General features: G+C 70.3%; 97 protein-coding genes and 2 pseudogenes (1 of these 99 cut by a window edge). 60 read left to right on the top strand and 39 right to left on the bottom strand.

Translation table 11 applies throughout. The features are described from left to right. The 4 genes from ACF1CT_RS03665 to ACF1CT_RS03650 form a co-directional block, all read left to right on the top strand. Window positions 1-305: the 3' portion of a DUF4158 domain-containing protein gene (locus ACF1CT_RS03665; RefSeq protein ID WP_391782092.1), read on the top strand. 91 nt of this gene lie to the left of the window's left edge; 305 of the gene's 396 nt are visible here — the last part of the coding sequence; its start codon lies off the left edge, out of view; the stop codon is at window positions 303-305. A 270-nt stretch (window positions 306-575) separates the two neighbouring features. After that, window positions 576-1,202 (top strand): NADPH-dependent FMN reductase, encoded by a 627-nt coding sequence (locus ACF1CT_RS03660; RefSeq protein ID WP_391782091.1) that lies wholly within the window; start codon window positions 576-578, stop codon window positions 1,200-1,202. 567 nt (window positions 1,203-1,769) lie between these two features. Beyond that, window positions 1,770-3,530, top strand: a complete 1,761-nt coding sequence (locus tag ACF1CT_RS03655) for a sodium:solute symporter family protein (protein WP_391782090.1) — start codon at window positions 1,770-1,772, stop codon at window positions 3,528-3,530. Window positions 3,531-3,552: 22 nt separating this feature from the next. Further along, window positions 3,553-3,684, top strand: coding sequence for a putative transporter small subunit (locus tag ACF1CT_RS03650; protein WP_391782089.1), 132 nt, complete (start codon window positions 3,553-3,555; stop codon window positions 3,682-3,684). A gap of 154 nt (window positions 3,685-3,838) precedes the next feature. On the opposite strand, the gene ACF1CT_RS03645 is transcribed toward ACF1CT_RS03650, so the two are convergent. Further along, a complete protein-coding gene (locus ACF1CT_RS03645) occupies window positions 3,839-4,747 on the bottom strand; it encodes a LysR substrate-binding domain-containing protein (RefSeq protein ID WP_391782088.1) in 909 nt (302 codons plus the stop codon). A gap of 70 nt (window positions 4,748-4,817) precedes the next feature. Here ACF1CT_RS03645 and ACF1CT_RS03640 point away from each other — a divergent pair, with 70 nt between their 5' ends. The 3 genes from ACF1CT_RS03640 to ACF1CT_RS03630 are packed head-to-tail and all read left to right on the top strand — an operon-like array spanning window position 4,818 to window position 7,395. Then, window positions 4,818-6,014 carry a thiolase family protein gene (locus ACF1CT_RS03640; RefSeq protein WP_391782087.1) on the top strand — a complete coding sequence of 399 codons (1,197 nt, stop codon included), beginning with the start codon at window positions 4,818-4,820 and terminating at the stop codon, window positions 6,012-6,014. A gap of 14 nt (window positions 6,015-6,028) precedes the next feature. Continuing rightward, a complete protein-coding gene (locus ACF1CT_RS03635) occupies window positions 6,029-6,706 on the top strand; it encodes a 3-oxoacid CoA-transferase subunit A (protein WP_391782179.1) in 678 nt (225 codons plus the stop codon). Then, window positions 6,703-7,395, top strand: coding sequence for a 3-oxoacid CoA-transferase subunit B (locus ACF1CT_RS03630; RefSeq protein WP_391782086.1), 693 nt, complete (start codon window positions 6,703-6,705; stop codon window positions 7,393-7,395). The genes ACF1CT_RS03635 and ACF1CT_RS03630 overlap by 4 nt, the downstream gene beginning before the upstream one ends. A gap of 237 nt (window positions 7,396-7,632) precedes the next feature. Here ACF1CT_RS03630 and ACF1CT_RS03625 read toward each other — a convergent pair whose 3' ends face one another. The 3 genes from ACF1CT_RS03625 to ACF1CT_RS03615 form a co-directional block, all read right to left on the bottom strand. After that, the gene (locus ACF1CT_RS03625; protein WP_391782085.1) at window positions 7,633-8,403 is read right to left on the bottom strand and encodes an SDR family NAD(P)-dependent oxidoreductase; all 771 of its coding nucleotides are present in this window, start codon (window positions 8,401-8,403) and stop codon (window positions 7,633-7,635) included. 29 nt (window positions 8,404-8,432) lie between these two features. Then, a complete protein-coding gene (locus ACF1CT_RS03620) occupies window positions 8,433-10,058 on the bottom strand; it encodes a flavin-containing monooxygenase (RefSeq protein WP_391782084.1) in 1,626 nt (541 codons plus the stop codon). A gap of 116 nt (window positions 10,059-10,174) precedes the next feature. Beyond that, window positions 10,175-11,074: an alpha/beta hydrolase gene (locus ACF1CT_RS03615; RefSeq protein WP_391782083.1), complete on the bottom strand. Its 900-nt coding sequence runs from the start codon at window positions 11,072-11,074 to the stop codon at window positions 10,175-10,177. 372 nt (window positions 11,075-11,446) lie between these two features. On the opposite strand from ACF1CT_RS03615, the gene ACF1CT_RS03610 reads away from it, so the two are divergent. The 4 genes from ACF1CT_RS03610 (at window position 11,447) to ACF1CT_RS03595 (ending at window position 17,451) form a co-directional block, all read left to right on the top strand. Then, complete coding sequence (locus ACF1CT_RS03610) at window positions 11,447-12,610, top strand: substrate-binding domain-containing protein (protein ID WP_391782082.1); 1,164 nt, start codon at window positions 11,447-11,449, stop codon at window positions 12,608-12,610. Window positions 12,611-13,009: 399 nt separating this feature from the next. Next, on the top strand, window positions 13,010-13,732 hold the full coding sequence (locus ACF1CT_RS03605; protein WP_391782081.1) for an SDR family NAD(P)-dependent oxidoreductase: 723 nt from the start codon (window positions 13,010-13,012) through the stop codon (window positions 13,730-13,732). 75 nt (window positions 13,733-13,807) lie between these two features. Beyond that, on the top strand, window positions 13,808-16,393 hold the full coding sequence (locus ACF1CT_RS03600; RefSeq protein WP_391782080.1) for an ATP-binding cassette domain-containing protein: 2,586 nt from the start codon (window positions 13,808-13,810) through the stop codon (window positions 16,391-16,393). Next, window positions 16,390-17,451, top strand: coding sequence for an ABC transporter permease (locus tag ACF1CT_RS03595; protein WP_391782079.1), 1,062 nt, complete (start codon window positions 16,390-16,392; stop codon window positions 17,449-17,451). Before ACF1CT_RS03600 ends, ACF1CT_RS03595 begins: the two co-directional genes overlap by 4 nt. A gap of 112 nt (window positions 17,452-17,563) precedes the next feature. Here the strand turns inward: ACF1CT_RS03595 and ACF1CT_RS03590 are convergent, their stop codons facing one another. Together ACF1CT_RS03590 and ACF1CT_RS03585 are read right to left on the bottom strand one after the other, a co-directional pair. Further along, complete coding sequence (locus tag ACF1CT_RS03590) at window positions 17,564-19,279, bottom strand: sigma-54-dependent Fis family transcriptional regulator (protein WP_391782078.1); 1,716 nt, start codon at window positions 19,277-19,279, stop codon at window positions 17,564-17,566. A 129-nt stretch (window positions 19,280-19,408) separates the two neighbouring features. Next, window positions 19,409-20,083, bottom strand: coding sequence for a GntR family transcriptional regulator (locus tag ACF1CT_RS03585; protein ID WP_391782077.1), 675 nt, complete (start codon window positions 20,081-20,083; stop codon window positions 19,409-19,411). 237 nt (window positions 20,084-20,320) lie between these two features. Between ACF1CT_RS03585 and ACF1CT_RS03580 the strand changes: the two genes are divergently transcribed. From ACF1CT_RS03580 to ACF1CT_RS03570, 3 genes are read left to right on the top strand one after another with little or no spacing between them, the layout of a single operon-like run. Then, window positions 20,321-21,811 carry an NAD-dependent succinate-semialdehyde dehydrogenase gene (locus ACF1CT_RS03580; RefSeq protein WP_391782076.1) on the top strand — a complete coding sequence of 497 codons (1,491 nt, stop codon included), beginning with the start codon at window positions 20,321-20,323 and terminating at the stop codon, window positions 21,809-21,811. Beyond that, the gene (locus tag ACF1CT_RS03575; protein ID WP_391782075.1) at window positions 21,808-23,046 is read left to right on the top strand and encodes an iron-containing alcohol dehydrogenase; all 1,239 of its coding nucleotides are present in this window, start codon (window positions 21,808-21,810) and stop codon (window positions 23,044-23,046) included. The genes ACF1CT_RS03580 and ACF1CT_RS03575 overlap by 4 nt, the downstream gene beginning before the upstream one ends. Continuing rightward, complete coding sequence (locus ACF1CT_RS03570; protein WP_391782074.1) at window positions 23,043-24,020, top strand: 3-hydroxyacyl-CoA dehydrogenase; 978 nt, start codon at window positions 23,043-23,045, stop codon at window positions 24,018-24,020. Before ACF1CT_RS03575 ends, ACF1CT_RS03570 begins: the two co-directional genes overlap by 4 nt. Window positions 24,021-24,419: 399 nt before the next feature. Here ACF1CT_RS03570 and ACF1CT_RS03565 read toward each other — a convergent pair whose 3' ends face one another. Together ACF1CT_RS03565 and ACF1CT_RS03560 are read right to left on the bottom strand one after the other, a co-directional pair. Next, entirely contained in the window at window positions 24,420-25,175 is a 756-nt protein-coding gene (locus ACF1CT_RS03565) for a carbonic anhydrase (protein ID WP_391782073.1), read from the bottom strand. Between the two features lie 323 nt (window positions 25,176-25,498). Continuing rightward, entirely contained in the window at window positions 25,499-25,744 is a 246-nt protein-coding gene (locus ACF1CT_RS03560) for a hypothetical protein (protein WP_391782072.1), read from the bottom strand. A gap of 45 nt (window positions 25,745-25,789) precedes the next feature. Here ACF1CT_RS03560 and ACF1CT_RS03555 point away from each other — a divergent pair, with 45 nt between their 5' ends. From ACF1CT_RS03555 to ACF1CT_RS03510, 10 genes are all read left to right on the top strand, one after another. Continuing rightward, complete coding sequence (locus ACF1CT_RS03555; protein ID WP_391782071.1) at window positions 25,790-26,869, top strand: hypothetical protein; 1,080 nt, start codon at window positions 25,790-25,792, stop codon at window positions 26,867-26,869. A gap of 24 nt (window positions 26,870-26,893) precedes the next feature. Next, window positions 26,894-27,757 carry a DUF3592 domain-containing protein gene (locus tag ACF1CT_RS03550; protein ID WP_391782070.1) on the top strand — a complete coding sequence of 288 codons (864 nt, stop codon included), beginning with the start codon at window positions 26,894-26,896 and terminating at the stop codon, window positions 27,755-27,757. A gap of 602 nt (window positions 27,758-28,359) precedes the next feature. After that, complete coding sequence (locus ACF1CT_RS03545; protein ID WP_391782069.1) at window positions 28,360-29,760, top strand: ATP-binding protein; 1,401 nt, start codon at window positions 28,360-28,362, stop codon at window positions 29,758-29,760. Between the two features lie 2 nt (window positions 29,761-29,762). Then, a complete protein-coding gene (locus ACF1CT_RS03540; RefSeq protein ID WP_391782178.1) occupies window positions 29,763-30,194 on the top strand; it encodes a roadblock/LC7 domain-containing protein in 432 nt (143 codons plus the stop codon). Continuing rightward, on the top strand, window positions 30,191-30,574 hold the full coding sequence (locus ACF1CT_RS03535) for a DUF742 domain-containing protein (protein ID WP_391782068.1): 384 nt from the start codon (window positions 30,191-30,193) through the stop codon (window positions 30,572-30,574). The genes ACF1CT_RS03540 and ACF1CT_RS03535 overlap by 4 nt, the downstream gene beginning before the upstream one ends. Continuing rightward, window positions 30,546-31,166, top strand: coding sequence for an ATP/GTP-binding protein (locus tag ACF1CT_RS03530; RefSeq protein WP_383722193.1), 621 nt, complete (start codon window positions 30,546-30,548; stop codon window positions 31,164-31,166). The genes ACF1CT_RS03535 and ACF1CT_RS03530 overlap by 29 nt, the downstream gene beginning before the upstream one ends. Then, window positions 31,163-32,452, top strand: coding sequence for a cytochrome P450 (locus ACF1CT_RS03525; protein WP_391782067.1), 1,290 nt, complete (start codon window positions 31,163-31,165; stop codon window positions 32,450-32,452). The genes ACF1CT_RS03530 and ACF1CT_RS03525 overlap by 4 nt, the downstream gene beginning before the upstream one ends. Window positions 32,453-32,731: 279 nt before the next feature. Continuing rightward, window positions 32,732-33,160, top strand: coding sequence for a nuclear transport factor 2 family protein (locus ACF1CT_RS03520; protein WP_391782066.1), 429 nt, complete (start codon window positions 32,732-32,734; stop codon window positions 33,158-33,160). A gap of 140 nt (window positions 33,161-33,300) precedes the next feature. Beyond that, on the top strand, window positions 33,301-34,326 hold the full coding sequence (locus ACF1CT_RS03515; protein WP_391782065.1) for a VOC family protein: 1,026 nt from the start codon (window positions 33,301-33,303) through the stop codon (window positions 34,324-34,326). Window positions 34,327-34,374: 48 nt separating this feature from the next. Continuing rightward, complete coding sequence (locus ACF1CT_RS03510; RefSeq protein ID WP_391782064.1) at window positions 34,375-35,166, top strand: hypothetical protein; 792 nt, start codon at window positions 34,375-34,377, stop codon at window positions 35,164-35,166. Between the two features lie 29 nt (window positions 35,167-35,195). Here ACF1CT_RS03510 and ACF1CT_RS03505 read toward each other — a convergent pair whose 3' ends face one another. Next, window positions 35,196-36,272 carry an alkene reductase gene (locus ACF1CT_RS03505; protein WP_391782063.1) on the bottom strand — a complete coding sequence of 359 codons (1,077 nt, stop codon included), beginning with the start codon at window positions 36,270-36,272 and terminating at the stop codon, window positions 35,196-35,198. Between the two features lie 214 nt (window positions 36,273-36,486). Between ACF1CT_RS03505 and ACF1CT_RS03500 the strand changes: the two genes are divergently transcribed. Beyond that, window positions 36,487-36,972, top strand: coding sequence for a MarR family winged helix-turn-helix transcriptional regulator (locus tag ACF1CT_RS03500; protein WP_391782062.1), 486 nt, complete (start codon window positions 36,487-36,489; stop codon window positions 36,970-36,972). A gap of 7 nt (window positions 36,973-36,979) precedes the next feature. Here ACF1CT_RS03500 and ACF1CT_RS03495 read toward each other — a convergent pair whose 3' ends face one another. Both ACF1CT_RS03495 and ACF1CT_RS03490 read right to left on the bottom strand, forming a co-directional pair. Next, window positions 36,980-38,041 (bottom strand): aminotransferase class V-fold PLP-dependent enzyme, encoded by a 1,062-nt coding sequence (locus ACF1CT_RS03495; RefSeq protein ID WP_391782061.1) that lies wholly within the window; start codon window positions 38,039-38,041, stop codon window positions 36,980-36,982. 175 nt (window positions 38,042-38,216) lie between these two features. Then, window positions 38,217-38,936, bottom strand: coding sequence for a DsbA family oxidoreductase (locus tag ACF1CT_RS03490; protein WP_391782060.1), 720 nt, complete (start codon window positions 38,934-38,936; stop codon window positions 38,217-38,219). Window positions 38,937-39,240: 304 nt separating this feature from the next. Between ACF1CT_RS03490 and ACF1CT_RS03485 the strand changes: the two genes are divergently transcribed. Beyond that, window positions 39,241-39,597: a PadR family transcriptional regulator gene (locus ACF1CT_RS03485; RefSeq protein ID WP_391782059.1), complete on the top strand. Its 357-nt coding sequence runs from the start codon at window positions 39,241-39,243 to the stop codon at window positions 39,595-39,597. Beyond that, window positions 39,594-40,412: a hypothetical protein gene (locus tag ACF1CT_RS03480; RefSeq protein WP_391782058.1), complete on the top strand. Its 819-nt coding sequence runs from the start codon at window positions 39,594-39,596 to the stop codon at window positions 40,410-40,412. The genes ACF1CT_RS03485 and ACF1CT_RS03480 overlap by 4 nt, the downstream gene beginning before the upstream one ends. Before the next feature lie 213 nt (window positions 40,413-40,625). Here ACF1CT_RS03480 and ACF1CT_RS03475 read toward each other — a convergent pair whose 3' ends face one another. Beyond that, complete coding sequence (locus tag ACF1CT_RS03475; RefSeq protein ID WP_391782057.1) at window positions 40,626-42,146, bottom strand: aldehyde dehydrogenase (NADP(+)); 1,521 nt, start codon at window positions 42,144-42,146, stop codon at window positions 40,626-40,628. Between the two features lie 457 nt (window positions 42,147-42,603). Between ACF1CT_RS03475 and ACF1CT_RS03470 the strand changes: the two genes are divergently transcribed. After that, entirely contained in the window at window positions 42,604-44,055 is a 1,452-nt protein-coding gene (locus ACF1CT_RS03470; RefSeq protein ID WP_391782056.1) for a peptidoglycan D,D-transpeptidase FtsI family protein, read from the top strand. 154 nt (window positions 44,056-44,209) lie between these two features. Continuing rightward, window positions 44,210-45,436, top strand: a complete 1,227-nt coding sequence (locus ACF1CT_RS03465; protein WP_391782055.1) for a TerD family protein — start codon at window positions 44,210-44,212, stop codon at window positions 45,434-45,436. Between the two features lie 221 nt (window positions 45,437-45,657). Here ACF1CT_RS03465 and ACF1CT_RS03460 read toward each other — a convergent pair whose 3' ends face one another. Both ACF1CT_RS03460 and ACF1CT_RS03455 read right to left on the bottom strand, forming a co-directional pair. Then, a complete protein-coding gene (locus ACF1CT_RS03460; protein ID WP_391782054.1) occupies window positions 45,658-47,235 on the bottom strand; it encodes a TROVE domain-containing protein in 1,578 nt (525 codons plus the stop codon). Between the two features lie 590 nt (window positions 47,236-47,825). Continuing rightward, on the bottom strand, window positions 47,826-49,280 hold the full coding sequence (locus tag ACF1CT_RS03455; RefSeq protein WP_391782053.1) for a hypothetical protein: 1,455 nt from the start codon (window positions 49,278-49,280) through the stop codon (window positions 47,826-47,828). A 311-nt stretch (window positions 49,281-49,591) separates the two neighbouring features. On the opposite strand from ACF1CT_RS03455, the gene ACF1CT_RS03450 reads away from it, so the two are divergent. The 3 genes from ACF1CT_RS03450 (at window position 49,592) to dapA (ending at window position 54,270) form a co-directional block, all read left to right on the top strand. Further along, complete coding sequence (locus ACF1CT_RS03450) at window positions 49,592-51,445, top strand: endonuclease/exonuclease/phosphatase family protein (protein ID WP_391782052.1); 1,854 nt, start codon at window positions 49,592-49,594, stop codon at window positions 51,443-51,445. Between the two features lie 627 nt (window positions 51,446-52,072). Beyond that, window positions 52,073-53,206 carry a lipid II:glycine glycyltransferase FemX gene (locus ACF1CT_RS03445; RefSeq protein WP_391782051.1) on the top strand — a complete coding sequence of 378 codons (1,134 nt, stop codon included), beginning with the start codon at window positions 52,073-52,075 and terminating at the stop codon, window positions 53,204-53,206. A gap of 155 nt (window positions 53,207-53,361) precedes the next feature. Next, on the top strand, window positions 53,362-54,270 hold the full coding sequence (dapA, locus tag ACF1CT_RS03440) for a 4-hydroxy-tetrahydrodipicolinate synthase (protein ID WP_391782050.1): 909 nt from the start codon (window positions 53,362-53,364) through the stop codon (window positions 54,268-54,270). Window positions 54,271-54,327: 57 nt separating this feature from the next. On the opposite strand, the gene dapD is transcribed toward dapA, so the two are convergent. Next, entirely contained in the window at window positions 54,328-55,317 is a 990-nt protein-coding gene (gene dapD, locus ACF1CT_RS03435) for a 2,3,4,5-tetrahydropyridine-2,6-dicarboxylate N-succinyltransferase (RefSeq protein WP_391782049.1), read from the bottom strand. 221 nt (window positions 55,318-55,538) lie between these two features. On the opposite strand from dapD, the gene ACF1CT_RS03430 reads away from it, so the two are divergent. After that, window positions 55,539-56,426: a winged helix-turn-helix transcriptional regulator gene (locus ACF1CT_RS03430; RefSeq protein WP_391782048.1), complete on the top strand. Its 888-nt coding sequence runs from the start codon at window positions 55,539-55,541 to the stop codon at window positions 56,424-56,426. Between the two features lie 87 nt (window positions 56,427-56,513). Here the strand turns inward: ACF1CT_RS03430 and ACF1CT_RS03425 are convergent, their stop codons facing one another. The 4 genes from ACF1CT_RS03425 to ACF1CT_RS03410 form a co-directional block, all read right to left on the bottom strand. Then, window positions 56,514-57,050, bottom strand: a complete 537-nt coding sequence (locus ACF1CT_RS03425; protein WP_391782047.1) for a TetR/AcrR family transcriptional regulator — start codon at window positions 57,048-57,050, stop codon at window positions 56,514-56,516. After that, on the bottom strand, window positions 57,050-57,370 hold the full coding sequence (locus ACF1CT_RS03420) for a DMT family transporter (RefSeq protein WP_391782046.1): 321 nt from the start codon (window positions 57,368-57,370) through the stop codon (window positions 57,050-57,052). The genes ACF1CT_RS03425 and ACF1CT_RS03420 overlap by 1 nt, the downstream gene beginning before the upstream one ends. Window positions 57,371-57,658: 288 nt before the next feature. After that, window positions 57,659-58,960 carry a M18 family aminopeptidase gene (locus tag ACF1CT_RS03415; protein WP_391782045.1) on the bottom strand — a complete coding sequence of 434 codons (1,302 nt, stop codon included), beginning with the start codon at window positions 58,958-58,960 and terminating at the stop codon, window positions 57,659-57,661. 789 nt (window positions 58,961-59,749) lie between these two features. Next, window positions 59,750-61,417 carry a fumarate hydratase gene (locus ACF1CT_RS03410; protein ID WP_391782044.1) on the bottom strand — a complete coding sequence of 556 codons (1,668 nt, stop codon included), beginning with the start codon at window positions 61,415-61,417 and terminating at the stop codon, window positions 59,750-59,752. Between the two features lie 346 nt (window positions 61,418-61,763). Between ACF1CT_RS03410 and ACF1CT_RS03405 the strand changes: the two genes are divergently transcribed. Next, window positions 61,764-62,432, top strand: a complete 669-nt coding sequence (locus ACF1CT_RS03405; protein ID WP_391782043.1) for a DUF1707 domain-containing protein — start codon at window positions 61,764-61,766, stop codon at window positions 62,430-62,432. Window positions 62,433-62,812: 380 nt separating this feature from the next. Then, complete coding sequence (locus ACF1CT_RS03400) at window positions 62,813-63,196, top strand: WhiB family transcriptional regulator (protein WP_391782042.1); 384 nt, start codon at window positions 62,813-62,815, stop codon at window positions 63,194-63,196. A 512-nt stretch (window positions 63,197-63,708) separates the two neighbouring features. On the opposite strand, the gene glpX is transcribed toward ACF1CT_RS03400, so the two are convergent. Further along, entirely contained in the window at window positions 63,709-64,740 is a 1,032-nt protein-coding gene (glpX, locus tag ACF1CT_RS03395) for a class II fructose-bisphosphatase (RefSeq protein WP_391782041.1), read from the bottom strand. Window positions 64,741-64,883: 143 nt separating this feature from the next. Here glpX and ACF1CT_RS03390 point away from each other — a divergent pair, with 143 nt between their 5' ends. Beyond that, a complete protein-coding gene (locus tag ACF1CT_RS03390; RefSeq protein ID WP_391782040.1) occupies window positions 64,884-65,402 on the top strand; it encodes a DUF4245 domain-containing protein in 519 nt (172 codons plus the stop codon). A 326-nt stretch (window positions 65,403-65,728) separates the two neighbouring features. Here the strand turns inward: ACF1CT_RS03390 and ACF1CT_RS03385 are convergent, their stop codons facing one another. From ACF1CT_RS03385 to ACF1CT_RS03370, 4 genes are all read right to left on the bottom strand, one after another. Then, a complete protein-coding gene (locus ACF1CT_RS03385) occupies window positions 65,729-66,319 on the bottom strand; it encodes a malonic semialdehyde reductase (protein ID WP_391782039.1) in 591 nt (196 codons plus the stop codon). A gap of 141 nt (window positions 66,320-66,460) precedes the next feature. Continuing rightward, window positions 66,461-66,769, bottom strand: coding sequence for an exodeoxyribonuclease VII small subunit (locus ACF1CT_RS03380; RefSeq protein WP_391782038.1), 309 nt, complete (start codon window positions 66,767-66,769; stop codon window positions 66,461-66,463). A 299-nt stretch (window positions 66,770-67,068) separates the two neighbouring features. After that, the gene (gene xseA / locus ACF1CT_RS03375) at window positions 67,069-68,280 is read right to left on the bottom strand and encodes an exodeoxyribonuclease VII large subunit (RefSeq protein WP_391782037.1); all 1,212 of its coding nucleotides are present in this window, start codon (window positions 68,278-68,280) and stop codon (window positions 67,069-67,071) included. 68 nt (window positions 68,281-68,348) lie between these two features. Next, window positions 68,349-69,737 (bottom strand): APC family permease, encoded by a 1,389-nt coding sequence (locus ACF1CT_RS03370; protein WP_391782036.1) that lies wholly within the window; start codon window positions 69,735-69,737, stop codon window positions 68,349-68,351. 96 nt (window positions 69,738-69,833) lie between these two features. Between ACF1CT_RS03370 and ACF1CT_RS03365 the strand changes: the two genes are divergently transcribed. Both ACF1CT_RS03365 and ppgK read left to right on the top strand, forming a co-directional pair. Next, window positions 69,834-70,841 carry a 4-hydroxy-3-methylbut-2-enyl diphosphate reductase gene (locus ACF1CT_RS03365; protein ID WP_391782035.1) on the top strand — a complete coding sequence of 336 codons (1,008 nt, stop codon included), beginning with the start codon at window positions 69,834-69,836 and terminating at the stop codon, window positions 70,839-70,841. A gap of 216 nt (window positions 70,842-71,057) precedes the next feature. Then, window positions 71,058-71,801, top strand: a complete 744-nt coding sequence (gene ppgK / locus ACF1CT_RS03360) for a polyphosphate--glucose phosphotransferase (RefSeq protein ID WP_391782034.1) — start codon at window positions 71,058-71,060, stop codon at window positions 71,799-71,801. A gap of 28 nt (window positions 71,802-71,829) precedes the next feature. Here ppgK and ACF1CT_RS03355 read toward each other — a convergent pair whose 3' ends face one another. After that, on the bottom strand, window positions 71,830-72,369 hold the full coding sequence (locus ACF1CT_RS03355; protein WP_391782177.1) for a DUF6542 domain-containing protein: 540 nt from the start codon (window positions 72,367-72,369) through the stop codon (window positions 71,830-71,832). 530 nt (window positions 72,370-72,899) lie between these two features. Here ACF1CT_RS03355 and ychF point away from each other — a divergent pair. The 3 genes from ychF (at window position 72,900) to ACF1CT_RS03340 (ending at window position 74,949) form a co-directional block, all read left to right on the top strand. Continuing rightward, window positions 72,900-73,988 carry a redox-regulated ATPase YchF gene (gene ychF, locus ACF1CT_RS03350; RefSeq protein ID WP_391782033.1) on the top strand — a complete coding sequence of 363 codons (1,089 nt, stop codon included), beginning with the start codon at window positions 72,900-72,902 and terminating at the stop codon, window positions 73,986-73,988. A gap of 281 nt (window positions 73,989-74,269) precedes the next feature. After that, on the top strand, window positions 74,270-74,554 hold the full coding sequence (locus ACF1CT_RS03345; protein WP_391782032.1) for a hypothetical protein: 285 nt from the start codon (window positions 74,270-74,272) through the stop codon (window positions 74,552-74,554). Next, window positions 74,536-74,949, top strand: a complete 414-nt coding sequence (locus ACF1CT_RS03340; protein WP_391782031.1) for a DNA-binding protein — start codon at window positions 74,536-74,538, stop codon at window positions 74,947-74,949. Before ACF1CT_RS03345 ends, ACF1CT_RS03340 begins: the two co-directional genes overlap by 19 nt. Window positions 74,950-74,965: 16 nt before the next feature. On the opposite strand, the gene ACF1CT_RS03335 is transcribed toward ACF1CT_RS03340, so the two are convergent. Beyond that, window positions 74,966-76,357, bottom strand: coding sequence for a hypothetical protein (locus tag ACF1CT_RS03335; protein WP_391782030.1), 1,392 nt, complete (start codon window positions 76,355-76,357; stop codon window positions 74,966-74,968). A gap of 139 nt (window positions 76,358-76,496) precedes the next feature. Continuing rightward, window positions 76,497-78,245, bottom strand: coding sequence for a DUF6119 family protein (locus ACF1CT_RS03330; protein WP_391782029.1), 1,749 nt, complete (start codon window positions 78,243-78,245; stop codon window positions 76,497-76,499). A 352-nt stretch (window positions 78,246-78,597) separates the two neighbouring features. Between ACF1CT_RS03330 and ACF1CT_RS03325 the strand changes: the two genes are divergently transcribed. The 7 genes from ACF1CT_RS03325 to ACF1CT_RS03295 all read left to right on the top strand — a co-directional run bounded on the left by ACF1CT_RS03325 (window position 78,598) and on the right by ACF1CT_RS03295 (window position 89,757). Next, complete coding sequence (locus ACF1CT_RS03325; protein WP_391782028.1) at window positions 78,598-80,745, top strand: hypothetical protein; 2,148 nt, start codon at window positions 78,598-78,600, stop codon at window positions 80,743-80,745. Window positions 80,746-80,781: 36 nt separating this feature from the next. Continuing rightward, a complete protein-coding gene (locus ACF1CT_RS03320; RefSeq protein WP_391782027.1) occupies window positions 80,782-82,416 on the top strand; it encodes a type I restriction-modification system subunit M in 1,635 nt (544 codons plus the stop codon). Further along, window positions 82,409-83,464, top strand: a complete 1,056-nt coding sequence (locus ACF1CT_RS03315) for a restriction endonuclease subunit S (protein WP_391782026.1) — start codon at window positions 82,409-82,411, stop codon at window positions 83,462-83,464. Before ACF1CT_RS03320 ends, ACF1CT_RS03315 begins: the two co-directional genes overlap by 8 nt. Continuing rightward, complete coding sequence (locus tag ACF1CT_RS03310; protein ID WP_391782025.1) at window positions 83,461-86,769, top strand: type I restriction endonuclease subunit R; 3,309 nt, start codon at window positions 83,461-83,463, stop codon at window positions 86,767-86,769. Before ACF1CT_RS03315 ends, ACF1CT_RS03310 begins: the two co-directional genes overlap by 4 nt. 225 nt (window positions 86,770-86,994) lie before the next feature. Beyond that, window positions 86,995-87,180, top strand: a complete 186-nt coding sequence (locus ACF1CT_RS03305) for a hypothetical protein (protein WP_114038962.1) — start codon at window positions 86,995-86,997, stop codon at window positions 87,178-87,180. Next, window positions 87,177-88,583: an N-6 DNA methylase gene (locus ACF1CT_RS03300; RefSeq protein WP_391782024.1), complete on the top strand. Its 1,407-nt coding sequence runs from the start codon at window positions 87,177-87,179 to the stop codon at window positions 88,581-88,583. Before ACF1CT_RS03305 ends, ACF1CT_RS03300 begins: the two co-directional genes overlap by 4 nt. After that, entirely contained in the window at window positions 88,564-89,757 is a 1,194-nt protein-coding gene (locus ACF1CT_RS03295; RefSeq protein ID WP_391782023.1) for a hypothetical protein, read from the top strand. The genes ACF1CT_RS03300 and ACF1CT_RS03295 overlap by 20 nt, the downstream gene beginning before the upstream one ends. A 692-nt stretch (window positions 89,758-90,449) precedes the next feature. Here the strand turns inward: ACF1CT_RS03295 and ACF1CT_RS03290 are convergent. Continuing rightward, window positions 90,450-90,572, bottom strand: a complete 123-nt coding sequence (locus ACF1CT_RS03290) for a hypothetical protein (RefSeq protein WP_391782022.1) — start codon at window positions 90,570-90,572, stop codon at window positions 90,450-90,452. Between ACF1CT_RS03290 and ACF1CT_RS03285 the strand changes: the two genes are divergently transcribed. After that, the gene (locus ACF1CT_RS03285; protein WP_391782021.1) at window positions 90,559-92,259 is read left to right on the top strand and encodes a relaxase/mobilization nuclease domain-containing protein; all 1,701 of its coding nucleotides are present in this window, start codon (window positions 90,559-90,561) and stop codon (window positions 92,257-92,259) included. The genes ACF1CT_RS03290 and ACF1CT_RS03285 overlap by 14 nt on opposite strands. Window positions 92,260-92,310: 51 nt before the next feature. Here ACF1CT_RS03285 and ACF1CT_RS03280 read toward each other — a convergent pair whose 3' ends face one another. Then, window positions 92,311-92,844 carry an SMI1/KNR4 family protein gene (locus tag ACF1CT_RS03280; protein ID WP_391782020.1) on the bottom strand — a complete coding sequence of 178 codons (534 nt, stop codon included), beginning with the start codon at window positions 92,842-92,844 and terminating at the stop codon, window positions 92,311-92,313. A 90-nt stretch (window positions 92,845-92,934) separates the two neighbouring features. Between ACF1CT_RS03280 and ACF1CT_RS03275 the strand changes: the two genes are divergently transcribed. Then, window positions 92,935-93,438 (top strand): hypothetical protein, encoded by a 504-nt coding sequence (locus ACF1CT_RS03275; protein WP_391782019.1) that lies wholly within the window; start codon window positions 92,935-92,937, stop codon window positions 93,436-93,438. Between the two features lie 66 nt (window positions 93,439-93,504). Here ACF1CT_RS03275 and ACF1CT_RS03270 read toward each other — a convergent pair whose 3' ends face one another. From ACF1CT_RS03270 to ACF1CT_RS03255, 4 genes are all read right to left on the bottom strand, one after another. Further along, window positions 93,505-94,050, bottom strand: coding sequence for an HAD domain-containing protein (locus ACF1CT_RS03270; protein ID WP_391782018.1), 546 nt, complete (start codon window positions 94,048-94,050; stop codon window positions 93,505-93,507). A gap of 36 nt (window positions 94,051-94,086) precedes the next feature. Beyond that, on the bottom strand, window positions 94,087-94,779 hold the full coding sequence (locus ACF1CT_RS03265; RefSeq protein ID WP_391782017.1) for a class I SAM-dependent methyltransferase: 693 nt from the start codon (window positions 94,777-94,779) through the stop codon (window positions 94,087-94,089). A 1-nt stretch (window position 94,780) separates the two neighbouring features. Beyond that, window positions 94,781-95,692: a phosphotransferase family protein gene (locus tag ACF1CT_RS03260; RefSeq protein WP_391782016.1), complete on the bottom strand. Its 912-nt coding sequence runs from the start codon at window positions 95,690-95,692 to the stop codon at window positions 94,781-94,783. Between the two features lie 76 nt (window positions 95,693-95,768). Beyond that, a complete protein-coding gene (locus tag ACF1CT_RS03255; RefSeq protein WP_391782015.1) occupies window positions 95,769-96,518 on the bottom strand; it encodes a hypothetical protein in 750 nt (249 codons plus the stop codon). A 223-nt stretch (window positions 96,519-96,741) separates the two neighbouring features. Between ACF1CT_RS03255 and ACF1CT_RS03250 the strand changes: the two genes are divergently transcribed. The 3 genes from ACF1CT_RS03250 (at window position 96,742) to ACF1CT_RS03240 (ending at window position 100,471) form a co-directional block, all read left to right on the top strand. Further along, window positions 96,742-98,097, top strand: coding sequence for a tetratricopeptide repeat protein (locus ACF1CT_RS03250; protein WP_391782014.1), 1,356 nt, complete (start codon window positions 96,742-96,744; stop codon window positions 98,095-98,097). Window position 98,098: 1 nt separating this feature from the next. Beyond that, window positions 98,099-98,635, top strand: coding sequence for an NUDIX domain-containing protein (locus ACF1CT_RS03245; RefSeq protein ID WP_391782013.1), 537 nt, complete (start codon window positions 98,099-98,101; stop codon window positions 98,633-98,635). Between the two features lie 177 nt (window positions 98,636-98,812). Further along, window positions 98,813-100,471 (top strand): AIPR family protein, encoded by a 1,659-nt coding sequence (locus ACF1CT_RS03240; RefSeq protein ID WP_391782012.1) that lies wholly within the window; start codon window positions 98,813-98,815, stop codon window positions 100,469-100,471. Window positions 100,472-100,818: 347 nt separating this feature from the next. On the opposite strand, the gene ACF1CT_RS03235 is transcribed toward ACF1CT_RS03240, so the two are convergent. The 4 genes and pseudogenes from ACF1CT_RS03235 to ACF1CT_RS03220 all read right to left on the bottom strand — a co-directional run. After that, window positions 100,819-101,550, bottom strand: a complete 732-nt coding sequence (locus ACF1CT_RS03235; protein WP_391782011.1) for a HEAT repeat domain-containing protein — start codon at window positions 101,548-101,550, stop codon at window positions 100,819-100,821. Beyond that, complete coding sequence (locus ACF1CT_RS03230; protein WP_391782010.1) at window positions 101,547-101,927, bottom strand: CPCC family cysteine-rich protein; 381 nt, start codon at window positions 101,925-101,927, stop codon at window positions 101,547-101,549. Before ACF1CT_RS03230 ends, ACF1CT_RS03235 begins: the two co-directional genes overlap by 4 nt. A 331-nt stretch (window positions 101,928-102,258) precedes the next feature. Further along, window positions 102,259-103,449: a hypothetical protein gene (locus ACF1CT_RS03225; RefSeq protein WP_391782009.1), complete on the bottom strand. Its 1,191-nt coding sequence runs from the start codon at window positions 103,447-103,449 to the stop codon at window positions 102,259-102,261. 65 nt (window positions 103,450-103,514) lie between these two features. Beyond that, window positions 103,515-103,676 (bottom strand): annotated as a pseudogene (locus tag ACF1CT_RS03220) (type II toxin-antitoxin system RelE/ParE family toxin); the annotation flags it as partial. 217 nt (window positions 103,677-103,893) lie between these two features. On the opposite strand from ACF1CT_RS03220, the gene ACF1CT_RS03215 reads away from it, so the two are divergent. Next, a complete protein-coding gene (locus tag ACF1CT_RS03215; RefSeq protein ID WP_391782008.1) occupies window positions 103,894-104,394 on the top strand; it encodes a levansucrase in 501 nt (166 codons plus the stop codon). A gap of 238 nt (window positions 104,395-104,632) precedes the next feature. On the opposite strand, the gene ACF1CT_RS03210 is transcribed toward ACF1CT_RS03215, so the two are convergent. Both ACF1CT_RS03210 and ACF1CT_RS03205 read right to left on the bottom strand, forming a co-directional pair. Further along, a complete protein-coding gene (locus tag ACF1CT_RS03210; protein ID WP_391782007.1) occupies window positions 104,633-107,260 on the bottom strand; it encodes a discoidin domain-containing protein in 2,628 nt (875 codons plus the stop codon). A gap of 81 nt (window positions 107,261-107,341) precedes the next feature. Beyond that, window positions 107,342-108,439 (bottom strand): pyridoxal-phosphate dependent enzyme, encoded by a 1,098-nt coding sequence (locus ACF1CT_RS03205; RefSeq protein ID WP_391782006.1) that lies wholly within the window; start codon window positions 108,437-108,439, stop codon window positions 107,342-107,344. Between the two features lie 252 nt (window positions 108,440-108,691). Between ACF1CT_RS03205 and ACF1CT_RS03200 the strand changes: the two are divergent. The 6 genes and pseudogenes from ACF1CT_RS03200 to ACF1CT_RS03175 all read left to right on the top strand — a co-directional run. Beyond that, window positions 108,692-109,013, top strand: a pseudogene (locus ACF1CT_RS03200) (hypothetical protein); the annotation flags it as partial. 339 nt (window positions 109,014-109,352) lie between these two features. Continuing rightward, window positions 109,353-110,105, top strand: coding sequence for a GntR family transcriptional regulator (locus ACF1CT_RS03195; RefSeq protein WP_391782176.1), 753 nt, complete (start codon window positions 109,353-109,355; stop codon window positions 110,103-110,105). Between the two features lie 343 nt (window positions 110,106-110,448). Next, on the top strand, window positions 110,449-110,631 hold the full coding sequence (locus ACF1CT_RS03190; protein WP_391782005.1) for an SPOR domain-containing protein: 183 nt from the start codon (window positions 110,449-110,451) through the stop codon (window positions 110,629-110,631). Between the two features lie 107 nt (window positions 110,632-110,738). Next, window positions 110,739-111,149: a (deoxy)nucleoside triphosphate pyrophosphohydrolase gene (locus ACF1CT_RS03185; RefSeq protein ID WP_391782004.1), complete on the top strand. Its 411-nt coding sequence runs from the start codon at window positions 110,739-110,741 to the stop codon at window positions 111,147-111,149. A 378-nt stretch (window positions 111,150-111,527) separates the two neighbouring features. Then, window positions 111,528-111,956 (top strand): ATP-binding protein, encoded by a 429-nt coding sequence (locus ACF1CT_RS03180; RefSeq protein WP_391782003.1) that lies wholly within the window; start codon window positions 111,528-111,530, stop codon window positions 111,954-111,956. 189 nt (window positions 111,957-112,145) lie between these two features. Then, a complete protein-coding gene (locus ACF1CT_RS03175) occupies window positions 112,146-114,707 on the top strand; it encodes a SpoIIE family protein phosphatase (protein WP_391782175.1) in 2,562 nt (853 codons plus the stop codon). Window positions 114,708-115,343: the final 636 nt, after the last annotated feature.

The raw sequence follows: 115,343 nt of genomic DNA, 5'->3' as shown, positions 1-115,343 counted from the left end.
ACGAGAAGGCTCTGGGCCCGGCATGGGCGAAACGCCGTCCGGCGACGCGGCCGGGGTGGGCGGCGCAGTGGGGCACGGTGCGCGTGCTCGGCACCTTCCCGACCGAGGACCCCACGGCGGTCCCGGCCTCCGTGGTCCGCTTCGTCGCCGGGCAGTTCGGCATCGACGACGAGCACTTCGTCGAGTACGGGACGCGCTCGCAGACGGCGTACGAGCCCGCGTGGGACATCCACGACGAGTACGGCTACCGGGACTTCGCCGCGGGCGAGGAGGAGCTGCGGGAGTTCCCGGCGGCGCGGGTGTGAGCGTCGCTGGAGGGGCCGCGGGCCCTGTTCGACCGGGCGGGTGGTGTGGCTGGTGAACAGCCGAGTGCTGCTGCCCGGCGTGACGTAGAGGCCCTCAGACACGGCGTCTCGGCCTCGGCCGGGCGCGGCCGGATGGGCGGAGGCATGGGCCGGCTCTTCCGCGACGCCGTGTCTGGACGGGCCGGGCCGACGGGCCTGGTGCTGCTGTGACGACTGGTGGCCTCCGATCGACTTGAGTTCGCCCATGGGCGAATGTCTAGCGTCGAATCCATGACAGAAGACAGCTTCAATGGCCGGCTCCGGATCGCCGTGGTGATCGGGAGCCTGCGCAGGCCCAGACTTGCTGACCCGCTTGCCGCTTGGCTGGAGCGCGAGCTCACCGCGATCAGCTGGCTCGACCTCGACATGTTCGACCTTGCCTCGGTCTCGCTGCCGATGCACGAGATGCGGCCGGGCGGAGCGGCCGCATCGCCGATCGCGGGCCGGCTCGCGGACGCCGACGGATTCGTGCTCCTCACTCCGGAGTACAACCACAGCTTCCCGGCGCCGCTGAAGAACGCGATCGACTGGCACTTCACCGAATGGGCCTACAAGCCGGTCGTGTTCGTCGGATACGGCGGTTCAGGCGGCATGCCACGGCGCCTGCCGGCATGCGGGAACTCCGTTCCGCGGACGCTCCGTCGGGACGCATCGGTCGGGACGCGTCCGTCGGCCCGACGGTGTCCGCACACGCGTCGCCGACCGGACCCCAGCCGTTCGGGAGGCACTCCTCGCGCCGGTCGAGCCCGGCGTCCGCGGAGATCCCATGTCGCCGCCGCGCCGCAGCATGCCGCCCGGCACGCCGGTGCACCGCCGCACGCACGCACCCGGCTCTCCCGCGCCGGTGGTCCGCGGTGAAGGTGTCCGGATCCGTGGCTGTTCGATCGAAATCCGGCCAGCCGAGGACGCTGCGCATGGCGTACAGGAGAGCCGTCGAACAGCGCTTGCCGCCATGAGGCGCAGACCTCCAACCCGGAGTGTCTGCCGGGCACGAGTCCTCCCGGTGCACCCCACACGGAAATGAATCAAGTACACAAAGAGGACAACGCCGTCGTTGCGCATCGCAGTTGCGATCTGCGAAGAAGGGGGCGCAAACAGACAATGCAGGCATGGCCGACCAAGGGAGGTGACAACGGGACCCACAGACGCCATCCGTCAACCCCCAAAAAAACGGGGGCATCGCCTTCAGCAACTTCAAGATCGACTGTCGGCCACAGTGGCGTAAAAAAATGTTAAGGTGCCAAAGATTTGCGGACTCAAAGTGTCTGCCTTTTCTGTGAATTCCCCCGGCTCCAGTGTCGAAGCCGTTGCTCCGGACGTCGGAGCTGTTTCCCCGCTGCCTGATGTGCGCGGGGCGAGCCCGCGGGTCCTCGGTCCGCGCACCGGGCGCCGTGACCGCTGCCGGGCTCCACGAGTCGTAAGGAGGTGGCGCGATTGCACGGGGTGGAGACAGCCCAGTTCAGCGCCGTGGTGATCATTGGTCTGCTGGTCCTCTTCTACGGTGGGACCTTTCTCATCTCGACCCGCATCGGCAGGAAGGACGAGAACGCCGACGCATACATGACCGGTGGCAACAACATCGGTTTCGGAATCTCCGCCGCGAGCATGACGGCGACATGGATCTGGGCGTCCTCGATGTACGCGTCCGCGACATCGGGGTACACCTACGGCATATCGGGCCCCATCCACTACGGGCTCTGGGGCGCCCTGATGATCCTCTTCATCTACCCCTTCGGCAAGCGCATCCGCTCCGTCGCCCCGAAGGCGCACACGCTGGCCGAGGTCATGTACGCGCGGCACGGCCGCTCCAGCCAGTTGATGCTCGCCGGCTCCAACGTCGTCGGCAGCCTGATCAGCCTGATGTCGAACTTCATCGCCGGCGGTGTGCTGATCTCGCTGCTGTCGCCGTTCAACTTCACCCAGGGCGTCTTCGCCGTGGCCGCGGGCGTGCTGCTCTACACCCTGTGGTCCGGATTCCGCGCCTCCGTGCTGACCGACTTCATCCAGGTCGTCGCGATGCTCGGGGCGGTGGCCGTGATCGTTCCGGTGATCTTCTTCGCGGCCGGCTTCCCGGCGGCGTTCGAGACCGGCGCGCACAACCTGACTCCGCAGCAGGGCAGTTTCTTCTCCAGCCACGCGTTCATGAACCAGGGCGCCCCCTACATCGCCGCGGTGCTGGCCTACGCCATCGGCAACCAGACCATCGCGCAACGGCTCTTCGCGGTGAAGCAGAGCCTGATCAAGCCGACCTTCGTCACCGCGACCATCGGCTACGGCGCCATGGTGATCGGCGTCGGCATGCTCGGGGTGCTCGCTCTCTACATCGGCTTCGAACCGACCGGCGGCGACCTGAACAACCTCATCCCCGAGATGGCCGCCACCTACCTGTCGCCCGTGCTGCTGGCGGTGTTCTTCATCATGATCGTCGGCGCGCTGTCCTCCACCGCGGACGCCGACCTCTGCGCCCTCTCCTCGATCACGATGACCGACATCTACGGCCAGGCAGTGGCCGGCAGGGCGAAGGCCGACCCCAGGACGATGCTGCTGATCGGACGCATCACGATGGTGCTGGCGACCGCCGCGGCCGTGGCCTTCGCCAGCCTCCGCCTGAACATCCTCGATCTGCTGGTGTTCGTCGGCGCGCTGTGGGGCGCCCTCGTCTTCCCGGTGCTGGCCAGCTTCTACTGGGAGAAGGTCACCAGCAAGGCGTTCACCACCTCGGTGCTCGCGGCGCTCGCGGTGTTCCTGCCGGTCCGTTTCAGCTGGATCCCCACGGACGGCTTCCTCGGCATCGTCGTGGACGTCCTGGCGATCATCGGCATCGGTGTCGTCCTCGGCCTGATGGTGTTCGGCTTCCTGGGCTCCGCAGCGGCGAAGACCGTCGGTGTGCTGGCCGCAGTGGTGTCCGCGCCGTTCGCCCTCGGCTCCCTGCACGAGTACGCGACGCTGTGCGGCTCCCTGGTGGCCTACTCCGTGAGTACCGTCATCTGCTGGGCGATGTCCGTGGGCAGCAAGGACGACTTCGACTTCGCCGTCGTCGCCCAGCGCACCGGTGACTTCGACGACGGTTCCACGCGGACATCCGCCGTCACCGGTGGGGCCGACGGGGCCGATGGCGGGCCCGGTGTCCCGCAGCCGGCGGGGGGCGTCCACGACGATCCCGAGCCCGCTGCGAACAGCAAGTGAAACAGAACCGACAGGAGGCCCCGTGACCATCCTCGCCCTGAGCGCATACGTCCTGATGTGGCCCGCCATCGTGGCCGTCGTCCTGTTCGTGATCAGCCGTGCCTTCTTCCGCGAGTGGGCCGAGGCCCGCCGCAAGGGACAGCGCATGATCTGATCCCGGTGGCCGCGGCCGTCAGATGCCCAACCGCCCCATCACCGCGGCGGAGGCGACGGTCGCGGCCGCGCGCGTCCAAGGAACCTGACAGACGGTCAGTCGAGCGGCGTCGGCCCCGGTCCGCGCGGGACGCGGTTCCGTTCGGACCCGAGGCTCAGAAGCGGCTGCCGACGCCCGCGGACCGCTCGAACAGCCGGCGAATGACCTCGACCGTGCGCGCCAGGTGGGGTTCGTTGCGGTCGGCGCGATGGGCGACGGCAAGTTCGACCGTCGCCGGGCGCGCCAGGGGCTGGTACGCGACACCGTCGAGCGCGAGCGCCGTCACCGGCTCGGGCACGATCGCCGCACCGAGTCCGCCGGCGACCAGGGTGATGAGCGTCGAGGTCTCCCCCACCTCGTGCCGGATGCGCGGCACGACGTCGGCGTCGCGCAGGACACCGAGCACGATGTCGTACATCACCGAGTGGCGGTCCGCCGAGTGCACGATCAGGTCGATGTCGGCGAGGTCGGCGGCATGCACCCGGGTCCGCGCCGCGAGTGGGTGCTCGGCGGGGAGCGCCACCACGAGGCGGTCCCGGCGCAGGACGTGGACGGCGAGGGACGGGTCGGCCGCGGGCGGGCGGAGCAGGGCCACGTCGATCGCGCCGCTGCGCAGCGCCTCCACCTGGTCCGGCGCGAGCATCTCGCCGCGGAAGGAGAAGTCGATGCCCGGCAGTTCGGTGGCGAGGTGGCGCGACAGGGTCGGCAGCAGGCTGTACGTCGCCGAGCCGACGCAGCCGAGGGTGAGGTGACCGACCGCACCGGCGGCGACCCGGCGGGCGTGGTGGGCGGCGTCGTCGACCTCGGCGAGGATCGCCCGCGCCCGGTCGAGGTAGGCACGCCCGGCGTCGGTGACATCCACCCGACGTGTGGTGCGGTGGAGCAGGACGACACCGAGTTCGCCCTCAAGTTGCCGGATCGCCTGCGAGAGCGGCGGCTGCGCCATGTGGAGCCGCTCGGCGGCACGCCCGAAGTGGCGCTCTTCCGCGACGGCGACGAAGTAGCGGAGGTGGCGCAGATCCATAGTTTCCGCATCTCAATCGAGGTCGATATTGATACTTCACGGTACCGGTGCCCCGGTCTAGCGTCGAGCCATGAGCAGTGCATACCTCTACTCCGCCACGCGGACACCATTCGGAAAGTTCAACGGCGCGCTGGCCGGCATCCGGCCCGACGACCTGGCCGCCGCCGCGATCGGCGGCGTGCTCGCGCGGACGCCGTCGCTGGATCCCGCCGCGATCGACGAGGTCGTCTGGGGCAACGCCAACGGCGCCGGCGAGGAGAACCGCAACGTCGGACGGATGGCCGCGCTGTTGGCCGGTCTGCCGACCGGAGTGCCCGGCACGACGGTCAACCGGCTGTGCGGTTCGAGCCTGGACGCGGCGATGATCGGCTCCCGGACCATCGAGACGGGCGACGCCGACATCGTTCTCGTGGGCGGGGTCGAGTCGATGACGCGGGCGCCGTGGGTGCTGCCCAAGCCGTCGCGGGCCTTCCCGGCGGGCGACGTCACCGCGGTGTCGACGACGCTGGGCTGGCGGCTGGTCAACCCGCGGATGCCGAAGGCGTGGACCGCCTCGCTGGGAGAGTGCAACGAGCAGCTCCAGGAGCGCTTCGGCATCTCCCGGGAGCGCCAGGACGAGTTCGCCGTCCGCTCCCACCGGCTCGCACACCGGGCGTGGGAGGACGGCTTCTACGACGCGTTGGTCACCCCGGTCGCCGGCCTGGACCGCGACGAGGGCGTCCGCGCGGACTCGACCGTCGAGAAGCTCGCCGGGCTCAAGCCGTCGTTCCGGCCGGACGGCACCATCACCGCCGGCAATGCCTCCCCGCTCTCCGACGGCGGCTCCGCGGTGCTCCTGGGCAGCGAGTCGGCGTCGGCGGCCATCGGCCACGACCCGCTCGGCCGGATCCTCGGCAGGGGCGCGATGGCGCTGGACCCGCACGACTTCGGCTACGCCCCGGTCGAGGCCGCCGACCGCGCGCTCGCCCGCGCCGGGATCACCTGGAACCGGGTCGGTGCCGTCGAACTCAACGAGGCGTTCGCGGTCCAGTCGCTGGCCTGCGTCGACGCCTGGCTGAAGGAGGGACTGCGTGATCCCGGGATCGTCAACCAGCGCGGCGGCGCCCTCGCGATCGGGCACCCGCTGGGCGCCTCCGGCGGCCGTCTCCTCGGAACCCTGGCCGCCGTCCTGAAGGAGCGCCACGAGCGGTACGGCGTGGCCGCGGTCTGCATAGGTGTCGGCCAGGCGCTGGCCGTCGTACTGGAGAATCTTGAGGTGTCGAAGTGAGCCGCACCGCCGTCATGGAATCGACCGACGAGGCCGTCGCCGGGATCGAGGACGGCTCCACCGTCCTGGTCGGCGGCTTCGGCCTGGCCGGGATGCCGTTCGACCTCATCGACGCCCTCATCCGGCAGGGGGCGAAGGACCTCACGATCGTCTCCAACAATGCCGGGAACGGCGATGTCGGACTGGCGGCGCTGCTCGCGGCCGGCCGGGTCCGCAAGGTGCTGTGCTCCTTCCCGCGGCAGGTCGACTCCTACGTCTTCGACGCACTCCACCGCGAGGGAAGGATCGAGCTTGAGGTCGTGCCCCAGGGCAACCTCGCCGAACGGATGCGGGCCGCCGGCGCCGGGATCGGCGCGTTCTACTGCCCGACCGCGGTCGGCACCCCGCTGGCCGAGGGCAGGGAAGTGCGTACCATCGACGGCCGCGACTACCTGCTTGAGTACCCGATCAAGGGCGACTACGCCCTCGTCTCCGCGCACCGGGCCGACCCGATGGGCAACCTCGTCTACCGCAAGACCGCCCGCAACTTCGGCCCGGTGATGGCGACCGCCGCCACGAGCACGATCGTCCAGGTGGACGAGGTCGTCCCGATCGGCGGGCTCGACCCCGAAACGATCGTCACGCCGTCCGTCTACGTCGACCGCATCGTCCCGGTCGAGGCCCGTCACTACACCGTCCAGGGGGCGCGATGACCACCGACTCCACCATCCCGGCAGGCCCGGCGCACGCGGTCGAAGCGCCGGTCGCCGTCGACCGCCCGCTCAGCATGGACGAGGTGGCCGCCGTGATCGCGCGCGACATCCCGGCCGGCTCGTTCGTCAACCTCGGCATCGGCCAGCCCACCAGGATCGCCGACCATCTGCCCCGGGAACTCGATGTCGTCCTCCACACCGAGAACGGCATGCTCGGCATGGGGCCGAAGGCCGAGGGCGCCGAGATCGACCCCGACCTCACCAACGCCGGGAAGGTCCCGGTCACGGAGCTCCCCGGGGCGGCGTACTTCCACCACGCCGACTCCTTCGCGATGATGCGCGGCGGCCATCTCGATGTCTGCGTGCTCGGCGCCTACCAGGTTTCCGAACGCGGTGACCTGGCCAACTGGCACACCGGCAGGCCCGACGACATCCCCGCTGTCGGCGGCGCGATGGACCTGGCCATCGGGGCCAAGGACGTCTACGTGATGATGACGCTCTTCACGAAGTCCGGTGCGCCCAAACTGGTCCCGCGGTGCACCTACCCGCTCACCGGCATCGGCTGCGTCAGCCGGGTCTACACCGAGCTCGCCACCTTCGACCTGCGGCCCCACGGCGTCCATGTGCTGGAGACCTACGGCATCACCCTCGACGAGCTGCGCTCCCGCCTCGGCGTCGAGCTGCACTGACCTCCTCGGGCCCGCACCGGACGCTCCGGTGCGGGCCCCCGCGCACGTACATGCGCGGGGCGGCGGGAGACACGCGGGGGCGACGCCTCCGCCCGCCGGTTCCCTCGCCGAGGAGCGAAGGTCCGGCAGGCGTCGGGGACCACGCCGACGCCGCTCGCCCGGGAACGTGCTCGCGGAACATCTGCCGCGACGGCGGGGCGGAGCAGCTCGTCGGCACGCCCCGCCCATCGGGCCCGGTCAGCGTGCCGTGTAGCCGCCGTCGATCGGCAGGTTCACGCCCGTCACCCAGTCCGCTTCGTCCGAGGCCAGGTAGAGGACCCCGTGGGCGACATCGATCGGACGGCCCAGCCGGCGCAGCGACTGGTTCCCCGTCATGTACTCCTCGTAGGCCGGCAGGCCACCGGGGAACTCGGCCGCGATGCCCTCGACCAGCGGGGTCAGGACCGTGCTCGGGTGCACCGAGTTCACCCGGATGTTGTACCTGCCGTAGCTTGCCGCGTCCTGCTTGGTCTGCATCGAGACCGCGCCCTTGGCCACGTGGTACGCCGTGAACTCGTCGTTCCCGATCAGCCCGTAGATGGACGAGTAGTTGACGATGCTGCCCTTGCCCCGCTCGATCATGTGCGGGATGGCATGTTTGGTGCAGAAGAAGACGCCCTTCACATCGACGGCGAACACGGCGTCCCACTCGGCCTCGGTGAGTTCGTGGGTCGGCTTGTCGACGCCGATGACGCCGGCGCAGTTGACGAGGATGTCGAGACCGCCGAACTCCGCTGCCGCCGCGTCGATCACCGACTTCGCCTCGGCCTCCCGGGCGACGTCCAGGCTCCAGAACTCCGCGGTCCCACCGGCCTCGCGGATCCCCGCCACGACCTCCCGGCCCTTGGTCTCGTCCAGGTCGGTGACCGCGACCCTGGCCCCCTCGGCGGCGAACAGCTCCGCGGTTGCCCGGCCCATCCCCATGGCGGCCCCGGTGATCAGGGCGGTCTTGTTCTCCAGGCGTCCCATGACGATTCCCCTTCCGTCGCGTTCGGTTCTCAGTCCCTGACCGGCTGGTTGGCCAGGAAGGATCGGTAGTCGTCGGCCTCGGCCTCACGGCAGAACTGCTGATACACCTGCCCGCCCCCCATGTAGACCTGGAACTCCTCCGGCTTGCCGGGGAGGTTGTCGCCCAGGAACCACGCCTTGGCCTTCTTGCCCTCGGAGTACATGACGGTGGCCTTGCCGGCGCGCTCGGTCTCCTCCATCCACCAGGTCTCCGACTCGGGAGTGGCCTCCAGGAACGGAACGTCGTTCTCGCGCGCCCACGCGAGGGCCCTCTGGAGCCACTGGGCACCGAGCTGGATCGGGACCGGCAGGTTCGAGTAGGGCGTCTGCGGGCCGAGGGACATGAAGAAGTTCGGGAACCCGTTGGCGTTGATACCGAGGTTCGACTTCAGGCCGTCGGCGAGCCACTTCTCGCGCAGGGTGCGGCCACCGCGCCCCACGATGTCTATGTTGGTCAGGGTCCCGGTCATGGCGTCGAAGCCGGTGGCGAAGATCAGCACGTCGAGTTCGTACTCGGTGTCGCCGACCACCACGCCGCGCTCGGAGATGCGGCTGATCGGCTGCGAGGCGACGTCGACGAGGTGCACGTTCGGCTTGTTGAACGCCGCGTAGTAGTTGTGGCCGGTCGGGACGCGCTTGCCGTTGAACGAGTAGGTGGTCGGTGAGAGAAGGCCGGCGACGGCCTGGTCCTCGACGATCTCGTGGATCTTCTTGCGGATGAACTCCGAGGCGAGCTCGCTGGCCTCGTGGCTGGTGGCCAGATCGGTGAAGCACTCGTTGGCGAAGTGGAATCCTCCCTCGTTCCACTTGCTCTCGAAGATCCGGTCGCGCTCCTGCGCGGAAACCTCCAGCGCGCTGTGCTCGGCCGGTTCCATCGCGACGCCGAAGGGGTGGTTCGCCGCCTTCTCGTAGATCTCGTCGTAGTGCTCGCGCAGGTGGACCATGTCCTGCTCGGTCACCGGGTCGTTCGTGGTCTCGACGACGAAGTTCGGCGTGCGCTGGAAGACGTGGAGCTCGCCGGCGGCCTTGGCGAGCTCGGGCACCATCTGGATGCCGGAGGCACCCAGCCCGATGAGGCCCACACGCTTGCCGGTCAGGTTCACGCCGCCGCGGGGCCACATCGAGGAGTGGTACTTCTCGCCCCGGAACGACTCGATGCCCTCGATGGCGGGGAAGATCGCCTGCGAGAGAACGCCCATGCCGGAGACGAGGTAGGTCGTGGTCAGGGTGCTGCCGTCACCAAGGTGAACGGTCCACGTGTTCGCGTCCTCGTCGTAGACGGCCCTGTTCACGCGGGTGGACAGGCGGATGTCCTTGCGCAGGTCGAGCCGGTCGGCGACGAAGTCGAGGTACTCCAGGACCTCCGCGCCCGCCGGGTAGCGCTCGGCCCAGGTCCACTCGTCGCGGACCTCCTTGGAGAAGGAGAAGGAGTAGTAGCTGTACTCGCTGTCGGTGCGGACGCCGGGGTAGCGGTTGACCCACCAGGTGCCGCCTATGCCGTCCTCGCCGTCGACCACGAGGGTCGAGAGGCCGATCTCGCGCAGGTGGTGGAGTATCGCCAGGCCGGAGAAGCCTGCGCCGATGACGACGGCGTCGTGGTCGGGCTTGCTGGTCATGTGTGTGTCGGTCCTTTCACCGAGGGATGACGGATCGGCGCGCAGGGGAGAGCGCGCGGGAGAAGCGCGGAGAGGAGGCAGCCGGAGGGTCCGGCCGGGGTCCCGCCCGGTACCGGTCAGGACCGGTACCAGGCGGCCATGGAGGCGATCTCCTCATCGGCGCGCGCGAGGCGCCCGGCCTGGAGCGGGAAGACGTGCTGCATGCCCTTGCCGACGGAGAACGTCACATCGACACCGGCGTTCCCGGCCAGGCCGACCAGGCGTTCGGAGTCCTCGAAGAGGGATTCGGTGTCGGCCGCGCAGACGTAGAGCCGCGGGAACCCCTCATAGGTGGCGTGGAGCGGGTTGACGTACGGGTCCGTCGGGTCCGCACCCCCGGAGAGGTACCGGCCGATGTTCCCGGCGAGGCCTTCGCGCGTGATCAGGAAGTCGGTGTCGTTGTTGGTCTCGATCGTGGCACCGGTGTTCTCCATGTTCAGCCACGGCGACATCGTCAGGACGCGTCCGGGCAACGGCCGGCCGTCGCGACGCAGCGTGAGGGTCATCGCGATCGCGAGGTTTCCGCCGGCGCTGTCCCCGACGAAGCACACGTCATCGGCGTTGATGCCCCGGTCCAGGAGGGCCTGGTAGACGGCGAGGCCGTCCTCGATCTGCGCCGGGTACGGGAACTCCGGCGCGAGCCGGAAGTCGAGGACGAAGGCATGGGTTCCGCATGCCCTGGCCAGGTGCCCGGCAAGCTTGCGGTGGCTGGCGGAGGACCCGAGCGCGAACCCTCCGCCGTGCATGACCACCATCACCTGGCGGGGATCCGCGTCGACCGGGGTCACGAGGACGCCCGGTACGCCGCCGAGGGTGGTCGTGGCGTAGGTGACTCCTTCGGGCTCGGTGGTCGCCCGCTGCCAGTCCTCGAAGACCCAGCGCATCAGCTGGAGCGACATCTCCGGGTCGGCCTCGAACTCCGCGCTCCACTCGGCGTAGATCTCCCCGAGCGGGTCTGAAGGACGGGGAAGGGGCATGTGCGCTCCTCAACGTCGTGGGTGGTGGTTCCGGTTGTTGCCCGGGCCGGCGGACGACCGACCCGACGAGCCGAGCATCTCCACCCCCGCGCGTCGAACCCGAGCGCTGTCACAAAATGAGGCACTGCCGTCTCACAGTGGCTCGCGTCACACGGTCCTGCTCGCGACAGCCTTCAACCGAGGCCCTCACCGGGCCCGTTCCCCCTCACCCGAGCGATCACCCCACTCCGACCGCGCCGGCGATCCCGCCCCTCGGAGCCCGGCCGGACATTCCCCTCTTCGTGCTCGTCACTTCCGCATACCTGATCGCTCGGGTGGCTCGGGTCTCTCGGGTCACCGAGGTCCCTCACGGCTCTCAGCGAGGAGAAAACCATGCACGTCAAGAAGCGGGTCGTCGCAGCGACCAGCGTCGTGGCCGCCGCGGTCATGGCGCTCAGCTCCTGCGGCGGTCTGTCGACCGGCGCCCCCGACAGCGGCTCCGGCGGCTCCGGCGGCGCCGGCAGCCCGTGGCCGACCGTGAAGGTGGGCGGTGTCGGCGTGCAGTCCGACATCCAGGACGTCACCACGTTCTGCGGCACCGAGCCGATCAAGATCGGCTACGCCGACGGCAACGCCAACAACACCTGGCGCAAGGCCACGATCGCGCTCTTCCGGGCCCAGGCCGCGAAGTGCCCGAACATCACCCAGGTCATGGTGACCGACGCCCAGAACAACACGCAGAAGGCGATCTCGGACATCAACTCGATGGTCGCCCAGGGCGTCAACGTGATCGTCACCTTCGGCGATGCCGGACAGGCCCTCCTGCCTGCCATCCGGAAGGCGAACGCGGCCGGCGTGGCGGTCGTGCCGATCGTGTCGAGCATCGGCGGTACACCGGGCAAGGACTACGTGGACTTCGTCTCCGAGGACGTCGAGGCGTACGGCAGGACCCTCGCCGACTGGGCCGTCAGGACGATGCACGGCAAGGGCAACCTGGTGATGCTGGGCGGCGTCGCCGGCAGCGCCTACTCCCGCACCGTCTACGACGGCGTCAAGAAGGCGGTCGCGGAGCATCCCGGCATCCGACTGCTCAACTCCGACGGCTACGTCGCCACTGACTGGGACGTCAGCAAGACCCAGCAGGTCGTGGCCGGTCTCATCACGAAGTACGGCAAGATCGACGGGATCGTCTCCGACTTCGGCGGCGGTTCGGTCGGCGGCATCCGCGCGTTCATCGCCGCGAACAAGCCGCTTCCGGTCTGGGCCGCCAATGACTCCAACGAGTTCGCCGGCCTCTGGCACCGGTACCACAAGCAGTATCCGAGCTACCAGATCGCGACCGAGTCCTCCCGCAACTGGGTCGTCCAGGCGGCTCTGAACAAGGGCCTCGCCGCCCACAACGGCATCGCCGACACCGAGCCCTCGACGTACAACCTGCAGATCATCGAGGACTCGACCAATCCGGAGATGATGCCGAAGTACGACACGTCGTTGCCGGACGACGCGATCCTCTCCTCCGGGCTGACCGTCGATCAGCTCAAGGCTCTCTACAAGTAGCCCCGCAGCAGCCGGGTCGGCCCCCGGGCCGCCCCCCGGCCGGACCGCCGCCGCCTCCACCGGCAGAGCCGCCGGAACCTGCCGCGGCTAAGAGCCTGTCGGGCGGCCTTCGGCCGGAAAGCGGACGCGGCATGGTGCGTGCGATTCCAAGGCGCCGGGAGGGCCCAGTAGCGGAGCTACTCGGTCATTCCGGCAACGCAGGAAGCGTGCGTGCCAGGGCGTGGCCGCCCGGTCAGAGGTCGCCCGACAGGCTCTACGGCACCCCCGGCAGGTGTCCGGGCCCTCAGGCGTTCCCGGGACGCCCGGACACCTCGCCCCGTCGCCTTTCCCTACCGCTTTCCCGCACTTCCGCACACGACCCGAGCGACGCAACAGCGCAGGGACATCCGAGGAGCATCCATGAACCGACTCGACGGCAAGGTCGGCATCGTCACCGGCGCCTCGCGGGGCATCGGCCGCGCGATCGTCGACGCCATGGCGGCCGAGGGCGCGGCCGTGACCGCGACCAGCCGCGCCACCGCCGACGGCTCGTTCGGCACCGGCGTCACGTATGCGCCCCTCGACGTGACCAGCGAAGCCGACTGGCAGCGTGTGGTCACCGAGGTCATCGAACGCCACGGGCGCGTCGACTTCCTCGTCAACAATGCCGGCATCATCACCTACGAATCCGTCCACGACCTCACCAGTGAGGAGTGGAACCGGGTCGTCGCGGTCAACCAGACCGGCACCTGGCTCGGGATGCGCGAGGTCATCCCGCAGATGGTCGCCCAGGGCGGCGGCAGCATCGTCAACGTCTCCTCGATCTGGGGCAGTGCCGCCGTCGCCGGTGCGCACGCCTACCACGCGACCAAGGGCGCGGTCCGCAACATGTCGAAGAGCGCCGCCGTCAGCTACGCCGGGGAACGCGTCCGCGTGAACTCGGTTCACCCCGGTTTCATCCGGACCCCACTGACCGAGGCGCAGGACCCGGAGGTGAACGAGTACGTCATCTCCCGGACCCCGATGGGGCGCGCCGGACGCCCCGAGGAGATCGCCGCCGGAGTCGTCTTCCTCGCCTCCGACGAGGCCAGCTTCGTGACCGGTTCCGAACTCGTCGTGGACGGCGGCTACCTCGCCCAGTAACGGTCCGGTGACGGGCCGGGGCGTCGGCCCGACCCACGCGGGTCCATACCCTTCAACTCTTCCAGGAGGTCCGACGTGACCCATTTCGGCAGCAACGGATCTGAGACCCGGGTCCGGCCACCTCAGCGGGGTGCGAGCACCGACCCCACCAGGTCCGACCAGGCGGCGCACCGGCCGGCCGGCCATGCCGCGCCGGTGCTCTCCATGCAGGGCATCGGGAAGTCCTTCCCGGGCGTGCGCGCGCTGGACGAGGTGGGCTTCGACGTCCTCCCCGGCGAAGTCCACGCCCTGGTCGGCGAGAACGGGGCCGGCAAGTCGACCCTGATGGCCGTGGCCTCGGGCGCCCTGGCGGCGGACGACGGCGCGGTCCTCATCGGAGGCGACCGGCTCACCCAGGCGCAGCCCGAGCAGGCCCGCAGCCTCGGCCTCGGCATCGTGCGTCAGCATCCGGCGCTTCTCCCGGACCTGACCGTGGCGGAGAACATGGCACTGGGCGTCGGGTACCGGCGCGTCGGCGGGCTTCGCCGAGCGGTCGCCTGGACCCGCGAGACCCTCGCGCCGTGGGAGATGGGCATCGACCCGCGCGCCCGCGTCGCCGATCTGTCGATGGAGAAGCGGTTCATCGTCGAGATCGCGAAGGCCCTCGCGCTGGACCCGAAGGTGCTGATCCTCGACGAGCCCACCGAGCACCTCAGTGCCGAAGAGGTACAACGCCTCTTCGCCAAGGTCCGCGAGACCGTGGCGACGGGCGCCGGTGTCGTCTACATCTCCCACCGCATCCCCGAGGTCAAGCAGATCGCCGACCGCGTCACCGTCCTTCGCGACGGCCGGACCCGCGGAACCTTCGACGCCGATACCGTCACCGAGGAGCAGATCGTCGAGCGCGTCGTGGGCCGCGAGCTTGAGACGGTCTTCCCCGCCAAGGCGCCCGTAGCCGAGGACGCGGCCGAGCGACTCGCGGTGACCGGGTTCTCCGGTCCCGGCTTCGACGACATCTCCCTGACCGTCCGCTCCGGCGAGATCGTCGGTCTGGCCGGGGTCCAGGGCAACGGCCAGGCCGAACTCGTCCGCGCGCTGGCCGGGCTCGTCCCGACGTCCGGCGGGATCGCCGTCGACGGGCAGCGGGTCCGCGGCGGAAACGCGGCGGCTGCGAACGCCGGTGTCGTCTACGTGCCCGCCGACCGGCACGGCGAAGGTGTGTTCCTGCCGCTCGGCGTGAGCGAGAACATCGTGGCGCGCACCCTGCACAAGGTCTCCCGATTCGGCCTGGTCAGCGACGCGTTGACCCGGGCCACCGCGAAGGAGCAGATCCGCGGCCTCACGATCAGGACCCCGACCCCGCAGACGCCGATCCGCTCCCTCTCGGGAGGCAACCAGCAGAAGGCCGTCATGGCCCGCACGCTGCTGGCCGCGCCGAAGGTCCTCGTGGTCGAGGAGCCCACGCAGGGTGTCGACGCCGGTGCACGCGTCGACCTGTACAGGATCCTGCGCACCGCGGCCGACGACGGAGCCGCCGTCATCGTGCTCTCCTCCGACAACGTCGAGCTTGAGGGCCTGTGCCACCGCGTACTGATCATGTCGCGGGGAAGCGTCATCGAGGAGCTGACCGGCGAGGAGATCACCGAAGCGGCAATCGCCCACGCCGCGCTGACCTCGACGACCGTGCGCGGCCAGGAGAGGGACCGCCCGGAGAAGCGTCGCCGGGTGCGGGCCTGGCTGGCCGGCGACCAGGCCCCTGCGGCCGTGCTCGCCGCGATCGTGGTGCTGCTCGGTCTCGGGACCGGGCTGTACAACGGCGACTACCTCGGTCAGTTCAACCTCAACACCCTTCTGCTCATGATCGCGCCGCTGCTGCTGGTCGGCGCCGCGCAGCAGGTCGTCGTCATGGGCGCCGGGTTCGACCTCTCGGTCGGACCTCTCATGGGCCTCCTGGTCGTGATCGCGTCGTACTGGATCGTGGACGGCGGAAACCTGGTTCTCGGCCTGCTCCTCATGGCCCTCGGCGCGCTCGCGGTAGGCGTGGTCAACGGCGTCATGGTGACCTGGTTCCGCATCAACCCCGTCGTCGCGACCCTCGCGGCCTACATGGCCCTCCAGGGCGTCTACCTGTCCCTGCGGGACACGCCGGGCGGCACGATCTTCCCGTCGGTGGTGGACGGCATCCAGGCCCGCTTCGGTGCGGTTCCGCTGGTGACCGTCCTCGCGGTGCTCCTCGTCCTGCTCCTTGAGCTGGCACTGCGCCGCACCAGGTGGGGCGTCGAGCTCCGGGCCCTCGGGTCCGGGCCGGACGCCGCGGAGCGCCTCGGGGTGAAGATCCGGCTGATCCGGTTCACCTCGTACGTGATCTGCTCGGCACTGGTCCTGCCCGCCGGCATCATCCTGATGGCCGAGATCGGTGTCGGTGACGGTCGTCCCGGTCTCGCGTACACCCTCAACTCGGTGACCGTGGTCGTGCTGGCGGGGGCCGGGATCTTCGGCGGCCGCGGTTCCTTCGTCGGTATCATCGCCGCCGCCGTCCTCGCCCAGCAACTGGTCAACATCTCCCCGTTCCTCGATCTCTCCCCCGCCTGGGGCTACTGGCTCCCTGGCCTCATCACGATCGGCGCCGCGGTGTTGTACGCGCAGCTGCGCCGTACCCGTGGGACGGGGGCCCACGCATGAGCGCCCGACCCGCCAACGCCTTCCGCCGCAAGCCGAGTCAGCAGGGAACCGCCATCAACGACGTCGACACGGGCGCCACCTGGCGCCGCCTCCTCTCGGGCAACTGGGTGGGGATCGTGGTCGCCACGATCCTCCTCTTCGCCCTCAGCCCCACCATCGCGCACGGCAGCCTCGGCTCGGCCCCTCTGCTCAGCATGCTGCCCTTCGCGGCCGTGCTCGCCATCGCGGCCGCCGGGCAGACCCTCGTCGTGCAGCAACGCGGCCTCGACCTGTCGGTGCCCGGCATGATCGCGCTCGCCGCGGTCCTCTGCACCTGCACGGTCCAGTACCACGGCTGGCCGACGTGGCTCGCCATCACCGTCGCCGTGGCTGCCCCCGGCCTCGTCGGCCTGGTCAACGGCGTCCTGGTCGCCGTCGCCCGCGTCATGCCGCTGGTCGTGACGCTCGGCATGAACGCGGTCCTGCTCGGCACGGTCCTGAAGATCTCCGGCGGCTCGCCGGCCACCGCGCCCACCAGTCTGAGCCAGTTCTCCGTCGACCGGACCCTCGGTATCCCGAACACCCTCCTCATCGCGGTCGTCGTACTCGCCGTCGGCGGCCTCGTCGCCAAGCGCTCCGCGGTCGGGCGCCGTCTGACCTACATCGGTGTCAGCGTTCCCACCGCCTCGGCCCTGGGCATCCGAGTCACCCGCTACCAGGTGGTCGCCTACGGTTTCGCGGGCCTGGCCTACGGTGCCGCCGGTGTCCTCCTGGCCGGCTACACCCGGACTCCCGGCCTCTTCATCGGGGACAGCTACGTGCTTCCGACCGTCGCGGCCGTCGTCCTGGGGGGCACCGCGATGACCGGCGGTGTCGCGAGCATCGTGGCCAGCGGTGTCGGGGCGCTGTTCCTGACACAGCTCGGGCAGTTGCTCCGCTCACTGGGCTGGAACGACGCTCAGCAACTCATCGCGCAGGCAGCGGTCCTCGCCGCGGTGGTCCTGGTTCGCGAGGCCGCCCCCGCTCTTCGCGGGCTGGCACGGGGCCGACGCCGACGGGCAGTGCCCGCGGCGGGCTGACGGCCGTTTCGCGGGTGCGAACGGCGTGGTCCGGGAAAGAAGTCCCCGGACCGCGCCGTCGTGCCGCCGCACCTCCGAGGAGTCGGCGCGGCGGCCGCTCCGACACCGCCCGTCACGCTCCGGTGAGCTTGTAGGACTTCATCTTGCGGTAAATAGTCGCTCGGGACAGGCCGAGCATCTCCGCGGCGCGGGAACGGTTTCCGTCGGCTTCCCGCAGCGCCCGGGAGATCGCCTCAAGTTCGGCACGCTCGATCATGGTCAGCGCGCGGGCGCCCTGGATGCGCTCCGGCAGGTCGCCGGGGAGCACGTATCCGCGTTTGCCGGCGAGCGCCAAGCCCTCCACGACGTTGTGGAGCTCCTTGAGGTTGCGGGGCCACTCGTATCCGGTGAGCAGGTCAAGGGTCTCCGCACGTGGCTCCAGGCCGACCCCCGGCATGGAGCGGTCGGTGAAGTAGCGCCACAGGGCGGGCAGGTCGGCGGTGCGCTCCCGCAGCGGAGGAACCCACACGTGCGACGCCCCGAGACCGACCGCCGTCTCCTCCGCCTCCGCGGCCGAGCGAAGTGTGGCGGTCAGCGTCACGGGGCCCTTCGGAACACTCATCTCCAACAGCCCGGCCAGCGCGAGCCTCGCTGCGGGGTCGAGCGCGTCGATCCCCTTGACGATCACGGGCGCTCCGCTCTGCAGCCGCTCCGCGATGCCGCGAAGCCATCGCTTCCCGCCGATCAGGGTCCGCTCCACCGTGTCGATCACGACGTGGGCGCCGGGCCCGGACTCGCCCGGACGGAACGGAAGCCCCAGGGCGAGCGACGTCTTCCCGGTACCGGCCTCGCCGGCGATCACCACCGGCCGTGGCGCCTCCCGCCTCCGTGCGACGGCGTGCAGGGCCGCCATCCAGTCCGGCGAGCGTCCGACCAGCTGCGGACGGGCCCGTCCCGGCGCCGTGGCCGTCGAGCTCCTGCCCCGCTGGAGGGACACGATCGCCCCGGCGCCTCCCTCCACGGGCGCCAGCCGGACCTCGGTGGAGCCGCCGGAGAGTTCGATGACGAACCGGCCGCCGGATCCCCGCCGGGCCAGATCCCCGAGCGCCGCGACATCCGCGTTCGACAGGCGGGAAGCGCTCTGGCTCTGCATGACCAGTCCTTGCGGACCGAACCCGACCACCGCGCCGGCCTTCGCCTTCGAGGCGTCCAGGAACGCCTGGAAGACCGCTCGGGCCTTGGGGGAGGCCACATCGAGGAGATGCTGCTCCAACTGGTCGGCGACCGCCCTGACCATGGGCCGCAGCAGCACACGGCCCTCGATGAACCCGCTGGACAGCGTCACCACGGCAACGGTCTTCCGGGTCAGCGGATGCCGGACCGGCGTTCCGGTGCAGACGGCGTCGCTGTACATCTCCGCGTAGTGCTCCGCGCCCGTGATCTGGACGCTCCGCCCGGTCGCCAGGACCGTGCCGACGCCGTTGGTGCCCACGAGCGACTCGTCCAGAACGGCTCCGCGGTCGGTTCCGACCCTGTCGAAGTGACGCGACGCGTCACGGTCCACGGCCCAGCGTCCGAGAATACGGCCCTGGGCGTCCGCCAGGAGAAGGCCGACGCCCGTCCCCGACAGATCGGCGGAGAAACGTGACATCGGCGCCTGGAACAGGTCCAGGAGATGCTGATCGAGCTCGTCCTCCGCCACATGCGGAACCTCGCGGACGTTGGCCGGCACGCCGAGCGCCTCCCGCGAGCGCTGCCAGGACCTCAGCAGCTCAGGCGCGACACCCATGCGGTCGGTGCTCCCTGTCAGCCACGCGTCTTTGAGCGTGTGGATGGGCGCCATCGACATGCTCTTCTCCTTCCTGCAGCAGAGCCGGAGCATAATGCGACATGGCCCGTATGGTGCCACATCTCATCATCCTGTAATACGAGAAGATTGAAGAGCGCCGATCTCGGACCGCGCGAGCCGTTCGGAACCTCAGGTCAGACGACGGCGATACTCGTCGACCGCCAGTACCGCCGCGCCGCGGACGTGGTCCTCGCACGCGGCCCGCGCCGCGGCGGCGTCGCACGCGACGGCCGCGGCTTCGATGATGCGGCCGAAGTGCTCGAAGGAGATCCTCGCCCGTTGGGCGTCCGTGAACGCGTAGCGGCGAAGGATCTGGACCCGGGCGTGGATGCGGGCGACCTCCTCGGCGAGGACCGGGTTGCCGGCACCTTCGAGCAGGAGTCCGTAGAACCGCGCGTTCGCCTCCTCACGCGTGTTGACGGTGCCTCTGAGGTAGGTCGTCTCCATCTCGGCGAGGAGCTCCCGCAACTCGTCCTTCACCCGCTCCGACGCGTGCGTCACGAAGAGTTCGCCCACCAGGCCCTCAAGTGCGCGCCGCACCTCGTAGATCTTCTCGATGTCCTGCGGAGTCAGCACGGTCACGACCGGACCGTGGTGGGCGACCACCGTCACCAGCCGCTCGGTCTCGAGCTGGCGCAGCGCTTCCCTGACCACGGTGCGCGAAACCCCGTACGCCTCGCACAGGCCGCTCTCACGCAGGGCGTCCCCGGGCTCGAAGGCCCCGCTCAGGATGTCCTCACGAAGGAGACGCGTGATCTGCTGCCGCAGCGGTGCCGCATGTCGAGTCAGTCTCGAAGTGGTCATGACGGGTTCCTCAGACTCCAACCGTTGCTCGTCGGCCCCAGCGGCCCCGCGGGCTCGTGAGGCAGCTGTCTCACATCGAGACACCGGGCCGGATCCGGCCCTTCGACGCCTAGCGTATTACGAGATGACGGTCATACGTCACCGCGCGAACGCGCCGTGCGGCACCGGCGGCAGCCCTGCCCGGGCCGGCCGGTTGCCGCCGTATCCGCTCCCGCCGATAACAGGAGGACCCCTTCCATGACGACACCGACCGCGCCGGTCACCGCACAGGTCCGCGGACGGGAGGTCCCCGTCGATCTGTACGTCGACGGCGCGTGGACACACGCAGCCGGGACGTTCCCGGTCCTCAACCCCGCGAACGGCCGGACGATCGCCGAGGTGGCCGACGGCACCGTCGAGCAGGCACGCGCCGCGCTCGACGCGGCAGTCTGCGCGCAGGAAGCCTGGCGTCACGTGCTCCCGCGCGAGCGCGCCGACCTGTTCCACCGCGCACACCGGCTGCTCCTGGACCGTGCCGACGCCATCGTCGAGACCATGACGCTGGAGAGCGGCAAGCCGTTGGGCGAGGCCCGGGGCGAGTTCCAGCTCTCGGCCGACTTCTTCCTCTGGTACGCCGAGCAGATCGCGCACCTCCACGGCACCTACGCGCACGGTTCCCGCGGCGCCTACCGCATCGTCACCACCCACCAGCCCGTGGGCCCGTGCCTGCTCATCACTCCGTGGAACTTCCCGTTGCTGATGATCGCCCGCAAGGCCGGCGCGGCACTCGCCGCCGGATGCACGGTCGTGGTGAAGTCCGCGAAGGAGACTCCGCTGACCTGTGCGCTCTTCGTGCAGGCGCTGCACGACGCCGGTTTCCCGGCGGGTGTGGTCAACCTCGTCCACACGACGTCCTCGTCCAAGGTGTCCACGGCGCTCATGGCGGACAGCCGCCTGCGCAAGGTGAGCTTCACCGGCTCGACCGGGGTGGGCAGCACCCTGCTGAGCCAGGCCGCTGCGAACATCACCAATGCCTCGATGGAACTCGGCGGCGACGGCCCGTTCCTCGTACTCGATGACGCCGATCTCGACCTGGCGGCCGAGCAGGCGATCGTGTGCAAGTTCCGCAACGCCGGACAGGCGTGCGTGGCGGCCAACCGGATCATCGTCGACAGCAGTGTCGCGGAGAAGTTCACGGCCAGGTTCGTCGCGTTGGCCGAGAAGCTGAGGGTCGGCGACGGGTTCGACCCGGCCACGGAGGTCGGCCCGATCATCTCGGCCCGGCAGCGCGACACCGTCAAGGAGCTCGTCGACGGCTTCTCCCGGATCGGCGCGACCCTGCTGACCGGCGGCAAGGAGGTGCCGGGGGACGGATTCTTCTTCGAGCCGACCGTCTTCTCGGTGACGGAGGCGGACGACGACCTCTGCCACCGGGAACTGTTCGCCCCCATCGCGACGATCTACACCGTCGACTCGGTCGCCGAGGCGGTCAGGGTCGCCAACGACACCGCCTACGGGCTCGCCGCGTACGTGTTCACCCGCACCGTGGACCGTGCCATGGCCGTGAGCGAGCGCCTCGACTTCGGCATGGTCGGCATCAACCGCGGCGTCATGGCCGACCCCGCGGCGGCGTTCGGCGGCATCAAGGCCTCCGGCCTGGGCCGCGAAGGCGGACACGAGGCGATCCACGAGTTCCTCGAACCCAAGTACCTCGCCATCACCGTGGACGAGACGGAGGCGGGCCTGTGACCAGCTGTGTCACCTCCATCGGCGTCCTGCGCCAGCCCAGGACGGTCCTCTTCGGTCCCGGCGAGCGGCGCCACCTGCCCCATCTCCTCGCCGAGGTCGGACGGCACGTCCTCGTCGTCACCGACGCCCGTATGGCGCAGGTGGCCGAGTTCAAGGACCTGGTGACCGCCCTCGAAGGCCGGGGGATCACGGTCTCGGTGTTCTCCGGGGCCGAGCCGGACCTGCCTCGCGAGAACGTACTCGCCGTCGTCGACCGGTACGGCGACGCCGCCGTGGACGCGCTGCTCGCGGTCGGCGGCGGTTCCTGTCTCGACCTGGCGAAGGTGTCGGCCGCCGTCCTCGCGCACGGCGGCGACGTCCGGGACTACTACGGCGAGTTCCTCGTCCCCGGCCCAGGGCTTCCGGTCATCACCGTTCCCACCACCGCCGGCACCGGCGCCGAGGTCACCTGCATCTCCGTCGTCTTCGACCGGGAGAAGGGCATGAAGGTCGGCGTGGCCAGCCCCCACCTGGAGCCGTACGCCGCCGTCATCGACCCGGAACTCACCGTCTCCTGCCCGCCCGCACTCACCGCGGCCACGGCGGCCGACGCGCTGACCCACCTGGTCGAGACGTTCACCGACCGGGTCAAGGACGTGACGCCGGAGTTCCTGGCCAACCACCTCTACGTCGGCAAGAACCCGTTGACCGACATCTTCTGCCGCAGCGGCCTGACCCTGCTCAACTCGTCCATGGAGGGCGTGGTCGCCGACCCGTCCGACATCGAGGCGCGCTCCGCGACCATGCTGGCCGCTTACAACGCCGGCATGGCCATCAACACCGCCGGTACCGCCGCGGCGCACGCGATCCAGTCCCCGATCGGTGCGCTGACCCACACCTCGCACGGATTCGGTGTCGGGGCGCTTCTGCCGTACGTGATGCGCTTCAACCTCCCGGCCCGGATCGCCGAATTCGCGGAGATCGGGGCGCTGCTCGGGGTCGCGGACCCCGGGTCGGCCCCTCTGGACCGGGCGAAGGCCGGCATCTCCCGCGTCGAGGCGCTGCTGGAGACCGTCGGCTGCCCGACCGACCTGAGGACGCTCGGCCTGCGTCCGGAGGACTTCTCGCACGTGGCCGACCAGGCGATGCTCGCGACCCGCCTGACGGCCAACAACCCCCGCGAGCTCACCCACGCGTCCGTTGTGGAGATCCTGCGGCGCGGCTACGACAACGACCGCACCTGGTGGTCGGTATGACGACTGCACCCGCAACACCGGCACATGGCCCGAGGGAACCGGTCGCCGTCGCCGGAGCCGGTTCCATCGGGGTCGCCGTCGCGATCGTCTTCGCACGGGCAGGACACGCGGTCCGGGTGTGGGATCCCTTCCCGGACGCTCTGGAACGCGCCCGCAGTGAACTCTCCGATCGCCTGGACCAGTTGTCCGTACACGGCCTCGTCGAGGATCCGGACGCCGCGGGTGCGCGCGTCACGTTCACCCGCGACCTGGAGGAGGCGGTCGCAGGAGCGACACTGGTGCAGGAATGCGCCCCGGAGCGGACAGAGCTCAAGCAGGACCTGATCCGGCGCGCGGCCCGGAGCGCGCCGGAACGGACGGTGTTCGCCAGTTCGAGTTCGGCGATACCTCCCCGTCGCATCGCAGCCGGTCTGCCCGAAGAGCTGCGGGCCCGCATCCTGGTCGGCCACCCCGGCAACCCTCCGTACCTCATCCCGGTGATCGAGGTCGTCCCCTCCCCCAGCACCGCCTCATGGGCCGTCGAGCACGCGCGCGCCCTCTACACCGGCGCGGGACTGCGCCCGATCACGGTCAGCCATGAACCCGAAGGGTTCGTGTTCAACCGTCTTCAGGGTGCGGTCCTGCGTGAGGCCTACTGCCTGGTCCGGGACGGGGTTGCGACCGTCGACGAGATCGACGAAGTCGTCCGCAGTGGTCTCGGACGCCGGTGGAGTCTCATCGGCCCGTTCGAGACCGTCGACCTCAACACCCGCGGCGGTCTGGAATCGCACGCGGAGAAGATGGGGCCCGCGTATGCCCGCATGGGCGCCGAGCGCGGTCAGAACGATCCGTGGACGCCGGACCTCGTGTCGGCCGTGGTCAGTCGGCGTCGTGCTCTTCTCCCCCTCGACCGATGGGACGAGCGGGTTCGCTGGCGGGACGAGCAGCTCATGCGGCTGACGCCGCTGTGGGAGGACGCGCGCACCACCCCCTGATGCCCTCTCGGGTCCTCACGTGTCGGCGCGGAGGGCCGGTCGTGGTGGACCGGACCGGGGGCGAGCGGGTCCGGCGAGCCCGACGGGTGGGCGGGGAGCGCCGTACCGGGCGGGCCCCTGCCACGTAGCCCACGGCGGGGGTCGGGGGCCGCGAAGGCGCGGGACCCCGCGCGCTCGCGGCCCCGCGCCCCGTGGAGGAGCGGCCCCTCGGCACACCGCCTCCGTCGCCGCCGTGCGCTGGGCCGTCGGCCCGCCGTCGACGCGCAGGTCGGTGCCGTTGCCCAGGCCCGCCGGATCGCCCGGCAGGAAGGCGACCGCCCGGGCGACGTCCTCCGGCGCCGCGAACCGGCGTGCCGTACGTGAAGTCCGCGTCCGTCATTGCCTCGTCGGCCGTTCGGCTCAGCCGCCCGGCGCGCCGGCCAGGACTTCCACCTTGCCGGTGTCGAGCGAGTAGTAGGCGCCCACCACGGCAAGGGCGCCCTTCCTCACGAGTGGGGCCAGGTCCTGATTGGATCGCAGATCGGCCGCGGTCAGCTTGACCTGGGCGCGGGCCATGGTCTCGACCGGGTCGGTGCCGCCCTCCCGGACGGCCTGCCTGTACGCCGGCTCCAGGGCCTCGACGATCGCCTGCAGGTTGCCGGGCAGCGGTTTGCCGTCACGAAGGGACGTGTACGCCGCCTTGACGGCGCCGCAGCGCTGATGCCCGAGGATCACGACGAGAGGCGTGCCACTCGTCATGGGCCCGTACTCGACAGAGCCAGTGACCACCGGGCCGACCGCCTCCCCACCCGTGCGCATCACGTAGAGGTCGCCCAGGCCGGTGTCGAAGAGGAGCTCGGGCGGCACCCGGGAGTCGATACACGAGAGAACCGCCCCGAAGGGCTCCTGCTCCTGGGCCACGAGCTGACGCCGGTCCGGATCCCGGTCGGGGTGTTGAAGGTCTCCGCCGACCCAGCGCTTGTTGCCCTCCATCAGCCGCGCGAATGCCGTGGCGGGCGTGGTGGGCCGCTCTCCCGGCGAAGCGCCGGCCGTCGGCGAGGCAGCCCTCGCCAACGAGGCGGCCCTCGTCGATGAGCACCCCGCGAGCGCGGCCACGGCGCCCGCGAGTCCGCCGGCAAGCAGCGATCTGCGTTCCGGACATCCGGCTCTGTCCATCGGTCGGTTCCCCTCGATGCCGCTCGGACACGTCACTGCGTGTTGACCAGGCCAATGGTCCAGCGGGGTGCGGGCGCCGTCGCGGCAGGCACAAGCGGGCGCGGGCCACATTGCTCCGGACAGCCCACAGAACCGGCTCGGGCGGTGGCGCGCGCCTCTGGCGCGGAGACCCGCCCGGCCGACTGCGATACCGACGGCCGGGGTGCGGTCCTTTCTCGGGTTCCGGCACGACTTCTGTGACGGACCGTCAACCGCCGTGCAGGACCGGGAGGCGCGCGGAACCAACGGAGCGGCAGAGCGTCTGTGCGCTGTCGGCTCCCGCGTCAGGCGGTGACCCCTCGCTCGACGCCGATCGTTGCTCCGGTGTTGTACTGGCCGTCGGAACGTGCCAGGCGGGCGACGGTGGCGGCGATCTCGGCCGCTTCCTCGTGGGTTGAGGCCGACAGTGCCCGGGGCGGAGCTCCGCCGTCGCGGCCGTCACCAGGCCGTGGCCGTCCCGGCCGACCGCCGTGCGGTTGCCGGAGCCGGTACTCCGCGCAGCCGTTCAGAGGCAGGACACCGGAACCCATCCGCAGGTCTGTCGACCGTTGCCCATGACGTGCACAATCTGCTGTATGACGATCGCCGCGGGCGCTCCGCCCACGCACAACAGGCCCGCTGAGCTCGCTCTGGGGTTCTTGACGGGCGGGGTGGCCGGGGCGTCGCTGACCGCGTTCATCGGTGGCTGTGTCGTCGGGAGGGCGCCGCTGATCGTCACGGGGCTGGTCCTGCCCACGGTCTACGGGATTCTGTTCTTCCTCGCCACACTGCCACGCCGTGCCCGGGAGGCGGCCGTCGCGCCGCGCACGGCGCTCGCGGTGATCGAGAGTCTGGAGGCCGTCGGGGGTGAGACCAGCGACGTACCGGTGCGGTTCGAGCTGTCGGTCGCGCCGGACGGCGCGCCCGCGTTCCGTGTCGAGATACGGCAGGACGTCAACCTTGTCGAGCTGCCCGACTACCGGCCTCGCGGGGTCGTGGTGGTGGAGTATCCGCCGGACCGGCCGTGGAAGACGCGGATCGTGAAGCGGCCGACGCCGCAGTGGGAGGAGCGGGCGGCCGGGGCCCGGGTGGACTCGGTACCGGGTCCGGCCATGAAGAGCGAGACCCCGGGGGGCTGTTTCAGCGCCCTTCTCACTCTCCTCGGGCTGCTGCTCGGCGCGGCCGCCGTGCTCCTGCTGTTCCGTGCCGACTTGTTCGACGCCCGCGAGGGCGACAGCGGCGCCTCCACGCCGTCAGTCTCCTCCACGTTGTCCACGACTGTGACGTCGGCGCTGGGCACGGTCACCCCGGGACCGGGCCAGTCGATGCTCGACGAGGGCGAACTGCGCAGGGCCGTCGAGTCGTTGACGCAGGGCGCGGACAGGCGCCGGGCGCTCACTGTCGTCGTGCAGGACCACCTGCTGACAGTCGTCTTCACCCCCACCGGCGTGAAGAACCCCTCGTTCGACCCGAGGTCCCTGCCCTACGATCGCGTCCCCGGCCTGGTCGAGGAGGCCAGGACCATTCCCGGCCTCGGGGCCCCGCGGAGCTGGCAGCTCACCGTCGGCGGCGTCACCGGCTCGCTCGTGCTCAGGGTCGTGGTCACCGGCGACGCAGGCACGGGAACGCTGGAGGCGGACGGCCTGGGCAGAGTACTGCGGCGCGGCGGCAGTTGACCGGTTCGGCAGGAAGAGGGGCGTATGGGGTGGGACGAGCTTCTTGTGCTGTGGTGTGCGGTGTGGGGCGTGGTGGCGCTGGTCGGGTACGGCATGTCGCTGGCCGGAGCGACCGGGGCGCAGCGGACGGTCCGGCTCACGGGGCGGATCCAGCGGGTGCGGGAGCCCCGGCACGGTGGGTCCCGGAAGGGCGGGATATCGGTGGTCGTCTCCTACCGCGATCCGGCTTCCGGGCAGGAGGTCACCGTGACGAACGACGGTGAGCGGAGCGAGACGATCATCACCTGTGCGTGGGAGGGCCGGGAGGTCGGGGTCAGCCACCCGCGAGGCAGACCGCACGCCTACCGGTTCTCCAACACACCGGAGGAGGCAAGTCGTGGGCTGGGCGGGCCGGGTTTCGCGGTCTTCCTGGTCTACGTCGGGCTGGTGGTCCTCGCAGCGGTCGGCTGGGGGTGGCCCTGGGCGCTCATCGGCTTCGGCGGGCCGTGGGCGCTCTCCGGCGCCGTTCATCTGCCCGGGGCAGTACGCGCCAGGAACCGCCGTATCGGGCAACTGGCCGCGATGGACACTGTGCGGGGACGCGTCGTCGCGGTGCTGAGGGATGTCAGCGTCGACGACGACGGCCACACCTCGACCACCATCACCCCGGTCGTGTCGTTCACCACCCGTGAGGGCACGGCCGTCACGGCCTACTGCACGTCGAACCTGCCGGACCCGGCCGGCGCGTACGGCCGCGACATCACAGTGCACTACACGTCCGACGACCCTGCCCGGTTCACGCTGGACCGTGCGGCCGAACGCCGCTCGGAGGAGCGGGAGGTGACGTTCCACGTCCTGGCGCTCGTCGTGCTCGTGGCAACGGCCGTGGCGGGGGCGGTGCTGCTCTGACGGCCAAGGAGCGCGCGGTGCCCGCCGTCCGGGGTCGGCTGCGGAGCGAGGTGCCGGAGAGTGCCGTCGACTGCGCCGTGCCTGATCGGCGAGAACGCGGCGGGCGAAGATCGTCCGGTTCGTGACTGCGTGGCCCCGCCAAGGCGCATGTGCAGATCAACTCCAGTAAGCTGGGCGCGTTTTAGATGATGGCAAGGCCGCGTGTCGACTGCGTGCGATGGCGGAAAGCGCCCGATGCTGCCGATGTTCGCGGTCCTCAACGGAGCTCTGATGCACCTGTTCGTTTGCGTTCAGCAGGCTTCGCCCTGCAACCGTTTCCGGGGCCGTATGTGCAGCGGCGCCGGCCGGGCGGCCGTCCGCCAGTGGGGATCGCGGTGCTGCAGCCCTGGCCGACTCGGGCGGATCACCGGGCCTCGTCCCGGGCTGTCAGTCGTTCGTCTGCGGTAGCACCTCTTCGCCGCACGAACGTTCCACGCACCATTCATTTGCCGAATCGTTTCTCCTGTCCACCAGCTCTCCGGAGGCCGCGCCCGCCCCCTACGGGGGGAGCGAACCGCCGCGCTGCCCCTCGAAGGCTCGATCGACCCCTAGGACCACCCTCCGTGACCTTGTCCTCGAAAATCGCCGTTGCCCTTGGCGTCTTGTCTCTCCTCCTAGCAGTCTGGGCGCTGCTCCTGGCCCGCTCGCGCCGCGAACACGTGCGACGGGGCAAAGAGTTGCTTGCGGAGGCGCAGGCCGCCGATTCCCGTGCGCGGGCTGCCGAGGGCCATGCCCGGACCGAGGTGCTGAACAAGCAGGCCGCAGAGTCCCGTATGAAGGAGCTCGACAACCGCGAGGCGGAGCTTCTCGACGAAGTGCGTCACCTCGTCTCCAATCGGCTTCCCGCTCTCGCACTGCACCTGATCAGCTCTCACCACCCCGTCCCCGGGATCCTGCACAAGAACCTCGCGGGGTCCGAGGCCGCACAGCTTCTCGACGCCCTGCCCGAAGCGGTAAGCGGCATCGTCCTCAAGGAAAGGCGCCGTATCGACGCCGCCGCTCGGGCTGTCCTGCGTGGCGCGACCCAGGAGTCCCAGGCCCTCTCCTACCGGTTGCAGACGAATATTGTGGGTCTGCAGCACGAGTTCAGCGCGCCGCCCCGTCTGACGCAGAGCCTGCTTGAGTCCGACCACATCAATGAGCAGAACCTGCGCCTGACGCAGAGATCCGCCATCGTGTGCGGAGGCTGGCCGGGGCACGTCCGCAAGGACACCTACGTGAGCGAGGTCGTCAGCGGCGCCTCCTCCCGACTGCGCGGCTTCGACCGCATCAACATCGTCTCCCGGCTGGGCCTTTCCAACATCGGCGTGGTCGGACGCGCGGCTGAGCCCGTCGCCGTGGTCTGTGCCGAGCTGATGGCCAACGCGCTGGAGCACTCCCGTGACGACCTCATGGTGGACGTCGGCCTGATCCAGACCGGCAACGGCAGTGTGTGCATCACGATCGACGACGCCGGCAAGGGCATGACCTCGGAGGCGCTCGCCCGCGGCCGGAACCTGATATCGGGTGAACAGCAGGAGGTGATGCTCCTCGAACTCGGCGACCCGCCGTCCATGGGCTTCGCCGCCATCGGCCGTCTCGTCGCCGACTACGGCCTCCATGTCTCCATCGACACTTCCTCTCCCTATGGCGGGGTGCGCGCTGTGGTGTCCGTTCCCGAGAACCTGCTGACTTCCATCGACGAGAACGCCATGCCTCCGTCGGTCATGGCTCCCCAGCCTGCCGTGGCGCCGCAGGCCCACAAGCGGCCCGCTCCCGCCGACTCGCCCGACCACTCGCCCGCGCGGACCGCCGCAGCGGAACTGCCGCAGCGCCGCCGCCGTTTCTCAGCGACAGCCGCCCATGACGAAGCAGCGGCTGCCCCCCGCCCCCTGGACCCGGAAAACACCGGTGCCATCTGGAGCGATTTCCAAAGTGGCCTCACCAACGGCCGGTCCGTCACCGATTCGGAGGAAGCACTGTGACCATGCCCGAAGCCCACGAAGTGACCGGCCCGTCCGCCTGGGTCCTGAAGCCCATCACCGAGATCCGTGGGGTCCGGCACGCCTTGACCATGACGCTCGACGGGATGGTCCAGGCCACCTCCGAGAACCTCACCAAGGACGAGGCGGACGGCATCGGCGCGATGACCGCCGCGTTGCACTCCGCCTCCCGTGCCGCCACCAACGCCGTTCTGGGAGCCCCTCCGAGCACTCCGCTCACGACCGTCACCTCGCACAACGACCGGGGTACCTACATGGTCATGCCGGTGGGCGAAGGAACCAACACCCTGATCGCGGCGGCAGGCGATGAGGACATGCCCATGGGGGTCGTCGCCGCCACCATGGCGCGCCAGGCGATGAAGCTCGGGGAACAGATCATGTCCGTTCCCGCTCGTACCAACGACGGGGCGTCATGAGTCGCGGCCAGGAACAGCGACGGCTGCTGCCGGCCTACCTCGCGACCGGGACCAACCCCAGTGCCGGTCTCTCGGGCGCCCTCGATTCACTTGCCGCCCTGCGAGCCAGTGGTCTGCCCCTCGCCAGGTACCACACGGCGGTGCACCAGCGTGTGGTCGAGCTGCTCACCGACGGATCCCTCAGCGTCGTCGAACTGGCCGGCTATCTCGGTCTCCCGGTCAGCGTGACTCTGGTGCTCGCCGAACAACTCGTCAATGACGGTCAGTTAAAGGCCACCGTTCCGATTCCAGACGCCCTCCGCGCGTCGAACGATGGCCGGCCGTCGAAAGAAGTCCTGGAAGAGGTTCTGAGTGGACTCCACGCTCTCCTTGCCGCCTAGCTCGCCTCCCGTCTACCTGCCTGAGGGGGAACACCGAAGGATCAAGATCCTCGTTGCCGGTCCGCTCGGTATCGGCAAGACGACCGTCGTCAAGTCGCTGTCGCAGATTCCGACACTGCACACCGACGAGGTCATGACGAACGCGGCGGTCGCTACCGACGACCTCAGCCACGATGTCCTGCGTGACAAGACGACGACCACGGTCGCCATCGACTTCGGCCGTCTGACGCTGCCGGGCGACAAGATCGTCCTGTACCTGTACGGAACACCCGGACAGCGCCGCTTCCTTCCGCTGTGGGAAGGCATCGCGTTCGGAGCACTTGGCGCCCTCGTCCTGGTCGACACCCGGCGTCTCAAGGACTCCTGGGAGGTGATGGAACTCATCGAGGAGCGCGGTTTGCCGTACGCCGTGGCTGTCAATGTCTTCCCTGACTCACCCAAGTACGACTTGGCGCTCATCCGTTCGAAGCTTGACCTGGCCCCGGAGACTCCACTGGTCACCTGTGACGCACGAGAGAAGAACAGCGGCTTGCACGCCCTCGCCCAACTGACCGCCCATTCCATATCCGTTGCCGGAGTCAAAGCCTCGTGACGCTCATACCAGCCGAAGCCCCCGTGTCCCTGCACGGGGCCGAACACGCCGCGAACCCGCAGCGCAGCTATGAACTGCTGCGCAGGCAGGGGCCGGTCGGCGTAGCCGAGGTGGCACCCGGTGTCGTGGTCAACCTGGTCACCGACTACCGGGCTGCCCTCGACCTCCTCCAGGACACCGATACGTGGACCAAGGACACCCGGAGCTGGCTGCCGCAGGTGCCGGAGGACAGCCCGATCCGGCCCCTGGTGGAGTGGCGGCCGAGTCTGTTCTTCGCCGATGGCGACGCACACGCGCACCTGCGGCGTGTGATCACGGACAGCTTCGGTCTCCTGGACCCTCATGACGTGCGGATCCTGACATTCCGCTACGCCGACATGCTGCTCCAGGAATTCGCCGACATCGGGACGGTCGACCTCGTCCGCCAGTACGCGCAGCAGCTTCCCCTGATGGTCTTCAACGCGCTGTTCGGAATGCCGGACGAAGAGGGCCGACGGCTCGTGTGGGCCCTCGGGGCGATGATGGACAGCGATCCGGAGACACAGGCACTGGGCGGGCAGTCGTTCGGCGCCTACCTCGAAACGCTCTACCGGACCAAGGCGGCACAACGCGGCCATGATCTGACCTCCTGGTTCATCGATCACCCCAATGGGCTGAACCGGGAAGAGGCCGTCAACCAGATCCTCATCACCCTCGGGGCCGGGAACGAGCCGCTGTGCAACCTCATCGCCAACACGCTCGTCCGCATGCTCAGTGACGACCGTTATTTCGGCACGCTGACCACCGGGAGCCTGCCGATCCAGCACGCCATCGATGACGCGCTGTGGCACGACGCGCCGCTGGCCAACTACAGCGTCCACTTCCCCAGGAAGGACGTGACCTTCCACGGCACTCGCATCCCCGCGGGCTCGCCGGTCATGGTGTCCTACGCCGCCGCCAACACCTGCCCCCACTCGGGCATGCCGACGGACGGCTACCGCTCCGGGAACAAGGCGCACCTCGCCTTCGCCGCGGGGCCCCACGCGTGTCCCGCCCGTGACGTGGCCACGCTGATCGCCACCGCCGCCATCGAGAGGCTGCTGACCTATCTGCCGGACATCGAACTGGACGTTCCGGCCGACAAGCTGACCTATCGCCCCGGCGCCGTCCACCGGACGCTCACCTCGCTCCCGGCCCGGTTCACCCCGTTGACCCCCGACGCCGACGGGGCCACCCCCTGGAGCCGGAGCCCCTCCCGTCCCGAGGACGCACCACTCTCCCCGACGGCAGGCGGCATCAAGGCGTAGAAGCCATATCACCTGCCGTCGATCGTCTCGTCGGGGGGGGGGGGGGGGGGGGGGGGGGGGGGGGCCCCCCCCCCCCCCCCCCCCCCGCCTCCGTGCCCGTGCCCGTGCCCACGCCCGTGTCCGTTTCCGGCGCGAGGATTCGGAACCCGCGCATACTCATCAAGTTTGACTACTTGCCCCCGGAGGCATACCTTCCTCGTAGTCAAATTTGACGAGTATGCGCGAAGAGCGCGTACGAGCGAAGGGCGAGCGTGCCCGAAGAGAGCGTGAGGAGTCCGCGTGACCAAGCTGCCCGACACCGGATACGTCCCGACGACCGAGGACCGCGCGAGCCTGGCCGCCTGGTTCGAGGAGTACGACGCGTGCAGCGCCCGGCGCGACATCGGGCGCATGGCGGACATGGCGGTGTTCCCCCTGAATCTTGTGAGCGACGACGCGGCGGGTGACGGGCGTTCGGCTCAGTGGGACCGCGAGCGGTTCGTCACGACGATGACGCAGGTGATGGGCGGGGGCGGTGAGGACATCTCGTTCGAGTCCACCCGGACCCCCGTCTTCGTCTCCCCCTCGATGGCTGTGGTCTTCTCGGACTCGGCCATGACCGCGGAGGGTCGTACGCGGCACCTGCGATACGCCGACGTCCTGATCCGGCGGAACGGGCGGTGGGCGTTCCAGACGATGCTCCAGAGCGGTTGGGGCGACAACCTCTGAGCCGTGCCCCACGATGCCCGCGGCGCGCAGCGCGCGGCCCGCCGCGGGCGGAACATCGTCCGGGCCGCACACGCCCGCCGCCCGTCCACGCCTCTCAACTCGGTGGACCGCGACGGCCGCGGGTGGCAAGAGTGTCACCCATGACCTCACACGTACGTCACATCACGATCGACTGCGCCGACGCCTACGAGTTGGGCGGCTTCTGGTCCCGGGTCGTCGACGCCCCGCTCTCCGACGAGGACGCCCCGGGCGATCCCGAGGTGCTCGTCGAGGCGCCGGGCACCGCACTGCTGTTCATCACGGTGCCGGAGCCGAAACGCGCCAAGAACCGCGTGCACCTGGACATCCAGCCGCAGGACCGCACCCGCGACGAGGAGGTGGAACGGCTGCTCGGTCTGGGCGCCGCCCTCGTGGCCGATCACCGCAGGCCGGACGGCCGGGGCTGGGCCACGCTCGCCGACCCGGAGGGCAACGAGTTCTGCGTCGAATGCGGCGCGGCGGAACGGGCGGCGCTGGCCGGGGAACGGTTGCCGGTCGGCGCGGACGACGTGACCACCGCGGTCCGGCTCGCGGTCGACGCGCTGCGGGAGTGCCCGGCGGACGACTGGTCGGCCCCGGCCGGTTCACTGGAGTGGGACTGCTGGGAGACCGCGGAGCACCTGAGCGACGATCTCTTCTCCTATGCCGCCCAACTGGGGCCGCGCAGGCCGCCGTCGGACGCCTACCTCCCGTTCCGCTGGACGGCCGACCGCGAGGGCGGCCCGGCGAACGCGGTCTTCGCGGACCGGTCGGCCGGGCCCGAGGGGCTGCTGCGGACGCTGGAGGCGAGCGGCGCGCTGCTCGCGGCGATGGTGCGGACATCCCCTCCCGAGGTCCGGTCGTACCACACCTACGGGATCTCCGACCCCGAGGGCTTCGCCGCGATGGGTGTCGTGGAGACCCTGGTGCACACGTACGACCTCGCCGCAGGCCTGGGCGTGCCCTGGGCGCCGCCCGCCGATCTCTGCGGCCGGGTGCTGGCGCGGCTGTTCCCGCGGGCACCGGAGGACACCGACCGGTGGGCCGTGCTGCTCTGGGCCACCGGACGTGCCGAGTTGCCCGGGCGTCCCCGGGTCGCCTCGTGGCGATGGCACAGCGCGCCGTTGCCGGAGCCCGGCCGGGAGTAGAGCACCCCGCCCGGGCCGCCGCGCCGGGCCGTGGCCAGAATCGACGCCGTGAAGCATCAGCAGGTTCTGGAGAAACTGGCCGCCCGCGGACTGGTCCGGGCGATGGACGAGGAACTGGCCCGGTGGGTGCAGCACCAGATGCGTCCGCCGGGCCGTTCGCACGCCGAGATCGAGCGGGCGGTGCTGCCTCCGGTCCTGCGCCGGTGGCGCTGTCTGCTCGACGGGGAGGACGCCGGCGCGGCGAGCAGGAACGTCGCCCGGGTCGCACTCGCCGCACTGCTGCACAAGTACGGCTTCCAGGACCCGCACACCACGGCCGCCGCGCTGCGGGCGGTGGACGACCTCAACCACGACGTCGTACTGTCCGATGCCTTCGAGCGCCGGTCCCCGGAGATCAAGGAGCTGCTCGCGTCCGCGCCGGTCCCGCTGACGCGGCGCCCGCGCCGGCCCCGGGCGCTGTCGTTCCTGCGCCCCGGGGACGTGATCTCCTTCGAGGTCTCGGGCCGTTTCCACGGGGCGTTCGTGCGCGACGTGCACGATGCCGACGAGTTCCCGGTGGTCGAGTTCTACGCGGGCTCGTTCACCCGGCCGCCCACCTGGGCGGAGCTGTCGGGCCGGGACGCGGCGGCCGAGCGGGGCCGGGCCCGCTTCGGCGTCGTGGGCCTGGCCCAGCTGCCCGATCCCGCCCACCAGGTGCGGGCAGTCGAGGCGCGCCGGCCCCTCCCGCCGGCCGGTGAGGAGCCCCGGCCGGGCGAGGGGCTCTGGACGCTGACCGACCTCATGAGCCTCCAGGAGGACGTGTTCCGCCTCTTCGGGGACCGGGCACCGGACGAAACCTGAACCGCCCGCCCGGGGCGGGCGGGCGTCCGTCAGGACCGGTCGGTGTCCAGCGCCGGGTAGTCGACGTACCCCTTCGCGTCCCCGCCGAAGAAGGTCGAGGGGTCCGGGGTGTTGAACGGGCCGCCGGCCCTCAGCCGGGCGGGCAGGTCCGGGTTGGCGATGAACAGCGCGCCGTACGAGATGATGTCGGCGATGCCGTCGTCGATCACCGTGTGGTCGCCGGGTCCGGTCGGGCCGTCCGTGAACATGTTGAGGACGACGGTCCCGGAGAACCGCTTGCGCAGCGCGAGAGTCAGTTCCCGCGTCTCCACCGCCTCCAGGATGTGCAGGTAGGCGAGGCCGAGCGGCTCGATCTCCCGCACCAGCGCCGTGTAGACGGCGTCCGGCTCGGGCTCGTCGATGTCGTTGTACGGGTTTCCGGGCGAGATGCGCAGCCCGGTGCGCTCCGCGCCGATCTCGGCCGCGACGGCCCGGACCACCTCGACGGCGAACCGGATGCGGGCCTCCTCGGAGCCGCCCCACTCGTCGTCGCGCAGGTTGGTGTTGGGCGCGAGGAACTGGTGGATGAGGTAGCCGTTGGCGCCGTGCAGTTCGACCCCGTCGAAACCGGCATCGATCGCGTTGCGGGCGGCCGCCGCGAAGTCGGCGACGGTCTGCCGGACTTCGTCGCCGGTGAGTTCGTGCGGCGTGGTGAAGTCCTCCAGTCCCGCTCCGGTGAAGAGTCGGCCCGCGGGCCTGACCGGCGAGGGGGCGACCGGCGTCAGGTCGTCCGGCAGCAGGACCGGGTGGCCGATCCGGCCCGCGTGCATGAGCTGGGCGAAGATCCGGCCGCCCGCCGCGTGCACCGCGTCGGTGACCTCGCGCCAGGACGCCACCTGCTCGGCGCTGTGCAGCCCCGGGGTGTTGGGGTAGCCCTGGCCCACCACCGACGGCTGGACGCCCTCCGTGATGATGAGGCCCGCCGAGGCGCGCTGGGCGTAGTACTCGACGACGAGGTCCGTGGCGACGCCGCCCTCACCGGCCCGGCTGCGGGTCATCGGGGCCATGGCGATGCGGTTGGCGAGCTGCGTGCCGGACAGGTCGATCGGATCGAAAGCGGTGGTCATGGGGGCTCCCGAAAAAATATGTGGTCGGCCAATTATTTTCGCCGCCGCCACTCTAGCGGATTGATTGGCCGACCAAGGTAAAGTTCGCAGAAAGCCCCGGAACCGCGTGGGCGGCCCGTCCCGCACCGCGGGAATCATGGTCATGGCGCCCCGTCCGCCCACACTGCGGGAATCATGGCCGGAGCGCCCCGCCCGTCCCACCCGAGGAGGCCCGATGAAGGACGATCCCGCCTGTACCGAACTGCCGAGCGCCGCCCGCGGCGGCCCCGTCAGCCATGCCGTCTCGCGGGTCGCCCGGCTGCACCGCATCGCCGCGGGCAAACTGCTCAGGGGGCTCGGCCTCTACCCGGGTCAGGAGTTCCTGATGATGTACCTGTGGGACGCGGGGGCGGTACGCCAGTCCGAGTTGATCAGGGCCATGGACCTCGACCCCTCCACCGTCACCAAGATGCTCCAGCGTCTGGAACAGACCGGGCACGTCCGCCGTTGCCCCGACCCGTCGGACCGCCGGGCCGTCCTTGTCGAGGCCACCGACGAGAGCTGCGCGCTGCACACGGCGGTCGAGCGGGCCTGGACGGATCTGGAGGAGCACACCCTCGCCGGACTGGACACCGCCGAGCGCGAGGAACTGGCCCGGCTGCTCGCCAAGGTCGAGGAGAACCTCTGCCGGGAGACCGCGGACTGTCCCGGAGGCGACTGACCCGGGCTCAGTGGGCGAGCACGTCCAGGGCCCGGTCCGCGTCGGCCTCCGTGTTGTACAGGTGGAAGGCCGCGCGCAGGGCCCCCGCCCGGTCCGACACCACCACCCCGGCCCGTGCCAGCTCCGCCGCCCGCCCGCCGAGCCCGGGCACCGCCACGACGGCCGACTCCCCCGGCACCGCCTCGTGCCCCAGCCCTGCGAGCCCCGTCCGGAAGCGGGCCGCGAGAGCGGTCACATGGGCGTGGACGGCGCCGATACCGATCTCGCCCAGCAGGGCGAGGGAGTGCCCGGCCCCGTGGTACGAGAGGAAGGCGGGCGGTTCGTCGTAGCGGCGGGCGCTCGCCGCGAGCCGCTCGACCGGCCCGTAGGTGCTGTTCCAGGGATCGTCCGAGGCGACCCATGCGGCGAAGACGGCGGGCAGGGTGCGCTGCGCCTCCTCCGTCACGGTGAGGAACGACGTGCCCCGCGGGCCCAGCAGGAACTTGAACCCGCCGGTGACGGTGTAGTCGTACGCCCCGGCGTCCAACGGCAGCCAGCCGGCCGCCTGGGTGGCGTCGAGCAGGGTCCGGGCGCCATGGGCGGCGGCGGCCGCGCGCACCGCGGCGAGGTCGGCGAGCCTGCCGTCGGCGGACTGCACCGCGGAGAAGGCGACGAGCGCGGTCCCGGGCCGTACCGCTTCGGCCAGCCGCTCCAACGGGACGTATCGCATCTTCAGGTCGCCCCGGACCGCGAACGGGCTGACGACGGAACTGAACTCCCCCTCCGGTGCCACGACCTCGGCCCCCGCGGGCAACGAGGCGGCGATCAGTCCGACGTGCACCGAGACCGAGCTGCCGGTCGCCACCCGGTCGGCATCGACGCCGACGAGGCGGGCGAAACCGGCCCGGGCCGCCTCCACCGCCTCGAAGTCGCCGGAGCCGGCTCGCCGCCCGGAGGCGAGCTCGTCGGCGAGTTCCTTCACCGCCGCCACGGCACGACGGGGCAGCAGCCCGCAGCTCGCGGTGTTGAGGTAGGTGACCCCCGGCTCGAACTGGTCCTTCACCACGCGGTCGAGCGAAGCAGTATCCATGCGTTCAGCGTGCAGTCGCGTTGACGGCTCGTCAATCGCCCATCGCCCGGATCCGCGGGGGACGGTTCGGGGACGATGAGCTGACGGGCCCGAACCGGGCCCACGCGCACGGCCCGGGACCGTGTCCGCCGGGGACCGGACCGGCGGCACGGGCCCGGACGGACCCGCCCCCGGTTCAGCTGCCGCTGCCGCCCTGCGGAACCTCGCAGGAACCGTCGGGTCCGCACGCCTCGGCGTCCCCGCCGATCGCGGTCAACGGCCGGTCCTTCCAAGCCTGTTCGAGCGCCTGGGCGAAGACCTCGGCGGGCTGGCCGCCGGAGATCCCGTACCGCCGGTCCAGCACGAAGAACGGCACCGCGTTGGCACCGAGTTCGGACGCCTCCCGCTCGTCGGCCCGCACCTCGTCGGCGTAGGCCTCCGGGTCGGCGAGGACGGCGCGCGCCTCGTCCGCGTCGAGTCCGGCCTCGACGGCCAGCTCGATCAGCACCTCGTCGTCGTAGACCGAACGTTCCTCGGCGAAGTTCGCCCGGTACGCGCGGGTCAGCAGCTCGTCCTGACGGCCGCGGGCCGCGGCCAGGTGGAGCAGCCGGTGGATGTCGAAGGTGTTTCCGTGGTCACGGCCCTCGGTGAGGTAGCCCAGCCCCTCGGCCCGCGCGTTCGCCGCGACGTTCGCCTCCATGTCCCGCACCTCTTCGCGGGTGCGCCCGTACTTCCGCGCCAGCATGTCGACCACCTGCACGGTGTCGCCCCTGCGGTGCCCGGGGTCGAGTTCGAAGGACCGGTGCACGACCTCGACCTCGTCGCGGTGGGCGAATCCCGCCAGGCCCTTCTCGAAGCGGGCCTTGCCGATGTAGCACCAGGGGCAGGCGATGTCGCTCCAGATCTCGACGCGCATGTTCTCTTCTTCTCTCCGGGTCCGGGGGCGGGCGACGCGAAGCACTCCTTCGCACGGCATGTCGAACACGGCGGCGGACTCCCCCATTCCCGAACCGCGCCCGGCGCGACCCCGCACGGCCGGGGCCGTGACCGCTCCGGCGCGACCCCGAGCGGCCACGGCCGATGACGGATCGCGGTCGCCGGCCGCGCCGGCCACCACCGGACACCATTCACGACATGCCGTTCACCTGACTATGAAGGAGGTTGGTCATCCCTGCTCACACCGCTTTCCATAGTCAGGTGAACGGCCTATAGTCCTCGACATGACCGATCGCAGGAGATCCATGCAGGAACCCACCCTGCTCATCCTCACCGCCCTTGCCGACGCCCCCCGGCACGGATACGCCCTCTCCCAGGAGATCGTCACGATCTCCCAGGGCCGGGTGAAGCTCCGTACCGGCACCCTGTACGGCTCCCTGGAGCGCCTGCAGGAGGAAGGACTCGTGGAGGTCTTCTCCGAGGAGCGCGTCGAGGGGCGGCTGCGGCGCACGTACTCGCTCACCCCCGACGGCCGCCGGGCCCTCACCGCCGAGGTCCGACGCATCACCGCCACCGCGCGGGAGGCCAACCGCCGTCTCAGGAAGGCCGCCACCACCGATCCGACCGGAGTCCCCGCATGACCGACGCCCAGCCCTCGCCCCGCGCCCTGCCCCTGTACCCGCGCCGCTACCGGGACCTGCACGGGGCCGAGATCCAGGAGATGTACCGGGACGCCGTCGAGGGAGCGGGACGAAGGGCCCGGTACCTGGAGGAACTGGACATCGCCGCGCACGCGATCCGGGTCAGGACCCGCACCAGCGGTCGCCACCGGATCGGCCGCTTCGCCCTCACCGCCGCCCCCTACGCGCTGGCCGGGGCCTCGGCCCTGGCCGCCGCCCACCTCACCCCTGCCGTCGCCGAAACGGTGACGACCGGAAGCACGGCCGCCCTCCGGCACGGCGGAACGGCGGTGTACACGGCCGTGCTGGCGGCCGGCGTCCTTGCGTGTCTGGGGCGTTGGCCGCACGCCAGGGCGCTCGGCGCGATCACCCTGGTGCCGCTGGCGGCCGGTGTGGGGGCGGACGCGTGGCTGATCCCGTTGCTGGCCGTCCTGGTCCTGATGCCGGGCGGTGCCGCCCCGTCCGGACCCGACCGGCGGCTGGCCCCGGTCCTCGCCGTCCTGAGCTGGCTGCCGTCGTTGGGCGCGGCGGTCCTCGGCGTGTCCGACCCCGGACTGGGCATGGTGGGACAACTCGGGCCCGCCGCGATCGTGCTCGCGGTCCGGGCGGCGGCCCACGACGGCCGCGTCCGGCATGCCGTCGCCGTCCTCGTGGGCGCCGCACCATGGATCGTCACACCGACGGCGTCCCCCGCCGGACTCGCCGTCGTGGGCGTCGTGCTGGCCCTGGGCCACGGCTTCGGCCGGGCCGCGCGCCCGCGCCGGGCCGCCGCGTGACCTTCCCGCGCACGACGGACCGCACGGTGCCGGAACGCGCCACGCCCGGCCGTCACGCGTGGGCACGCGGATCCCGGCCGCGGGACGGAGCCCGTACACCGCCCGGCCGGCCCGTCGCGGCACCGTCGGCATGACCCCCTCGGCCCGGCCCCGACCCGACCCGAACGGCTTCGTCCGGAGGGCGCGTACTCGGGCGCAGGAGGAGTCCCGGGGTCAGGCGCGGCGGCCGTCCACCCTGCGGGGCAGGCCCAAGGGGTTGCCCTCGTGGAGCTCCGGCGGGAGGAGCGCCTCGGGGGTCGACTGGTAGGTGAGGGGGCGCAGCCAGCGTTCGACGGCGGTGGTACCGACCGAGGTGGAGGTGGAGGTGGAGGCCGGGTAGGGGCCGCCGTGGTGCTGGGCGGGGGCGACGGCCACTCCGGTCGGCCAGCCGTTGACAAGGACCCGGCCGGCCAGGGGCGCGAGGGCGGACAGGAGGGCGGGGGCGTCGGCGTCGGGGCCGTCGGTGGCGATGTGGAGCGTGGCGGTGAGGTTGCCCGGGAGCCGGGAGAGGACGGCGGTGGCCTCGGTGCCGGAGGCGTAGCGCGCGACCACCGTGACCGGTCCGAAGCACTCCTCCAGGAGCGCGTCGTGCGGGCCTCCGTCGGCGAGGAGGTGCGCCGGGACGGTGAGGAAACCGGCCGCCACGGTGTGGTCGCCGCCCGCGCCGGGAGTGACCGGGGCCCGGACGCCCGGGAGTTCGGCCCGCTCGCGCACCCCGGCGAGGAAGGCGTCGCGCATCCGGTGGTCGAGCAGGGCTCCGGCCTCGGTGTCGCTGACCGCGTCGGTCAGCGACTCCAGGAGCCGGTCGCCGGTCTCCCCGGCCGGTGCCAGGACGAGGCCGGGCTTGGTGCAGAACTGGCCCAGGCCCATCGTCATGGAGCCCGCCAGACCGGCGCCGATCCGCTCGCCGCGCTCGGCGGCCGCCGCCTCAGTGACGACCACGGGGTTCAGGGACCCCAGCTCGCCGTGGAAAGGGATCGGGGCGGGACGGGCGGCGGCGAGGTCGTACAGGGCACGGCCCCCGCGCACCGAGCCGGTGAAACCGGCGGCGGCGACGAGCGGGTGCTTGATCAGTTCGATGCCCGCCTCGAAGCCGTGCACCAGGACCAGCACGTCCTCGGGCAGGCCGACCCGCGCCGCCGCCCGGCGCAGCACGGAGGCGCACAGTTCGGAGGTGGCGGGGTGGTCGGGGTGCGCCTTGACGACGACGGGGCAGCCGGCGGCCAGCGCGCTCGCGGTGTCACCACCGGGAACGGAGAAGGCGAGCGGGAAGTTGCTGGCCGCGTACACGGCGACGACACCGAGCGGGACCTTGTAGCGGCGCAGGTCCGGCCACGGCGGGGTCCGGGTGGGGTCCTCGTGGTCGATGTGGACGTCGAGAAACGCACCCTCGTCGACGACATCGGCGAATGCCCTCAACTGCGCCGCGGTACGGGCGAGTTCGCCGGTGAGCCGGGCCGGGCCGAGTGCGGTCTCGGCGTCGGCGGCCTCGATGACGTGCTCCGCGGAATCGGCAAGCAGCCCGGCGGCACCGCGCAGGAACGCGGCGCGTACGGCCCGGTCGGCAAGCGGGTCGCGCGCCGCGTGGGCGGACCGGACCGCCCGGTCGACCTCCTCCGCGGTGGCCTCGACCGCGACCTGCTCGCGCGGGTTCCCGGTGCGGGGGTCGACGCTCCAGACAGGTGCTGCTGCCACCGTGGTTCCTTCCGCTCCGCCGCCACGCACCGGAATGCGTTCGGTGTTCTGAACACGGTTCCTGATCATGAATATGAAGCGACCCTATTTCCGGGCGTTCGGTGTTGGCAAGGAGCCGCCGGACCCGGAAGGCCCGGTGCCCACGGGCCGCGTCCCGCGCGGGCCCGGGGCCTTGCGGTACGGGGTCTCACGCATGTGCCGGAAGACCTGAGACGAACGCGGGGCGGGCGCCGGCCGCCCCGTCCGACGGGGTGCGGGGGAAGTCCGCCGTACGCCCGGCGGAACTGCTCGCGCTCCCCGCCGGGCGGCCCGGTACGCACGCGCTCGCCGCGGTGCGCGGCGGGAGCGGCGCGGAGGGGGCCCGCCGGGAAGGGCATGGAGGGGCGGAACATGAGGAGTCGATGAGAAGCGGCCGGACGGGGAACGCGGCACGACTCCCCACGCGTCCTTCTTCGGGATGAACAAGACGATCAGGCGAACCTCGGTCTTCTGCCTGCTCCTGGTCCTCGCCCTGCTGATACGGGCGAGCTGGGTGCAGGTCTACGAGGCACGGGCACTCGCGGACGACGACCACAACCGGCGGAAGACCATCGCGCAGTACGCGCAACCGCTCGGCGACATCATCGTGGCCGGGAAACCGGTCACGGGATCGAAGAGGACGGTGGGCAGCGACCTCGCGTACAAGCGCACCTATACGCAGGGCGCGCTCTACTCGGCCGTCACCGGCTACAGCTCCCAGGCGTACGGCGCCACACAGCTCGAAGGCATCTACAGCCATGTGCTCGACGGCACCGACGACCGGCTGAAGAACCCGATGGACGCGGTGACGGGCAAGCAGGCACCCCCGGGCGACGTCCTGACCACGATCGACCCCGACGTGCAGAAGGCCGCCTACGAGGCGCTCGGCGACGACAAGGGCGCGGCGGTCGCGATCGACCCGCGGACCGGGCAGATCCTGGCCATGGTCTCCACGCCGTCCTACGACCCGTCGACGATCAGCGGGACGGCGGACGGCGACGCCTGGAAGAAGCTGCTCGACGACGAGGACAAGCCGACGGTCAATCGGGCACTGCGGCAGCCGCTGGCGCCGGGCTCGACGTTCAAGCTGGTGGTGGCGGCAGCGGCACTGGAGGACGGGTTGTACGGCTCCGTCGACGAGCGCACGGACAGCCCCAATCCCTATCCGCTGCCCGGCAGCAGCAGGAACCTGGAGAACGAGAGCGCCTCGGCGCCCTGTGAGAACGCCACGCTGCGCACCGCCCTCCAGTACTCCTGCAACAACGTCTTCGGGAAGGCCGCCGTCGACCTCGGCCAGGACAAGGTGAGGGCGATGGCGGAGAAGTTCGGCTTCAACGCCGACAAGCTCGACGTACCGGTGCGGGCCTCCGCGAGCGTCTACCCGTCCGGCATGGACGCGGCTCAGACGGCGATGTCGGGCATCGGACAGTTCGAGGTGACCGCGACGCCGCTGCAGATCGCCATGGTGTCGGCAGCCCTGGCCAACGGTGGAGAACTGGCCGCCCCGCACATGGTGTCGAAGGTGACCGACGCCGACGGCGACACCTTGCGGGACTTCGCCGACGGGGACACGAAGCGGGTCGTCTCCGCCTCCACGGCCGAACAGTTGCGCAGCGCGATGGTCACGGTCGTCGAGGAGGGAACCGGCACCAACGCCCGGATCGCCGGTGCCGAGGTGGGCGGCAAGACGGGTACCGCGCAGAACGGCGTGGACAACAGCAGGACCCCGTACGCCTGGTTCACCGCATACGCGAAGGACCGGTCCGGTGGCGGGGAAGTGGCGGTGGCGGTGGTCGTCGAGGACTCCGGCGCCGCCCGTTCGGAGGTCAGCGGCAACGGCCTGGCCGCTCCGATCGCCCAGAAGATGATGCGGGCGGCACTGGCACGCTGACGGGCCGTGCCCGCCCGGTCGGAGCGGGCGGGCACGGCATCGCCCCGGCCCGACGCCCGGCACGACATCTCGGGTCATGTCGGACTGTGTCACGGGTGCGTCAAGACGGTGAAGGTAAGGGAACGGCAAAGCCCCGTCGTTCGTTACCCCGTGCATGACCGCTATGACCCCCGGCTCGAACATCCCTCTCTCCGCCGCCCGCGTGGCGGTGGACGTCTCCGCTCCGGTGCGGCTCGACGTTTCGGGCCTGCTGCTCACCGCCTCGGGCAAGGTGCGCTCCGACGACGACTTCATCTTCTACAACCAGCCCGCCGGTCCCGGCGTGACGTACCGTTCCGGCGGCGGCACGTCACCGGACGCGATCGTGGTGGACACCACCGCGGTGCCGCCCGGCATCGAGAAGATCGTCGTCACGGCGAGCCCGGACGCGGCCGGGCAGACCTTCCGGGGCATCGAGCCCACGGCGACCGTGCGCAACGCCGACGACAACAGCGTGCTCGCCACGTTCACCCCGCCCGGGCTCGCCACCGAGACGGCGCTGGTGGTCATGGAGGTCTACCTCCGCAACGGCGCGTGGAAGGTCCGCGCGATCGGTCAGGGCTACGCGAACGGCCTGGCCGGCATCGCCACGGACTTCGGGGTCTCCGTCGAGGACGAGCCCGCGCCCGCCGCCCCCGTCGCGCCGCCCGCCCCGGCCGTCGCCCCCGCCCCGGCCGCGCCCCCGATGCCCGCCGCGCCCCCCGTGGACCCGCGGATCGCCGCGGCCGCCCCGGCCGCCCCGCCTACCGCGCCCGCGGACACCGGCCGGATCAATCTCGACAAGGGCCGGGTCAATCTCCGGAAGAACCAGACGGTGTCCCTGGTCAAGGGTGGCCGGCCACTGCTCTCGCAGGTCAAGATGGGCCTCGGCTGGGAGCCCGCGTTCCGCGGCAAGGACATCGACCTGGACGCCTCGGTGATCGCCTACGGCCCCAACCGCAATCATCTGGACAGCTGCTACTTCGGCAAGCTCTCCATTCTGAACGGCGCGATCAAGCACTCCGGGGACAACCTCACGGGCGAGGGCGCCGGGGACGACGAGGTGATCGTGGTCGACCTGGGCCGGATCCCGGCGGAGGCGACCGGACTGGTCTTCACGGTCAACTCGTTCACCGGCCAGAAGTTCACCGAGGTGGCCAAGGCCTACTGCCGACTGGTCGACGCCGTCACCGGTGAGGAGCTGGTCCGCTTCGACCTCACCGGCGCGGAGCCGCAGACCGGCGTGATGATGGCCAAGCTGATCAAGCAGTTCTCCGGCGAGTGGGAGATGACGGCCATGGGCGACTTCGTGAAATCGCGTACCGTCCGGGGCATGGTGAAGCCCGCCGCCCAGGCCCTGTAGAGCCGGATTCCGGTGCCGGCCGCGGGCCGGTGCCCCGGGACGGAAACCTTCCCCGGGGGCACCCCGGCAACGGGGTGCCCTGTCCTCGCCCGTTCACCGTCCGCAGCGGTTTCCCGTCCGCGCCCCCGTCCCGTCCGTACCACTGCCCCGTCCGTGCCGGACGGCCCCGGCGGGACGGCGCCCGCCCCACCGCCCGCCGGGGTGTGTTCACATCCGGATCGTCATCGGTGGTTCCACGGCCAGTCGGCGTCCCGGCCCGCCTCCAGCAACGGCACCATGCGGAACGCCGCGTCGGAGAGCCCTCCGAAGGTGTGACGGTTCCCGGTTCCCGACGGCGCGTGCCCGAACCGGTATCCGGCAAGATTCCAGGTGTAGACGGGCACGGTGGACGGCACGGCGGCCGTGGCGTCCGTCGCGTACGACGCCTGCTCGTCGGTCACGATGAGCACCCGGTCGTGCTTCCGGTAGTGCCGTCGCACCGCCTCCGCGGTGTTGGTGCCCCCGAGGTTCCCGAAGCGCTCCAGCACCTTCAGCACGGACTCGCCCCGGCGGAGGTCCACGGGCGCGCTGCCCGTACCGAACTGCACGAGGTCGGCCCGGTCGGCCCGCAGCGCCAGCGCCGTACCGAAGATCGCGGCGGCGTCGGCCCGGTCGAGCTGCGAGCGGTCCGACAGCGGCGACCACATCGACCCCGACCGGTCCACCAGGACCAGCGTCCGCCCCGACAGCGCGGGCACCTGTTCCAGGGAGTGGCCGAGCGCCTTCTCCAACGCGTGGGCCCAGCGCAGCGAGGGCGCGTGCCGATAGGCCGCGAGGTAGCGGAACGGGAACTGCCGGGACGCGGCGACCACGTCCGGGTCGCTGATCCTCGCCGCCACCCGCGCTGCGGCCTCGTCGCTGACGCCCGCCTCGTCGAAGTTGCGCAGATTGCGGACGAGCGCCATGGCCCCCATCGACGGGATCACCGCTTCCCAGGCCGCGGCGTCCATCGGTCCCTGCAACCAGCCCGCCAGGGCCTCCCAGGTCATGCCCGCGGCGGCCAGACGTTCCGGGCCGTCCGCGCCGGTGACCACGGCCCTGCGCTCCTCGACGGGAAGCTCCATCAGCGCGCGGTGCGCCACGAGCGTGCGATTGCCGGCGGGGACCACGGCGGCGTCCGGGTGGTGACGGCGGTCGAGTGCGTACCGGAACAGTTCGCCCTGCCACGGCTTCTCGGGGTCGGGCGAGGCATGCACCAGGTTCAGGATGTCGCCGAAGCGGTATCCCTTGGACGCGGTGTCGTACTTCAGCAGCGACGTGCCGTTGTAGAGGCGGCGCACGGCGTCGGCGATGCCGCGCTTGACGGGCTTGGGCACGGCCCGCCCGTGACGCGAGGTCCAGTATCCGAGGAGTTCGCCGGGCTCGTCGGCGCGCAGCAGGACGGAGTCGACGACCCGCCGGTTGGACGGGCCGTCCTCGGCGCCCGCGTCGAGACGTGCCTTCACGTACTCGGCGGCGCCGACGAGCGAGGCCGTCCGCATCTGCCCCTCGCGGCGCAGCCAGTGGAGCAGGCCCGCGGTCCACTCCGGGTCGCCGACGGCGAGTATCCGTACAAGTTCGGTGAACCGGTTGTCGCGCTCCTCGGCGTCCTCGTAGAAGGTCCGCTGCGAGACGAAGTTGGCGACGGCGAGCAGGAAGAGTTCGGAACGGTTGTCGCGCAGGGTGCCGAGGCCGCCCTGGTGGTTCCGCGCGGTACGCCCGGTCGACTTCACGGGCGAGGTGGCACGGGGCCGGGCGACGCGGGTGTTGAAGCGCGCCATGTGAATTCCCCCGAATTCGTTGGGAGGGGGCACAGCGGAGGAAGGACGCCCGAGATCGGGGTCGGCGACGGGGAATTGTCCGATGCTCTGCCCGATTGAGCTGCCGGCCGGGGCCGGGCGGGATTCGAACCCGCAACCGTCGGATCCGGAAGTACCCGTCGCCTGCGCACCGGGCGTCCTCCCTGCTCCGTGCCTCCCGAGATCAGAGTCGGCGGCGGCGATTTCGTTTCGAGAAGTAGCCGCGGCCTGCGCACCGGGAGGTGCGTGCAGTCCTTGCTGATGCAGTTGTGACGCCCAGAGATCAATGCGGCGGAACCGACGATGGCGCTCTACCGACTGAGCTACACCGGATCGAAATCCGATGGCGGGACTCGAACCCGCGACCTCCCCATTAGAAGTGGAAGTAGGTCCTGCCTGCGCACCTGGGCACGGACAGGACTCTAGGGGCGAACTCCGTGCGGCGCGAAGGAATTACGCCCGCGGCCCCGGGCGCCCGCGACCCCGGGCGCCCGCGACCCCGGATGCCCTCCCGCCGCACGGTCGTTCCGTCTCCCCCTCGCGCCGTCGTTCCGTCGTTGCGTCTCCCGGCCTCAGGCGTCCGCGCGCGACCGGGCCTTGAACGCCGCCTTGCGGGCCTCCTTGGCCTTCTTCTTGTCGCTGTGCAGCCGCCCCATCGCCTCAAGGACGTCCGCCGTCGCCGGGTGCTCCACCCGCCACGCCTCGTCGAAGAAGCCGCTGTGCCGGCCCGCCAGACTCTCGACAAGCCCCTGGAGTTCGTCGAGGTCGCCCTCGGCCTCCAGTTGGGCGGCGATGGTGTCGACGGCGAGCCAGAAGATCATCGCCTCCGGCGGCGCGGGTACGTCCGCCGCGCCGAGCTCCACGAGCCAGACCCGCGCGAGTCCGCCGAGTTCGGAATCGTCAAGCACCGCGCGTACCGCGGGCTCCGCCTCGGCACCGACCAGCGCGAGCGCCTGCTGGCAGTGGAGCCGGCGCAGTGGTGCCTGCGGGTCCGTGCCCCGTGCCGCGGCGAGGAGTTCGGCCGCGGCGCCCTCCGTACCACGGTGCGCCAGCCACTGTTGGGCCTCGTCGCGGGCCGCCGCCTCGGAGTAGTGGGCGATGCCGCCGAGGAGCGCGTCGGCGCCCTTGTCCGCGAGATCGCCGATCGCCGGCGCGTCCACCCCGGCGTCCAGCATCCGGGCCCGGATGCCGTACAGACCGAGGGGGGTCAGCCTCACCATCCCGTACCGGGTGACGTCCTCGTCGTCGTCCACCGCGCCGGTGTCCTCGCCCTCCTCGACCAGCAACGTCTCGTCCACCGGCTGGTACTCGACGATTCCGATGGGTTCGAGGACCCGGAACTGGTCGTCGAGGCGCATCATCGCCTCGGACACCTGCTCCAGAATGTCGTCGGTGGGTTCGCCCATGTCGTCCGGCACGATCACCGACGCGGCGAGCGCGGGCAGCGGCACGGGAGACGTCTCGATGTCGCCGTCGCCGACGGTGAGCAGGTACAGGTTGCCGAGAACCCCGTCGAGGAATTCGGCCTCGGCCTCCGGGTCCCAGTCCAGGGCGTCGAAGTCGACCGAGCCGTCCTCGGCGAGGATGTCGGCGAAGTCGTCGAGGACGGGCGCGGTGGCGTCGGCGTGGACGGCCTCGAAGCCGTCGAGCCAGATCGAGAGGACGTCCTGCGGCGAGCCCCCGGTGATCAGTGCGAGGTTCTCCCCGGCCGCCGCGGTTCCCTCCGCGTCCGGCCCGGCGTCCTCGTCCGGGTCCTCGACGTCGACGAGCCCCGTGTCGACGGCGAGCCGCCACGCCTCGCTCGCCTCCGCCGCGCCGTCCTCGTCCGGCGTGAGGCCGAGGTACTCGGCCGCGGCGGGCAACTGCGCCTCCACCAGCTCGCCGCCCGCGCCGACCCTGGTCTCCGGACCGGCCCAGCGAGCGAGCCGGACGGCACGGGCGAGCAGCGGCGCGACAAGCGCGTCCCGTGCCAGCTCGGCCTCGGTGTGCAGCCGTACGGGCGGCAGGGTGGGGCGCTCTGCGGACATCTGGTGATTCTCCTCGGGCGTACGGTGCGTACCGGTCGGGCGGCCCAAGCGTAGACCCATTTGGTCCGGTGCCGCCCGGTTCATGCGAACGGTCGAGGGAGCACCCCCGGAAGACCTTGACAACTACCCGGCCCACACAAGAGATTGACGCGCGTAGACGTCCCTCCGTCCCCCGTACCGTCCCCCGTCCCACGCCGGTCCACCGAACCGTGGATCCTTCGCCCCTTCGCCCCTTCACCCCTTCGCCCCGCGCGGGATCGTGGCGCGCGGCGCCCCGCCCGCACCGACCCCCGACATCTCCGGAGTCCCCGATGCCCACCGCATCACCCAGCACGACCGCCGTCCGCGCCGTCGTCGCCGCCGCGCTCGCGGCAGGCCTGCTCGCCGGCGCCGCCGGCCCCTCCGCGTCCGCCACCGCGGCGCCGTCCGCCGACGGCCCGGTCAGGATCCACGACATCCAGGGAGCCACCCGGGTGTCGCCACTCGTCGGCCGCCAGGTCAGCGGTGTCACCGGCATCGTCACCGGGGTGCGGACGTACGGTTCGAAGGGCTTCTGGTTCCAGGACCCGCACCCGGACGCCGACCCCGCCACCAGCGAGGGCATCTTCGTCTTCACCTCGTCCGCGCCGACCGTCGCCGTCGGCGACGCGGTCACGGTCTCCGGCACAGTCGCCGAGTACGTGCCGGGCGGAGACTCCTCGGGCAACCAGTCGCTCACCCAGATCGGCAAGCCCACCGTCGAGGTGGTGTCGTCCGGCAACGCGCTGCCCGCACCGGTGACGATCTCCGAGCGCTCGGTCCCCTCCCGGTACGCACCGGCGGGCGACCCCGCCGCGGGCGGCTCCGTCGACGCGCTCCGTCTCGCCCCCTCCCGCTACGCCCTCGACTTCTTCGAGTCCCTGGAGGGCATGAACGTCCGGATCGGCTCCTCGCGGGTGGTCGGTGCCACCGACCCGTACGCGGAGCTGTGGGTCACGGTGAAGCCGCACGAGAACGCCGCCCGGCGCGGCGGCACGGTCTACGGCTCGTACACCTCGCAGAACACCGGGCGGCTCCAGGTCCAGTCGCTGGTGCCGCTCGCCGAGCGGCCCTTCCCGACCGCCGACGTCGGCGACACGCTGTCCGGCACGACCGAGGGCCCGCTCGACTTCAACCAGTACGGCGGCTACACGCTGGCCGCCCGCACCCTCGGCGAGGTCACCGGCAAGGGCCTGCGCAGGGAGAAGACCCGCAAGCAGCGCGGCGGCGAACTGGCGGTGGCGACGTACAACGTCGAGAACCTCGACCCGACCGACCCCCAGGAGAAGTTCGACGCGCTCGCCGCCGCGGTGGTCGACAACCTCGCCTCGCCGGACATCGTCGCGCTGGAGGAGATCCAGGACGACAACGGCGCGACGGACGACGGCACGGTCACCGCCGGCCGCACCGTCGAGAAGTTCGTCGACGCGATCGTGGCGGCGGGCGGCCCGGCGTACCACTGGCGTTCCGTCGACCCGCAGGACAAGAAGGACGGCGGCGAGCCCGGCGGCAACATCCGCCAGGTGTTCCTCTTCAACCCGGAGCGGGTCTCGTTCACCGACCGGGCGGGCGGCGACGCCACGACGGCGACCGGTGTCGTCCGCGAGCGGGGCCGGGCCGCGCTGACCCACTCCCCCGGCCGGATCGACCCCTCGAACGCGGCGTGGGAGAACAGCCGCAAGCCGCTCGTGGGCGAGTTCGTCTTCCGCGGCCGCACGGTCTTCGTCGTCGCCAACCACTTCGCGTCCAAGGGCGGCGACGAGTCCATCGTCTCGCGGCACCAGCCGCCCACGCGTTCGTCGGAGGTCCAGCGGCACGCGCAGGCCTCGGTCGTCAACGCCTTCGTCAAGAAGCTGCTGACGGTGCAGAAGAACGCGGACGTCCTGGTCGTCGGCGACATCAACGACTTCGAGTTCTCCGGGACGACCGGGGCGCTCACGGCGGGCGGCGTGCTGTATCCGGCGATCGAGTCCCTGCCGCGTTCGGAGCGCTACTCGTACGTCTACCAGGGCAACAGCCAGGTGCTCGACCAGATTCTGACCAGCCCGTCGATCCGCCGGTTCGCCTACGACAGCGTGCACATCAACGCCGAGTTCGCCACGCAGAACAGCGACCACGACCCGCAGGTGATCCGCTTCCGGCCGTAGGCCGTGTCCTCGCACCGCCGTCTGCCGCGCGACGCCCGGCACGACGGCCACCGCGGGCCGTACGGCCCGCGGTGACGCCGCGCGCCCGCCCTCGGCCGCATGCCGAGCGCGGGCGCGCGCAGCGGTTCGTGCCGCCGTCCGGCGTCCCCGGGCAGGACCTCACACGCTCCCGCCGCGGTGTCCGCGTCGCGCTCGTCCCGGCCGTCGCGGAAGGGGTCCTTGTACGCCCGCTCCTCACTCCACTGGGTGCAGTGGAGTGAGTCCTTCCGTCCTCACCGGCATGGACGGTGCACGAGCGCGGGCCCCGGTGCGGCCGGTACCTGCTGTCCCACGCCTCCCGGATGGTTTCGGCGGTGCGCCACCGCCGCTCGGGAGTGCCGACGCCCCAGTACCCCCCAGGGCCGGACCGACATCGTCGCGGGCAGGATCGGGACGGGATGTGCATCGCGCGCTCATGACGGAGGCTCGCTCATGAGGGAACCTCGCTCATGACGGAACTTCCTGACCGGCGCGCCCGTGCGGTGCGCCGCCGACGGTCAGCCTGCTGGGCCAGGTGCGCCTGAGGCCGACGGCGTCTCCACCGCCGGGGCCGAGCGGCGCGCCGACGGACGACGATCGGAGTACCCCATGAATCCGCGCCTCAGGGCGATCACCCGCGAGGAACACCTGGCGTTCGTCGCGAGCCGCCCCGCCGCGAGCCATATGCAGGTTCCGTCGTGGGGCGACGTGAAACCGGACTGGCGCGCGGAGAGCGTCGGCTGGTTCGACCACGAGAATGACGGCAGGGAACAACTCGTCGGCGCGGCGCTCGTGCTCCACCGGCCGATCCCCCGGACGAGACGCACGCTGGCCTATCTGCCCGAGGGCCCCGTCATCGACTGGGACGACCCGGATCTGGGCCGCTGGCTGGGGCCGATGCTGGCGCATCTGAAGGCACGGGGGGCGTTCTCGGTGCGCATGGGGCCGCCCGTGGTGGCCCGGCGGTGGGACGCCCGGACCGTCAAGGAGGCCATCGCCGACCCGGCGTACCGGCGGCTGCGCGAGGTGCCACCGGACGCGGAGGAGCCGAAGGCGGCCGCGCTCGTCGAGCGGCTGCGCCGCCTGGGCTGGCAGCAGGGCGCGGAGGCGGGCGAGGACGGTTTCGGCGCCGGGCAGCCCCGGTACGTCTTCCAGGTGCCCTTCGCCGGCCGGACGCTGGAGCGGATCCGGGGTGATCTGAACCAGCAGTGGCGGCGCAACATCAAGAAGGCGGAGAAGGCCGGGGTGAAGGTCGTCGAGGGCGACTACGAGGACCTCTCCGTGTTCTACGAGTTGTACCGCGAGACCGCCGGGCGCGACCGTTTCATTCCCCGTCCGCTCGTCTACTTCCAGCGCATGTGGACCGCCCTGCGGGCCGAGGACCCGGCGCGGATGCGCCTCTACCTCGCCCACCACGACGGCGAGACGCTCGCCGCCGCGACGATGCTGACCGTGGGGAACCACGTCTGGTACTCCTACGGTGCCTCGACCGGCCGCAAGCGGGAGGTCCAGCCCGGCAACGCGATCCAGTGGCGCATGATGAGCGACGCCCACGGGCGGGGCGCGGCCGTCTACGACCTGCGCGGCATCACCGACACGCTGGACGAGGGCAACCACCTGCTGGGCCTGCTGCGTTTCAAGGCCGGCACCGGTGGCCGGGCCGCCGAGTACGTCGGCGAATGGGACTACCCGATCAACAAGCTGCTCCATCGGGCGTTCACGCTGTACATGGCCCGTCGCTGACCCCCTGCCGAGCCCGTCCGCCGAACCCGGGGCCGAGCCCGTCCGCCGAACCCGTCGCGGCCCGGAACTCCCGCCTCGACAGTTGAGCGTTTCTTACGCCTCACCCGAAGAAGAACTAAGTGGACCTTCACTGTCCACCGGCCGACACTTCAGGGATGACAGCACTCGTAGCTCCCTTCGGCCGCGCGCTCTGCGCCATGATCACGCCGTTCACCGCCTCCGGCGCGCTGGACCCGGACGCCGCGGCGGAGCATGCCGCCTCCCTGGTCGCCGACGGCTGCGACGGCCTGGTCCTCAACGGCACCACGGGCGAGTCCCCGACCACCAGCGACGCCGAGAAGACCGCGCTGCTGCGGGCCGTCCGCCAGGCGGTCGGCGGCGGCGTGCCGATCGTCGCCGGGGTCGGCAGCCCCGACACCCGGCACACGATCACCCTCGCACGGCAGGCCGAACAGGCGGGTGCGGACGGCCTGTTGGTCGTGACGCCGTACTACAGCAGACCGCCGCAGGCCGCAGTCGAGGCGCACTTCCTGCGGGTCGCCGACGCGACCGGCCTGCCGGTGATGCTGTACGACATTCCGGGCCGCACCGGCACCCGCGTCGAGCCGGAGACCCTGCTGCGGCTCGCGGAGCATCCCCGCATCGTGGCCGTCAAGGACTGCGCGTACGACATGCTCGGCTCGACGAAGGTGATCGGGGCGACCTCACTGGCGTACTACTCGGGCTGCGAGGAGTTGAACCTTCCGCTGTACGCGGTGGGCGCGGCGGGTTACGTCAGTACGGTCGCCAACGCGGCCCCCCGGGAGCTGCGGGCGGTCCTGGACGCCTTCGACGCCGGGGACACCGCCGGGGCCGCGCGGCTCCATCGGCTGACGCTCCCGCTCACCGAGCTGATGATGGCGGCCGGACTGCCCGGCGCGGTCACGGCGAAGGCACTGCTGGGCGCAGGACCGGTCCGCGAACCGCTGCAGCCCGCCGATCGCGGGGCGACCGACGGGCTGCGCGCGGCACACCGGGAACTGCGGGAGGCGTACGGGGAACCGCTCCTCGCCGCCAATCCCTGAGGGCCGCACCGCGCCCCCGGGCGGGCGCACCGGGGTCCGCGGGCGCACGCCCCTCAGTCAGTTGTGGCTGTGCAGGACGTCGTTGAGGCCGTCCCAGACCGCGTTGTTCGGGCGGGCCTCCACGGCGCCGGTGACCGAGTTGCGGCGGAAGAGGATGTGCGAGGCGCCGGAGAGCTCGCGGGCCTTGAAGATCTGTCCGTCCGGCAGCGTGATCCGGGTGCCGGCCGTAACGTAGAGCCCGGCCTCCACCACGCATTCGTCGCCGAGGGCGATGCCGACGCCGGCCTCGGCTCCGATCAGGCACCGTTCACCGATGACGATGCGTTCCTTGCCGCCGCCGGAGAGGGTGCCCATGGTGGAGGCGCCGCCGCCGATGTCGGAGCCGTCACCGACCACGACACCGGCCGAGATCCGGCCCTCGACCATGGACGTGCCGAGGGTGCCCGCGTTGAAGTTGACGAAGCCCTCGTGCATGACGGTGGTGCCGGGAGCCAGGTGCGCGCCGAGCCTGACCCGGTCGGCGTCGGCGATCCGGACGCCCTTCGGGGCCACGTAGTCGGTCATCCGGGGGAACTTGTCGACCGAGGTGACCTGGAGGTGCAGACCGTCGGCGCGGGCGTTCAGCCGGACCTTCTCCAGGTCGTCCACGGCGACCGGCCCGAGCGAGGTCCAGGCGACGTTGGAGAGGAGGCCGAAGAGACCGTCCAGGCTCTGGCCGTGCGGCCGGACCAGGCGGTGCGAGAGCAGGTGCAGCCGCAGGTACGCGTCGTGGGCGTCGAGCGGCTTGTCGTCGAGCGAGGCGATGACCGTACGGACGGCGACGACCTCGACACCCCGGCGGGCGTCCACGCCGACGGCCTTGGCGGCGCCCTCGCCCAGGAGGTCGACGGCCCGGTCGGGGGTGAGCCGTTCGGTTCCGGCCGGGCCCGGCTCGGTGGTGAGCTCGGGGGCGGGGAACCAGGTGTCGAGAACGGAACCGTCACCGGCGACGGTGGCGAGGCCGGCGGCGACGGCGCCGGTGGTGCGGGGTGAAGTCGTGTCGGTCATGAACGAAACCTAACCGGCCGCACACGATCGGAGCCAACCGGTCTCGCCGGGTGGTCGTGGCCCGTCCAGGAAGCCGCGCCCGTCTCGTCGGCCGGGCGGCCTCCGGGTCCGGGACCACGGAACCCCAAGCGAGTCTCCCTTGGGAACCCACTATGGCATCATGTGTTCACCGCGGGGCGGTCCGGCAGGAAGCCGGTCCGCGCGGACCGACGGAGGACTTCATGCCCCAGCGCACCAGCCTGGCCGACGCCGACTGCGCGATCGCCCAGGCCCTCGATGTCGTCGGCGACTGGTGGACCCTGCTGATCGTGCGGGACACGGCGCGCGGGGTGCACCGGTTCGACGCCCTCCAGGCGGAGCTCGGCGTGTCCCGGAAGGTGCTGACCGAGCGGTTGCGCCTCCTTGTCGACGCGGGCGTGCTGTCCCGGGAGCCGTACCAGGACCGGCCGCCCCGGTACGAGTACCGGCTGACCCGGCGGGGGCGCGCACTGCTGCCCGTACTGATCGCGCTCCAGGACTGGGGCGACACCTGGGTGATGGGGGAAGGGGAACTGATGGCGACGACCGAGGAGACCTCGGCGGAGGCGGCCCGGGTGCATGCCCTGGTGGGCACCCGCCTGCCGGACCTGCGGCTGGTGGACCACGAGGGCGCTTCGCGCGACCCGGTCGCCGACACCCCGTTCACGGTCCTGTACTGCTTCCCCGGCGCCTACGCCCGCAAGGACGCCTATCCGCCGGGCTGGTCCGACATTCCGGGTGCGCGTGGCTGCACCCTGGAATCCTGCACGTACCGCGACCAGTTGGCCGAGTTCACTGCGGCGGGCGCGACCGTGCACGGGGTGTCCACCCAACGCCCGGACGAACAAAGGGCGTTCGCCGCGGCGGAGCGGCTGCGCTTCCCGCTGCTGTCCGACGCGGAGCTGGAGCTGGCGGCGGCCCTGCGGCTGCCGACCTTCCGAGCGGCTGGGACCAGCCGACTGAAACGGCTGACCCTGGTGGTGGACCGGAACCGGACGATCCGCGAGGCGCTGTACCCGATCACGGACATCGGGGCGAGCGTGCGGGTGGCGCTGACCGCCGTTCGAGGAGCGGGCCCTGCCGACGCGTGAACGGGCCGGACCGGTCCGGCACCCAGGAGCCGGGCCGGTCGACGGCGGCGTCACGGAACATTCGCAACGGCCCGCGCCGGCCCGCGCTCATCCCAGGACGCGCCCGAGCATCTCCCGGGCGTACGCCTCGTCGTACGCCCCACCGGTGAGCAGCACCTGGAGACAGATTCCGTCCATGAGCGCGATCAGCGCACGGGCCGTGGCCGGATCCGTACGCCCGGACAGCAGTTCGGCCGTGCCGTCGGTCCACTCGGCGGCGACGGGCCGCAGCGCGGGTCTGCGCAGCGCCGCGAGATACAGCTCGTACTCCAGCTCCGCCCGCCCGCGCCCGGCCGAGAAGTACTCCCCCAGCAGCCGGGCCAGTTCCTCGGCGAGATCGGCGGACGGGTCGGCGAGCGCCCCGCTCTCCCGCATGACCTCGGCGAAGTTCTCGTTCGACCGGCGCAGTGCCGCGATCAGCAGCTCGTCGAGCGAGGCGAAGTGGTAGGTCGTCGACCCCAGCGGCACATCGGCCTCGGCCGCCACCGAGCGATGACTGAGCCCGGCGATGCCCTTGGTGCCGACCACCCGGATGGCGGCGTCGATGATGCGGTCGCGCCGCTCGGGATCGTAACGGCGTGCCATCAGTGGGCCCCGCCCAGGTTCAGCACCACCACTCCCGCGATGACCAGTGCTATGCCCGCCAGCTTGACCGGACCGCCGGACTCCCCCATGAAGAGGATGCCGATCGCGGCGACCGCGGCGGTGCCGATGCCGGCCCAGATCGCGTACGCGGTCCCGACCGAGAGCGTCTTCAGCGTCTGGGCGAGCAGCGAGAAGGCGGCGAGATAGCCCACGACGGTGATCACCGACGGCCAGAGCCGGGTGAATCCCTCGCTGTACTTCATGGCCGTGGTGCCGGCCACCTCCGCCGCGATCGCCGCTGCCAGCAGTCCATATCCCATGTGTACAAGTGTACGCATCCCCGCTCGTGCACCCGTACGGCGCTTTCCCGCCACCACCGGACGCTACGGTGTTCCGACCGGCACGCGACCGGCACGGCAACCGACAGCACACGACGGAGCAGCAGTGACGCAGGACACAGGGTGGGGTGGCGGGGGGGGGGGGGGGGGGGGGGGGGGGGGGGGGCCCCCCCCGCCGGGGGGGGGGGGGGGGGGGGGGGGGGCCCTAATCCCCCCCCCCGGCCCCCCCCCCCCCCCCGCCCGCTTCCGCCCGCCCGCCGCCGAGGCGACTCAGCCGGATGTCATGAATGCGCCCAGGATGGCGGCCAGATGGCCGGGGTCCGCCGCTCCGCACAGTTCACGCGCCGAGTGCATGGACAGTCCGGGCACCCCCACGTCGACCGTCGTGACGCCGAGCCGGGCCGCGGTGAGCGGGCCGATGGACGTGCCGCACGGCATCGCGTTGTTGGAGACGAACTGCTGCCACGGAGCCCCCGCCCGCTCGCACGCCGCCGCGAACACCGCCATGCCGGTGCTGTCCGTGGCGTACCGCTGATTGACGTTGACCTTCAGCGTGGGCCCGTCGTTGGGCAGCGGGTGATGGCCCGGATCGTGCCGTTCCACGTAATTGGGGTGGACGGCGTGCGCCATGTCGGACGACACGCAGAAGGCACCGGACAGGGCCCGGGCCCAGTCCTCCGAACCGCCCCCGCGCGCGGCGACCGATCGGCCCAGGACCCGCTCCAGCAGGGGGCTCTGCGCGCCTGTCTCCGAACCGCTGCCGACCTCCTCGTGGTCGAACGCCGCCAGGACGGGGACGTACGCCGGTTCCTCGTCCCCGGTCGCCGCGGCCACCAGCGCCGTGACGCCCGCGTGCACCGACACCAGGTTGTCCAGCCGGGCGGAGACCACGAACTCCCGGTCGGCCCCCAGGTATCCGGGCGGCTGGATGTCGTGGAGCATCAGGTCCCAGCCGAGAACCTCGCCCGGGTCCACCTCGGCGGTCTCGACGACCCGCCGCAGCAGTGCGCCCTGCTCGGGCGCCCCGAGCGCCCACAGCGGGGCGACGTGACGCTGCCGGTCGAGGGCCAGCCCCTCATTGACCGTGCGGTCCAGATGGATGGCCAACTGGGGGACCCGCAGGAGCGGTTCGTCGATCTGGACGAGCCGCGACTCCACCCTGCCGCCGGGGGCACGCAGCGCGAGCCGGCCGGAGATGCCGAGATCGCGGTCGAGCCAGGTGTTCAGCGGGACGCCGCCGTACACCTCCACGGCGACCTGCCGCCAGCCCGCCGCCCCGGTGTCGGGGGTCGGTTTGACCCGCAGGTTCGGTGAGTCGGTGTGCGTGCCGACGATCCGGAACGGGGTGTGCGCCGGGGCGCCCTCGGGGACGTACCAGGCGATCAGGGCACCGCCGCGGGTGACGAAACTGCCGCCGGTCGTGCCCGTCCAGTCGTCCGTGACACACAGTTCGCGGAAGCCGGCCTTCTCCAGGCGCTGGGCGGCACTCGTGACCGCGTGGTACGGGGAAGGGCTGGCTTGGATGAAGGACAGCAGGTCGTCGGCGTGGCTGCGGTGGGGAAGCGGCGTCATTCGGCGTCCGCCTTTCCGGTGTTCGACGGTGTGGTGAGAGTGTTCGGGCCCGCGCCCGGCCGCTGCGCGGACCGGGCGTGGTGTCCGGGGTGTGGGGGTGACGGTTGAACTCTGGACTGTCCGGGCCGTACTACTGGTTCCCCGGGGCTCTTCCCGGTCCCGGGTCTCCTCGGCACGGTGTCCTGATTCCCCGCGCACGCGGAACGCCGAGTGCGTCGGGGAACTCCGACAACCCACCGCAGAGGCCCGGGACGACGCAAGTCCCGGAAACGGCACGCTGCGTGAAAGCTGCGGTGCCGGACCGGCTGTCGCAGCGCCCCGTGCCGAGGTGGGCGGGGCTGTACGGGCCCACTCCGGGTGAGCGGCGGAGCGCCGGTGGCGGTCGCGCGGACCGGAACGGCGCGACCGTGCCGGGGCCGGTCGCCGGTCCCGCTTCGGGCGTCGCGAGATTGGCTGAAACCCGTCGTACGCGAACCGTCGCCGGGACCGGGCATCGGGCGATCGCGCCGGGACCGGGCAGGGCGGGGCAGGACGGTACGCGGCGAGGCCGGACCGGGCCGGACCGGGCCGGACGGGGCCGGACGGGCGCGGCCGGGAGGGGCGGGACGTGTCGGGACGGGCGCGGCCGGGAGGGGCGGGGCCCGTTGTTTCACGGGGGCAGGGCCCTTTGTCCGTGGGCGGTGGGGCCGGTTGTTCACGGGCGGTGGGGCCCGGCGCCCATGCGTGAAAAAGGGGCGCCTCCGGTGGTACGGGTCGGGCCCGTACCACCGGAGGCGCCCCGGAGAACCGTCAGGCGAGTCCGGGGCCGCGCACCGGGATGCTGGTGAACGTCGGCGCCGGGGCGGGCTCGGTGAAGAAGTCGTTGCCCTTGTCGTCGACGACGATGAACGCGGGGAAGTCCTCCACCTCGATCTTCCACACCGCCTCCATGCCGAGTTCTTCGTACTCGACGACCTCGACCTTCTTGATGCAGTCCTGCGCCAGGCGCGCCGCCGGACCGCCGATCGAGCCCAGGTAGAAGCCGCCGTGCGCGTCGCACGCGTCGGTGACCTGCTTGGAGCGGTTGCCCTTGGCCAGCATCACCTTGGAGCCGCCCGCCGCCTGGAACTGGGCGACGTAGCTGTCCATCCGGCCCGCCGTCGTCGGGCCGAAGGAGCCGGAGGCGTACCCCTCGGGCGTCTTCGCCGGGCCCGCGTAGTACACCGGGTGGTCCTTCAGGTACTGCGGCATCTCCTCGCCCGCGTCCAGCCGCTCCTTGATCTTGGCGTGCGCGATGTCGCGGGCCACGACCAGCGGGCCGGTCAGCGAGAGCCGGGTCTTGACCGGGTACTTGGTCAGCTCGGCGAGGATCTCGTCCATGGGCCGGCTGAGGTCGACCCGCACGACGTCGCCCGACTCGTCAAGGTGCTCGTCGGTGGTGTCCGGGAGGAAGCGCGCCGGGTCCTTCTCCAACTGCTCCAGGAAGACGCCCTCGGCGGTGATCTTCGCGACGGCCTGGCGGTCCGCCGAGCAGGACACGGCGATCGCGACGGGCAGCGAGGCTCCGTGCCGGGGGAGGCGGACCACGCGCACGTCGTGGCAGAAGTACTTGCCGCCGAACTGGGCGCCGATGCCGATCTTCTGCGTCAGCTCGAAGACCTTCTCCTCCAGCTCCTTGTCACGGAAACCGTGACCGGTGGGGGAGCCCTCGGCGGGCAGCTCGTCCAGGTAGTGCGCGGAGGCGTACTTCGCGGTCTTCAGCGCGAACTCGGCCGACGTGCCGCCGACGACGATCGCCAGGTGGTACGGCGGGCAGGCGGCCGTACCCAGCGAACGGATCTTCTCCTCCAGGAACTTCATCATGGAGGTCTCGTTCAGTACGGCCTTCGTCTCCTGGAAGAGGAACGACTTGTTGGCCGAGCCGCCGCCCTTCGCCATGAAGAGGAACTTGTACGCGCCGCCGTCGGTGGCGTACAGCTCGATCTGCGCGGGCAGGTTCGAGCCGGTGTTCTTCTCCTCCCACATGGTGAGCGGAGCCATCTGCGAGTAGCGCAGGTTGAGCTTGGTGTACGCGTCGAAGATGCCGTGCGACAGCGCCTCCTCGTCGCCGCCCTCGGTGAGCACGTTCTGCCCGCGCTTGCCCATCACGATCGCGGTTCCGGTGTCCTGGCACATCGGCAGGACACCCGCTGCGGCGATGTTCGCGTTCTTCAGCAGGTCGAGCGCGACGAACTTGTCGTTGGACGACGCCTCGGGGTCGTCCACGATCCGCCGAAGCTGCGCCAGGTGGGCGGGGCGCAGGTAGTGCGAGATGTCGTGCATGGCCTCGGCGGCCAGGGTGCGCAGCGCCTCCGGGGCGACCTTGAGGAACGTACGGCCGTCGGCCTCGAAGGTGGAGACACCCTCGGAGGTCACCAGACGATAGGGCGTGGTGTCCTCTCCCAGGGGGAGCAGATCGGAGTACGCAAACTCTGGCATTACGGCCATTCCTCACTCGGCAGACGGCGGCTGGCCTCCCTCGGGCAGCGCACCCACCAGGGTAGAACGGCGCACGGGGGCCGAAGCTGTGAGGTAAGGCTCAGTCCGGACGGCCCGCGCGTGGCGGTACCGCCCGCGCGTGGCGGTGCCCGGGTGGGGTGGTGCGGGTGAGCGGCGCGGTTCCGAGGTGGGGGAGCGACGCGATTCGGGAGAGACGGAGCGATGGGGTGCCGGCGGTGAGGTGCCGACGATGGAGTGCGGGGGCGGGGTGGCGGGCGCCGTGGCGACACGGCGGGGGCGCGGCAGGGACTAGTCGCGATCTATCGCGTTTCGGTACCCTGGGGCGGTGGACCTCGAAAAGCAACCCCAGCAGCCCGTGGCTCCGGCCGCCCCGGCCGAGCCGGCCGGTATCCGGGCCTCCGACGCGGACCGCGACAGGATCGCGGACATCCTGCGCGAGGCCTTGGCCGAGGGCCGGCTCACCGCCGAGGAACACTCCGAGCGGATCGACGCGGTCTACCGCACCAAGACCGTCGGCGAACTCGAACCACTGGTGCGCGATCTGCCCGTGCCCGGAGGCACCCACCGGACCGGCGTGCCCGGTGTCCACGACCAGGCGAATCCGGCGGGCCCGGCCGAGAACCTGGTGGCGGTCTTCAGCAGTTCGACCCGCCGGGGGCGTTGGAGGGTCGGCGACCGCACGAACGCCTTCGCGGTCTTCGGCAGCGTGGAGATCGATCTGACCGAGGCGCTTTTCGGCCAGAGGCTCACGGTGATCAACGCGACCTCGATCTTCGGCAGCGTGGATATCAAGGTCCCGGAGAACATCTCCCTGCGCGGCAGCGGCACCGGGGTCCTCGGCAGTTTCGAGGTCGCCACGCTGGAGTCGGAGGACCCCGAGGCGCCGGTGGTCGTCGTCAACGGATACGCGGTCTTCGGCAGCGTCGAGGCGAAGCCCCGGCGCGGGAAGTTCATCGCCGACCTCCAGAACCGGCTGCGCAAGTACCTGGGCTGAGTCCGGCCGGGGCCGACGCGCCCCCCATCCGCCTCCCCGGTCCGCTTCCCGGGAAGCTTCCCCGTGATCGGCCCGGAACGCTTCCGGGTCGATCACGGCCCCTTCCCGAACCCGTGCCGGATTCCTTCCGGACGCCTTCCCGGTTCCTGCCGGGCCCCTTTCGGGCTCTCCCGGCTTTTTGTCCCCCCGAGCCCCTCCCGGAACCCCTTCGGAACCCCTGCCGGACCCCTGGAGGACCCCCTTCGAGATCCAGCCACATTCCCGACCAGCGGCAGTTCCGCAGCCTGGAAGTGGGGGCCACTCAGTGCATAGGCGTACGTACAGCGGGTAGGGACTGCTCCATCGTCGCTCGCTCGCGAAGCCGTCGTCAGGAGTAGACCGTGCTGCAACCGCCGCATCAGCCCCTGCAGGTCGCCGCCGTCCCTCCCCAGCGCACCCCCGCTCGGGAGGACCAGGCCGGCCCCTGGCACTCGGAGGCGGTGTGCCGCCGTGACGAGGCGGGACTGTTCTTCGCGCCGTCGAAGGAGCCGACCGCTGCCAGACTCGCCCGAGAGGAGTCCGCGAAGCGGGTCTGCGCGCGTTGTCCGGTGATGATCGAATGCCAGGAACACGCACTCATACAGCCGGAGCCGTACGGCGTGTGGGGCGGCCTCACCGCCGCCGAACGCCGGGTGGTGCTCGCCCGTCGCAGACGTCGCGAGATGGAGCTCAAGGCGTCGGCCGCCTCCTCCCCGGCCGCGAGCCGCGTCGCCGCGGCGGGCTGACCCGCGGGAGCGGCGGGGCCGCAGGGCGCGCCGGAGCCGACCGGCACAGGCGCGGGCCCGGCACGGGCACGGGTGACGGGGAGTGCATCGGGAGGTTCCTGGGCCCGGGTGCCCTGGCCTGGCGACGGATGATCCGTGTGCGCGACTGTCCCGTGCGTGTCTGTCTGTGATGCGTGCGTATGCCCGCGCGTGCGTACCCGGTGTGTGGTTGTCCCGTGATGCGCGGCGTGCGTGTGCCCGCGCGTGTGCCGTGTGCGGCGTCGGGCGGGCCGGTTCCGTTCATGCGAAGAGGCGCCCCACCGCACATACGGGGCGCCTCTTCGCGTACGTCCCCCGGACCCTTCGGGACGGATCCGCAGGAGGGATCCACCGGAACGGGTCCGCGAAACGGGTCCACGGGAACAAGTCCACGGGAACGGGGCCGCCGGGCGGGTTTGCCGGACGAGTCCGCTGGACGGGTCCGCCGCGGTCGTGCCGTTGTTCCGTTGTGCCGTTGTTCCGGGGGAGCGGGTCTACTTCGCGCGGTCGAAGTCGATCGCGCTGTAGGCGCGCAGCTTCGACAGCCGGTGCGTCGAGTCGATCTTCCGGATGGTGCCGGACTTGGACCGCATGACGATCGATTCGGTGGTGGCCGTCTCCGCGCGGTACCGCACACCGCGCATCAGTTCGCCGTCCGTGATGCCGGTAGCGACGAAGAACACGTTGTCGCCGCTGACCAGGTCGTCGGTGGACAGCACCCGGTCCAGGTCGTGTCCGGCGTCCAGGGCGCGCTGCCGCTCGGCCTCGTCCTTCGGCCAGAGCCTGCCCTGGATGACACCGCCGAGGCACTTTATGGCGCACGCGGAGATGATGCCCTCGGGCGTGCCGCCGATGCCCATCAGCAGGTCCACACCGGTGCCTTCGCGTGCGGCCATGATCGAGCCGGCGACGTCGCCGTCGGAGATGAACTTGATCCGGGCGCCGGTCTCCCGGATCTCCTTGACGATGCCCTCGTGGCGGGGGCGGTCGAGGACGACGACGGTGACGTCCTCGGGGGTGGAGTTCTTCGCCTTCGCGACCCGGCGGATGTTCACCGAGACGGGCGCGTTGATGTCGACGAAGTCGGCGGCCTCGGGACCGGTGACCAGCTTGTCCATGTAGAAGACCGCGGACGGGTCGAACATGGCGCCGCGGTCGGCGGCGGCCAGCACGGCGATCGCGTTCGGCATGCCCTTGGCGTTCAGGGTCGTGCCGTCGATCGGGTCGACCGCGATGTCGACCTCGGGACCGGTGCCGTCACCGACGTGCTCGCCGTTGAACAGCATGGGGGCTTCGTCCTTCTCGCCCTCGCCGATGACGACGACACCGTTCATCGAGACGGTGGAGACGAGGGTCCGCATGGCCTTCACGGCGGCACCGTCGGCGCCGTTCTTGTCGCCGCGGCCGACCCAGCGTCCCGCCGCCATGGCGGCGGCCTCGGTGACCCGGACCAGTTCCAGGGCGAGGTTGCGGTCGGGGGCCTCCGGGGAGACCTCGAGCTGAGACGGCAGATGATGCTCGGACATCGGAGCGCACCTTTCTGTACGGCGACGACCGGAAGAGGGTGCTGTGACTCTATCGCCAGATCGATAATATGAGCAGACCGGGTCACTTTTGAGCGGGTCGCCCCGGGGAGTGGGCCCTGCGGCTCTGATGCGACCATGGGTCCGTGGCTAGCAAGCGAGGCAAGCAGACGGTGCGGGGCATGTTCCTGTCGATGGCGGTGGCCACCGCCGCGGCAGGGGTTGTCTACATTTTCGTTCCGCACGACAAGAACGCCAACCCGGTCCCGGCGGTCGACTACCGGGTGGAACTCCTGACGGCGCGGCGCGCGGCACCGTATCCGGTGGTCGCCCCGGACGGGCTGGCCAAGGACTGGAAGCCGACCTCGGTCCGCTACGACCGCGAGGCCGGCAACAGTTGGCACCTGGGCTTCCTCGACCCGGAGGGCAAGTACGTCGCCGTCGAGCAGTCCACGTCCCCGGTGAAGAAGTACGTGACCGAGGTGAGCCAGAACGCCAAGGACACCGGGCGTACGCGCCAGGTGGCGGGCGAGGCGTGGCAGCACTGGAAGGGCGACAAGTACGACGCCCTCGTGCGCCACGACAAGGACGCGACCACCGTGGTCACGGGGTCCGCCTCGGCGGACCGTCTGGCGGAGATGGCCGCCGCCCTGAAGGCGTCCTGACGCCTCGCGCGGTGTGCCCGCCGCTTGGATGACGGTTCCCTGAACGCCCCCGTGCGGCTGCCGCGGCGACCGCGGTGACCGTGACGGGGCTCGTGCCGCACTCCGACCGGCTTCCTGCCGCACCCGCTCGTGTCCCTGCCGCACTCCCTGCCGGGCCCACTCGTGGCGGGACGCCCGGTGCGCATGGGCCCGTGTGGTGTCCGTCCGGCCCGCACGGTGTTCGTCGGTGCGGACGGAAGAGGCCCCGGGCGGCGCGGCGCGCTGCTTCGGGGCCTTCTTCGTGTCCGCCGTGACGGCGGCCGCGGGGGCGTTCCGCGGCGAGGTGATCAGACGGTGGTGACGACCTCGTCGTAGGACAGGCGCGGCAGACGCGGGAACCAGGCGTCCTCGCCCGGCTTGCCGATGTTGACGACCATCAGCACGTTGTGGTCGCCGTCCAGGAACTCCTTCTCGATGCCCGCGGCGTCGTAGCCGGTCATCGGGCCGGCGGCCAGACCCGCGGCGCGGACGCCGATGATGAAGTACGCGGCCTGCAGCGCGCCGTTGAGCGTGGCGGCCGACTCGCGGACCGGGCGCTCGGAGAAGAACGCGTCCTTGGCCTGCGGGAAGTGCGGGAGCAGCGCCGGGAGCTCCTCGTGGAACTCGTTGTCGGTGGCCAGGATCGCGACCAGCGGGGCGGTCGACGTCTTCGGCTGGTTGCCCTCGGCCATGTGCTTCACCAGGCGCGCGCGGGCGTCGTCGGAGCGGACCAGGACGACGCGCAGCGGCGACTGGTTGAACGCGGTGGGGCCGTACTTGACCAGGTCGTAGATCGCCTGGATCTGCTCGTCGGTCACCGGCTCGTCGGTGAAGGTGTTGGCGGTGCGGGCCTCACGGAAGAGGAGGTCCTGGGCGGCGGGGTCAAGAGCGAGCGACATGGTGCGATGTACCTTCCGGGCTTACGCGTGGATCAAGCAACGCGGAACACCGTACGGGAGAGGTAGGTTAACTTTCAACTAAAACGAGGGTGGAGTGATCTCTTCCACAACGAACTCGTAGGTGTCGGGGAGGCCGGGGCCTCAGTCGTCGTCCGCCTCGCCGCCGCCGTCGCCACTGCTGTCGCCGTTGCTGTCGCCACCGGGAGCGCCGCCGCTCCGGAGCTGCTCGGCAGGTCCGGCCAGGGCCGCGTCCAGACGCGCTCGGGCGCCCTCCAGCCAGTGCCGGCACACCTTCGCCAGTTCCTCGCCCCGTTCCCACAGCGCGAGGGACTCCTCCAGCGTCGTACCGCCCGCCTCCAGGCGTCGTACCACTTCGATCAGCTCGTCACGGGCCTGCTCGTATCCGAGCGTGCCGGTGGCACCCGCCGTCGTGGTTCCGTCGTCCGTCATGCGTTCCACCCTATGTTCCGGCCCATCATGAGCCCTCCATGTCGTCGTCCGTCATTGCTGCGGCGGCCCCGGACGGCTGTGCTCCGGGCCCTCCGCGTTCCCGGTCCCGTCGACTTCCGCCGTGACCGCGTTCCGGCCCCGGCTCCGTCCCCGTCCCGGGCCCCGGCTCCGTCACCGGCTCCGCCGGGGGCATGGTCGAGCGCCGTGCGACGAACCGCCGCCCACCCGCCCCGTGCACTCGTTTCGCCGCCCGCACCGGCCCGGTGGCTTCGTTCCCCGCCCGCACCGGCCCGGTGCGTTCACTCCGCCACCCGCACCGCGAACTCGCCGCCCGAAACCCGCGCCCGCAGCACATCGCCCGCCGTGCCCGCGTCCTCGGGAGCCCGCACCACATGACCGTCCGCCCGCTGCAGCACCGCGTACCCGCGCTCCAGCGTCGCCGCGGGCGACAAGGCGACAACGCGTGCCCTGGTGTGGGCGAGCTCCGAATCGGCCCGGTCCAGCAGATGGCCCAGCACCCGACGGTTCCGTCCGACCAGCGCGTCGATCTCCGACGCCCGCTCGTCCACCATCCGCCGGGGGTGCTCCATCGACGGCCGGCCCAGGGCGTGCGCCAGCCCCCGTTCCTCCCGGTCCAGCAGGCCCCGGACCGTGCGCAGCGCGCGGTCCCGCAGCTGCCGTACCCGGTCCAGCTCCTCGCCGACATCGGGCACGATCTTCTTCGCCGCGTCCGTCGGCGTCGAGGCGCGCAGGTCGGCGACAAGGTCGAGCAGCGGGGAGTCGGGCTCATGGCCGATCGCGGACACCACCGGTGTGCGGCACGCGGCGACCGTACGGATCAGCTGTTCGTCCGAGAACGGCAGCAGGTCCTCCACACTGCCGCCGCCCCGTGCCACGACGATCACGTCGACGTCCGGGAGATCGTCCAGCTCCTTCACAGCCTGGACCACCTGATCGACCGCGTGCACTCCCTGCACCGCCGTGTTGCGCACCTCGAACCGGACCGCGGGCCACCGCCGGCGGGCGTTCTCCAGCACATCGCGCTCGGCCGCCGAGGCCCGCCCGCAGACCAGCCCGATCAGCTGAGGCAGGAACGGAAGCGGCTTCTTCCGGCCGAGCGCGAAGAGTCCTTCCGAGGTCAGCGACCTCTTCAGCTGTTCGAGGCGGACCAGCAGCTCGCCGACCCCGACCGGCCGTATCTCCGTGGCCCGCAGCGAGAGCTGCCCGCGCGGCGCGTACCACTCCGGCTTCGCGAGGACGACGACCCGAGCCCCCTCCGTCACCACGTCCGCGATCCGGTCGAAGACCTGCCGGAAGCACGTCACACCCACCGAGACGTCCCGCGACGGGTCGCGCAGCGTCAGGAACACCACACCGGCACCCGGCCGCCGGGACAGCTGGGTGATCTGCCCCTCGACCCAGACCGCACCCAGCCGGTCGATCCACCCGCCGATGAGCCGGGACACCTCACCGACGGGCAGCGGTGCTTCCGCGGACGTTTGGAGAGCCATGCGAGGGAGCGTATCCGCCCGCACCGACAACCGGCCGCTCACGAACCGGCTCCCGGGCCCACTGCCCCTCAGACAGGTCGTCGCCCGTACTGCAACGCCAGCACCACCAGCCCCACCCCCAACCAGCACACCCCCACCACCTGCGCGCTCGCGGCCGCCTCCGCGATCACCGCGACCAGCACCCCCGCCCCCACCACCGGTACCAGCACATGCCGCCACCAGCTCGGCGGCCCCTCCATCCGGCGCACCGCGAACCAGCCCACCACCGACGCGTGCAGCAGCACGAACGCCGTCAGCGCGCCGATGTCGACGACCGACACCAGATGGTCGAGGCCGTCCGGGCGCCGGGCCGCCCACACCGCGGCGACCAGCGTGACCGCCGCCGCCAGCAGGATCGCGGACCGCGGTACCCCGGACCGCGGGTCGACGCCGGACAGCACGGAGGGCAGCCGCCGCTCCCTGGCCATCGCGAACACCAGCCGCCCGGCCGCCGCCTGCCCGGCCAGCGCCGCGAACGCCGCCCCGATCGCCTTGCTGACCGCCACCAGATCGTGCAGCCAGCCTCCGACCGACGTGTCCACCGCGTCGTAGAACGCCGATCCCTGCGCGGCCGGGGCAGCGGCCAGCTCCGCCGACGTCATCGGCTCCAGCAGCGTGGCCAGGTAGCCCTGTGCCACGAACAGCGTGCCCGTGAGCACCAGGCAGAACAGCAACGCCCGCGCCACCTTCGCCGAGCCGCCCGCCACCTCCTCGGCGAACGACGCGATCGCGTCGAAGCCCAGGTACGAGAGCACCGCCACCGACACCGCCCCCAGCACCGCCGACATCGCGAAGCCGGAATCGCCGGTGAACGGGGTCAGCCAGCCGCGCTGTGCCCCGTCCCGTGCCAGGACCACCACCGCCGACACCAGAAACACCAGCAGCACCAGGATCTCCATCGCGAGGACCGCGAAGCCGACCCGGGCGGCGGTCCGTACGCCCCGGAGATTGAGCAGCGTGGTCACGACGACGGCGAGCGCCGTCCACACCCACTGCGACACCGACGGCACGAGCGCGTGCAGCGCGATCCCGGAGAAGAGATAGGCGACGGCCGGGATCAGCAGGTAGTCCAGCATCGCCATCCACCCCGCGACGAACCCCGCACCCTCCCCGAGCCCCTTGCGCGCGTACGCGAAGACGGAACCCGCCAACGGGGCGACACGCACCATCTGGGCGTAACTGAACGCGGTGAACGCCATCACCACGGTTGCCGCGACGTAGACCAGCGCGACCGCGCCCCCCGACTTCGCGTCGAGCGTGCCGAACACCCCGACCGGCGCCATCGGCGCGATGAAGAGGAGCCCGTAGACCACCAGATCCCGGAAGCCGAGCGTGCGCCGCAGCCGCCCCGCCTCCTGACGCGACCCCCGCCCCTCCGCGGCCCCGCCGACATCGCCGCCGCCTCCGGTCCCCGACATGAGCCCTCCGTCGATCGCGTGCGCATGAGTCCCGATCGCGTACGCGATCAGTCTGGCGACCCCGCCGATCTTCCGCGCGTCCGGCGCGGCCTTACGATGGTGCGCATGACTGCTCCGACACCCCGCCGCGTCCTGCTCGCCGCTCCCCGTGGCTACTGCGCGGGCGTGGACCGTGCCGTGATCGCCGTGGAGAAGGCCCTGGAGCAGTACGGCTCCCCGGTCTACGTACGCCACGAGATCGTCCACAACAAGTACGTCGTGCAGACGCTGGAGAAGAAGGGCGCGATCTTCGTCGAGGAAACGGCGGAGGTCCCCGAGGGCTCGATCGTGATGTTCTCCGCGCACGGTGTCGCGCCGACCGTGCACCAGGAGGCGGCCGAGCGGAGTCTCGCCACGATCGACGCGACCTGCCCCCTGGTCACCAAGGTCCACAAGGAAGCCGTCCGCTTCGCGCAGGACGACTTCGACATCCTCCTGATCGGCCACGAGGGCCACGAGGAGGTCATCGGCACCTCCGGCGAGGCCCCCGACCACATCACGCTGGTCGACGGCCCCGAGGACGTCGCGAACGTCGAGGTGCGCGACCCGTCGAGGGTCGTCTGGCTCTCCCAGACCACGCTCTCCGTCGACGAGACGATGGAGACGGTCGGCGCGCTCAAGGAGAAGTTCCCGCTCCTCATCTCGCCGCCCAGCGACGACATCTGCTACGCCACGCAGAACCGTCAGACCGCCGTGAAGCAGATGGGTACGGACGCCGACCTGGTGATCGTCGTCGGCTCCAGGAACTCCTCCAACTCGGTCCGCCTGGTCGAGGTCGCCCTCGGCGCCGGAGCCGGCGCCGCCCACCTCGTCGACTTCGCCGACGAGATCGACGAGGCGTGGCTGGACGGAGTCTCCACGGTCGGCGTCACCTCGGGCGCGTCCGTCCCCGAGGTACTGGTCGACGGTGTCCTGGAGTGGCTGTCCAAGCGGGGCTTCGAGGACGTGGAGATCGTGAAGGCGGCCGAGGAGTCCATCACGTTCTCGCTGCCCAAGGAGCTCCGGCGCGATCTGCGCGCCGAGGCCGCGACGCTCATGGAGAAGCAGCCGAGGCCGGAGAAGTAGCCGGGCCCGGAAGAGCCCGCGTCGGCGGGGCAGTCGCGCCCGGCGGGGCAGCCGAGCCCGGACAGGCAGCCGAGCCCGGACAGGCAGTCGAGTCCGGACGGGCAGTCGGGTCCGGACGGGCAGTCGCGCCGGGAGAGGGAATAGGGCCGGGGTTCGGAGCCGGTGGGTTCGTGCTTCGGGAAGTGGACCGGGACACCTGCCCGTAACGTGGATTGCATGCAGATCTTCGGCGTGGACATCGGCGGATCCGGGATCAAGGGCGCTCCCGTTGACCTGGACCGCGGAGACCTGGCGCAGGAACGTCACAAGGTGCTCACCCCGCACCCGGCCACCCCCAAGGACGTCGCCGGGTGCGTGGCCGAGGTGGTCGGCCACTTCGACTGGTCGGGCCCGGTGGGCATCACCTTCCCCGGAGTCGTCACCGACGGCTGCACCCGTACCGCCGCCAATGTCGACAAGGGGTGGGTCGATACCGACGCCCGGGGCGTGCTCGGCGACAGACTCGGCCTCCCCGTCACCCTCCTGAACGACGCCGACGCCGCGGGCATCGCGGAGATGACGTTCGGTGCGGGACGGGGTCGCAAGGGCACCGTCATCGTCCTGACGTTCGGCACGGGCATCGGCAGCGCCCTGTTCGTCGACGGCAAGCTCGTCCCCAACACCGAACTGGGCCATCTGGAGCTGAACGGCCACGACGCGGAGCGGCACGCCTCCACCAAGGCCAAGGAGGACGAGGACCTCAGCTGGCACCACTGGGCGCACCGGGTGCAGAAGTACCTGAGCCACGTGGAGATGCTGTTCTCGCCCGAGCTCTTCATCATCGGCGGCGGAGTCAGCCGCAAGGCGGACAAGTTCCTGCCCCTGATCGAGGGCGTCCGGGCCGAGATGGTGCCCGCGGAACTGCAGAACAACGCGGGCATCGTGGGCGCGGCGATGGCCGCCTCGGCCACGGTGGCGTAACGGTCCTCCGCGGTCCCGGGCCCGGTCCTCAGTGCCGGGGCCGACGCGGCCCCGGCTCGTCCTTGTTCCGGGCCACCTGCGAACCGGACACCGCCCGGCGCTGGCGCTGACGCTGTCGCATCAGCCGGACCTTGCGCACGGTCGCGATGAGGCCGGCGACGAGCGTGCCGCCGTACAGCCACCCCGCGTGCACGGCGAGCGCGGTGACGAGCGCCATGGTCTGGCCCGCGAACCCTCCCTCGCCGCCGGAGATCGGGATGATCCCGACGGCGAACGCGATCGGCACGATGATCGGGGCGGTCACCAGGTCGGCCGGCCGCACCCACAGCCCGGTCAACGCGCTGACCGGCAGAAACAGCACCCCGAACACGGTCGCCGATCCATCGAACAGGAGTGCGATCAGGCAGGCCAGTGCGAACATGGTGGCGGCGGCGAAGAGGCCCGCCCCGATGCCGGTCAGCCGGGGGTTGGGCAGTCTGCGGAGTGCGAGAACGACCGGTGGCACCGGCCGGGACCGGCCCTCCGGCTTCGTGTCCACCACCCGGTAGACGGTGGCGGCCTCGTCGATGGTGCCCTGCGGGGACAGCGGGGCCTGCTGGGGCCGCCTGCGCTGCGGGGGACGTGTCCTGTGCTGCTCCACCGTGACAACGTAGGTCGCCGGGCGGGAGGAAGCGGGTACGGGACACGCCCTTTGGGTGACCTTGGGGGTGAGTTCGATCCCACACGGCCGAAAGGGAACCGGGCCGCTTCCCCGATCGGACCGCTGGCGCGGGCCCCGGACGGGCCGGGGGACGGGCTCCGGACGGGGTGCGGGGTGGGCTGGGGACGGAACGCGGGATGGGATGGGGACGGAGCGCGGGGTGGGCTCCGGACGGGTCGCGGGCGCGGGCTCCGGACGGGTCGCGGGTGGGCTGAGGACAGAACGCGGGCGCGGGCCCGGGACGGGAGAATCACGGACCGGCCCGAAGGAAGCCCGCGCCCGGACGTGCCCCGGACCACGGCGGCGGGGCCGGCCGGTTGCCCCCGCCCGTAAACTGGAGAATCGGCCCGCCCGGGCCGAGGCCACCCGCCCTCCCATCCCTTCAGGAAGTCGCCAACGTGTCGCTCACGATCGGAATCGTCGGTCTGCCGAATGTCGGCAAGTCGACCCTGTTCAACGCCCTGACCAAGAACGACGTGCTGGCCGCCAACTACCCGTTCGCCACGATCGAGCCGAACGTGGGCGTCGTGGGCGTCCCCGACGCGCGCCTGAACAAGCTTGCCGAGATCTTCGGCTCCCAGCGGCTGCTGCCCGCCACGGTCGACTTCGTCGACATCGCCGGCATCGTCCGGGGCGCCTCGGAGGGCGAGGGCCTCGGCAACAAGTTCCTCGCGAACATCCGTGAGTCGGACGCCATCTGCCAGGTCATCCGCGCCTTCAAGGACGAGAACGTCGTCCACGTCGACGGCAAGGTCTCGCCCAAGGACGACATCGAGACGATCAACACCGAGCTGATCCTCGCCGATCTCCAGTCCGTCGAGAAGGCCGTCCCGCGCCTCACGAAGGAGTCCCGCCTCCAGAAGGACAAGGTCGCGGTCCTCGCCGCGGTCGAGGAGGCCCAGAAGATCCTGGAGTCCGGCGAGACCCTGTTCGCCGCGGGCATCACGGCGGGAACCGAGAAGGGCAAGCTCCTCCACGAGCTGCACCTCCTCACCACCAAGCCCTTCCTCTACGTCTTCAACGTCGACGAGGACGAGCTGGTCGACGAGGACTTCAAGAACGAGCAGCGCGCCCTGGTCGCACCCGCCGAGGCGATCTTCCTCAACGCCAAGATCGAGTCCGAGCTGATCGAGCTCGACGACGACGAGGCCCTGGAGCTCCTCCAGTCCATGGGCCAGGAGGAGCCCGGCCTCGCCACCCTCGGCCGCGTCGGCTTCGACACCCTGGGCCTCCAGACCTACCTCACGGCCGGCCCGAAGGAAGCCCGCGCCTGGACGATCAAGAAGGGCGCCACCGCCCCCGAGGCCGCCGGTGTGATCCACACCGACTTCCAGAAGGGCTTCATCAAGGCGGAGATCGTCTCCTTCGAGGACCTGGTCGAGACGGGCTCGGTCGCCGAGGCCCGCGCCAAGGGCAAGGCCCGCATGGAGGGCAAGGACTACGTGATGCAGGACGGCGACGTGGTCGAGTTCCGCTTCAACGTGTAGCGGGTTACGTATCACAACTTTGCTGATCTGGCAAACATACAGGTCAGGGAGGGCCCGACTCTTCGGAGTCGGGCCCTTTGTTTTTTCCCGTGCTGGGATGGTGCTGGGATAGCTGATCCCTCGTCACCTGTCGTCATCCCTGGTCATCCGTACCGTGCTGGGATCGTGTTGGGATGGGATGGGGGTGCCTGTGCTGGGATTTGCGTGAGCGGGGCGCTGACCGAGCTGTGAAGGTAGTGCGGACGTGGCGCTTTTCCTACTCGTTTGACACAATCGGGGGCATGGCTGAGGCGACGTACAGCATCGGGGAAGGGCCAGCGACGCGGGTGAGCTTGTCGCTGCCGGAGGGGACCGCGGAGGCGATCCGGGCTCGGGTGGGCAAGCGGGAGTTCTCCGCTTTCATTGCCGAGGCGGTCGAGCGTGAGCTGCGCGGGCAGGTCCTGGACGAGTACCTGGCGGACTACGAGAGCCGCAAGGGGCCGGTCTCCGAGCCGGCTCGTCAGCGGGCGCGGCAGGTCTTCGACGGGGTGTTCGCCGAGGAGGCCGAGTGGCCCGCCGCAGGCTGAGTCACGAGGGGACACTGGTCCTCGACAGCGAGGGACTCTCGAAGCTGCTCGCTGACGAAGAGCAGGTGGTGGCCCTGATCGCTGAGGCGCGGTCGCGAGGCATGGAGGTCGTGATCAGTGCGCTCACTATCATCGAGGCCGTCCATGCGCGTACGAACAAGTCCCGCCTGAACTGGGTGCTTTCCGGGCTGCGGGTCGTCTCGGTCGGTGACGAGGAGGCGAGGGCGGCCTCGAAGTTGCTGATGAATGCCGGATTGCATGGACACAAGTACGCGATCGATGCGGTCGTCGCCGAGGCCGCGCTGCGACAGCATCGCCCTGTGGTCATGCTGACTTCCGATATTGACGACATGGCCAAGCTGTGCGGCGAGCGGGTACGGCTCGTGGCGGTGTGATTTCCCTTGGTCCGGCTCAGTAGGAGCGGGGTCCGTAGGGGCTCCAGTGACCGAGGAATGGCTTGAGGTCGTCGCCGCTGGGTTTCGGCGGCGTGGGCAGTTTCGGCGCTGAGGCCGATTCGGTGAGGTTTTGGAGGTGCGCGTCCGCGAACGCGAGCCACGCCTCGACCTCGGTCCGCTCCTGCCCGGGCGGAAGTGATGTGGCATGGACGCCTACTGCTGCGACGTATTCAGTCAGGCGCCTGGCCTGGTACCAGGTGTCTGCCTGTTCTCCGAGGCGTTTGACGCGGTAGGCGTGGGCGTATGCGTCGTGGGCTTCCTGCATGGCGGCTTCCCAGCGCTTTTGCTGTACCTCTCTGGCTTGCTGGTCTGCAAGGCGTTTGCGTTCTGCGGCCTCGCCGCGGAGTCCGACCTCCTGCACAATCTCGGCGAGTTGTTCTTCCAGAGGCCGGTCGGGGAGATCTGCCCATTCGCTTGCACGGTGCGGGATGCCGCCGCGGAGTATGAAGCGTAGGCGGCTGGAGGGGGTGTAGTCGAAGCGGGGGATACGCATCCATGAGTACTTCTTGGCGTCGGCGAGTTCCTTGTCTGTGGGGACGTGTTCGCTGCGGTCCTGTTCTTGGAGGACGAGGAATCCGACACTTTCGCCTTGGGCGGTGATGGAGAAGTGCGGTGGTGCCTTGCGGCGCCGATGGGGCGGGGGCGCGCCTTGTGTGGTTCCGTGCGATGCCTTGTGGCCTTGGGCTGTGGTGGCAGCGATGAGGGTTTGGATGATGCGCAGGGCTCGGCCCTGGAGGGGTTTGGTCAGGTCCATGGGCTGCGGTTGCTTTTGGAGGGCGGCCACGACGGCATGGGGTTTGGTGAGTCTGGCCGGCACAGGGAGCGGGGTGAGTTCCGCGAGGCGCCAGGCAGGGATGTCGACCAGCTTGATCTCGTAGCCGCGGTGGGTGCGGTATCCGTGGATTTCCTGCGTGTGGGGGATCTTGCCGGACTTGCGGGCGGCGTTGACCCGTGACGCCCAATTCACCGCGTGCGGGCCGGATTCGATGGGCTTGATCAGACAGCCGTCGTTCGCAACGGCCAGTTCATCGAGTAGCTGGTCCGCGTAGTTCGCAAGGGCCTTCGGCACGGCTCGGGGGCGCGGCGGTGCCGCATTTCGGGCGGGGCGGTCCGGCGGTCGGGTGCTCTGCTCCACGGGGCGGATGCCGCGTTCGATGAGCTGCTGCCGCCCCTTCTCGGTGAGGTGGGCGCTCCAATGCCCGCGGCGTTTGGTGACTTTGATGAGCCCTCGGTTCTGCAGGGCTTGCCCGCTGGTCTTGTACGTGCTGTCTGGCCAGACTCCGTCGGGACACCCCTGGCCCACCCAGCCGAGCACGGCCTGCTGCCGCTTGTTGAGGGCCTGTTCCATGTAGCCTCCCGCCGTTCCCTGAATGCCCTGCACCCGGAGACGATGCCCGCTGCCCTTGCGGGAATTCTGGGCTGCTGAAAGGACTCCTCGTTCGGATGAGAGATGTAGAGGGCGTGTTTACGGCGAGAGTCCCGGGCGGCTACGCAGCCTCGTCGCGCATGGCGGACTGGGCCGACTCGCTTTCGACGCCGATGACTTCGACGGTCACGCCGCGAGCGGCGAGGGCCTTCGCGGTCTGGGCCAGGGTGATGGCGGAGAACGGGAAGAGGGAGTCCGGCGTGAGCTTGGCTCCGCCCTTCAGAAGGATCGCGAAGACGACGCGGCGCGGGGTGAAGTCCTCGGGGATGCTGCGGGCCGGATCGCTGTTGACGTGTACGGACCGGGCGAACTCCGCGCGTACGGCCGCGTTCTCGAAGAGGAGCTCAACGGAGACGCGCGCCTGGCTGAACAGGTGACTCAGCGGGCTTGAGGAGTGCGCGGGCTTCACGAGGACAAGAGTGTCGTCCTCGGTGAACAGGTCGCAGATCTCGACGGAGTTGCTTGCCCGAAAGGGGTTGTGGACGTTCTTCTTGTCCAGGCAGACCCAGCCGCGACGGGCCTGGGCGGCCAGCTTGTTGTAGTCGCCTTCGTCTACGGGACGCATCACGCGCATACCCTTCCTGTTGAGCTTCTCGACGAGCGGCCAGCGGGGGAGATCGACTGAGGGCGCGTCGGGGAACAAGGGAGCCACGGTCTCGTTGACGTTGCGCAGGTAGCCCGCCCCGAGCTCGTACCACTCACCGTCGAGCAGACAGAACGTGCGGGAGCCGAGGGAGAAAGTGGCCTCGATCCACTTCATGGCGGTTTCCTTGGACAGGGCTTCCAGGGAGGCGGTGCGCGGGGCGAGCGCGGTCCGTGCGGAGAGCGTGTCACGAAACAGTTCGACGGTGCCCTGCCGGAGCGCCGTGACGCGGGCGCCTGCCTTGATCACACGGGCCCGCTCCAGGACGTAGTCGAGACTGAACTCGTCCCGGAGGTGGGGCGGGCAGGACCCGATCTTGATGGTGCAGGCGGTGGACCGGGGCAGGTAAGAGCTCTGGGAGAAGGGGACGGCGGTCATGATCCGGCCGTCTGCGGGACGGCCGAGCGTGGCGTCCAGTTCCGCGTCGAGCGCGTCGATGAGGGAAGGGTCCTTGACCGCGGTGATGTGCTCGACAAAGGCCAGGTCGGGGTGGGGAACGACGTGTTCGCAGATCGCGGCGATGGCGCAGATGTCCTTGATCAGTGTGGCGGGGGTGGTGCCGAGTTTGATACGGAGACCGATGCCGCCCTCCGCGGTCATGGCCCCGTTCCTGGTGCCGCTCCCTGCGGTGAGGTCGACTTCGTCGAGGTAGCCGCCGAGGTGGCGGATGATCCGCCCGTGGTCCCGGAGTCCGAGTGCCGGTACGGAGGCGCCGGCAGGGATCAGGGAACTGTCGATGCGCGCCTGGCCGAGGACGCTGGCAGTGAAGTCCCGCACCTGACGCGGGTTGATGGCGCGGATACCGAAGGACAGACCGAAGTGCGCGTCCTTGAGCTGGGCGGGGAGAAGCCGGTAGCCCTGGTCGAAGCCGATCGCGTACACCACGTCGTCGACGGCGAGCACGAGCAGTGCGCCGGTGCGCTGCTCGCTCTGCAGCAGGTCTGACTCGTCGGTGAGCCGGAGGATGTCCTTGCCCCAGGCGGCTTCCTCCTTCGCTACGGCGAAGGACACCGCGAGGGCGGGAACTCCCATGTGATCGCTGACGTCGCGCACGACCGCGTCCAGGGTGTCGAGGGCGTCGACGTCGAGGGCTTCGAGCATCGACTCAGGGGTCGCCTCGACGTGGGTCAGGCGGTACAGGGTGCGCTTCGACGCGGTGCTGGACACAGAGGTCTCCTGGGGCGAGGTTGCGGTGCGGTTCGGTAACACGAGCGGCCTTACGGGACGGGGAGTGTCGAGGCGGACAGAGGTGAGTGCCCGGCAAGGGAGCAGAGGTGCGGCGATGAGGACGCCGGTGCGGTCGGACTCGTATGGGGCTGGCGTCCCGGCGGGTGGTGCCGGGGTGATGGTGACGAAGGTGCCAGAAGATTGGAGGTGAAATTGTTCGAGAACCTGATAACCCTGGTTATCAACCGTTGGCGAAGCTGAGAGTTCGACCGGCTGTAGCGTGTGAGGTGCCCTGGGAGAAACGTTCTCGACCGGGAGCACGAGGCAGTCTTCACGAAGGGAGCGGAACCGCATGGCTGGCACACGTGAAGCAACCGCTCCCATCCTGCCCGAGGAGATCTACTGGCGGATCAGTTACGCCGAAATCGGGACCTTGGCCCAGGTCCAACGTCCCGTCGTCACCACCTGGGCCCGCCGGCACGCGGATTTCCCCGAGCCTGTCGCGTACGAGGGGGCCAGCCCGCTCTTCGACGGCCGTGAAGTCGCCGAATGGCTTCTGTCCACCGGCCGCGGCAATGCCGACGCCGGCCAGATCCGGGCGGAGCTGGTGCTGCACACCCTGTCCGCCTGGCGGCGCGCAATCCCCGCCCGCACCCTGGTCGACACAGTGACCGCACTGCTCTGCCTGCGTCAGCTCCTCGATGAACCGCTCGCCAACCTGCCCTGGCAGACGATCTTGGAGCGTGCCGCCGAGACCGACTTCGACGACACCTTCCTCCGAAGAGAGCTGCGCGAACTGCCGGACGCCGAACGGCAGGGCCCCCTGCTCGCCGTGCTCGCCGACCAGCTCACCGAGGCCGCCTACACCCCGGCCGATGCGCTCGAACGGGTCATGGACGCACGCCGCCGCCTGGGCTGCGACGACCTCGCCGCCGAGGAACCGATTCCGCCGGTGAGCCGCACGATGGCCCACCTCACCGGCCTCGCGCGACTGAACGAACGCGAAGAAGGGGCAACGGCCGCCGTCCTCCATCCCCGGAGCGGCGATCTGCTAGTCGCCCTGCGCGAATCCGTGTCCGATGCCGAGGATTCGCCTTTCTTCCTCTCCGCGGACCCGATGCCGGACCTGGCCCGGCTCGCCCGCCGCCGCCTCATGGCACAGGGCGTCCAGGAATTTGAGATGGACCTTGCCGACGGCGAGGAACTGGCCACGGAAGACTGGGGAAATCCGCACGTCATCGCCTGCTGCCTCCCTTACGAGGCGGCCGAGACCCGCAGCCCGCTCGCCGTCCTGCATAGCTTGCAGGACTTCACCGACCTCCTCGCCGAGGACTGCACTGCCGTCGTCCTGGGACCCGCCGACGCGCTCGTCCGGCCCCTGCCCGCCCGCGGGAAAGCGGACCGTCTGCGCCGGGACTTCCTGGAACAGCACCTCCTCAAGGCCGCGATCAGCCTCCCCGAAGGCGTACTCCCCTTCCGCCCGGCCCACCGCACCGCGATCTGGATCCTGCACCGCACGCCCGAAGACAAGCGCACCGGCCAGATCCTCCTCGCCGACCTCGCCTCACGCAGCCTCACCCCGCAGACCCTGGACGCGCTGGCCGAGGACATCGACATCTTCCGAGACGCTGGCTGGAGGGCGGACAGCCGCCACGAACCGCGCAACGCCGCCATCGTCCGGGCCACCGCGCTGACCAGCGCACCGGGTGCCGCGTTCACCCCGCAGCACCGCCCGCACGCCGACCGCTACACCCGCACCGTCGTCGAACGCCCGGCCCGCATCTCCGAGACCGAACTCCGCCTCCACCAGCTGATCGACGCCACCCGCAGCGCCCTCGACCACGCGCCAACGATCCGCGCCAACGCCGTCCTGCGCCCCGACGACCAGCCGGCCCGCCGCACCACCGTGGCCCGCCTACTCAAGGACCGCCGCCTGCGCCGACTGCCCGGCCACCGCATCGCCGCCGAACACCTCCTCACCGGCGGCGCGGGCCACTACACGGTCCTCACCCCGGCTGAGATCACCGGCAGTGCGCCGGTCGACAGTCACCGCATCGACCGCGCCATACTCCTCAACACCTACGAGCACGCCTACTTCACCGAACCCGGCGACATCGTCGTCACCGCCACCCCGAGCTTCGGCGCGTACGTCGACGACGAGGGCCTGTCGGTGGTCGCCTTCCCCGCCCGCGTCCTGCGCGCACGCCCCGACGTCGAGCATCCGGTACGGCCCCGTGTCCTGGCAGCGCTCCTGCGCTCGGCGGCGACCGAACACCGGCGGGTGAGCGGCGCGGTGCGCTCCGCCCGCCGCATAGAAGACCTCCTCATCCCCGACCTGCCCGGCGACGAGGCCGAGCGTTACGACGCTCTCCTGGCCGACATCGCCCGCCGCACGGCTCTGCTGCGCCAGCACGCGGCGGCCCTCGACGACCTGACCTCCCTGACCGCCGCCGGCCTCGTCGACGGCACGCTGACCCTCACCGAACCCCCTCTCGTCTGATCTCTCGTCCGACTCTTGAAGGAGACCTGAGCGCCCATGCCGCCCCGGAAGAAGAAGCCCGCCGACCAGGCGGAGCTGTTCACTGCCTCCACGCCCAAGGAGATCCAGGCCATCCTCTGGAAGGCCGCCGACAAGCTGCGCGGCTCCATGGACGCCAACCAGTACAAGGAGTTCGTCCTCGGTCTGATCTTCCTCAAGTACGTCTCCGACGCTTTCGAGGAGCGCCGCGAACAGCTCGCCAAGGAACTCGCGGAGGAAGGCATCGCTGAGGACCGCCTGGATGAGTTCCTGGAGGACCAGGACGAGTACACCGGGCACCACGTCTTCTGGGTCCCCGAGAGCGCCCGCTGGTCCTCGATCTCCGCCAACGCCAAGAGGGGCAACGTCGGCGAGGTCCTTGACCAGGCGATGGACGCCATCATGAAGGCCAACCCGTCGCTGACCGGCGTCCTCCCCAAGATCTTCAACAAGGACAACGTCGACAAGAAGCGCCTGGCCGAACTCGTCGACCTCATCACCGACGCCCGCTTCGGCGGCAGCGACGACAAGCCCGCCCAGGACGTCCTCGGCGAGGTCTACGAGTACTTCCTCGGCAACTTCGCCCGTGCCGAAGGAAAGCGGGGTGGCGAGTTCTACACCCCGAGCAGCGTCGTCCGCCTGCTGGTGGAGGTCCTGGAGCCGTACGAGGGCCGCGTGTATGACCCGGCCTGCGGCTCCGGCGGCATGTTCGTCCAGGCCGCCAAGTTCATCGAGGCCCACCGTGGCCGCGGCCACAAGGCTGACATCTCCGTCTACGGCCAGGAGCTCAACGAACGCACCTGGCGCCTGGCCAAGATGAACCTCGCCATCCACGGCATCGACGGCAACCTCGCCGCCCGCTGGGGCGACACCTTCGCTGACGACAAACACCCCGACCTCAAGGCCGACTACGTCATGGCCAACCCGCCCTTCAATATCAAGGACTGGGCGCGCAACGAGTCGGATGCGCGGTGGAAGTACGGAGTTCCGCCCAGGGGTAACGCCAACTATGCCTGGCTCCAGCACATGATCAGCAAGCTGGGGGAGCGGGGGACGGCCGGTGTCGTCCTCGCCAACGGCTCGATGAGCAGCCAGCAGAGCGGGGAAGGGGAGATCCGGCAGGCGCTGGTGGATGGGGACATGGTGGCGTGCATGGTCGCGCTGCCGGCACAGCTGTTCCGGACGACGGCGATTCCGGCCTGTCTGTGGTTCCTGGCGAAGGACAAGTCGCCGGGGGGCGTGAAGGGGCAGAAGGTCGCTGCTGCGGACCGCCGGGGCGAGATCCTGTTCATCGACGCCCGGGACATCGGCGAGATGGTCGACCGTACTGAGCGCGTCCTGACGGAGAACGACCTCAAGAAGATCGCGGGGACGTACCACGCGTGGCGCGGGACGACGAGTGCGAAGGACGCGGGCGAGACGTACGCGGACGTGCCGGGGTTCTGCGCGAGCGCGGACCTGAAGACGGTCCAGGAGCACGGGTACGTGCTGACGCCGGGGCGGTATGTCGGGGCGGCTGAGGCGGAGGAAGAGGACGCCGAGGCGGTTGCGGAGAAGATCGCGCGGCTGACGGGGGAGCTGTACGAGCTGTTCGACAAGTCGGACGAGCTGTCGAAGACGGTGCGCGAGCAGCTGGGGAGGGTCGATGTCTGAATGGACTCGCACTACGCTTGACCAGCTCGTGAAGCTGCGTCGTGGCCACGACCTTCCGACGACGAGCCGGAACCCGGGAAATGTGCCGGTGGTCGGAGCAGCTGGGCCAAGTGGATTTCATGACACAGCGATCGTGAAGGCCCCCGGCGTCGTTGTTGGTCGCGCTGGGGCCTCCATGGGGCACGCCACATACTGCGCCGAAGACTTTTGGCCGCTCAATACTTCGCTTTACGTGACTGACTTCTTGGGAAATGACCCTAGGTTTGTCTATCACCTGCTGGGGGGGATCGACTTTTCTGGATACAATTCCGGCGCCGCCCAGCCAATGCTTAACAGGAATTACATCACGCAGATTCCCATTCGTATTCCGGAACCTGATGAACAGCGTGCCATCGCGGCTGCACTCGGGGCGCTGGACGACAAGATCGCTGTCAATGTGCGTATCGTGGCTGCGGCGATGGAGCTGGGTGCGGCGAAGGCGGCGCAGGTTTCGGCGTCGGCGCTGGAGTCGGCGGTGCTAGGTGACATCCTTGAGTTGAAGTACGGGAAATCCCTTCCCGCTGCCCGGAGGGCCACCGGAGAAATTCCCGTGTTCGGGAGCGGTGGAATCAGCGGAAGGCACATTGAGGCACTGATTGAGGGCCCCGGGATTATTGTCGGCCGCAAGGGGACGGTTGGATCGGTTTATTGGTCGGAGGGTGGTTTCTTCCCAATCGACACGACATTCTATGTAGTGTGTCGCGGCGACGGGGTGTCCATGGAATACGCGTATTTTCTCCTCAAGGGATTGGGTCTGGAGGAGATGAACTCGGACTCAGCTGTTCCTGGACTGAACCGAGATAGGGCCCTGTCGGTCCGGATCAAGGTCCCGGACGCGCACTCCATTCAGCGGTTCACAGTGGAAGCACGAGAGCTTTTCGCGATGTCGCGGGTGCGCGAGCAGGAGAACCAAACCCTCGCAACCCTCCGCGACACTCTCCTCCCCCAACTCATGTCTGGCCGCCTTCGCGTCAAGGACGCCGAGAAGATTGTTGAGGACCACGTATGACCACGCACGGGAACGACGACGGCAGCAACAACACCCCCGACAACTTCCGCCCCCTCGAAATCGACTGGGAATTCCTTGCCCTCGAAGAGCTCGTGGAGCTCGACTGGCCGAAGGCCGAGGGCAATGAGCTCGCGCCCGGTTCCGGTCACCGCCGTTCCTGGGACGACTTGATCCTGTACTCCGATCTCCGTGAGGCCGTCGAGAGGCTCAACCCCGCCCTCCCCCCGGAGGCCGTCCGTGAGGCCCTCGCGACCGCCGCGACCCCGGCCTCGCAGGACACGTACGAGGAGAACCGGACCGCGCACGGCTACCTGACCGACGGCGTCCACTCCGTCACGTACACCGACGCGCTCGGCGCCGAGCACACCCCGACCGTCCGGATCGTCGACCTGGAGCACGCGGACGCGAACACATACCGCGCCGTCCGTCAGGTGACCGTGATCAACGGTGAGCGCAACCGCCGCTTCGACCTCGTCCTGTACGTCAATGGGCTTCCGCTCGCCGTCATCGAGCTCAAGCGGGCCGGCGACCCGAACGCCACCCTGGCCGCCGCGCACACCCAGATCCGGCACTACGTCGAGGAGTTCCCGACCGCCTTCCGCTACAACGCGGTCGTGCTGCTCTCCGACGGGATCACCGCGAAGTACGGCACGCCCTTCACCCCGTACGAGCACTTCGCCCCGTGGAACACCGACGAGTTCGGCGCCCGCGTGGACACCGTGGACGCTGCCGCCGTCCACGCCGACGCCGATGCCGACGTTCCGACCGGCCAGGACCTCGCCCTGCACGGCCTGTTCAGCCAGCCCCGCTTCCTCGCCCTCGTCCGGTCCTTCATCAACTTCGTGCCCGCCAAGCGCATGAAGCGGATCGCGAAGCCGCACCAGTACTTCGCGGTCAGCCGCGCGGCCGACGCCGTGCGCCGCGCCGCCGCGACCGACGGCAAGGCCGGCGTGGTCTGGCACACCCAGGGATCGGGCAAGTCCGAGGAGATGGTGCTGACCACCAACCTCGTCATGCGCGACCCCGCTCTGCACAACCCCACCGTGGTGGTCGTCACCGACCGCACCGACCTCGACGACCAGCTCTTTGACACGTTCAAGGAGAGCGAGGTCCTCCCGGAACAGCCCCACCAGTTCCTCAACCGATCCGAACTCCGCGAAGAGCTCGCCGCCAAGCGCACTGGCGGCATCCTCTTCACCACCCTGCAGAAGTTCGGCCGCACCAAGCAGGAGAAGGAATCCGGGACCGACCACCCGCTCCTCTCCGAGCGGCGCAACATCGTCGTCGTGGTCGACGAGGCCCACCGCAGCCACTACGACCACCTTGACGGCTACGCCCGCCACCTGCGCGACGCGCTCCCGCACGCCACGCTCCTCGCCTTCACCGGCACCCCGATCTCCGAGGCCGACCGCAACACCCGCGAGGTCTTCGGCGACTACATCGACACTTACGACCTCAAGCGGGCCGCCGACGACGGCGCGACCGTGAAGGTCTACCACGAGAGCCGCGTCGTCCAGCTCGTCCTCGACCACGACGTCGACCCCACCACCATCGACACCGAGGCCGACCGCATCACCGACGGTCTGGACGACACCGAGCGCACCCGCGTCGAGCAGGCCGTCGCCACCATGAACGCCATGTACGGCGCCCCCGCCCGGATACGCGACCTGACCCAGGACCTGGTCGAGCACTGGGAAGCGCGCCGTGCGGCGATGCTGCCGTTCGTCGCGGACACCGACGACGCACCCGGCGGAGCCCCCGGCAAGGCGATGCTCGTCTGCGCCACCCGCGAGATCTGCGTCCGCGTCTACGACGCCCTGCGCGAACTGCGCCCGGACTGGCACACGGACGACCACACCACCGGCGCCATGAAGATCGTCTACTCCTCGGACTCCCGCAAGGACTCCGACGAACTGCGCGCCCACGCCCTGCGCGACTCCCAGCGCAAGGCCGTCATCAACCGCGCCAAGGACCACGAGGACGAACTCCAGCTCCTCATCGTCAACAACATGCTCCTGACCGGCTTCGACGCGCCGCCCATCCACACCATGTACCTGGACCGGCCGCTGCGCGGCGCCGGCCTGATGCAGGCCCTCGCCCGCGTCAACCGCCGCTTCCGCAAGAAGGAGGAGGGCCTCCTCGTCGGCTACGCCCCCCTCACCGAGAACCTCCAGAAGGCCATCGCCGAGTACTCCGCCGACGACCAGGCCGACCGGACCCTCGGCCAGGACATCGACCGAGCCCTGGACGAACTCCGCAACGAGTACGACATCCTCGACCAGATGCTCCTCGGCTGGAACTGGCGCGAACGCCTCTCCCGCCCCGACGCGAAAGCCTTCGTCAAAGCGGCCTACACCACCGCCGAGTACCTCCGCAGCCCCGCCACCCCGGGCAACAACCCCGACCAGCTCGACGACCCGAACCAGACCCTCAGCCGCCGCTTCCGCGAACACGGCTACCGCCTGGAACGCTTCTTCGCCCTGGCCGGCTCCTCCGCCGAAATCTCCTCCCGGTTCACCGACCAGCCGTACTGGAAGCGCGACATCCAGTTCCTCGTCGAGGTCCGTACGTACATGGCGAAGCTCGACGCCATGGACCGCGAGGCCCAGGGCCTGCCTGTCGCCCGCGACGTCGCCCTCTACCTCTCCCAGCTCACCTCCGCCGTCGTGGAGACCGGCGGCGTCACCGACCTCTTCTCCGAGGCCGGGCTGGACAAGGCCGACCTCACCCACCTCAACGACGCCCTCGTCGGCCGCCTGCAGAACAGCGAAACCCCACACCTGGCCGCCGAAGCCCTGCGCCGCCTCGTCGAGCAGAAGATGCGCGAGCAGACCCGGCACAACATCGTCCGCCAGACCGCGTTCTCAGAGCGCCTTCAGGACCTGATGACCCGCTACATGCGCCAGCAGCTCACCAGCGCCGAGATCATCGCCCAGCTGGTGGAACTGGCCAAGACGGTCTCGGAGGACGCCCGGCGAGGCGAGAAGTTCACCCCGCCGCTGGGCGACGACGAACTCGCCTTCTACGACGCGGTCGCCGACCTCGGCAGCGCCCGCGACCTCATGGGCGACGAGATCCTCTCCGGCATCGCCCGGGACCTCGTGGTCCAGGTCCGCAAGAACCTCAAGAAGGACTGGATCGCCCGCGAACCGGTCCGGGCCAGGCTCCGCGCCACCATCAGGCGCCTCCTGGCCCGCCACGGCTACCCGCCCGAGCAGTCCAAGGAAGCGATCGACCTGGTGATCCGCCAGATGGAACACTTCGCCGACAAGTGGTCCCAGGACGGCTCGGCCGCCGACGCATAGCCCTCGCTCATCTCGCTTCTGGCCCCGGCAAGCGTCTGTTTGCCGGGGCGGTCGTATGCCCGATCGGATGTCCTTCGCGGGGTCGGCAGGGGCTGCGCCCGACCGCCTTACGGCAAAAGCAAATTCCCGTGCTGCGAGACGTGAGGTGTGTCAGGCCACTACTTTCAAGTCCGCGGAACGAACCGCAGAACTGCTAACTGCTGGTGGAACCGAGGGAGTTGTGGCATGTCGCAGCGAGCGCTGCTGTTGGTGGTGGTCGTCCTGGCGTCGGTGGTGGTGGGGCTCGTGGCCGGCATCCTCGATTTCGTTGGCGCGGGAGAGGTCGTCACGGCCATCCAGAACGGTGGTGCCGCCTGCGGAGCCACTGTTCTCATCGGGCTGGCGGTCGTCTCCTGGCTGAGGTCGTCGTGACCCAGGAGGAATGGGCGAACGAAGAAGGGCGGCTGAAGTACCGGCGAGTGCTGCGGGCCGTCGAGAAGCTACGCAGCGTCGCCGATGCCGCGACGACGTACCGGCTTGCCTTTCAAGTGGTCTACCTTCACTGCTGGTCCCGCCATGGATCGCTGGCGGAGGTGGACCGGTTGTGGGGGCCGGGTTCGGAGTCAGCGGGGGCCAGGCTCGGCGCAGTGTGGCCGCGTACGCCCGTTGCTCGCGCCCACAGCCTTCCTGCGTATCGCGACGAAGGTGTGAGCCGTCCCTTCGAGCTCATCGACCCGGCCCTCCGTGAGCTGATCGCGGAGGTGCGACAGCTGGATCCGGACCCGAGGCTCCTTGACGTGCTCCTCGACACGTACTCGACACGCTATGCGCGTGGCGATGACTACTTCACGTCAAACGACCTGGCGTACCTCTTCGCGGGGCTGGCCGCTCCCCGAGGAGGCGAGATTGCTCGGGACCCGGTGTGCGGCAGCGGGCGACTGCTGCGCGCCGCCGCACACCGGGCTCGGGCACAGGGGGGTGAAGTGCGCTTGTCCGGTGCGGATATCAACCGGACGGCGCGTTACGCCGCAGCCGTCAACCTCGCCCTGCACGGATTCCATGCCGACCTCGGCAAGGAAGGAGCTGACACCCTCAGGGCCGGCACTTCACCGATACCGGCCGACGTGATCGTCGCCAACCCTCCCGTGAACCAGCGGGACTGGGGGCACGGTGAACTGAAGGACGACTGGCGGTGGACCCTGGGGGTGCCACGTCCAGGTAACGCGAACTTCGCCTGGGTCCAGCACATCCTTGCCGATCTCACGCCACAAGGACGGGCCGTCGTTCTGCTGTCTTCCGGCGCGGCGCACAGCAGCAACAGCACCGACGGACTGATCCGCCGTGGGCTGCTGGAGAACGGTCTGGTCGTGGGAGTCGTGGCCTTGCCGACGTGGCTCTTTCCGCACGCCAGCGCGAGCACGGCGCTGTGGCTGCTGGCCAAAGGGGAGCGGCCGCACTCCGATCAGGTCTTGTTCGCGGATGCAGGGAAACTGCCAGCAGCGAAGAAGGGGCAGCGGCGCCACTTCGCAAAGGACTCGGCCGAACGCCTGCTGCAGATCTTCGGTGAATGGCAGGGACTTCGACGCCGTGAGGGCGAGGGGGACCCTGAATCCGTCCCATGGTGCCGTGCGGCGAGGTACGAGGAAATCGCTGAGGCGGGCTTCGATCTGACTCCCGCACGCTACGTACGGAACGGGGGCACCGCGCAGTTACATTCAAGTGACGGAGACCGGAACCGGAAGGCCGAGCTGTATGAGTGCATGGACCGTAGCGCCGCAGCCAGGAACCGAGTCCGTGATGCCCTGGAGAGCAGGCATGACTACAGAATCGGATGATGTCCCCACTCCGTGGCCCGTCGTTGAGTTGCGTGAGTTCCCTGGGGTCGAGTACGCCGCCTACGGAATTGCGCGACAGCAGAAGGCATCCGGCGGAATCCCGATGATCCGCGCCACAGAGATCGTCGAGGGAGGTGTGCACGTCCAGGAGTTCACATTTGTGCCTCCCGATGTGGCCAGACGCCACCCACGCAGCACGCTGAGATCTGGGGACCTCCTTGTCGTGCTCGTGGGGCGTGTGGGGGAGGCAGCAGTTGCAGGGGAGGAGCACGCAGGATGGAATGTCGGCAGGTCGCTCGCGGTCGTCCGCTGGACACCAGAGGGCCGCGCCCAACAATGGGATCTGTGGCTTCGATGGTGGCTGAAGACCTCGCAGAGCCAGAGCTATCTGACGCTGTCCTCGTCGAACGCCGAGCACATGACCTTGCCTCTGCAGGCACTCAACCGACTTCCCGTGCCAGTGCCTCCAGCGCCGGTGCGGGAGAGGCTGCTTTCGCTGATCTCGCTTGCTGAGCGCAAGAATGCGTTGAACACCCGGATTGTGTTTTGCGCGACGGAACTGGCGGATGCGCATTTCATGGAGGCGCTGCAGACGTGCGGGCAAGGTCCTGCTACCGAGCGTGCAGTGGGCGAAGTGTGTCAGGTTACGGCTGGTGCGGCACAGTCTCTGCCGGACAGCGAGCAGTCGGCTATGCCGTGGGTGTCTCCCCGCGAAGTGCTGAACTGCAGGACAGTACATCTGGGTACAGTGACTTCATACACCGTGGAGCAAGCGGAGGTTGTATGTCCGTCCGGCAGCCTCTTGATCGCGCCCCGTCCCGGGGAGGTGCGGACCGTGCTCACCACTACCCCGGTAGTGCCAGGTCGGCGGACGCTCGCGATTTACACGGAGTCCGAGGTCGATCGGATGTGGTTGTTGCACTCGCTGCGTTACCGGAGGCGGGAGTTGACGGCCGTTACGCAGGGTGAGCAGGCCCGTGCGATGAGGCGCAAGGACTTTTCCCGTTACAAGATCCCCTGGCCGACCGATGAGGTGAGGCGGGACTTCGCCAGGCGTGCTGCTGCCCTGCACGACCTCGCCTACGCCTCCGCCAGGGAGCGACACGTGATGGAGGAGCTGGTGGTGCACGAGCTGGAGAAGGGGGGCCTGGCGCGTCTCCCTTCAGCCGGCTGAAAGCCGAGCTGACCCACGTTGCCCCTCTCTGGAGCACGGAATGCAACGCTCTGAACGAACGGCGCAGTACCGCGCGCACCGTTTCTCCGCTAGCGGTCCGAGAGCGCCCTGACCAGCCATGTTTGGGGCGCCCCCGGCAGGACTCGAACCTGCGGCCAAGCGCTTAGAAGGGGCCTGCTCCACCCGCTGAACTATGCAGGCTGACCTGCGACAGCGCGGAAGCTTCTGACTATGCCCCGCCAAACCGGGCGTATACGGGAGCTGTGGATGCTCGCGCCGGCCCCGAGGTCAGGACGTGCATTCTGGGCGGCGGCCAGGCGTCGAGCTGGCCGCTGGCGTCCAGGGAGACCGCGAGTGAGCGCAAGTGCTGTGCTGCTCTGCGGGGTTCGGTGCGGTGGCACGAGCCTGATGCGGCGCTCGTAGAAGTTCCGCAGACTTCAGGCATGTGCGGGCGCTTCCGGGTAGCGTTGGCGATCTTCGGTCTTCTTGTGCTTTGTCGCGCATCCCGTGCTGGGATGGTGCTGGGATGCGCCCGCATTTCCGCAGGTCACAGCCTTGTGGTGGAGTTCCGCTTCAACGTCTAATACGTTCGGCGAAAGGCCGTCTGACCTGCGACGGAGCGGGTTGGGCGGCCTGTGCGGTCCGCGCAGAGTCCGCAGCGTGCTGACTTCGGTCAGCGCGCGGGGGAGCGGCTACGCCGCTTCGTCGACCTGCGGCCGGGCATCGGCGGACTGGTCCGCGTACGCCTTGTCGACGGCGGCGCGGGTCCGCTCCTCGGAGTCGGGCCACAGGTGGATGTAGATGTTCAGCGTCATGGCCGCGTTGGTGTGGCCGAGACACTCGGAGACCGTCTACCTCTTCGGCCCCGGCCGCCGGGACGAACACACCGACGCTCACATCGTCGCCGCCTGGGACATGGCCGGCGCCCCCGACCCGGGCCGCGACCCGGCAGCCACCTACTCCCAGCTCGCCAAACGCCTCGACCACCACGTCGACCTGCGCACCCGCGAGCTGGGCGGCAAGAAACCACCCCAGCACGTCTGGCACTGCCCGGTCCGCACCGCACCCGGCGACCGCTACCTCACCGACACCGAGTGGGCAGAGGTCGCCCGCCGCATCGTGCACGCCACCGGCATCGCCCCCGAAGGCGACGAGAAGGCATGCCGGTGGATCGCCGTACGCCACGCAGACGACCACATCCACATCATGGCCACCACCGTCCGCGCCGACGGCCGCCGCCCGCGCACCCACCACGACGGACAGCGCGCCCAAGCCGAATGCCGCAAGATCGAAGCCGAGTTCGGCCTGCGCCGCCTGAAGCCCGGCGACCTCACCGCACCCCGCACCCCCACCGGCGCCGAACGCGCCAAGGCCGAGCGCCAGGGCCAGACGGTCACCGCACGGCACTGGCTGCGCGAGCAGGCGTACGCGGTCGCCGCCGCCGTACACAGCGAAGCCGACTACTTCACCGTGCTGCAGTCCCTCGGCATCAAGGTCAAGACACGCCTCGGCCCCGAGACCGGCGACGTGATCGGCTACAGCCTCGCCGCCCCCGGCGACACCAACGCGGCCGGCGAACCCGTCTGGTACGGCGGCTCCAAACTCGCCCCCGACCTCTCCATCAACCGCCTACGCGAACGCCTCCCCGACCAGCAGGTAGCTGACCACCCCCGGTACGCGGCGGACCCCGCCGACCCATGGCGCCACACCATCACCGCCATCCACACGGCACGCACCGCCCTCGACTCCGGCGACGATGCCGCCGCCCAGGGCCACCTGGCCGCCTTCGGCGACGCCCTGTACAACATCGCCAGCGCCACGACCGGCCCACACCGGGCGGAACTGCGGGCGGCGGCCATGGCGTTCAACCGCGCCCGCCGCTCCGCCACCCGCGCCGACCACCAGGCCGCCACCGCCCTGCGCAAGGCCGCCAAGGAACTCGCCTACGCCTCCAACGAGCCGGGCGGACTCGCCATCGCCCTGCTCTTCGCCACCGTCCACCTGGCCCGCGCCGCCGCCAAGTGGCACGAACAACGCGGCCACGAACAGCAGGCCGCCGCGGCCGAGGAAGCCTTCCGCCACCTCCAGGCGGGCTACCAGCAGGCCGCCCCACCCGTCCTGGCGGACCTGACCCGCCGCGCACCACGAGCCGCAACCGCCCGACGCTTCGAGCAGGACGTACGCGTGGCCCTCCCCGACCACGCCGACCGAATCCTCGCCGACCCCACTTGGACCGCCCTGACCACCACCCTCGCCCAGGCCGAGACCGCCGGCCACAATCCCCGACGTCTCCTGGCGGAGGTGGGCGTCCAGCGGGAACTCGACAGCGCCGAGCGCCCCGCCGAGGTCCTCAACTGGCGCATCACCGCTCAGCCGAACCGGCGGACGCAAGCGGCTCGCAGCCGAAGCGCCATCAGCGGAACGTCGTCCATGTCCGCCGCGCCATGCCCTCCGACCACACCAGTGGCTACGAGGACCGAAGAGCGCAGTCGGCACCGCTGACCCCCGTCAGATGCCCTCGCCACACGGCGTGGCGGGGGCATCGGGTCGGGTTCAACGGCAGAGCTTCATGATGGTGTCGTCGAAGTCGGGAAACTCTCGTGTGGCCTGCGCGGTGATCACCGTTGCCGACGCACGGCGGTCCGGAGTGAATTGCTCTGCGATAGCTTCCAGGTCGCGATTGACCCGGGGAGCCCAATCGGGCTCGGGCTCGTACGAGGTGGCTGCTTCCCACGGGCCGAAGCCGTCAGCCAGCAGCCACAAGAAGGCACCCAGGTCGCGAGCGACGACGCCGGTCTCTCCTTCGGAGCCCAGAAAGACAACGGGCTGCTCCACCAGTTCCCGACCTGGACGAACCAGCCAGAACGCCGCGTACCCGCCGGTGCCATCCTGGCCAAACACGCGGAAGTCGTCGCCGTTCAGCTCGCCGTTTCCTGTCCACGCGCGGAACCACTCGGTGGTCTCATCAGCAGTCAGGAAGGACTCGTAGGGTTCGAAGTCGACACCGTCCTCGCCAATGCACTCAAGCCGGACCGCCATGGCAGCGGCGAGCGCGGCGGGGAACTGGCGATCTCCGTTCACGGTCATGCGAACAGAGTAGTGATCGGCTTGGGCTGCCAGGCTGCCGATAGTGCTGGCGGATCTCCAGCCGAGGTACGCGTGGGGCATGCTGTCACGGTGAGTGAATCCTCAAACGAGTGGCAGGCTTGGTTGAACAGTCTGGACGCGCGTGGAAGGGCGGCAGCGGAGTCGCTGCGCGCGCGATTCGAAGCACTCGGCGCAGCCGATGCTGGCGACTGGGCCAAGTCGGAGATCTGCGAAGACCTTCCACACCTCGCGCGGTTCATGCTGTTGCGAAGTCTGTGGCGCGGTCCGATCGGCGGTTGGGCCGATCCGGATGCCATCGATCAGCTTCCTGTTGCCCAGCGGCTTCTTGCTGCTGGGGCGAACAAGGAGGATCTCGCTCGCCTGGCGCGAGCGGTCGCCTATGAGGCAGTGTTCGCAACGCTCGATGAGCTGGACACCGGGAGTGATGTGAACGTATCGGGCATCGATGTCGGCTGGCTCGTCATGGAGTCAGCCGAAGACGGCGCCCCGACTGGTCGAGCCCTCTCGGGCCTGCACGAAGATCTCTTGGCCATGGACCCGAGTGGGCGCGATGGCGCGGACTTGTGGCAGTAGCCCTGGTGCAGTGCCAACAGCGCACCCTGATGCCCTCGCTGCTCGTGGCAGCGAGGGCATCAGTCGTCAGGCGGCGCGGGCTGTGCGTAACTGCGCGACCCACCTCGTGACCTCGGTCACGTACTCGGACTGTAGACCGAGGTGCGGGTCGGGCTGAATGAGGAGGGTCGCCGTTCCCTTCGCAGTGCGTTCCACCGCCCATTCATGGTCGAGGCCGGTGAAGTCGTCGTCGATCCAGACGGCGGGGGCATCGCCGAGCCAGGCATCGACGTGGTCGCGCTTCCATAGGTAGCCGTTGGGGTGGCTGGTGGTGATCTGGGGACGTGGCAGGTCGACGTGCGGCAGGGCCGGGAGGTCGAGTAGGGGCCCGATGAGGGTGGTGGCGTCCTGCCGCCAGCTGGTGCACCAGACGGGGGTGACCAGGCCGGTGCGGATCACGTCCATGAGAAGGCGGCCGTGGTCGGGGTTGAGCCAGACGGTGACCGGGGTGTCGGCGCTGCGGCCGGTGGGGACGACGTCGTGGCGGGCGTGGGTGGCCGGGGTCGAGCCCTCTGCGTCGGGGAAGGGCATGAGGACGCCGTCGATGTCGAGGAGCAGGTAGGGCGGGCGCATCGGTTCCTCCAAGGGAAGCCGGGGCGAATGTGCTGGTCAGAGCTTGCGAGCGCGGATCAGCAGGGTGGTGGGCCAGTGGCCCATGCGGGGGTCGTGGAACTCCTGGGCCGAGGTGAGCCAGAAGCCCGCCTGGGTGAGGTGCTTCTCCCACCGGTCCGTGGAGAACTCCCAGCGGGCGATGGGGAGCCGGGTACGGTCGGGAAGGGTGACGTGGTCGCGACGAGGCCGGTCGTCGCCCGAGGGGCTTCGGCCGCCACGCTGCGGGTGCGGGACGGAGAAGGCGAGCACCCGGCCGGGCGTGAGGCGCTGGGCAATGGCTGGTAGCAGGAGCTCGGGCGCGACGAGCCCGACGGCCCCGAAGACGGAATGGATTGCGTCGAACTGATCGTCGGAGGCGTGCAGGTAGTGCAGGGCGTGGCCGGCGACGAAGGTGAGGTTGTTCAGCCGTCCGTAGTGGGAGCGGGCGCGGCGGACCTGGAGGCCGACCAGGTCGACGCCCGTGACGTGGGCGCCGTGTCGGGTGGCGAGGTGGGCGGCGTTGTGGCCGGGGCCGCAGCCGAGTTCCAGGAGTCGCTTGCCGCGCAGGTCGGGGCCGAGGGCGTCGGCTCCGGGACCTTGGCCGGGTCTCGTGGTCCATTCCATCCGGGCGGGTACGGAGAGGGGTTCGGCGAGGCCGGCGGCGGTGCGTTGGAGGGCGTGGACGTGCCAGGGGGATGCCTGGGCGAGCACGTCAGATCTCCAGGAGGTGGAGGACGTCGGTGAGGTGGCGGCGGACGGCCTTGATGTAGGCGGGGTCGGTGGCCGGGTCGTTGATCCAGCGGATGGACTGCTCCATGAACCACTCGACGGCCCACATGCGGTGCCAGCCCAGGGCCCAGTTCTCGGCGGTGAGCCCGCCGCGCGGGGCGAGGGCGTCGGGAGTGCCGCCGGCGGTGACGTACTGCTCCAGGAAGACGCGCAGGCGCACAGGGTGCGGCGGATCGATGGTGCCGTGCCAGCTGGCGAGGTCGAGCAGGCCGGGGCCGGTGAAGGCGCGGGCGAAGTCGAGGAGCCGCCAGCCGCGCTCGCCGATGTGGAGGCTGGTGGGATGGAACTCGGAGTGCACCCATCCGAACGGCTCCAGCGTCGCTCCGGCCGAGCGAGCCTCGGCGGCCTGGGCGATCCGGTCGAGCGTGTCCTCGACGTCGTCGGCGTCCTGCCACCGGTCGGCCTTGCGCAGCCGTTCGAGGTGCTCCAGCGCCCGGGCCGGGAGCATCCGCAGGCGCTCCTGGTCGAGGACGGGCAAGGGCGGAGCCGTACGGGTGCCGTGCAGGATCACGGCCGCGGCGACGCCGTCGAGGTCGTCGGCCTCGCGTACGGACGGTCCGAGGTCCTCCATGAGCATGCCGAGCCAGCCGTCCAGGACGGCGGAGGCGTGGACCTGGGGGACTGGTACGCCGAGGGTGTGGGCCAGGCGGAGGGCCTGGTCCTCGCTGTCGAAGGGCTTCTTGGCGTACTTGAAGATGGCCGTGGAGCCGTCGGGGAAGGCCACGCGTTCGACGCCGGACATGGACCACACGCGTACCTCCTCCCGTACGGCGGTGGTCTGGCCGGTCGCGGTGAGCAGGTTGTCGAGGAGTTCGGCGCTGGGGTTCGTGGTCACGGGAGGGCTCCGGGGAGATGGTGGCGTCCGGGGCGGGCGAGGGATGCCGGCCCGCCCCGGAGCCTGATCGGGTGGGTTACGCGACGGGGTTCACGCGGTGGGCGTAGACCTGCTCGATCCAGCCCGCCTTGAAGGCCGCGAGGTCGTCGCGGAAGTTCGCCATCGAGGCACCGTAGGGCGCGACCACGCCGCCGGACTGGTCCGGCACGGACTGGCAGCCGTGCACGAGCCGGCCGCCGAGCGCGGCGTGGGCTTTGATGGACTCGATGCGGCGGTGCTCGTTGAACCAGCCGCCGTGGTAGACCTCGTCGAGCATCCCGCCCATCTCGTCGTCGAGGTCGAAGACGACGGAGGTGGCGGCGGGGAAGAACCAGCACGGGCCGACGTTGGAGATGTGCCCGTCGAGCTCGACCTTGTTGAGCGCCATGAGCGTGGCCGCCTCGCGGAGCATCCGCAGGTGCTCGGCGGTGATCTGCGGCAGACCGAGGCCGGCCAGATGCTCGTCGCGGAAGAGGTACGAGTACACCTCGTACGCGGTGGCCAGGACGCGGGCCGCGTCGGACGTGGACTCGCTGTGCTGCTTGATGAAGTCGAGCGCGAGCTGCTCGACCGCGCTCTCGGTCGTCTCGTCTACGTCCAGGAGCTGGGACTTGACCAGCTCCCAGTCGGCGACGAGCCAGGTGTTCGACTCGAAGCGGAAGAAGTACTCGGCCGGGTCGATCGTGATGCGCCGGCCGTCGACCTGGATGCCGGGCAGGCGGCTCCAGCGCGGGTCGAACGCCTCGGGCAGCTCGACCGTGATGGCCATGGTGTCGATGGTGGTCACCGTGTCTCCGTCTCTGATTGGCCGGGTTCGGGCACAGGAATGCCCGAGCCCGGTGTGGGCGTACGGAACTTCGGGGTGCCGCCCGGACCAAGGGGGAGCCTGGATCACGGTCGCGCCGTTCCGGGCGGCTGCTGATAAGTGAACCGGTGGTCACGCTCAGTGGGTACGGTGGAAGGCAGTTGAAGCGGTATACGCGGTTTACAGCTCCGGAGTGGAGGCGATCGTGGCGGCGCCGAGAGAACCCAACTCCCGTCTGCGCGATGTCATCGCGGCGGTCGACTGCACCTACGAGGCCCTCGCCAGAGACGTGCGGCGCATCGCGGCCGAGAACGGCGAGATCCTCCAGACCAACAAGTCGGCCATCTCGCACTGGGTGAACGGCATCCGCGCCCCGTCGGGCCGGGTAGGTCAGTACCTGGCCGAGGCGCTGTCCCGCCGAGCGGGGCGCACGGTCACCCAGACCGAGATCGGCCTCCAGGCCAGCGATGACGAAGCGCCGGCGGAATCCGACCCTGTCCTCGCCGCCACCGACCTGGGCCGCGCCGACGTCGAGCGCCGCCGCTTCCTCGCCATCGCGGCCTTCACCACCGCCGGCGTAGCCATGCCGCTCGGATACGACCACGAAGCCACTGCCCGCATGCTCCGCGCCCGCACCGGCACGTCCGTGGTCGGGGCAGAGGACGTGGACGTCGTACGCCAGATCACCGCGGCCTTCAGTGCCGCCGACGAGCGCCTCGGCGGCGGGCACGGCCTGACCACCGTCACCGCGTACCTCGCCGACACCGCCGCCCCCATGCTGCGCGGACGCTTCCCCAATGAAGCCTTACGCCGGACCGCCTTCGGCGCCGTAGCCGAACTCGCCTACCTCGCAGGCTGGAAACACCACGACCTCGGCCAGGAAGGCGCTGCCCAGCGCTACTACCAGGTCGGCTACAAACTCGCCTGCGAAGCCGACCCCCACGGCCACGCCGCCTGGATGATGCGCGCCCTCGCCCACCAGGCCCTGAGCCTCAAGCAGCCCCACCACTGTGTCGACCTCGTCGAAGGCGCCCTGCGACGCGGTCTCGGCCAAGTCGACGGCCAGACCGAGGCGCTCCTCCACATCACCCACGCCCGTGCCTACGCAGCCATCGACGAGAACTCGTCGGCCGCACGCGCCCTGCTCGCCGCCGAGGACGCCCTCCTCCGTGACGATGGCCCCCAGCCCAGCTACTCCCGCGTGAGCGGCCCCGCCGCCGGCACCGTGGCCAGCCACACCGCCCGCACCCTGACCGACCTCGCCGACCACATCGGCACCGAACAGCAGCACCGCGACGCCCTCACCCGCTGGGACCCCGAGAAGTACAAGCGTGTCCACGCGCTCACCCATGCCGACCTCGGCGACAGCCTCGCTGCCCAGGCCCGCGCCGACGAGGCGGTCGCCGCCTGGACTCAGGCCCTGGTCCTCATGGAGGGCATGACCTCCGACCGGACCCGGAAGGCGATCACCTCGATCCGCTCCACCCTGGCGGTTTACCAGCGCCGCCGCGTTCCGGGTGCCGCCGATCTGGCCCGCCGCGCCCGCGAGGCCCTCGCCTAACATGCCCAACAACCCGTCCGACGAAGGGAACACCGTGGCTCAGCAGACCGACGACCAGCCGAAGGCGCTGAAGCCGGCGCTCGAATCGATGACCCTGCTGGTCGCGGCCGTCATCGTCCACGACAAGGCCACCAACCGCGTCGTCCTCCTCCAGCGCAGCGAGAACGCCAAGTTCGCCCAGGGCATGTGGGACCTCCCCGTCGGCAAGAGCGAGCCCGGTGAGCCGATCACCGAGACCGCGGTCCGCGAGCTCTACGAGGAGACCGGCCTCACGGTGAAGCCCGAGTCCCTCAAGGTCGCCCACATCATCCACGGCGCCTGGGGCGTGGAGGCCCCCAACGGCTTCCTCACGGTCGTCTTCGCCGCTGAGGAATGGACCGGCGAACCCGAGAACCGCGAACCCCGCAAGCACTCCCAGGTCCGCTGGGTCGACACCGACACTATCCCCGACGCCTTCGTAGACACCACGGCAAGTGCTCTCAGCCACTACCTGGATGGAGGCTCCCAAGTTTCGCTTGATGGCTGGCTGCAGATGTAGCAAGCAGAACGAATTAGAGCTGGCATCAATCGGTAGGGCGAAAACAAGCAGACGCGCCAAGACGTCATTCTCTAACACAAATTTCAAGGACGGCGGAGCTAATGACTAGCAATGACCTGGTTCTCATCGATCAGCTCCTCAAGCAGCGACAGCAGGAGCGAGTGGCCCCGCTCGCCGATGACAAAGCATTTGAAGTTTTTTGCCTGCGAACAGGCGGTGACTCTCGGAGAGCTATCGCTGGAGGAAATCGAGGCAGGAGTTCTCGGAGGCGGTGACGATGGGGCTATCGACGGGGTCTATGTCTTCCTAGGTGAACGACTGCTGATGGAGGATAGTGAAGTCCTCTCGGACGATTTCAAGGCGACGGCTGTTGAGCGCGGCACGCGGCTGACACTTTGGATAGTTCAGGCCAAGACCACTCCGTCATTTACGGAAACTGCCCTCGATTTGGTTTCTTCGTCTGCTCGTCGCCTTCTCGACTTGTCCGTCTCTGAAGATGACTTGCGTCAGCTCTACAATGAGTCTGTTGTTGAGCGCGTTGGGCGATTTCGTACCGCGTTGCGGGCACTGGCCACGAGGCATCCGAAAATTGAAATTCGGTTCTCGTATGTAACGCGCGGGGACACCGAAACGGTTAACGCTAAAGTTCTGGTCAAGGTGCGCGACTTGGAGTCGCAATTCTCCAAGGTTATGGCCGGGGCAGTGGGGAAAGTGGAGCTTCTGGGGGCGGCGGAACTCTGGAAGCGGGCCAACTCTGCGCCCTCTTACACGTTGACGCTCCCCTTCCAGGAAAGTATCACGCATGGTACTAGCCATATTGTGCTCGTCAAGATTCGGGACTACCTGGCATTCTTGCGTGACGAGGATGGTTCTCTGCGGTGCCATATCTTTGACTGGAATGTGCGTGACTATCAGGGCGAAGTCGAAGTGAACCGTGAGATCCGGGCTTCGCTAGTAGACGCCAATGCTCCTCAGTTCTGGTGGCTTAATAACGGCGTCACCATCGTTTGTTCCCGGGTTTCTACCGTGGGTAAGGAACACTCTCTCGATGACGTACAAATCGTCAACGGTTTGCAGACCTCTCACACCTTGCACCGAACGCTAGAAGGGCTGGCTGTTAGTGACGCAGAAGCCCCTGCACTCGAACGCTTGCTCCAGGTCCGGGTGCTGGTGACGGAGGACGCCGGAATTCGTGACCAGGTAATTCGAGCCACGAACCGTCAGACTAGCGTTCCGGTGGCTTCGTTGCATGCCACGGATGAAATTCAGCGCCAGATCGAGAAATATTTCCTGGAAAATGACTGGTTCTACGACCGCCGTAAGAATTACTACCGAAATCAGGGTCGACCTGCAGGTCGAGTAGTGAGTATCCCGCTGCTGGCTCAGGCCGTTATGGCGATGGGGCTCAGTCAGCCGCATAACTCTCGCTCTCGGCCATCCAGTCTGCTCAAGGATGACACCGAGTATAAGCGAATCTTCTCCGCCGGTATTCCCCTCAACGTCTACCTATGGCTTGCGCGGACTCAGAGTGAGGTGGATTCCTTCCTCTCGTCTGAGGGCGCCGGTGCCCCTGCGGCTGAGCGCACCAACCTGCGCTTTCACTTGGCCATGCTGGCTGCTGCTGAACTGATGGGTCGACGGGTCCATAGCCCGAAGCAGCTCAAGCAACTTGCCGCTGATGATCGGCACAGTACCCCGGAGCTCCTCTTGGGGCAGCTGCAATTCCTTCGTGGCCACTTTGAGGAGCACGCCAGCCGTACTGGCGACACACAGGACAAGATCGCGAAGCGTTCCGACTTCGTGGAATCTCTCCTCGGAACAGCCGGCTACCTCTGACTACCTGGGCTAGCCCAGGAGGGTATGCGTGGCAGCATCGGCGCTACTCTGCGTGCAACAGAGAAATGGAGCGTTAGCAACGTTCCATAGATTTGAATGCCAGCGCGCGGAGTCTCGCCAGCCGCATTCGCGTTTCGGCTGGGTGGGGTCAAGATGCTATGTCAGGGCGTCTCCGAAAAGGGCAGGTGGTAGATGGTCGTCGCCCGGAACGTACGGCTCGTGGTTCGAGGCCGTGCGCGCTGCGCGACGGCCAACAGCCGAGCGGCAGCGTCCTCCTCGGAGACAGAGGCGAGCCCGAGGGCATGTAGCTGTAGTGGATTCCCTTGGGGGTACTGGGACGGCTTCGGTCACCTCTTCGGGTGCAGGTCGGCACGGTCGATCCAGGTGGGGGCGACGAAGATGTTGTGGCCGGTGGGGGCTTCTGAGGCTTCCAGCAGGGACCAGGTGCGGGACTCCTCGACCAGGTGCTCCCAGGGCGCGGTCCAGTCGAGGTCCCAGTCCAGGCCAGTGTCGGAGACGCCGTACGTGCGGCCGGCGTCCACGCGCCAGAACTGGGAGTAGAGGATCACCTGGGCGTGGTCGGCCAGGTCGTTGATGATCTCGGTGAAGCGAGCCGAGGGCCAGCCAGGAGCGTTGTCCGCAGCGGTGGCTCGTAGGCGCGCGGTGAGCGGTGGGACGACGGGGGTGCGTGCGCCGAGTTCGGTCAGGGCCCAGCGGATGCCTTCCGGCTCGCTCCAGTCCGGTGGCGTCGCCCGTTCCAGGCAGGCGCGGTAGGCGCGGCGCACGGGCTCGACCGCGCCGTCGATTTTCAGGCCCGCCAGGGCCATCGCCGCCCATTCACGGACAGTGGAGTCGTCGTTGCTCAGGAGGGCGATCAGGGCGGGGCCGCAGCGTGGGTCCGCCACCTCTTCGAAGACCTCGATGGCGGTCAGCTGGCCGAAGCGGTCGAGGGAGGGCAGTCCGTCGATGATGGCGGGGATGGCGTCGGGGCCGATGCCGATCAGTTCCGCGCGGGCGTCGTACGACGGGCCGGTCGAGTCGTCGAGCTGCTGGATGAGTCTCTCGATGTGAGGGGTCATGGGTGGTCCCGCCGCCAGAAAGTAGGCAGCCACCAGCAGAGCACCGAGTGGTCATCGGGCCACGGGGCGCGGTCCTCGGCTGCCCAGTCCTCGAAGGAGTCCCGTGTCAGATCGATGGGGCGCCAGGCGGGGTCGAGCGGCTCGTCCTCGGCCGGCGGGCGGACGAACCGGCGGCCGTGCTCGTCGCAGGCGCCGAAGTCCTGGTAGTTGCGCTGGGCCTCGATCAGGGAGACCTTGTTCGCCCCGCCGCCCATGGTCGGCCAGCGGAACTGGACCCCGTCGTCCTCCCAGAAGCAGACGGGGCAGATCTCGTACGAGCCGGGCATCGCGTCCAGCACGCGGTGCCCGCAGCAGGGGCAGGGGTAGGAGCCGCTCACCCGCGCAGTCTCGTTGCAGGTCCCGCCCGGGTGCCATGGATTTCTCTGCCTCAGTGCCCCCGGCCAGTCCGCAGCCAGTCCGCAGGACACCCGTAAACGGTTGTCGGGAGCCAACGCACGCCAACGAGGAAGCCCCAGGTCAGAGCCCTAGACAGGGCTCCGCCGCAGGTCAGGATCTGGCCTCAGGCATTCCGCTTCAACGTGTGATCGAATCACTGCAGTGTGTTAGACGACTTCGTCAAACACGCAGGTCGGAAGGGGGCGGCTCCTCGGGGAGTCGGCCCCTTCGTCGTCACCGTGCTGGATGACTGCTGGATATTCTGACGTGGCATCAGGCTGGACGGGTCCGGCTCTGTTCGGCAGACGGTTCGAGCATTGGCTCGAAGGTGGACTCCTCCTCATCGGGAATGCGAGGGAGGAATCCGTCGGGGACGGTGCGGGCGGCGGTGGTGAGCAGACGGTCCAGGACTTCCAGGTCGGTGGCCGGGGGGAGCCTGAGTGCGGCGAGGAGGCGGTCCCGGACGGCGGGGTGGTCCGGGTGATCGTCGAGGTAGTCGGAGTTGAGGGCCGGGGGCCGGAAGCCGGCCAGGGCGTCGTGCCAGGACGGAAGGACGATGGCGAGGGTCAGGGCCTCGGCGAAGGACTCGGCGATGAGGGAGGCCCGGCCCTCGGAATCGGTGTAGAGCACGGGGCGGGGGCCGTCAGGGACGGCCGGGCCGCAGAGGTAGTGGGTTCCGCCCGCGTTGCAGCCGGCGACCGGCTCCACCGCGAGGCCGTTGGGCAGGGTGATCGACTCGATCGGGTCGGTGCGGGCCAGGTCGAACTCGCCGTCGCAGGACAGGTAGGAGGCTACCTCGGGTTGCGCGGCGATCTTGAGGAGCAGCGCGTCGTCCGAGAGGACGGCCGGGTTGAGGGCCCTGGCAATCGCAGGGGTGAGGGGGTGTCCGGCGAGGACGTGACGAACGGCGTCGAGAGGTACGGGGTGCTCGTAGTAGTCCTCGAAGTGGGCCTGGACGGCCTCGGGGGAACGGTCGGCGAGGAGATGGAAGAGGAAGCCGGAGCCGTCCGGGTCCTCGTTGCCTGCGGGGAAGGCGATGGATGAGCCGGTGCGCCAGGTAGTGTCACCGGTTTCCCGCCACAGGCAGGCGGTGATCCGAGGAGCGTCGCTATCGTCGTCGCGGAACGCGGGCTCGTCCAGCAGGCAGCGCAGCGTGGCGGGCACGTCGTCGATGACGCCGGGCCAGACCTGCTCGTCGTCCGTTCCGTACGGACTCATCTCCGATTCGTGGTCGAACCCGCGTATGAGCACGCCTGCTGGGGTGAAGAGGACGGAGAAATCGTCCCCCGAGCCGTTGTCCATCAGGGCCGCCTCCTCACCGGGACCCCAGGCCGCATCGAAGGTGTACCGGCAGTACCGCGGATCGTCGCAGATCGCCGCGTCGAGGACGGCCAGTGCGCGCAGGTGGGCGCGGAGTTGGGCGGGGTCGGGGAGAAGGGACGCGGTCTCGTGCACGGTGCTCATGGCGTCATGGAAGCAGCCGCCACTGACAGCCTGGTGCGGCTGGCCGGGGAGGGGCGGCGCTGCCTTCAGCGGATTCCTGCCGAGCGCACGTGTTCCTGAGCGGGATCACTGTCGTAGAGGGCGGATCGGTGTCCGACGTGAACGACCCCGACCAGCAATTCTCCGTTGTCGATCGTGTGGACAACGCGGTAGTCGCCCCGTCGCCGACATGTCCTGTGGCTGCTGTTGGGGCGTCGCCGACCGGATCATCGGGCCCGGGACTCCCCGGCCGCTTCGGTCATGTGCTGGTGCTCCGGGCGGCAGCGCCGTTGCGCGGCTGCCTCGTCGGGGCTGACCGGGAGCCTCCGTTCGGCAGCGAAGTTGGTGGCGGTCGGTCGTGTCGCGGGTGGTGTCTCCGGCGTATCGAGTGCTGCGGAGCCGAGGGGCTCATGGACAATCACAGCCATGAGCGAAGAGGCGATACGGAATTACCTGGCCGGGGTCGAGGGCAGGTTGGCGGCGGACGGGTGCGCTCCGCGCTGGGAGGACTGGGGCGGGGTTCCGGTTCTGGTCGGGCGCCGGGCCGACTTCCGGTTGCGGTGGGCGGCGACCAACCTGCACCTGTTCACCGTGGCCGCCGCCGTACCGGAGGTCAGCCTGCCGGTCGTCGAGGCGTTCACGACGCAGGTGCTCACCTATGCCAGGAAGAACAAGGGCGGTCTGCCCGTCGGAATGCAGACCGGTGTCGCCTCCTTCCCCGTCCTGGTCAGTGACCGGGTCGATCCGGCGGCGATGGCGTGGGCGGAGGAGAAGCAGCGCAACCAGTTCGCCTGCTTCGCGCGACCGGTCGTCGTCGACAGCGCGCGCGGACATGTGGGCATGTACCGGGGGAAGCCGGCCGTGGGGCGGGCCTATGCCGCGCACCTGATCGAGAAGGGCGGCCGCTACTTCTCGCCGCTGGGCTGAGCCGGGGGTTCGGACGTCCGAGGTCCGGGTGTCCGGGGCCCGGACGTCCGGGGGGTCCGGGTTCCCGAGGCCCCCGGGTGTCCGAATGATTCAGACTGTGGGATTCCGGATGTCGGGATTTCGGCTGCTCGGATTCCCGAGGCCGGGATTCCGGAGGCCGGGATTCCGGAGGCCGGGATTTCGGAGGTGGGGATTTCGGCGGGGTTCGGGGGACAGGGGCGTGGCCCCGGCGGTGATCTCACGGCTGGGTCACCTTCAGCTCCCTTACGCCCACCGGCTTCTCCGGGTCGTCCGAGGTGACGGTCAGCCGCACCCGGCCGGCCGTCGCGCCGGGTCGGTACGGCCGCCAGGTGGTGCCGTTCACCGAGGTCTCCAGGTGGTGGGTGACGGTGCGCGCGTCCGTCCACTCGGGCTGGACCGAGGTCACCGGGGCGACGCGTCCCAGGTCGACCGTGAGCGTTCCCGTCGTGCCGGCCGGGGACCAGGAGGTGGCGGGGCTGCCGTCCACGGCCGCCGCCGCGTACAGGCCGGGGCTCTCGGAGGTGGCGGTGACGGGACGGCAGCGGGCGGCGTTCGTCGTCGCGGCGAGGTCGGGGCGACGGGTGGGGAGGGCGAGGGTGCCGGTGAGGAGGCGGGGGCCGGTGGGGGTGTGGATGGTGAAGGGGGTGCCGGAGGTGAGCCGGACCGTGGTGGTCAGGGGGCCGATCGCGATGTCGAACGTGCGGCCCCGGTAGCGCAGGCCGGTCAGTGTGACGCCCCTGCCGAGCTGCGGGGGCAGCAGCGGATCGAGGCGCACCCCGTCCTCCCGCAGCCGAAGGCCCGTCAGGCCGTGGGTGAAGACCTGGAGGAAGCCGCCCTTCCCGGTGAGGAAGTCCTGCGCGGGGGAGCCCGACAACGGGTCCTCGGCGCCCGCCTTCGCCCCCTTCGCCTCGCTGAACAGGGCGAACGGGCCGCGTACGAACGGGCGCACGGATCGCTGGAGGTAGGTGTACGTGGCACATCCGGCCTCGCCGATCGCGGCGGCGTCGATCGCGTGGACCGAGTCCGTCATCGCCGGGCCGTCCGGATCGGTGCGGGCGGCGTAGTAGTCGAGTGTGGACGCGGCGGCGCCCGGCTCCATCGGCAAGGCCAGGGGGTAGATCAGCAGCACGGTGTCGGCCTGCTTGATCGTCGACCCGTTGTAGCCCGCGTACTGGAGGAAGAGTCTGCGCGCCGGGTCGTACGGGATGCGCAGGCGGTCGGCGACCCGCGTCCAGTCGGACGGCGCGGGATGCCCGAGCAGGCGCGCCGAGCGGGCGGCGTCGCGCAGCGCGGTGGCCGCGACGGCGTTGGTGAAGACTCCGTCGTCGACGCCGTTGCTGTACTCGTCGGGGCCCGCGACGTCCTTCAGGGAGTAGCTGCCGTCGTCGTTCGCGGTGGCCCGTGAGACCCAGAAGTCGGCGATGCCCCGGAGCAGGGGCCACCCGTGGCCGGCCAGCCAGTGGCGGTCCCCGGTGGCCAGGTAGTACTGCCAGACGGCGAGCGCGACATCGCCCTGGAGGTGGATCTGGGTCAGGCAGTGCGGGGGATCCCAGCTCTGGCACTCGGACCACAGATCGCCCCGGCTCGCGCTCGTCCATGGGTAGAACAGGCCACGGAACCCGAGCTTCCGGGCATTGGCCTGTGCGGCGCCGCGTGTGCGGTAGCGGTACTCGACGACCGAACGGGCCAGCTCGGGGCGGGTGACGAGCAGTCCGGGGAACATCCATGTCTCGGCGTCCCAGAACACCAGACCGGCGTAGTTGTCGCTGGTCGGTCCGGCCGGGGCGATGCTGTCACGGGCGCCCGGCCGGGTGGCCGCGAGCAGGCCGTACTGGGCGGAGCGCAGCCACTTCTGGAGGTCGGGGCTGTCCGGTACGGAGACGTCGGCCGCCCAGGCCCGTCGCCAGGCTGCGGCGTTCGCGGCGAGGACGGTCGGCCAGCCGCGCCGGGCGGCCCGCCTCGATGCCTCGGCGGCGGTGGTGCGCGGCGCGGACGAGGTGAGCGCGGTGTCGACGCCGACGTACTTCTCGAAGGTGTACGCGCGCCCGTCGCGGACCCGGACGCCGCTGTGGACCGTGCCGGTGCCCTGTACCGGGGCCGCTCCGGCGTCCGGGATGCGCAGGGTCTGCGCGACCGCGCCCGCCGTCCCGGTGCCCCGGGTGCGGAACGTGCCGTCGGCGTTCAGCTCGATCCGGCGCGCGCCCCGCGGGTCCAGGCGGGCGGTGACGGTCGCCGTGCCGGTCCAGTGCGGCGTCATGCGCAGCTTTACGGCGCCGGTGTGCACGTCGGACCGGTCGGCGAGCACCTCGTACGTGAGGTCGGTCGCCCGCCCGTCGGCGGTGGTCCAGCGCAGCGACGTACGCACCAGACCGCAGCGGAGGAACAGGGTCTGGCGGTAGCGGGAGATCCGGCCGGCCGGTGTGCCGGAGCCGTAGGTCTCGTCGCCGACGCGTACGTCGAGCGTGGTCCAGCTCGGCAGTGCGGCGATCACCTCGCGGCCGGCGGCGAGATCCTTCTCGCGCCCGAACAGCCCGGGGACGAAGGCGCCGTCGTAGCGCGGGGTGAACAGCGGCCAGCCGGTCTTCTCGTCCGACGCCGCGTACCCGGCGCCCGCGGCGGGTACCCGGTGGGCCAGGTAGCCGTTGCCGACGTAGGGGGTGTAGCCGTCGGTCCCGCCGAAGCGGGTGGAGACCAGGGCCCAGGCGGGATCGGTGTCGCGGCCGCAGTCGGTGGCGGCCGGCGGGCGGGGCGTCGCCGCGTACGACAGGACCGGTGGTGGTGCGAGCAGGGAGCCCGCGACCAGGGACGTCAGGGACGCGAGAAGGCAGACGCGCGAGAGGCTCACCGTACGAACGTAGGGGCTGTCCCGCCTTCCCCGGTGGATCGGCGCACGGTGCGCGGCGTGCGGGTGAACGGGCTGCTCCGGTCAGGGGGCGAGGCCGGTTTTGAGTCCCGCGCCGCACAGCGGTACGACGATCTCGCGGTCCGTCCGGCCGCCGACCGCCGCCCAGCAGGCGACGCCCGTGGTCTCCACGTAGAAGCCGCGGGCGGCAAGGTCCCGTTGGGCGGTCCGGAGCTGTTCCTCGGTCACGGTGAGGAAGGTTCCGCCGGATTCCCGTACCGCCGCGAGGATGGCGCGGGCGCGCGGGGGGCGGGTGATGGCGATGCCCTCGGCGAGGGTCGGCGCCGTCGGGCCGGCCGGGGCGTCGGGCAGGTCGTCGGCGCCCGCGTGGAAGGCGGCGGCCAGCGGCGACACGGCCGCCGCCTGTACGGCGAGGAGTTCCGGACGCCTGTCGATCAGCCCCTGGGCATGGAGTTCGGCGGTGGCCAGGGCCGCGCCGAGAAGGAGGGTGCCGTTGCCGACCGGCACGGCGATGGCGTCCGGGAGCCGGCCGCCGAGGTCCTCCCACAGCTCGTACACATAGGTCTTCGTCCCGTGCAGGAAGTACGGGTTGAAGACGTGGGAGGCATAGAAGGTGCCGGGGGCATCGGCGGCGGCACGGGCCGCCCGCGCGGTCGCCTCGCGGTCACCGGGGACGATTTCCAGCCGGGCGCCGTGGGCGCGGATCTGCTCGGTCTTCTTCGGGGACGTGCCCTCGGGGACGTACACGGTGCAGGGGAGCGAGGCACGGGCGCAGTAGGCGGCCACCGCCGTGCCCGCGTTGCCGCTGCTGTCCGCCACCACGCGCTCGGGGCCCAGCCGCCGGGCGAGTTCCGCGAGCATGACCGCGCCGCGGTCCTTGAACGACAGCGTCGGCATCAGGAAATCGAGCTTGGCCGACACCGTCGCGGTGAGGGGGACGAGCGGGGTGCGCCCCTCGCCGAGGGTGGTCGTCGGCGAGCCGAGAGGCAGCGCCTCCTCGTAACGCCACAGTGAATTGACGCGGCCGGGCAGGGAGTCGGGCACGAGCGGTCCGCAGACCTCGAAGTCGAGATCCCAGGGGCCGCGACAGAGGGGGCAACACCAGGTGAGGGCGGTGGTTTCGGCGCGGGTCCCGTCCTGCGGGCAGACGTAGGTGGCCATGCCCGACAGGATGTCAGACGTATGGCGGGCGAATGTCAAAGGTATGGCACGCCTCAAGGGACCCTTGTGCGACGGCCAGGGATCGGCCGATCCTTCGCCGTCGAACGGGCCGTGGACGGTGGAGATCCGGAAACGGTTGATTGGCATGCTCATGATTTGACGTGTCGTGTGCGTGGCGTGAATGGACCTGTTCGGCATGATCCGGGACCGGTTCGTCCGGTTCTGTTCGTCCCGCTCCCCCCTCCGTGTCCCGCGACCCTCGACGGATACGCGGCCGAACTCTCCGAGGCGCGGGCGAAGAGGTTCGCCGCCGATCCTGCCGTCGTGCCCGTCGTGCCCGTCGTGCCCGTCGTGCCCGTCGTGCCCGTCGTGCCCGTCGTGCGGAACCGGACCTTCACCGTCACCGGAACCCAGCCCTCGCCGCCCTCGCGGGGCCTGGATCGGATCGACCAGGAAGTCTCTCCCGTCGAACCAGGGTCACGGCTATCCCGACAAGGCGGGCGAGGGCGTCACCGCCTGCGTCATCGACACCGGTGTGCGGATCAGCCGCGGCGACTTCGGTGGCCGCCCCTCGGCCGTCCGCGGGCGCGCGGCAGCGGGGGAGCGGTGGGGGTGTGGGGGCGAGGGGTGGAGGGCGGCGGAGTGGGGAGCGGCGGAACCGGAGGGCGCGGGGTACGGGGCGCGGTCGCCTGTGGTGCGGGAGGGGACGGGGCGCGGCCGTTTGAGGTGCGGCTGCGCCCGGGTTCGGATGTGCGGGGTCTGGACGCATGGCCGGTTCATTCCTGCGGAAGGGGGTGGACATGCGCGGGAACGGCCGAAGTCATCACTTCAGGTGAAACTTTGGCCCGTGCTTGCGATGCACAACCGACCGTTGTCAGTCTGTTGCAGACTGTCAACCTGTTGGGAGTGGCCTGTGACTTTCGGTGAGCAGCCCGCCTATTTGCGTGTTGCGGGCGATCTGAGAGAGAAGATCGTCAATGGTTCGCTGCCGCCGCGCACGCGCCTGCCGTCGCAGGCCCGTATCCGCGAGGAATACGGAGTCTCGGACACCGTCGCGCTGGAGGCGCGCAAGGTGCTGATGGCCGAGGGCCTGGTCGAGGGGCGCTCCGGTTCCGGTACGTATGTGAGGGAGCGTCCCGTCCCGCGCCGGATCGCTCGTTCCGGATACCGGCCGGGGTCGGGGGCCAGTCCGTTCCGTCAGGAGCAGACGGCGGAGGGGGTGCGCGGGACGTGGGAGTCCCGCAGCGAGCAGGAGGCCGCGAGCGTCGCCGTGGCGGAGCGCCTGGGCATCGAGCCGGGCGACCGGGTGATGCGGACGAAGTACACCTTCCGGGAGGCGGGGGAGGCGATGATGCTCTCCACCTCCTGGGAGCCCCTCGCGGTGACCGGGCGTACGCCGGTGATGCTGCCGGAGGAGGGGCCGCTGGGTGGCTGCGGGGTGGTCGAGCGGATGGCTGCCATCGATGTCGTCGTGGACAACGTGGCCGAACAGGTCGGCGCGCGTCCGGGGCTGGCGGAGGAGCTCCTGGCGCTCGGCGGGGTTCCCGGTCATGTGGTGATGGTGATCGAGCGTACGTACTACGCGTCGGGCCGCGCGGTCGAGACGGCGGATGTGGTGGTGCCCGCCGACCGCTTCCGTGTCGCGTACCACCTGCCGGTCAGGTGAAGGGTCCGCGCGGGGTGGGGCCCGCCGCCCCGGCGGCGGGCCGGGGGCCGTGAGCGGCGGCGGTCGTCGTTGCGCCCTCTTGTCATGTCCCGGGAATTCGGTCCCGGAACGGTGGGCGGGCGGTGGTGAACGCGGGGTGAGGGATGAGGGATGAGGGGTGAGGGGGCGCATCCGGGAGGATGCGCCCTTTCTCTTGGCCGGATCGGTATCTCTTTGTGTAATTGCGTATTCGTTGAGTAAAGGTCTGGCGTAGGCTCCGGCATATGCGTACTGCGGTTCCCTGGGGTTCCTCAAAGACCTGCACATCGTTCGAGGGAGGGGCGCGATGCTCGGAAGGGGTGCGATGACCGACAGCGGCGCCGAACTCCCTTGGCTGGTGATAAGGCGGGACGACAACGGCAAGAGCTATCGCGTCGGCAGATATGCCACGCGCGGTGAGGCTCAGGAGATCGCCGACAAGCTGGAAGTCCACGGCCATGAGCAGCTCTACTGGGTGGAGCGCATCGGGCAGCGCGGGCGGCCGTAGGGCGTGCTCCCGTGGCGCGGGAAAGCGCCTCGGGGGAGTGAAGCCCCCGTGGGGGAGCGAAATGCCGTGTGGGGAGTGAAGCGCCGCGGGGGGTTACGCTCCGGTTCATGAACGATCGCGTGGTGGTGGCCGGAGCCGTGTACGACCGGGGGCGGCTGCTGGCCGCGCGCCGTAGTGCCCCGCCGGAGCTGGCCGGACGATGGGAACTGCCGGGCGGGAAGGTGGAGCCGGGGGAGAGCGACGAGCAGGCGCTCGTGCGCGAACTCCGCGAGGAGCTCGGCGTGGAGGTGGCGCCGCTGGCGCGGATTCCCGGTGAGTGGCCGTTGAAACCCGGGTACGTGCTCCGGGTGTGGACGGCGCGACTGGTGTCCGGCGTGCCCGCGCCGCTTGAGGATCATGACCAACTGCGCTGGCTCGGGCCCGATGAGATCGACGTTGTCGACTGGCTGGAGCAGGATCTGCCGGCGGTCGCGGAGGCCATGAGGCGTCTTCCGGACGGCGACCCCGCCGACGTCTGACGCGTCGGGGCGCCGCGTGGGACCGGTTCTGCGGTGAGTTCCGTTCCGCGCCGCCGGATCGCGGTGAGTTCTGTCCCGCGCTGCCGGAACGCGGCATGGCGGGTGCCGACGGAGTCGGGCAGTGTGGTGTGCGCCGATGGTGGTGGCCCCCGCGGCGTGCGCCGCGGGCGCGGGGCCGAGGGTGGGTGGTGTCGTCGCCCGCCGTCACGGCGCGCGGCACGTGTCCTGTGCGCCCCTCTCTCGGCGTACATCTGTTCGTGTGCATGGTCATACACCCGTACGCCCCACGTGTCGATCCCGACGATACTTAGTCCTGATTATCGGGTATGTGCTGATTAGCTCGCGTAAACAGGACGTCCCCGTTGCTGGTCTTGGGAAGTGGTCGGCGTGATCGACGGCGAAGGCGACTGCGCCGAGTGGACCTTTCCCGCCGAGCCCGGCGCGGTGCGCACCGCGCGGCAGGCGGTCCACGAGACGTTGCGCGGCTGGGGGCTCGACGCGGACCTGGGGGACATGACGGTTCTGCTGGTCAGCGAGTTGGTGACCAACTCCATGCGGTACACATCGGGCCCCATCGGGGTGCGGCTGCAACGCCCCCATCCCAATGGCGACATGCCTTCCGCCTACCCCGGATTGCTCGTGGAAGTCTCAGATCCGCTTCCGGATCCGCCCACCGAACGCGCGGCCGGTCCCGACGACGAGGGCGGCAGGGGGCTGCAACTGGTGGCGTGCTCCGCCCGGCGCTGGGGGACGAGGCGCGGAAAGAGCGGCAAGACCGTGTGGTTCGAGCTGGCTCTGCCTGGTTAGGAGTGGGGTGGGACGACGATCACCGGAGGTCGGACAGAACCTGTCCGAAAGGGACTGAGACCGTGCTGTGATCGTGAACGCCGTGTCGGTCGGGGCCGTAGTGCTGAATACTGCGGGCAGGACCGGTCCGGTGTGTGAGCTGGAGGGGACGGTCGCGTGAGCGAAATACCTGGGACGGCGGGCGGCATCGTGTGGCAGAGCAGTCCGCCCGGCTCGATCTATGACTACATCAGGGTCGCCTCCTTCTCGATCGGCCCCGACGGCCTGATCGAGCAGTGGAGCCGACGGGCGGCGGATCTGTTCGGCCTGGCCGCGGATGTCGCGGTGGGCATGGATCCGGTCGAGGCGTTCATGCCCGCGGAACTTCGCCGCAACGGCCACCGCCGGGTCGCCGAGATCCTCGACGGCAGGGAGTGGACGGGCCTCGTCCCCTTCCGGATCCCGGGGGAACGGGCAGTGCGCGGGGCCGCCGAACTCTATGTGATGCCGAGTGAGACGAAGACCGGGGAGCGGGCCGCGCTCTGCATCGTCGTGGACGTCCGCGCACTGCACCGCATCGAGACGGACATCGCCGCATCACAGGCCATATTCGGCCAATCGCCCTTCGGCTTCGTGCTGTTCGGTACGGACCTCGCGGTGGTGCGCGCCAACGAGCGCTTCGCCACCGTCTTCGGCGGAAGGGCCGACGACCACCGCGGCCGCACGGTCGACGACTACCTTCCCCCCGCCGAGGCGGCCCGCCTCACCGCCACTCTGCGGCGGGTGCTGGAGACCGGTACGTCCGTCACCGACCTCCAGCTCGTCGGCCACGCCCCCGGCGACCCGGACCGCCGGCACTGGTCCATGAACCTCTACCGGGTGCACAGCGGATCGGGCCGGCCCGTCGGCATCGCCGGACTGGCCACCGACGTGACCCGGCGCCACATCGCCGCCCGCGAAGCCGCCAGCGCGCGCCGCAACCTCGCCCTGCTCAACGAGGCCGGTGCCCGCATCGGCACCACCCTCGACCTGGAGACCACCGCCCGCGAGCTCCTCGACGTCGCCGTTCCCGGCTTCTGCGACCTCGCCTCCGTCGACCTCTACCAGGGGCTGCTCACCGGCGACGAAGCCTCGCCCGGAAGCTGGGACTCGCTCCGCCAGGAGTCCGTCGGCGGCTCCGCCGAACTGCGTCGCGTCGCCCTCGCCAGTGCCGTCTCGGATGCCCCGGGCGTCACCGCGGCAAACCTCGCCGCCCGCGACACCGGCCCGCCGGCGCTCGGCGCCGTGCACCGGTTCCCGTACGGCTCGCCGTGCGCCGTCGCGCTGCGCACCGGGAACGTCGAGGTCGTGCCCGGGGACGACCGGGGTTTCGTCCAGTCGACCCTGGCCGTACCGATGGTCGCCCACGACATGGTGGTCGGCCTCGTCCAGTTCTCCCGCACCAAGGGCAGCGAGCCCTTCGGCGAGCGCGACCGGGGGCTGGCCACCGAACTCGCCGCCCGCGCCGCGGTCTGCATCGACAACGCCCGCCTCTACCGGCGCGAGCACGAACGCGCGCTGATCCTCCAGCGCAGCCTGCTGCCGCCCGGCGCCCCGGAGGCCGCCGGACTCGACATCGCCTGCCGCTACCTCCCCGGCAACACGGCCACCGAGGTGGGCGGCGACTGGTTCGACGTGATCGAGCTGCCCGGCCACCGCACCGCACTCGTCGTCGGCGACGTCATGGGGCGCGGTCTGCGCGCCGCCGTGGCCATGGGTGAACTGCGCACCGCGGTACGGACGTTGGCCCTGCTCGACCTGGAGCCCGCCGAGGTGCTCGCCACGCTCGACGAGGTGGCCCGTGGGCTGGGCGCGCCGGGTGGCAGCGCGGACTCCCTCCCGAAGGGCTCCCCGGGCGGTGCCCGGTGGCCCTCGCGGGCCGCCCGGAAGTCCGGCGAGGCGGACCTCTCCGAGGTGTACCTGGCGACCTGCGTGTACGCGGTCTACGACCCGGTCACCCGCCGGTGCACCTTCGCCAACGCCGGGCACCTCCCCCCGGCCGTGGTCGAGCCGGGGCAGCGGGCAGTGCTGCTCGACGTCCCGCCCGGGATGCCGCTCGGCGTCGGCGGCGAGCCCTTCGAGGAGGTCGAGGTCGAACTGAAGGAGGGGGCCCTGCTCGCCCTCTACACGGACGGCCTCGTCGAGTCCCGCGACCATCCGCTCGACGAGGGGTTCAAGGCCCTGCGCGACGCGCTCGTCGAACCGGAACGGCCGCTGGAGGACGTCTGCGACCACGTGCTGACCAGCCTCGACACCCGGCACGGCGAGGATGACATCGCCCTGCTCATGGCCCGTATACGAGGCCTCCCGGTCGACGCCGTCGGCGACTGGCGGCTGCCCCGCGAACCCCGCTCCGTCGGCCGCGCCAGGGAACTGGCCCGCGACCAACTGCTCGACTGGGGCCTCGGTGAGCTGGTGGACACCACGGAGCTGCTGGTCAGCGAACTGGTCACCAACGCCCTGCGGTACGGGGAGGGCGAGACCAGGCTCCGGCTGCTGCGCGACCGCACGCTCGTGTGCGAGGTGTGGGACTCGGGCCTCGTCCAGCCGCGGCGACGGCGGGCCCGTGACACCGACGAGGGCGGGCGCGGGCTGCAACTGGTCGGGATGCTGAGCGCGGGCTGGGGTTCCCGGCGCACGCCGCGCGGCAAGACGGTCTGGTTCGAGCTGGCGCTTCCCGACGGGGAGCCGGCCGTCGAGCCCACGGTGGAGCAGCTGCTGAGCATGTACTGAGCGGCCCGTCGGCCTCGGCGCGGGCCCGGAGCGCCCTCTCGTTCGGATCGTGTCCGGATCGTGCCGGGACCGGATTGCCGGTGCGCCCGGCCGGGCGGGTCGACAGCAGGCCGATCGACAGCGGGTCCGTCGGCGGCAGGCCCATCGGGGGTGGGTTCGGCGGTGGGTGGGCTCATCGGCCGGGGCGCGGGCGCCGGCGTCCGCGCCGGACGTGCTCCTGACGGGATCGTTCCTGACGAGGCCGCTCGTGACGGGGCTGGTCGTGACGGGGTTGGTCGTGACGGCAGTGCTCGCGACGGGACTGCTCGTGACAGGAGTGCTCGCGACAGGGGCGTTCGTCAGGTTTTCCGGCTGTTCTGCCGGGCGTGGTGCGAGTGGTGGCTCGCCTCCGGCGCTTGGCGCACGCGTAGCCGGCGGCCGCCGCGGTGCCGCCGAGGACCGCCACCGGGAGAATCAGATCCACGGGGAACGGTGTCACGTCTGCGAGGCTATGTCCGCTTCCCGTGACCCGCGACCCGGGGGGGGGGGGGGGGGGGGGGGCCGGCGCGGGGGGCCCCCCCCCCCCCCCCCCCCCCCCCCCCGCCCGCCGGGGCGGGGGGGGGGGGGGCCGCCCCCCCCCCCCCCCCCCCCCCCCCG

Origin of the sequence: Streptomyces sp. NPDC014734, from assembly GCF_043083325.1 — a bacterium.
Taxonomy (GTDB): Bacteria; Actinomycetota; Actinomycetes; order Streptomycetales; family Streptomycetaceae; genus Streptomyces.
The sequence above is the reverse complement of the archived record's forward strand: the minus strand, read 5'-3'. Positions and strand labels throughout refer to the sequence as shown.

Coding starts and splice junctions, on each gene's coding strand:
- ACF1CT_RS03280 (WP_391782020.1), bottom strand. CDS start 92,844: ATGACCGTGAACGGAGATCGCCAGTTCCCCGCCGCGCTCGCCGCTGCC.
- ACF1CT_RS03295 (WP_391782023.1), top strand. CDS start 88,564: ATGACTACAGAATCGGATGATGTCCCCACTCCGTGGCCCGTCGTTGAG.
- ACF1CT_RS03270 (WP_391782018.1), bottom strand. CDS start 94,050: ATGCGCCCGCCCTACCTGCTCCTCGACATCGACGGCGTCCTCATGCCC.
- ACF1CT_RS03425 (WP_391782047.1), bottom strand. CDS start 57,050: ATGGCACGCCGTTACGATCCCGAGCGGCGCGACCGCATCATCGACGCC.
- ACF1CT_RS03310 (WP_391782025.1), top strand. CDS start 83,461: ATGACCACGCACGGGAACGACGACGGCAGCAACAACACCCCCGACAAC.
- ACF1CT_RS03630 (WP_391782086.1), top strand. CDS start 6,703: ATGACCACCGACTCCACCATCCCGGCAGGCCCGGCGCACGCGGTCGAA.
- ACF1CT_RS03495 (WP_391782061.1), bottom strand. CDS start 38,041: ATGGATACTGCTTCGCTCGACCGCGTGGTGAAGGACCAGTTCGAGCCG.
- ACF1CT_RS03640 (WP_391782087.1), top strand. CDS start 4,818: ATGAGCAGTGCATACCTCTACTCCGCCACGCGGACACCATTCGGAAAG.
- ACF1CT_RS03415 (WP_391782045.1), bottom strand. CDS start 58,960: ATGACGCCGCTTCCCCACCGCAGCCACGCCGACGACCTGCTGTCCTTC.
- ACF1CT_RS03560 (WP_391782072.1), bottom strand. CDS start 25,744: ATGGGTTCCGGTGTCCTGCCTCTGAACGGCTGCGCGGAGTACCGGCTC.
- ACF1CT_RS03490 (WP_391782060.1), bottom strand. CDS start 38,936: ATGCGCGTCGAGATCTGGAGCGACATCGCCTGCCCCTGGTGCTACATC.
- ACF1CT_RS03450 (WP_391782052.1), top strand. CDS start 49,592: ATGCCCACCGCATCACCCAGCACGACCGCCGTCCGCGCCGTCGTCGCC.
- ACF1CT_RS03505 (WP_391782063.1), bottom strand. CDS start 36,272: ATGACCACCGCTTTCGATCCGATCGACCTGTCCGGCACGCAGCTCGCC.
- ACF1CT_RS03305 (WP_114038962.1), top strand. CDS start 86,995: ATGTCGCAGCGAGCGCTGCTGTTGGTGGTGGTCGTCCTGGCGTCGGTG.
- dapD (WP_391782049.1), bottom strand. CDS start 55,317: ATGACCGACACGACTTCACCCCGCACCACCGGCGCCGTCGCCGCCGGC.
- ACF1CT_RS03225 (WP_391782009.1), bottom strand. CDS start 103,449: ATGAGCACCGTGCACGAGACCGCGTCCCTTCTCCCCGACCCCGCCCAA.
- ACF1CT_RS03515 (WP_391782065.1), top strand. CDS start 33,301: ATGACCTCACACGTACGTCACATCACGATCGACTGCGCCGACGCCTAC.
- ACF1CT_RS03445 (WP_391782051.1), top strand. CDS start 52,073: ATGAATCCGCGCCTCAGGGCGATCACCCGCGAGGAACACCTGGCGTTC.
- ACF1CT_RS03550 (WP_391782070.1), top strand. CDS start 26,894: ATGGGGTGGGACGAGCTTCTTGTGCTGTGGTGTGCGGTGTGGGGCGTG.
- ACF1CT_RS03385 (WP_391782039.1), bottom strand. CDS start 66,319: ATGTCGCTCGCTCTTGACCCCGCCGCCCAGGACCTCCTCTTCCGTGAG.
- ACF1CT_RS03185 (WP_391782004.1), top strand. CDS start 110,739: ATGAACGATCGCGTGGTGGTGGCCGGAGCCGTGTACGACCGGGGGCGG.
- ACF1CT_RS03190 (WP_391782005.1), top strand. CDS start 110,449: ATGACCGACAGCGGCGCCGAACTCCCTTGGCTGGTGATAAGGCGGGAC.
- ACF1CT_RS03610 (WP_391782082.1), top strand. CDS start 11,447: ATGCACGTCAAGAAGCGGGTCGTCGCAGCGACCAGCGTCGTGGCCGCC.
- ACF1CT_RS03540 (WP_391782178.1), top strand. CDS start 29,763: ATGCCCGAAGCCCACGAAGTGACCGGCCCGTCCGCCTGGGTCCTGAAG.
- ACF1CT_RS03205 (WP_391782006.1), bottom strand. CDS start 108,439: ATGGCCACCTACGTCTGCCCGCAGGACGGGACCCGCGCCGAAACCACC.
- ACF1CT_RS03430 (WP_391782048.1), top strand. CDS start 55,539: ATGCCCCAGCGCACCAGCCTGGCCGACGCCGACTGCGCGATCGCCCAG.
- ACF1CT_RS03320 (WP_391782027.1), top strand. CDS start 80,782: ATGCCGCCCCGGAAGAAGAAGCCCGCCGACCAGGCGGAGCTGTTCACT.
- ACF1CT_RS03460 (WP_391782054.1), bottom strand. CDS start 47,235: ATGGCGCGCTTCAACACCCGCGTCGCCCGGCCCCGTGCCACCTCGCCC.
- xseA (WP_391782037.1), bottom strand. CDS start 68,280: ATGGCTCTCCAAACGTCCGCGGAAGCACCGCTGCCCGTCGGTGAGGTG.
- ACF1CT_RS03235 (WP_391782011.1), bottom strand. CDS start 101,550: ATGACCCCTCACATCGAGAGACTCATCCAGCAGCTCGACGACTCGACC.
- ppgK (WP_391782034.1), top strand. CDS start 71,058: ATGCAGATCTTCGGCGTGGACATCGGCGGATCCGGGATCAAGGGCGCT.
- ACF1CT_RS03585 (WP_391782077.1), bottom strand. CDS start 20,083: ATGACCACTTCGAGACTGACTCGACATGCGGCACCGCTGCGGCAGCAG.
- ACF1CT_RS03410 (WP_391782044.1), bottom strand. CDS start 61,417: ATGCCAGAGTTTGCGTACTCCGATCTGCTCCCCCTGGGAGAGGACACC.
- ACF1CT_RS03315 (WP_391782026.1), top strand. CDS start 82,409: ATGTCTGAATGGACTCGCACTACGCTTGACCAGCTCGTGAAGCTGCGT.
- ACF1CT_RS03555 (WP_391782071.1), top strand. CDS start 25,790: ATGACGATCGCCGCGGGCGCTCCGCCCACGCACAACAGGCCCGCTGAG.
- ACF1CT_RS03380 (WP_391782038.1), bottom strand. CDS start 66,769: ATGACGGACGACGGAACCACGACGGCGGGTGCCACCGGCACGCTCGGA.
- ACF1CT_RS03290 (WP_391782022.1), bottom strand. CDS start 90,572: ATGACGCTGAACATCTACATCCACCTGTGGCCCGACTCCGAGGAGCGG.
- ACF1CT_RS03455 (WP_391782053.1), bottom strand. CDS start 49,280: ATGTCCGCAGAGCGCCCCACCCTGCCGCCCGTACGGCTGCACACCGAG.
- ACF1CT_RS03590 (WP_391782078.1), bottom strand. CDS start 19,279: ATGTCGATGGCGCCCATCCACACGCTCAAAGACGCGTGGCTGACAGGG.
- dapA (WP_391782050.1), top strand. CDS start 53,362: ATGACAGCACTCGTAGCTCCCTTCGGCCGCGCGCTCTGCGCCATGATC.
- ACF1CT_RS03465 (WP_391782055.1), top strand. CDS start 44,210: ATGACCGCTATGACCCCCGGCTCGAACATCCCTCTCTCCGCCGCCCGC.
- ACF1CT_RS03580 (WP_391782076.1), top strand. CDS start 20,321: ATGACGACACCGACCGCGCCGGTCACCGCACAGGTCCGCGGACGGGAG.
- ACF1CT_RS03325 (WP_391782028.1), top strand. CDS start 78,598: ATGGCTGGCACACGTGAAGCAACCGCTCCCATCCTGCCCGAGGAGATC.
- ACF1CT_RS03285 (WP_391782021.1), top strand. CDS start 90,559: ATGTTCAGCGTCATGGCCGCGTTGGTGTGGCCGAGACACTCGGAGACC.
- ACF1CT_RS03620 (WP_391782084.1), bottom strand. CDS start 10,058: ATGACCAGCAAGCCCGACCACGACGCCGTCGTCATCGGCGCAGGCTTC.
- ACF1CT_RS03635 (WP_391782179.1), top strand. CDS start 6,029: ATGGAATCGACCGACGAGGCCGTCGCCGGGATCGAGGACGGCTCCACC.
- ACF1CT_RS03245 (WP_391782013.1), top strand. CDS start 98,099: ATGCCCAACAACCCGTCCGACGAAGGGAACACCGTGGCTCAGCAGACC.
- ACF1CT_RS03615 (WP_391782083.1), bottom strand. CDS start 11,074: ATGCCCCTTCCCCGTCCTTCAGACCCGCTCGGGGAGATCTACGCCGAG.
- ACF1CT_RS03335 (WP_391782030.1), bottom strand. CDS start 76,357: ATGGAACAGGCCCTCAACAAGCGGCAGCAGGCCGTGCTCGGCTGGGTG.
- ACF1CT_RS03470 (WP_391782056.1), top strand. CDS start 42,604: ATGAACAAGACGATCAGGCGAACCTCGGTCTTCTGCCTGCTCCTGGTC.
- ACF1CT_RS03480 (WP_391782058.1), top strand. CDS start 39,594: ATGACCGACGCCCAGCCCTCGCCCCGCGCCCTGCCCCTGTACCCGCGC.
- ACF1CT_RS03660 (WP_391782091.1), top strand. CDS start 576: ATGACAGAAGACAGCTTCAATGGCCGGCTCCGGATCGCCGTGGTGATC.
- ACF1CT_RS03565 (WP_391782073.1), bottom strand. CDS start 25,175: ATGGACAGAGCCGGATGTCCGGAACGCAGATCGCTGCTTGCCGGCGGA.
- ACF1CT_RS03605 (WP_391782081.1), top strand. CDS start 13,010: ATGAACCGACTCGACGGCAAGGTCGGCATCGTCACCGGCGCCTCGCGG.
- ACF1CT_RS03370 (WP_391782036.1), bottom strand. CDS start 69,737: ATGTCGGGGACCGGAGGCGGCGGCGATGTCGGCGGGGCCGCGGAGGGG.
- ACF1CT_RS03645 (WP_391782088.1), bottom strand. CDS start 4,747: ATGGATCTGCGCCACCTCCGCTACTTCGTCGCCGTCGCGGAAGAGCGC.
- ACF1CT_RS03485 (WP_391782059.1), top strand. CDS start 39,241: ATGACCGATCGCAGGAGATCCATGCAGGAACCCACCCTGCTCATCCTC.
- ACF1CT_RS03215 (WP_391782008.1), top strand. CDS start 103,894: ATGAGCGAAGAGGCGATACGGAATTACCTGGCCGGGGTCGAGGGCAGG.
- ACF1CT_RS03365 (WP_391782035.1), top strand. CDS start 69,834: ATGGTGCGCATGACTGCTCCGACACCCCGCCGCGTCCTGCTCGCCGCT.
- ACF1CT_RS03595 (WP_391782079.1), top strand. CDS start 16,390: ATGAGCGCCCGACCCGCCAACGCCTTCCGCCGCAAGCCGAGTCAGCAG.
- ACF1CT_RS03500 (WP_391782062.1), top strand. CDS start 36,487: ATGAAGGACGATCCCGCCTGTACCGAACTGCCGAGCGCCGCCCGCGGC.
- ACF1CT_RS03420 (WP_391782046.1), bottom strand. CDS start 57,370: ATGGGATATGGACTGCTGGCAGCGGCGATCGCGGCGGAGGTGGCCGGC.
- ACF1CT_RS03625 (WP_391782085.1), bottom strand. CDS start 8,403: ATGGGACGCCTGGAGAACAAGACCGCCCTGATCACCGGGGCCGCCATG.
- ACF1CT_RS03535 (WP_391782068.1), top strand. CDS start 30,191: ATGAGTCGCGGCCAGGAACAGCGACGGCTGCTGCCGGCCTACCTCGCG.
- ACF1CT_RS03570 (WP_391782074.1), top strand. CDS start 23,043: ATGACGACTGCACCCGCAACACCGGCACATGGCCCGAGGGAACCGGTC.
- ACF1CT_RS03240 (WP_391782012.1), top strand. CDS start 98,813: ATGACAAAGCATTTGAAGTTTTTTGCCTGCGAACAGGCGGTGACTCTC.
- glpX (WP_391782041.1), bottom strand. CDS start 64,740: ATGTCCGAGCATCATCTGCCGTCTCAGCTCGAGGTCTCCCCGGAGGCC.
- ACF1CT_RS03345 (WP_391782032.1), top strand. CDS start 74,270: ATGGCTGAGGCGACGTACAGCATCGGGGAAGGGCCAGCGACGCGGGTG.